This window comes from Pseudomonas sp. NFACC25 (assembly GCF_900100935.1).
Classification (GTDB): Bacteria; Pseudomonadota; Gammaproteobacteria; order Pseudomonadales; family Pseudomonadaceae; genus Aquipseudomonas; species Aquipseudomonas marginalis.
This window is the reverse complement of sequence record NZ_FMUC01000017.1, coordinates 1-111489: the sequence shown is the minus strand read 5'-3', so window position 1 is coordinate 111489 and position 111489 is coordinate 1. Positions and strand designations below refer to the sequence as shown.

Below are 111489 nucleotides of genomic sequence, written 5' to 3'. Positions count from 1 at the left end.
TTGGTGCCGTTGCTGCCGGGGGAGGGGATCCAGCGCAGCTACTGGATCAGCTCGCGCCGGGAGTTGCACAAGTCGGTGCGGTTGCGGGTGCTGTGGGACTACGTGGTGGAATTGTGCGCGCGGGAGCAGCCACTGTTGCTGGGCGAATCCAACGGATGAAACCCTTCCATAGTGATCTGCGGTGTTGGTTGAATCGGGTTAATCCCTCAATTCGAATTCGGCACTGCCCAATCGCTCTCCATTTACCAGCACATGCACCGCATGCCTGCCGGGATAGTGCTTGCGTGTGGTCAACGCGCGAATATGCTGCTCGCGGCGGAGGTTCTGTCGTTCACCCGCGCCCAGCGTAAACGCCTTGAGCTTGAACACCTTGGCCGCGCTGTGACCGGCGCTTTTGACGTAATCGATGGCGTAGTCGACCACCAGTTTTTGCGCCGTGGCGGCGGTGGATTCCAGGCTGAATGACAGGGTGATCCGCTCGCCCAGGGTGATCACCGCCGGCGTCACGCTCAGGTGATGGAGCTTCACCTCGGCCTTGGCGCCTGCGCCCATGATCGTCAGCGCGCGGGTGTTGCCCTGCTTGATCAGGCTGCGCAGCGCATGGCGGGCGATCCAGGCGGTGTGCGGGTTATCCAGGTTCCAGCCTTCGATCAGGCTGAGCACCCAATCCGGGTGGTCCTTGGTGATGTCGTTGAGGTGGTTGGCCACGGATTTGCGTACGTAGAGGCTGCTGTCGGCCTTGAGGTTGTCGAGGATCGGCGCACACAGTTCGGGGTTGGCCTGCACCTTGGCCAGGCGAAACGACCACGGCAAGCGCGGACGCGAGCCTTCGCTGGCGAGGCGGCGTACGTGATCGTTTTCATCCAGCGACCAGGTTTGCATGACCGCCAGGGTGCGTTCGAAGTCGTGGAGCAAGAAGGGTCTTATGGCGAACTCAGCCGAGCCGAAGGGGGTGAAGTATTTGAGCGCGGCCATGGAGCGCGTGAAGTCAGCCAGGCCGTAGCTCGCCACGTAGTGCGGCAGGCACAGGCTGACAAACCCGCTGTTCAGGCGCGGCGCCAGGGCGTAGAGCAGCTTGAGGGTCTGGGCATAGTCCAGCGGGATCACCGCGTGCAGGCTTTCGCTGACCCGCGCCACACGCTGCATTACCGATAATTCGGCGAGCCCGGCCTTGGCGTGCTGGAGAAACCCCTTGGCGTCGAACGCCGGGTACACCGCTGTCATCTCGCTGGCGATGTGTTGCAGGCGTTCGAGGTTGAAGATGTCCTTGAGGGCCGGGGCGCTTTGGTCGGTCATCGGTTATTCCGTCGTTAGAGAAACCAGCGGTATTCCCGCGCATGGATCTCTTGTTGAAAGGCCAGGTGATCCTGGCGTTTGTTCTCGCAGTACACGTCGACAAATTCGGCGCCCAGCTTATCGCGCACTACCGGCTGATGCTGCATGGCGCGCACGGCATCGAGCATTTCCACAGGGAAATCGGTGCCGCTGCTGCGGTCCTCGTTCAGTGGCGCGATAGGTTCTTGCCTGGCTTCAAGACCATGTTCAAGGCCGACCAGGATCGCCGCCAGCACCAGATACGGATTGGCGTCGGCACTGGCCAAGCGATGCTCGATCCTCAGGTTGCGCGGGTCTGACTCGGGGATGCGCACGCACGCATCGCGGTCTTCAAACCCCCAGCAGGCGCGGGTGGCCGCGTTGACCGTACCCCCCAGGCGGCGGAAGGCATTGTGGTTGGGCGAGAAGATCGGCATGCAGTGGGGCAGCAATTCCAGGCAACCGGCCACGGCGTGGCGCAGGGGTTGCTGCTGGTGCGCCGCGAGCAGGTTGTTACCCGCGCCGTCATACAGGCTGACATGCACATGCATGCCGCTGCCGGGAAATTGCAGGTAAGGCTTGGCCATGAAGCTGGCGCGGTAGCCGTGCTTGAGCGCCACGCCGCGGGTGCTGCGGCAGAACAGGGCCGCCCAGTCGGCGGCGCGCAGGCCGTCGTCGAGGTGGCCGAAATTGATCTCGAACTGGCCGGGGCCGAGTTCGGCGGTGATCACTGTGATGTCGATGCCCTGGTCCTTGGCGGTCTGCGCCATGTCGTCCAGCACCTCGCTGAAGCGCGACAGCCGTTCGATATGCAGGTTGGGCTGGTCGTCGGAGTCATCGCTGAGCGGGTCGCGGGCGAATTGCGGCAGGCCGTTGTCGAGTTTTTTGTCGAACAGGTAGAACTCCAGTTCGAAGGCCACCACCGGGTGAATGCCTTTGTGGTGCAGGCGCTCCAGCACCTTGGCCAGGACTTCGCGAGGTTCGAATTCGATCGGCGCCTCGGTGCCGTCCGAGGTGATCAACATCTGTCCCAGCGGCTGCGACTCCCAGCTCACCGGCTTGAGCGTGCCCGGTACCAGGCGGCGGTTGGCGTCCGGGTCGCCATCGTGGAAGCAGTAGTCGCCGATCTTGAACAGCCCGCCCTGAACCCCCAGCAGCACGGCGTTCTGCGGCAGCTTCAAGGGGCTGCCGGCGGCGACCTTTTCCAGCATCTCGATGGGGTAGCGCTTGCCGTAGAAATGCCCGGGGATGTCCAGGGCGATCAGGTCGACATAGCGCACGTCGGGATGGTTCTGGCGAAAGGTCCGTACTTCGGCCAGTAACGTGGAGGCTTGGCTTTTCACGGGTGTTGCTCCTAGTTGTAAACCCACAGCACGCGGGCGGGCAGGTCGGTGAGGTTGGCGTAGCGGCAGTGGGCGAAACTGGCCAGGTGGAAGCTGTCACCGGGGCCGAGGGTGACCGAATCGGCCTCGCCCTCTACCCACAGCGTCAATTCGCCTTCCAGTACAAATCCGGCCTGCTCGGCGCGGTCGCTCATGGTCTGTTCACCGCTGTTGGCGCCGGGTGCCAGCAGGCTGTCGAGCATCGAGAAGGCGCCATTCATGCTGGGGGACACCAGGATGTCGGTGATGCCGTTGGCGTAGTACACCGTACGACGTTCGTTGGGGCGGGTGACCCAGCTCACGGCCTTGGGTTTGGACAGGCTGTAGAAATAGGTGGTGGGCACATCGAGGGCATGGCTGATGGCGGTGAGATCCGCCACGGTCGGACGCGACAAACCCCTTTCCACCTGGGACAGGAAGCCCACCGAACGCTCGATCTTCTGTGCGAGTTGGGCGAGGGTAAGCTTCTTGTACTTGCGCAGGTCGTGGATCAGGATCGCCAGGGCGTCGAGTTCTTCTTGCTGGTTCATGAAATTTATATCTAATAATTTCATGAAAAATTACAGGATTAATTTCATAAGGGCAATGGGGGCACGCGTAAGTCCGCTCACCACAGGGAGATTTGTCAGGGTCTGAAAAGTTGTGTAGATACCTATGCTCATCACAGGGGATCAAGGTTCAACAGGCTGAATGATTTCATGCGCCTGCGGTCGGAACCTGGGTACGCATCATTCATTGAAGGAGCACCCATGAAGTCCAAAACCCTCGCTGCCTGTGTCCTGGTCGCCGCCAGCCTGTCCACCGCCAGCTTTGTCGTGCAGGCCGGCGATACCCCCCAGGAAACCGTGCAGCCTTCGAACATCAATACCCGTGATTTGAAAGAAGGCGACCGTGCCCCGGACATCCTGATGCGCAAGGAGTCGGCGGTCAGCGACTGGAAGAAACGCGGTCTCAAGCAGCCTGAAGCCGACAGCCAGTGGGCCCGTGTGGGCGACAGGTTCGTGCTGCTCAAAACCACCAACGGCACCATCCTGGAGATCACGCCCGTCAAGAAATGACCCGCGTTTTTTTTCGGCTCTTGCGGTAAGGTAACCGGCCATCAAGACCGTGTTACCTTCAAAGAAAGAGAGCAGGATGCTTGCCACAATAAGAAACTACCCCCGCGCCGTGAACCTGCTGTTGTCCGCCACGTTGCTGCTGACGCTGGCCAAGGCGATTACCTTTCCCTACCTGGTGATCTACCTCACCCGCCAATTTGCCCTCGACATCACCCAGGTCGGGCTGGTGATCGGCAGCTCGTTGATCCTTGGCTCGCTGCTCAGCGTATATGGCGGTTTTCTGGTCGACCGCATCAACAGTTATCGGCTGTTGCTGGGGTTGAGCGTGCTGTTTGGGCTGGGGTTTATCGGTACGGTGCTGGCGCAGAACATCTGGGCGTTCTACAGCTGCCTGATCCTGATCAACCTGGCCTACGCGGTCATCGATATTGCGGTAAAGGCCGGTTTTGCCAGCTTGCTGCCGGAAGATGCACGCAGCGAAGTTTTTTCCATCAAGTACACCCTGACCAATATCGGCTATGCCGCGGGGCCGTTCTTTGGGGCGATGGTGGCCAAGCTGGACATCAGCCTGCCGTTCATCCTGTCGGCGTTGTTGGGGGCGGGTTTTTTCCTGCTGTACTGGCGCTGGGGCGATCGCACCCTGGCGACCATCGATGTGACGCAAAAGCCGGTGCCGTTCCTGGCCGTCGGCCGCGTGCTGCTGCGTGACCATCGCCTGGTGTGCTTCACCCTTGGGGGTGTGCTCAGCGCCGTGGTGTTCGGCCAGTTCACCGCTTACCTCTCGCAGTACCTGGTCACCACCACCAGTGCTGAATACACCTACACCGTCATCAGCGCCGTGCTCACCACCAACGCCGTGCTGGTGATCGCCTTGCAGTACGTGATTGGTCGACGTATTTCCCACCGTTACCTCAGCCAATGGCTGATCGCCGGCCTGGGCATGTTCATGCTGGGCTTGATTGGTTTTGCGCTGTCCACCAGCGTGCTGTGGTGGGTGCTGGCGATGGCGGTATTTACCGTGGGGGAAATCATCGTGTTTCCGGCCGAATACATGTTTATCGACCGGATCGCCCCGGACCACCTGCGGGGCATGTACTACGGGGCGCAGAACCTGTCCAACCTGGGGGCGGCGTTGGGGCCGGTGTTGTGCGGGCTGGTGCTGGCCAGCCTGCCGGCCCATTACATGTTCTACATGCTGGGGGCGTTCATCGTCGCGGGCGGGGTGTTCTACTTCATTGGTTCGTCGTTGAAGGCGCGTCTTCCAGCGTGACCTTGCCCATGTTGTTGCTTTGCAGTTCGTAGCGCAGTTCTTCCACCATCTTTTCCACGTCTTGCGGGGTCTGCAGCCGGTTGGTGCTGATCCCCGTCACCACCAGGTCCACCCGGCCGGTGTCGGCGTCGTAGACCTTGAGGGTCAGCGACGCATCCCGGCACAGGGTGAACTCGCATGTCAGCGGCGCGAGGCCTTCTTCGATGCAATTTCGCAGTTGAGAGAGCGTAAACATGTGGGTTCCTTCAGGGTGTCGTTTTACGACGGCACAGGTTGAAAGCCCTGTACTCACACCCTGAAGGTTAGGGATTGGGACTGCGTGGGATAAGGCGAATTCGCACTAGCCGCACTAGTGCATTTGCACTTTTATCGGGTTTTCTTAACCCGCAATTCACCGGCAAACAGCCCGCGTTCACGGGCCCAGACAATCGCTGCACTACGGCTATGCACCCCCAGTTTCGAGTACACCGTGGCCACATGGTTACGCACCGTGTTGGGCGCCAATTTCAGGCGTGAGGCGATCTCCTTGTCGGCCAGGCCCTCGCAGATCAGGCCGAGTACATCGCGCTCGCGGGCGGTCAGGTCGGTGAAGGCCACGTTCGGCAGGTTGGGGCTGTTGACGCTCTTGGCATTGGCCAGTTTCTCGATCAGGGTCTGGCTGAACCAGGACGCGTCCTGCATCACTTCCTCGATGGCCGCCACCAACTCCAGCTCCGAGCGCTTGCGTTCGGTGATGTTCATCATCACCAGCAGATAGCAGGGCACATCCTCAATGATCACCGTGTCTGCCGAGACCACGCAGTCGATGACCTCGTTGCCTTTCTTGCGCACCTTGAGGTCCTGGCCATCGAGGTTGCCGGCTTTCTCCAGGGTGGCGAACAACTGCGCGGCCGCCTCCTGGTTGTCGATGAAGTTGATGTCTTCGATGGATTTACCGATCAGCTCTTCGCTGGTGTACCCGGTAATGGTCATGAACGCTTCGTTGACATCCACCACCTGCCGGTTGGCGGCGCTGCACACCAAGGTGGGCACCGGCGTCAGGCGAAACGACTTGGCGAAGCGCTCTTCACTCTGGCGCAGGGCAATCTCGGCCTTGCGGCGTGGCTCCAGGTCGGTGAAGGAAAACAGCATGCAGTCTTCCTCGTTCATGTCCAGCGGCTGGCCGGCGACGATCACCAGTTTGCTGCCGCCTCCGGGCAGTTTCAGCTCGGCCTGCATCTGCGGGATGGTCGCGCCTTCCCCCAGGCGCTGAATGGCCAGCTCCCTGCGTTCGGCATGCTCCAGCACGTCCAGTTCATACACGGACCGGCCGATTACCTGGTCACGGTTGTAGCCGGTCATCTCCAGGAAGCCCTGGTTCACTTTGATATAGCGCAGGTCGCTCAGGCGGCAGATCACCGCCGGCGCCGGGTTGGCGTTGAAGGTTTTCTCGAAGCGCTGTTCGGCGCTGGCCCATTCGGTGGCGTCGCTGAGGATCAGCACCAGTAATTCAGGCGTGCCATGGGAATCGCTGATGACCAGGCTGCGCAGGCGGTGCACCCAGGTTTTTTCTGCATCGGCGGTGGGCATGACCTCCACTACCACATCACTGAATTCATCGCCTGCCGCCACGCGGGCGAGGGGGTAATTCTCCAAGGGCAAGGGATGATTATTGCGATAGCGCAGGCTAAAGCGTTTGGCGTATTCCTGGGTATTGGCACCCAGTGCCGTGACGTCCTCCACACCGTGCATGGCCAGCGCGGCTTCATTGGCCCAGAGAATGGTCTGGTCGACTTCGGCCAGGATGATCCCGTCGGACAGCCCGGAGATAATCTGCTGCAGCTGGCGGCGGTTGGTTTCTTTGGCGAGGACATCCTGGGTCATGGTTTCTCCGGGTTTTAGACGCATGAAAGTACGACAGCCCGGTGTCAGGATAGTGCAGGGTAATTGCGCGGCGTGGGGTGCGAATGCACCAGATGGCCTGGTGCCTTTGCGCGAGGATGAGGAGTTGAAGCAACAGGCCGAGTATAAAACCCGTGAAGTGGCGCCCAAGCAGCTGTCGCGTGCGGCGTTGAGTTTCTTTGTGGGGCGAATGGCACTGACGGTGCGTCGGGTGCAATTGGGTTGATCGATTATTGTTGTGTTCAAAAGTGGTTAGGGGGGGGCCTAACCACACCTTTCAAGTTGCCAGCCAACCTACGATCGGCACAATCATCAACGTACTCAACGCCATTGAAACTACATTGCCAATGTACGGATGAAAATGGGCAGGCAGTCTCGCCGCAATTGCACAGGCCAACGGCGGTGCGATCAGTGCACCCAGCAATGCACTTGAAGTCACCACCATCCAACTGCCACCGTGGGTCAACACTGCTGCCGGTACCACAGATACCAACGGTACATAGGTGGGATACCAACCCCGTTTTATCCATTGATGGCGCCAGATCACTACGCCAAAAGCCGACGTCAGTGCCTGTGCTCCTACCATGTGCAAAAGCAGGCCGGAGCCATAAGCCGGGCTCATGGGGTTGAGGGCATAGGCAAGCAACACGCCTGCCAACAGTCCGAGACTGGCCAGCTCATTTCCAAAAAAGGGTGCTTCGGAAAAGTCCGCCAGCACTCGGCGCAGGCTCCAGAACACTCCGTAACTGGGCGGGGTAACAGGTATCGGTCGGTCTGGAGCGATAGAGTCCGAACGCACCAGCGAGGGCACCCGACGACACAGTGCAAATGCAATGACGCTTCCGATAGCCATGCCCAGCACATTACCGACCACGGCTGGTAAACCCAGTGGCACACACACCAGATTGACGATCAACAAGCACAGTGGAGTAACCAGTAAAGCTCCCAGCACTGCACCATTGAGGGCGACCTTCCAACCGCTGCCAAACATGAGCACCATCGCTGCTGGCAATGAAACAAACGCCGCAAACGTAGGCTGCCAGGTTTCGGCGGTAACGCTCCAACCCCACAGGAGGTTGCTCAGCAACAGCCCGATCAACGAACTGCTCACCACCCAAGGCCACAATCCGGTGCCATAGCAAATGGAAAAGCCCTGCCAGGCTTTGCCACGTTTGTTTGCCCACCATGCCAGATAGGCACCACTCAATAGGCCCAGTGACGCGAGTTCATGCTTGTAAAAGGCAACTTCGCTTATATCCCCCACTACCCACCGCACCCACGCTACGGGTTGGGGGAGGGCCGTCACCATCTCGTTGTATCCTGGCCATGAACCTTGATGACTGGATACAACCCATACCGCGAGCAAGGTAGCGACGAGTCCCAGTACAATAACTGTGATATCCGCTCGTGAGCGGGTTGGCGTTTTCCTGGCAAACAACGTTTCCATAGATTGCCCTCCTCTCAGCGAGGCAGGGCAGGGTGCTGGGAATACCCGAGCATCTGATCATAAAGATCATTGCGACGGTCCCGTTGCAGATCATTGAGGCTGTTCCAGATCGGCGCGCTGCGGGCGCTGGTGATGTCAATGTCGGCGAACAGGATCTCCTGGCGATTGGCCGAAGCCACAGCGCCGATTGGCCAGCCATTTGTCCCTGCAATCAAGAAGCATCCGAGATAACGGGCATCCCGCTCTTCACCAATGCGGCTCGCGGCCGCGATAAATACGTTGTTCACATGTGCAGCGGTCATCGTCAGGTACGACGCCATGCACTTTCCTGCCTCATCGAACAACGGCGGGGGTGTCCATACCCAATTGTTCAAGCTGCAAATGATATCGGCGCCTTGCTGGCTCAAAATGCGCGGTACCTCCGGAAACCAGATGTCCCAGCAGATCAGCAGGCCTATACGACCGATCGGCGTTTCAAACACTGGAAAGCCAGAATTCCCCGGGGTGAACCAAAGCTTTTCCAGGTTCCATAAATGGGCTTTTCGGTATTTGCCTATGAACCCGTCGGGCCCCAGCAATACGGCTGTGTTGAACAGCTGCATACCATCGATTTCGCTAAGACCGGCGACCAGATACACCTGGTGCTTGCAGGCAAAATCGATCCATTCCCGCACACTCGGTCCGTTCGGCACTGCCTCTGCATGATCAAACGCGTCCTGGCGGCTGCTGAAGAAATAGCCGCAGTTGGAAAGCTCCGGCAGCACGATCAGATTGGCGCCGCCGTTTACTGCTTCAGTCGCCAGTAGAAGACTTTGACGCAGGTTGTCGCTTCGGTTGGCTATACCGACCTGTGGGTTGAACTGAACGACGGCGACGCGGGCTGGGCTTGTTGGTTCGTTCATGGGGGTGACCTCTTATTGTTATGCAACCAGGTTTGGTTGGATGTTTATAAGAGGTGACGAAATGTTCGAGGAGAAGTCGGACGGTTCCTGCTGCGTTGTAGTTAAATTCTCTAACGCTGCTTTAGCTGTTTGTGCTGAAACACCATGCCGAGCAGTGAGGCCCTAAGGTTAGAGAGGTCGTTGCTAAGTAATGGGCTGCTGTGCAGCCCAACGGGAGCAAGCTCCCTCGCCACAGAAACCGACTGTGCTTTTAGCGTGGCAGCACACACTCCAGTGACCGGTCCACCATCACACTGGCCATGTCCACCAAGTGCATGACCGAAAGCACCAGCGTGCGCGAAGGACCGTCCAGTTGATCACCTGCCGTCTGTGCGGCAACGGCGGCGCAACGCAGCACACTGCTGGCGTGGGCCAGGGCGTCTTCGAAGCTGAGGTCTGGGGTGGTGGTGAAAAATTGCCGTTCTGGGGCGGGTGGCGCGGGGACGAGTTTGTCCATTTTGAAGCTCCTCTAGTCAGTAGGAGCCGACACCATCGCTGCTAAACGATTTGGGGTGGCGGCCATGCGCAGGTTAGCAGACCGGTGACTAGGAACCCGGTGCACCCGAAGGTGCCCTGCGCACGGCCACCATGAAGCACGGGCCGAAAAAAAGCGCCCTGCAAAAGGTGGCGCTTTGCGCCTAGTCATATCGGCGGGCTGCTAAACCCGGTCACTGAATTGGCAGTGACCGCCGAAGACTAGCCACGTGATTTGAGCGGCGCAAGCGCTTGGGATTCTCTCGGAAACGTCCTGCAAGTTAAAGGGAAATGTCACGGCTGCGACTGTTCCTACACTTGCCAAACCCCACCGATTCTGGGAAAACCCCAGCCTTTACGCCTTCAACGAGAACCACCATGAGCCCCGACGAACTCCAGATCACCGACACCCGCCCAGGCACCGGCAAAGCCGTGGTCAAGGGCGCGCTGATCACCACCCAATACACCGGCACCCTGGAAGACGGCACGGTCTTCGATTCGTCCTGGGAGCGGGGCAAGCCGTTCCAGTGTGTGATCGGCACCGGGCGGGTGATCAAGGGCTGGGACCAGGGTTTGATAGGCATGCAGGTCGGCGGGGTGCGCAGGTTGTTTGTGCCGGCGCACCTGGCCTATGGCGAACGGTCGATGGGCGCGCATATCAAGCCCAACAGCAATCTGCGCTTTGAGATTGAGTTGTTAGAAGTGCTGACGCGGGATGATTGAGTCGTTTCGACGCAAGGAGGCTGCATGAACATTCTTCACGCAATACGCGACAGCTGGGGTTGGGCGGGCATTGACCCTGTTGAGGTCGTAGGCGCTACGGCGTTTGGCAATTTGATGGTCGAGGACGAACAGGGTCGCTACTGGCGAGTGTGCCCCGAGGCACTTTCCTGCGAAGTGATCGCCCAGACCCGTGAAGCCTTGGACGAGGTCTCCAGGGATCAGGCCTTTCTGCACGACTGGTACCTGCAATCGATGGTGGATCAGGCCGAGGAGATGCTGGGGCCGTTAGCGCAGGGCGAGGTTTACCATTTCGTTATTTCGCCGGTTTTGGGCGGCAAGTACGCCATCGACAATGTGCGTCAACTTGATCATATCGAGCAGCTTCGGTTCTGCGGTGATCTGGCACGTGAGATCAAGGATTTGCCCGACGGCGCGCAAGTGAAACTCAAGATTGTGGATTAGTCGCTTGTAAGGACAGCACCTCATGGATGTGGATTGCATGACTCAACTTCCTCTGAGCACCTTCCCCGATATTCGAGTCGTGGCGCTTACCCTGGCTGACGAAGCTGAGCTACAGCAGTTTTTTGAGCAGGCGCCGGATTACTTCATCGCGGTCAACGGCGAGCCTGCCACGCTGACCGAAGCGTGCGACGAATTGCAGGTGCAATTGCCGGCGGGGTGGGCGTGCAGTCGGATGCACTGGCTGGGTTATCGCGGTACGGACGAGGCGCTGGTCGCCGTGGTGAATATCGCGGCGGATCTGCTGGCTGATGGGGTGTGGCATATCGGTTTGCTGCTGGTCGATTCGCGCTGGCATGGCACCGGGCTTGCCCAGCAGCTGCATTCAGACCTTGAACGATGGGCGGTGGAAAATGGCGCCCAGTGGCTGCGGCTGTCGGTGGTGGTCGGCAATACCAAAGCCGAACGCTTCTGGCCCAAGCTTGGGTATGTATCCGTGCGCACGCGGGACGGGATCACGATGGGGCGGCAGGTGAACAAGGTGTCGATTCAGGTTAAGGCGTTGGCGGGTGGACAGGTTAAGGATTACCTGGCGTTGGTTGAGCGGGATCGACCCTGTACACCGTAAGTGTGGGAGGCCCCGCTCGCCACAGGAATGCGGTCGACTGAAATGGCTGACCCTCCTTTGATCTTCGCCAGGTTCAGGATGACCGCTTCCTGAACCCTCCCTGAAGAATTTTCTTATTCACCATATGGAAACTTTCCTACGGTTTACTCTCCTTAAATCGGGGCGTAAGCTTCGCGCGTTTTCATCAATAGCGGAGACCCTCAGTGGGTACTTGTTCGAGTGACAGTTGTCGGCCGGTCTCGGTAACCGGCACATACTTGGCAAGATAACGCGCATTTTTTGATGCCGTTGTCTCGCCACCTAGCGAGAAGCGGCATCTCGACAGTGGCCAGTCCTGGCCCCTGTCCGATCCCTCTCATCGACGCTGACCAGCACCCGGTTGACCTCGGGATGCTACGGACGCGCCTGCCTTTTACGGCAGGCGGGCCGGGCTGACTGTGCCTATGAAGCGGGCACGGTGGGGCAGGCAGTACCTGCACGAAGGTTTTTTCCTCGCGCAGGAGTAACACACCATGAACCTCACTCTGTTGAAAGAGTTCTTCGCAGGCTTCCTGCGGACCCGGCATATCGCCCGGCATTTTCGCCGCCTGGCGATGCTCGAAACGGTCACCGATGCCAGCGTCAGCCGCGAAGTGCCGCCCACCCTGGCGCAGACCCTGGTGGTCGCGGCCAACAGCAGTGCAGTGCAATTGCTCGGTAGGTTGGGCAGCCATACCGAGGGCTTGAACAGCCTGGAAGCCGACGCCCTGCGCGTGCAATACGGCCTCAATGAAGTCGAGCACGAGCAGCCGCTGCCGTGGTGGGTGCACCTGTGGCATTGCTACAAGAACCCGTTCAACCTGCTGCTGACCTTGCTGGCGGTGATCTCCTGGCTGACCGAAGACATGAAGGCCGCCACGGTGATTTTCTCCATGGTGGTGCTCTCGACCCTGCTGCGCTTCTGGCAGGAGGCCAAGTCCAACAAGGCCGCCGATGCCTTGAAAGCCATGGTGAGCAACACCGCCACGGTGCTGCGCCGGGAGGATGCCAAGCGCATTGAATTGCCCATCAAGCAGTTGGTGCCAGGCGACCTGATCGTGCTCTCGGCCGGGGACATGATCCCCGCCGACTGCCGCGTGCTCAGCGCCAAGGACCTGTTCGTCAGCCAGGCGGCGATGACCGGTGAATCGATGCCGGTGGAGAAGTTCGCCCAGCAGCACGACACCAACACCCGCAACCCGCTGGACCTGGAGAACATCCTGTTCATGGGCACCAACGTGGTGTCCGGCGCCGCGACGGCGGTGATTCTGACCACTGGCAACAGCACCTATTTCGGTGCGCTGGCTCAACGCGTGACCGCCACCGACCGTGCGACCACCTCGTTCCAGCAGGGCGTCAACAAGGTCAGCTGGCTGTTGATCCGCTTTATGTTCGTGATGGCGCCGCTGGTGTTGTTCATCAACGGTTTCACCAAGGGCGACTGGACCGAAGCGCTGCTGTTCGCACTGTCGATTGCCGTGGGCCTGACCCCGGAAATGCTGCCGATGATCGTCACGTCCACCCTGGCCAAGGGCGCGGTGTTCCTGTCGCGCAAGAAGGTCATCGTCAAGCGCCTGGATGCGATCCAGAACTTTGGCGCGATGGATGTGCTGTGCACCGACAAGACCGGCACCCTGACCCAGGACCGGATTTTCCTGGCGCGTCATGTGGACGTGTGGGGCGAGGAGTCCGACGACGTGCTGGAGATGGCTTACCTCAACAGCTACTACCAGACCGGCCTGAAAAACCTGCTGGACGTGGCGGTGCTCGAGCACGTGGAAGTGCATCGCGAACTGAAGGTCGGCACCGCGTTCCAGAAGGTGGATGAAATCCCGTTCGACTTCAACCGCCGCCGCATGTCGGTGGTGGTGGCCGAGCAGGGCCGGCCGCATCTGCTGATCTGCAAAGGTGCGGTGGAAGAGATCCTCTCGGTGTGCAACAGCGTGCGCCATGGCGAGGTCAACGAAGCGCTGACCGACGAGCTGCTGGCGCGCATTCGCCAGGTCACTGCCGCGTTCAACGAAGAAGGCCTGCGGGTGGTGGCCGTGGCTGCGCAACCGATGGCCCCGGGGCGCGACACTTACAGCCTGGCGGATGAAAACAACCTCACGCTGATCGGCTACGTCGCGTTCCTCGACCCGCCCAAGGAAAGCACTGCGCCCGCTCTCAAGGCGCTGAAAGCCCATGGTGTGGCGGTCAAAGTGCTGACCGGCGACAACGAGCTGGTCACCGCCAAGATCTGCCGCGAAGTGGGCCTGGAGCAGCAGGGCCTGTTGATGGGCAACGACATCGAGGACATGACCGACGCCCAGCTGGCCAAGGCCGTGGAAACCACCAATGTGTTCGCCCGCCTGACGCCCAGCCACAAGGAACGCATCGTGCGCCTGCTCAAGGCCAACGGGCATGTGGTGGGCTTTATGGGGGACGGCATCAATGACGCACCGGCGCTGCGGACGGCGGATATCGGGATTTCGGTGGACAGCGCGGTGGATATCGCCAAGGAAGCCGCCGATATCATCCTGTTGGAAAAGAGCCTGATGATCCTGGAGGAGGGCGTACTGGAGGGCCGGCGCACCTTCGCCAATATGCTCAAGTACATCAAGATGACCGCCAGCTCCAACTTCGGCAACGTGTTCTCGGTGCTGGTGGCCAGCGCGTTTATCCCGTTCCTGCCGATGCTGCCGATGCACCTGCTGGTGCAAAACCTGCTGTATGACATCTCGCAGATCGCGATCCCGTTCGATAACGTCGACGAGGACATGCTCGCCAAACCCCAACGCTGGCAGCCGGGGGACGTGGGGCGGTTCATGCTGTTTTTCGGGCCGATCAGTTCGATTTTCGACATCACCACGTTCGCACTCATGTGGTATGTGTTCGATGCCAATACGCCTGACCACCAGACGCTGTTCCAGTCCGGCTGGTTCGTGGTGGGGCTGCTGACCCAGACGCTGATCGTGCACATGATCCGCACCCCGAAAATCCCGTTCCTGCAAAGCCGCGCGGCGATGCCGTTGATGGTGATGACCGGCGTGATCATGGCCGTGGGGATCTTCCTGCCGATGGGGCCGCTGGCGCATTACTTCAAATTGCAGGCGCTGCCGTCGCTGTACTTTGTGTTCCTGCCGGTGATCCTGCTGGCGTACATGGCGCTGACCCAGGCGGTGAAGGGCTACTACATCCGTAAGTTTGGCTGGCAGTGAACAGGGACGGTTTCCCATGCAAGCAATCGACAATATCAACCTCAACTCTCTGGTCGATACCCTGGTCAGCCTCACCGCCGCGTTTATCCTCGGTGGCCTGATCGGCTTCGAGCGCCAGTACCGCCAACGCACGGCGGGCCTGCGCACCAACGTACTGGTGGCGGTGGGGGCGGCGATTTTCGTTGACATGGCCAACCGCCTCGGCGGTGCGGAAGGCGCCGTGCGGGTGGTGGCGTATGTGGTGTCGGGCATCGGCTTTCTGGGGGCCGGTGTGATCATGCGCGAAGAAGGCAATGTGCGCGGTCTCAACACCGCCGCCACGCTCTGGGCGTCGGCGGCGGTGGGGGCGTGCGCCGGTGCCGACCTGGTCCTCGAGGCGTTGTTGGGCACGCTGTTTGTGCTGGCGGCCAATACGCTGCTGCGGCCCATCGTCAATAACATCAACCGCCAACCGCTGGATGTGGTGTCGGCGGAGGTCACCAACGTCCTCTATGTGATTGCCCGGCGCACCCAGCAAACCGCGGTATTGGCGTTGCTGGAAGCCGAACTGGCGCGCTGTAACTACCCGGCCAGCGATGTCGATGTGCGGCCGTTCGGCACTGAGGAAGTTGAAATCGAAGCCACCCTGGCGGTGACCTCGGTAGACGGTGACGAGTTGGACGCCCTGGTGGCGCGAATTTCCAGGTCGACCCTGGTGGTTCAGGCCTTCTGGAGCCCCAGCACCACCGAGTAGCTTTGGAGAGTTCCGAGGAAAAGTCCTACATTTAGTCGAGATTATCCCTTCATTGGCAAAAACACGCGGTTGCTAAGGTTGCGCGCTTGCGCCTGTTCAGGAATCAAGGCGTGGCTTCACATGTTTACTGTGTTTTTCAAAAGGAGGGGCCTGTACTGCCTGAGGTGTTTGACTGAGTAATCAGTGCCGCTTGTCGGAACTGTTACTTTTCACAGGTAGTGGGGTCTCGAGTGATATGTAAGCGTACTGATCTTCCCAGGGGAGTCTTATGAGCAACAAAGCTTTAATCGTGGATGATCACCCTTTTATACGCGCTACCGTGAAGTATCTATTGAGGCAGGAAGGTTTCGATACTATCTACGAAGCGGGTAATGGCGCTGATGCCATGCAGATTGCTCGCGAAGAACGTCCGGACCTGGTCATTCTCGACCTGGCGATGCCCAAGCTCGGTGGGTTGGAGGTGATCAGCCGGATCAAGGCGCTGGAGTTGCCCTGCCGGATCCTGGTGCTGACCTCGTATCTGGCGGTGTTTTTTTCCACTCGCTGCATGCGCGCCGGGGCGATGGGTTTTGTTGCCAAGACCGGTGAACTGGATGAGCTGCAAAAGGCGATCAGGGCGATCAGGTCCGGCTACAGTTGCTTCCCCAGCCTGCCCACCAGTTCGGTGCGTCGCGACGACCTGCAATCGACCGAGCAGGAGTTGGTGGAGGCGTTATCCGATCGCGAATTGACCGTGCTGCAGAAGCTGGCCCTGGGCCTGGGCAACAAGGATATTGCCGAGGACATGCTGTTGAGCCACAAGACTATCAGTACCTACAAGACGCGGCTCAAGGAGAAGTTGCGTATGTCGTCGGTGGTGCATCTGTCCAAGTTCGCCCAGCGCAATCATCTGATCTGAAATGCTCACCTCCCGGCGGGTGAAACGCGCGGCCATCCTGCTGATGGGGCTGTTGCCCTGGGCGGTGATGGCCTTGGAGGAATCCCACGATCTGAAACTGCTGGGTCACTCCACTCTTGAAAATCCCTCGGTGGTGTTGGACGAAGCCGACTGGCGCTGGCTACGCGAGCGCCGCACGCTCCTGATGGGGGTGTCGGCCCCCGACTACGCGCCCTTTGACTTGAGCAACAATGACGAGCTCGAGGGCATCACGGCCGATTTTGCGGCACTGGTTGCCGAGGCGCTGAATATCACCATCGACGTGAAGCGCTACGACACCCGTGATGAGGTGATCGAAGCCCTGAAGACCGGCGCCGTGGATTTTGTGGGATCGGCCAATGGGTTCGAGGCGGCCGACCCGGAGCTGGTGCTGTCCCGATCCTACGCCAATGACCAACCCGCGCTGGTGACACGCGCGGGGGAGAATCAGGTGCTGAAGGCTGACCTTGCCGGCAAGCGCCTGGCGATGCTCTACCACTACATGCAGCCCGAGGCCGTCCAGGCCTTTTACCCCGATGCGCAATTGCTCTTGTTTGCCTCGACCTTCGAAGCCATTGGTGCCGTTGCGTTCGGCCAGGCGGATGTGTACCTGGGTGACGCCATCAGCACCCGCTACTTGATCAACAAGAACCACCTTAATAACGTGCGCATGGCGGATTTCTCCGCATTGGAGGTCAACCCTTTCGGGTTCGCATTCGCCAAGGACAATACCCGCCTGTTGGGCATCATCAATAGCGCACTGGCCGCCGTTCCGGCCAACCAGCAGATGGAAATCCTGCGCCGTTGGAGTGCCGGCGGCAGCGGGTTCCTGGAGGCGGAGCAACTGCGCTTGAGCGCAAGTGAACAGCGCTGGCTGGAGAAGCACCCGCGGGTGAAAGTGGCGGTGCTCGATAAATTCGTGCCGTTGTCTTTTTTCAACGAACAAGAGCAATTCGAGGGATTGAGCTCCGAGGTTCTCTCGCGTATCAGTCTGCGTACAGGCTTGCGGTTTGATGTGGAACGGGGCAGTTCGCTGCCGCGGCAAATTGAACAGGCCAGTGCCGGTCGCGTGGACATGCTGGCGGTCGTCACGCCCAGTGTCGAGCGGTCCGAAAAGATCCGCTTTACTCGCCCTTATCTGTCCAGTCCCTATGTATTGGTGGTGCGCACCCACGACGAGCATCTGGTGACCCTGGAAGATATGCCTGGCAAACGCATGGCGCTTATTCGCGGCAACAGCCTGGCCGGGCAAATCAGCCGGGACTACCCGGGCATCGGGTTTGTCGACGTGGAGAACCCGGAGCAGGCCATGGAATTGGTGGTCAACGGCATCGTCGATGCGACTGCGGTTTCACTGATGAGCGCGCGCTACATGATCGCCCGCAATTACCGCAAGCGGCTGCGCATCACCAGCACTGTCGGGAGTGAGCCTGCACGCATTGCCTTTGGGGTCAACCGCAGCCAACTGGAGCTGTACTCGATCCTCGACAAGGCGTTATTGAGCATTACTCCAGAAGAAATGGACGAGCTGACCAATCATTGGCGCAGCGAGATCATCATCGAAGACAACTACTGGATACGTCACCGCAACATCATCCTCCAGGGGTTTGGCTTGGCCGCGCTGCTGCTGCTGGTCACCCTGGGATGGGTGTTCTACCTGCGCAGCCTGATTCGCAAGCGCACCCAGGCCGAGCGTGCGTTGAGCGACCAGATGCGGTTCATGAGTGTGTTGATCGACGGCACGCCGCACCCGATCTATGTGCGCGATCGCCTGGGGCGCCTGATGGCCTGCAACAATGCCTACCTGGATGTGTTCGGCTTCAAGTTGGAAGACGTCATCGGTAAGACCGTGGTGGAAACCGACACGGGGAACCCGCCCCAGGCCCAGTCGTTCCACGCCGACTATTTGCGTTTGATGGCGTTGGGCGAGCCGCAGGTTCATGACCGCGTGCTCAAGGTGCCCGGCGGCGAGGTGTTGACCATCTACCAATGGATGCTCCCGTACCGTGACAGCAATGGCAGCGTGGTGGGCATGATCGCCGGCTGGGTGGATGTCAGCGAGCGCCAGCGCTTGCTGGGGCAGTTGCAGGAAGCCAAGGAGGAGGCCGACGCCGCCAACCGTGCCAAGACCACCTTCCTGGCGACCATGAGCCATGAGATCCGTACCCCCATGAATGCCGTGATCGGCATGATCGAACTGGCCCTGAAAAACGCCGAGCAGGGCGTGGCTGACCGCGATGCGCTGGAGGTTGCGTCGGTGGCGTCCCGGAGCATGCTGGAGTTGATCGGCGATATTCTCGACATTGCGCGAATCGAATCCGGCCACCTGTCCCTGAGCCTGGAACCGGCCAATCTGCACGAACTGCTGGCCTCAGTGGCGCGGGTGTTCGAGGGGCTGGCGCGGGACAAGGGCCTGGTGCTGCAGGTGGAACTCGACCCGTTGATCGACCGGCCGGTGCTGGTTGACCCGCTGCGCTTCAAGCAGGTGGTGTCCAATGTGTTGGGTAACGCGATCAAGTTCACCGCCTCCGGCCATGTGCGCCTGGGCGCCCAGGGTGCACCGGTATTGACCGACGACCAGTTGCACCTGCGGTTGTGGGTGGAGGACACGGGTATTGGCATCAGTGCCGAAGATCAGCAGCGTTTGTTCAACCCCTTTATCCAGGGCAGCAATAACGAACAGCCGGCGCGAAGCGGATCGGGCCTGGGGTTGGTGATCAGTCGCAACCTGTGCGAGATGATGGGCGGTCAATTGCACTTGAGCAGTGTGCTGGGCAAGGGCACGCGGGTGGATGTGACGTTGACGCTGGCGCTGACCACGGCCATGCCTGCCAATGTACCGGTCCCCCACGTTCCGCCAGCGCGCGGGTTGAATATCCTGGTGGTGGATGACTACCCGGCCAACCGCTTGTTGCTGGCTCGACAGCTGAGTTTCCTGGGACATCGCATCACCTTGGCCGAGGACGGCGCCCAAGGATTGTCACTGTGGCAGGCCGGGCATTTTGACGGCGTGATCACCGATTGCAATATGCCCTTCAAGGACGGTTACGCATTGGCGCGTGATATTCGCGCACAGGAACGCCAGCGTGGGCTGGCGCCGTGCCTGATCCTCGGGTTCACCGCCAATGCCTTGCCGCAGGAAGCCGAACGCTGCCGGCAAGCAGGCATGGACGGTTGCCTGTTCAAGCCGACCGGGCTTGAGGACTTGCGCCTGGCCCTGGCATCACGGACCGCTGGCGCGCTGACGGATGAAGTGGAAGTGGCGTTTGATTTAAGTTCACTGATCATGCTGACGCAGGGTGATAAGGATGCTCTCAACGAGCTGCTGACGCCGTTGCTCAAGAGCCTCGAGGAAGACCGTGCGCTGTTGCCGTCCCTGACATCGCCGGCTGATTTCGCCAAGCTCCATGACTTGGCTCACCGCGTTAAAGGGGGCGCGCGCATGGTCAAGGCTCAGGTGTTGATCACGTGCTGCGAGACATTGGAAAGCGTGTGTGAGCGGCATGACAGCGATGCATCGGACGCTGCGGTAGAGGCGGTAGCTTCGGCCATCGAACAGTTGCATCACAGCCTGGGCCGGTATGGCAATCAGGCTTGACTGCGGGAGCTGGCCATTCGGTTGATTTGGGAGAACTCCTACGCGAAGGGGGAACATGCCTGATTTTGTCTTCGGGATATGTCTGGAAAATGGGCCTCGCTCACTGACGAGCGCTGCCTGCCCAGGGGTTTGCCATGCCGAACAAAGCACTGACCATCCTGATTGCCGATGAACAACACCTGCAACGGTTGTATATCGAAAAAATGCTCAATCAGTTGGGGTACCACCGGATCGTGCCGGTACAAACCTTCGAGGAAGTCCAGATACTCACGGCCATCCCGGCCGAACCCTTCGACGTGCTGATCATCAATGCGGGGCTGACGGCCCAGGCCCGTGGGCCCCAGCCCCAGGTGCGCCATGTATTGGTCTACGATCACCTGGATGTGGGCGCACACCCCGGCGTAACGCCGGCGGTGCTGGTGCGGCTGCCCGGCGTGCCGGACAACGTCAATCTCGAACACTTCATGGACATCATCGATCCCCCCGAGGCCACTGCCGGCCTGCGGGTGTTGCCATGGCTGCGCGAGTTATCCCGCACACCGGTGGCGGGGGGTTAATCCCACTTCGGCGCGATGCCCTTGGGGCTGGTCAAGCGCTGGCCCCGTTCCAGCCCGGCAATGTGCGCCATGTCAGCAGCGCTCAAGGTCAGTTGCAGGGCCTTGAGGTTGCTTTGCAGGTTGGCACGCTTGGTTGAGGACGGGATGACCGCATAGCCCAATTGCATGGCCCAGGCCAGGGTCACTTGCGCCGGGGTGGCCTGATGGCGCTCGGCGATCTGCTGGATCACCGGGTCCTTGAGCACTTCACCGTAGGCCAGGGTCATGTACGAGGTGATCTGGATACCGTTGGCGGTTGCGAAATCCACAACCTGCCGGTTTTGCAGATAAGGGTGCAATTCGATCTGGTGGGTGGCGATGTGCTCGGCACCCACGGCTGCGATGGCCTGCTTCATCAGGGCGATGGTGAAGTTGGAAACACCGATCTGGCGTGTCAGGCCCAGGCGTTTGGCTTCCAGCAACTGCCCCATGAATTCGGTGACGGGCACCTGGTCTTCCGGCGATGGCCAGTGGATCAGGGTCAGGTCCAGGTAATCGGTCTCGAGCTTGCGCAGGCTTTCCTTGAGGCTTGGGATCAGCCGGCCTTCAGCAAGGTTGGCGATCCAGATCTTGCTGGTGACAAACAGCTCGTCCCGCGGGATGCCGCTGGCGGCGATGGCCCGGCCAACGTCTGCTTCATTCTCGTAGATCTGCGCGGTGTCGATGACACGGTAGCCCAGTTCCAGGCCGGTGCTGACGGAATCGATCACCACCTGGCCTTGCAGGCGAAAGGTGCCGAGGCCGAAGGCAGGGACTTTTGGCGTGAGGGTAGACATCGGTAACTCCAATAGGGCCGTAGGCAATGGCGTTGAGTATCCCCTCGTCGTTGCTTCGGAAACACCGTCGACGCCGAAAAGGACTCTTGCCTGCACGTCACGAATGGCCTGTGTGCCGCAGGTTCTCATGAGGCGCTGTACCTGCGGCAGCAGCGCCTCGATCCATCAGCCTTAAGCGCGCAGGCGCTCGGCAGCCGCACGCAGCAACTGCTCGGTGGCGGTCCAGCCCAGGCAGCCATCGGTCACCGACACCCCGTATTTCATCGACGGGCTCAATGGCTGGCAGCCTTCGAACAAATGGCTTTCGAGCATCATGCCGATCAGCGAGGTATCACCCTGCAAGCGCTGCTCCAGCACATCGTTGAACACGGCCGGTTGGCGCAACGGGTCCTTGTTGCTGTTGGCATGGCTGCAGTCGACCATGATCCGCGGGGTGACCTTGGACTTGGCCAGGTCGTGTCTTACCCGCGCCACGCTCTGCACATCGTAGTTCGGCCCGTGATGCCCGCCGCGCAGCACCAGGTGGGTGTCGGGGTTGCCCGGGGTCTGGATGATCGCCGGATGGCCTTGGCTATCGACGCCGAAGTGGCGGTGCGGGTGAGACGCCGAGCGCATGGCGTCACAGGCAATCGCGACGCCGCCATCGGTGCCGTTCTTGAAGCCCACGGGCATGCCCAGGCCGCTGGCCATCTCGCGGTGGATCTGCGACTCGGTGGTACGCGCGCCAATCGCCACCCAACTGAGCAGGTCATCGAAGTAGCCGGCGGCCATGGGTTGCAGCAACTCGGTGGCGACCGGCAGGCCCAGGCGCAGCATTTCGCGCATCAGCTCGCGGGACAGGGTCAGGCCGGCGGCCATGTCATCGCTGCCATCCAGGCGAGGGTCGTAGGCCAGGCCTTTCCAGCCGATCGTCGTGCGGGGTTTTTCGACATAGGCGCGGATCACCAGCAGCATCTGGTCGCCGACGTCGAGGGCCAGCTTCTTCAGGTTACGGGCGTATTCCATGGCCGATTCCGGGTCATGGATCGAGCACGGACCGACAATGACCAGCAAGCGTGAATCTTCGCCATTGAGGATGGCGCGCACGGCTTGGCGGTGGGCGTGGATCTGTTCGTTGAGGAACGGGCTGAGGGGCAACTGGTGCTTGAGCTCAAGCGAGCTGGGCAGGCGCTGGGTCAGGGCTTCATTGGCACTGTTCAAGGCAGAGAGGGGCAGAGCGGCGACGGAGGAGTTCATATTCAAGGTTTCCTGGGCAAGCGGCGGGCTATTCCCGCGCGCTCGGCCTACTGGGGTGTTCGACAATTCGCCGTATCGGCGACGTGTGTTGGTTTGCCACCGATAGGTGACCGATCGGAGGCGGCAGGCTGTCCCGAGCGGAGCTGGCTAAATCGCCATGCAGTGCACATGTCGTAGCGGTAATAGGTGGCGTAGTTCATGTCGTGATTCCTCTAAGTGTTCTTGATCAAGTTGAAAAGTTTATGGAGACCTGAAAAACAAAACCCCCGGTCGGGGAGCCGACCGGGGGTTAGATTTCTCTGGTAGGCGACCCCTTGGTAAGTGGGCGCTGATTTCAGGTATCAGGCGCGCCAGTGGCTAAACCAATACCCAAAATAAAAGCTGACCAGTGCGCTCGAACCGTTCACACGGGTAGCCGACACCGAGCGCTGGGCGCTGGCAGCAGGGCAAACCTGAGTGTGGGTGAGTTGCAACATGGTGTGTCTCCAAATGTATGGGGGAGCTTACTCGAGGCACGCAGGCAGATTCAATCAGTAATTTCTATTGCGGTGGGGGACTTACGGCTATGGGGGGAGTGCCGATATGCTGTTTGCACTTTGATACTGATTGCTTGGACGCGACCATGACTGCCTTCACCCTTGCTGCTGCTCAATCCATTTCCATCGCGGGCGATGTCCCAGCCAATATTGAACGGCACCTCGTATTTATGCGCACGGCGGCGGAACAGGGTGTGCAATTACTGGTGTTCCCCGAGTTGTCGTTGACAGGGTATGAGCCGTCGCTGGCCGCTGAATTGGCGATTGCGCCGTGGGACAAGGTGCTGGCACCCCTGCGCGAGATGGCGCGTGAGTTGCGACTGACGGCGGTGGTGGGAATGCCGATCCGACTGACGCCAGAGGCGGGCGTGCTGATCGGTGCGTTGGTGCTGGGAGCGGATGGCTCCCTGGCGGTCTACACCAAGCAGCATCTGCATGCCGGCGAAGAGGCTGTGTTTGTCCCAGGGCAGGGCGGTGCGGTCCTTGAGCGTGGGGATGAACGGATTGCGCTGGCGGTGTGCGCAGATTTTTCCCAGGCCAGCCATCCCCGTGCCGCGGCGCGAGCGGGCGCCACGGTGTATGCCGCCGGGGTGTTGATCAGTGAAGGCGGCTACGCCACGGACAGTGCGCTGCTCCAAGCCTATGCCGCTGAACATGGCCTGCTGGTGTTGATGGCCAATCATGGCGGCCCGTCGGGTGGCTGGGCCTGCGCCGGTCGCAGTGCGATCTGGGCCGCCAATGGCCGTTTGCTTGCTGCTGTACCTGGCGTGGGGGATGCGTTGCTGATTGCCCGTCGCGATGGCGGGGGTTGGGTCAGCCACGTGATGGCTGTCTAATGGCTTTTCACCTGCGCGCTGCAACGGACCAGGACCTGCCCTTTGCGCGGAAGTTGACCCACGAGGCCATGGCCCGCTACTACGTGCAGTACGGGTTGTGGTGGTCCAACGACGGCTTTGATACGGCCTGGGCCGATCGGGAAAACTGGCTGATTTGCCGGGACGACAGTGTCTTGGGCTTTATCAGCCTGAGCCGCGACAGCCGGGCCCTCTATATTCGCGAGTTGCATCTGCTCGAGGCGTATCGCGGGTTGGGTGCGGGTGGCTGGGTGTTGGAGCAGATGGCGCTCAGGGCGCAAACGTTGGGACTGTTGCGTTTGACCGTATTCAAGACCAACCCGGCCAGGAGGCTCTATCAGCGCATGGGGCTCAGCATCGTAGGTGAAGAAGACTGCTTCTGGCGTATGGAGCGTGTTTGTCGCTCAAGCTAAAACGTGCACCCACTCCTTATAAGCGCATACTGGCCTCAGGCGCCGACTTCCTGATCGTTGTTCAGGTCTCCCGTCTCAGCAAGGATGATCCCTTCTTTCATGCCCAAAAGGACCGCTACCTTATGGGCTTCCCCACGCCGTCCCTTTTTGCGCCCAGCGAGCACTTGATAGGTGGTTGCCGGATCTACGCCATGTTCACGGGCGAACGCTTGAACTGACTTTCCTTGATGTTCCAGCCAGGCCTTGGCTTGTGCAGCGGTACGGATTCCGGGCATAGTTCAAAACCGTTCAAGTTTGTTTAATAAGAGATGAATGTGTCACCTCTTGGGGTGTGCCAAATAGGATCATACATCCAAATGAGTGGAATCGGTTCGCGTTTACGGCAAGAAAGGGAGCGACTTGGCCTGTCGCAAAAAGTGTTTGGTGAAATCGGAGGCGTTGAAGCCAACGCACAAGGTAAATATGAAAGTGGAGGGCGTGCGCCTAAAGCGGATTACCTGTCTCGTGTCGCCGAAAGAGGCGTGGATGTACTTTACGTGTTGACCGGCGCAGCCACGCCGATTCAATTGGAGAATCTGAGCCAGATTGAAGAAAAAGTCCTCGGGGATTATCGCGCAATGTTCAAGGAAGACCAGGCTGCGATCCGTCGCCTGACCTCGACGTTGGCCGAGCACTCGATTGCGATGAATGGAAAACCCAAGCCACAGCCCCAGGATTCCTGACCCTTCGCCCAGCAAATTGAGCCATCTGCCGCCCGGCGGATGGCTGTCGCTCAATCAATCTCTCTCTATATGACGCGTGCTATTAGGTCTGTGCCTTGGTTTTTTGCTAAGGTGTTCAGCAACCTATAAGACCATTTCGCGAGGTGTCTGCTTGATTAGGGTGCTAGTAGTCGATGACCATGATCTCGTTCGTACAGGCATTACACGAATGCTGGCTGACATCGATGGCCTGCAAGTAGTCGGTCAGGCCGAGTCAGGCGAGGAATCCCTGATCAAGGCCCGGGAGTTGAAACCCGATGTGGTGTTGATGGACGTCAAGATGCCTGGTATCGGCGGTCTTGGCGCGACGACCAAATTGCTGCGCAGCCATCCGGACATCAAGGTCGTGGTGGTGACTGTGTGCGAGGAAGACCCGTTTCCGACACGCCTGCTGCAGGCTGGCGCTGCCGGTTACCTCACCAAAGGTGCGGGCCTGGCGGAAATGGTCCAGGCCATTCGGCTGGTGTTTGCCGGCCAGCGCTATATCAGCCCGCAGATCGCCCAGCAATTGGCTATCAAGTCCTTCCAGCCCACCAGCGACTCGCCGTTTGATGCGCTGTCGGAGCGGGAAATCCAGATTGCCCTGATGATCGTCGGTTGCCAGAAGGTACAGACGATCTCCGACAAGCTGTGCCTGTCGCCCAAGACCGTCAACACCTACCGCTATCGCATCTTCGAGAAGCTCGCCATCAGCAGTGATGTTGAATTGACCCTGCTCGCGGTGCGCCACGGCATGGTGGACGCCAGCGCCTGACATGACCACACCGTTTGATCCGAGTGCCTTTCTCTCAACCTGCAGTGGCCGCCCTGGCGTGTACCGCATGTTCGACAGCGAGGCACGCCTGCTGTATGTCGGTAAGGCCAAAAACCTCAAGAGTCGTCTGGCGAGCTACTTTCGCAAGACCGGTCTCGCGCCGAAAACCGCCGCCCTGGTGGCGCGTATCGCCCAGGTCGAAACCACCATCACTGCCAACGAAACCGAAGCGCTGCTGCTTGAGCAGACGCTGATCAAGGAATGGCGACCGCCCTACAACATTCTGCTGCGTGACGATAAATCCTATCCCTATGTGTTTTTATCCGACGGCAACTTCCCGCGCCTGAGCATTCACCGTGGGGCGAAGAAGGCGAAGGGCAAGTACTTCGGGCCTTATCCCAGCGCCGGGGCCATTCGGGAAAGCCTGAGCCTGCTGCAAAAAACCTTTTTTGTACGCCAGTGCGAAGACAGCTTCTATAAGAACCGCACCCGGCCCTGTCTCCAGTACCAGATCAAGCGCTGCAAGGCGCCCTGTGTGGGGTTGGTTGAGCCGGCCGAATACGCCGAGGATGTGCGCCATTCGGTGATGTTCCTCGAAGGGCGCAGCAATGCCCTCACCGATGAGCTTTCCACCGCCATGGAGCAGGCGGCCAGCACCCTGGATTTTGAGCGGGCCGCAGAGCTGCGCGACCAGATTTCGCTGCTGCGCCGTGTCCAGGACCAGCAAAGCATGGAAGGCGGCACCGGCGACGTCGACGTGATCGCGGCCTTCGTCAATCCGGGCGGTGCCTGTGTGCACCTGATCAGCGTGCGCGGTGGGCGAGTGCTGGGCAGCAAGAACTTCTTTCCGCAGACCGGTATTGACGAGGAGGTCGCCGAAGTCATGGCCGCTTTCCTGGGCCAATACTACGTGAGCAGCCCCGAGCGCGACCTGCCGTCGGAGTTGATCGTCAATGTGGTGCACGAAGACTTCCCCGCGTTGATCGAAGCCATCCACGAACTGCGCGGTCGCGAGCTGGACATCAGCCACCGCGTGCGTGGCACCCGCGCACGCTGGCAGCAACTGGCGGTGACCAACGCCGAGCAAGCCCTGAGCGCGCGCCTGGCCAACCGACAGCACGTCGCCGCCCGCTTTGACGCCCTGGCTGAAGTCCTTAACCTGGAGGAGCCGCCCCAGCGCCTGGAGTGCTACGACATCAGCCACTCCAGTGGCGAGGCCACGGTGGCATCCTGCGTGGTGTTCGGGCCGGAAGGGCCGATCAAGTCCGATTACCGGCGCTACAACATCGAAGGCGTCACTGCCGGCGATGACTACGCCGCCATGCACCAGGCCCTCACGCGCCGCTTCAGTAAGTTGAAGGACGGCGAGGGCAAGTTGCCGGATATCCTCCTGGTCGACGGCGGCAAGGGCCAGCTGTCCATGGCCCGTGACGTGCTCAATGAGCTGGCGGTGCCTGACCTGATCCTGCTGGGCGTGGCCAAGGGCACGACGCGCAAGGCGGGTTTCGAGACGTTGTACTTGAATGATGCCGCCCATGAGTTCACTTTGAAGGGCGACTCACCCGCGTTGCATTTGATCCAGCAGATTCGTGACGAAGCCCACCGTTTCGCCATTACCGGCCACCGCGCCCGCCGTGGCAAAACCCGACGAACCTCAACCCTGGAAGGGGTGGCAGGGGTTGGCCCGACGCGACGTCGCGACTTGCTTAAACATTTTGGTGGCTTGCAGGAGCTGTCCCGTGCCAGCATTGACGAGATAGCCAAAGCACCCGGTATCAGTAAAAAGCTCGCTGAGTTGATTTATGCGAATCTGCATAGCGAATAGAATGCCTTTCCACCTCGTAGCCAGTTGTGCCGATGAATATCCCTAATCTGATCACCGTTCTACGCGTCCTGCTCATCCCTATTTTCATTTTGTTGTTCTATTTGCCGTACGAATGGAGTTATCTGGCGTCCAGTTCAGTGTTTGCCTTTGCCGCCGCCACCGACTGGCTCGACGGCTACCTGGCGCGCCGCCTGGAACAGAGCACGCCCTTCGGCGCGTTCCTCGACCCGGTGGCCGACAAGCTCATGGTGGCCGTCGCTTTGGTCCTGCTGGTGCAGGAACACGGCAACCTGTGGCTGACCCTGCCGGCAGCGGTCATCATCGGCCGCGAGATCGTCGTCTCGGCCCTGCGCGAATGGATGGCCGAAATCGGCGCCCGCGCCCACGTGGCCGTGTCCAACATGGGCAAATGGAAAACCGCCGCGCAAATGCTCGCGCTGGTTATCCTGCTGGCCAACCCGTCGGACTTCTCGTTCTGGGTCCTCACGGGTTATGCCTTGCTGCTGATCGCCGCGGGCCTCACCCTGTGGTCGATGCTCCAATATCTGCGCGCCGCCTGGCCGCATCTGCGCACCACTGTTGAAAAGAAATAAAACTTTTTTGAATCAAGGGGTTGACGGGTGCTGAGGATTCTATAGAATGCGCATCACCAAGCGGGAATAGCTCAGTTGGTAGAGCACGACCTTGCCAAGGTCGGGGTCGCGAGTTCGAGTCTCGTTTCCCGCTCCAAATATAGCGCTGCAGAGTTCCATTGAATTCTGCAAGCGATTGAAATCAGGACCTTCGGGTCCTTTTTTCGTTCCGGCGGGAACCCCTGAAATCCAGCACCATCCAGTGTTTTTAAGTCCTGAATGAGAGTCTTGAGTTCGGACGCACACTGAATCGGTTTACGTCGCTCTGCGCGTAATGCGGTAGAGCACACGGACTTTGATCGGCAACGCGATCATAACCTCTACCGCATCTGGAACCGGTTGTGTTCAGGGTCGTATTTCCCGCCACCTCTACGGGAAAGCGCATTCCAAAAGACAACGGCAAGGAGCGAACAGGACTACTCGGTTCGCAGATGCGGCCCGCGAGGCTCTGCCGAAGCATCTGACCACTGGGCTAAAGGCTCTCTCCCGGACACCAAAAGCTCGTAAATGCCCGGCCTAAGATGATTTCGTCAATACGTGTCTACCGCACGGTTACCCATACGCTCTCTGCCTTGGTACCTGCTGCCTAACTCGCGAGGCCCACTGTGAAGAAGCATGCGCACGGCCATGATAGCTATGAGCTATCATGGCCGTGCGTATTACTAACTAGATGACCATTCTGCGTCTACGTATCGTAGAGGCATTAAGCGTGATGGGCCGGTAGCACCGTTCGCGTCTTCCAAATCAACACAGGCCTGTACAGGTCATGTTTCCGAGATTTCCATGAAGAAAACGCTTTCGTTGGCCACACGCATAGGGCTTAGTTTCGCGGCCATCCTGGCGCTGCTCATATTGATAACCACCATCGGCATTCACCGCGTTGCGTTCATTGACTCCACCTTGGGCGACGTAAGCGAAAATGCCGCAAAGGTGCAGCGCTACGCAATCAATTTCCGAGGCAGTGTCCATAACCGTGCCATCGCTATTCGGGATGCCGTGCTGGTAACGACTGATTTGGATTTGGCAAAACACTTATCGGAAGTCTCAGCCTTGGAAAAGGCCTACTCTGACTCGGCAGCTCCAATGGATCAGTTGTTCAAGGGCGCAAGCGTAACTGGCGAGGAGGTTCGATTACTGAGCGCTATCAAGGACATCGAACAACAAACCCTTAACTCCACCAGGGCGGTAATCTCCCTGCGCCAGGCGGGTGACATACCAGGGGCTCAGGCGCTGCTGATGCGTCAAACGTCTTTGGATTACAGTGAGTGGCTCAAGCGCGTCAATGCATTGATCGACTACGAGGAAGTATCAATCAAGGCGAAGTTGGGCGCAGTGCAGGCAACCGCCAGCCAGTTCAGTACGCTGATGCTTATCGCGACAGGTATTGCCCTGCTGCTGAGCATCACGTTGTCGGCCGTACTTATTCGCTTTGTTAAATCCACGCTGGGTGCTGAGCCCACAGACGTTGCATTGGCCATCGAGCGACTGGCAGCTGGTGATCTGAATCAAACGATTTCCACAGAGTATCCCGGCAGTGTCATGGGCGTCCTGAAAGACACGCTGGGCCATCTCGCAGAGACCATTCGTCAAGTACGCAAGGCGGCCCAAGAAGTCAATTACTCGGCCACCCAGTTGTCTGCCGCATCATCGGCTAATAATGAGCAGACCAGCTTGCAAAACCGCGAAGCCGAGCAGGTAGCCGCAGCCATCATGCAAATGGCGGCGACGGTTAATGAAGTATCCGGGTATGCCGCGCAGGCAGCTGATGCCTCCCGGTTGGCTGATACTGACGTGGGAAGTGGGAACAAATTGGTTGCAAGCACCACGGTTGCTATCGAACAGCTGGCATTAACCCTCGAGCAAACGACTGCTACCGTGAACCAGGTCTCCAAACATAGTGAAAATATTGCGTCAGTGATCGACGTAATCAACTCCATCGCCTCGCAAACCAATTTGCTTGCTTTGAACGCAGCTATCGAGGCTGCTAGAGCTGGCGAGCACGGACGTGGATTTGCGGTGGTAGCGGACGAAGTACGTTCCTTGGCCAACCGGACACAGCAGTCGACCGAAGAAATTCGAGAGATGATCAGTACGTTGCAATCGGGTACCGAAACAGCATCTCAAACCATGCGCGATAGTTGTGAGCTGGCGAGCCAAACGGTCACACAAACGCGCAGTGCGCAGGAGGCGTTGGCGAGGATCAGTGAGCAGGTGGCCGCTATCAGTCATATGAACGCCCAGATCGCGAGTGCCTCCGTGCAGCAGAGTAGCGTGACCGACGAGGTCGCTGAAAACATCAACCGCATTCATGGCTCGACGGTTGAGTCGGCCAATGGCGCGCGCCAAGTGGCAGCAGCCAGCATCGAGCTATCAGATTTAGCGGATCGTCTTACCGCTAAAGTGGCGTTCTTCTCTGCGGCTTAGTGGATTCAGGACAGCTTTTCACAGCCGGACTGACGTTTATGCGCGACCGCTGGGCTACTCAGCAGGATGCTTCGACAAGAAGTGATAAATATCAACTGCACTGGACTTGTCAGCGACGTGTTGACGTCTCAGTGAGTTCCCGGGTACCGAGTCTCCATCACAATCGACAACGCATCCGGGCGCCAGAATTCCTGGTCGAATTCCACCGGCCGGTTGTCCTCACCGAAATTCAAACGCTCCAGGTACACACTGGTGGAACCCGGCGACAGTTGTAGCAGCTCGGCCTGTTCTTCATTCACCGTGCCGATGTGCATCTCCAGCTCGCAACGGGATTGCACCCGTGCAAACCGCTCGCGCAGCAGTTGGGTCAGCGAGGTATTGAGGTCGGCTTCCAGCAGGCCTGGGCACCAGCTGGCCAGCAGCGCGTTGAATTCCAGCAGCACCGGGCGACGATCGATCCAGCGGCGGCGTTGCAGGAAAAACACCGGTTCATCCACCGAAGCCAAACCCATGCGCTTGGCCAGCCACGGGCCAGCCGGGCGCAGTTCGGCGTGCAGGCACTCGGTGCGCGGTGTGCGACCCTGGGCACTGACGTAATCCATAAAACCGCTGATGCGCGTCGGGTCGTAGCGGATGCGCTGCGGGCTGACAAACCAGCCCCGGCGATTTTCCCGATACACCAGGCCCTCTGCTTCCAGTTGCTGCAGGGCCTGGCGCAAGGTGACGCGGGTGCAGCCGAAGCGTTCGATCATGTCCCGCTCGGAGGGGAATTTCTCGTCGGCCTGGGGCCTGCCTGCGGCGATGTCGTTGGCGATCTGTTCGCGGATACGCTGGTAGTGCGGGGAAATAGGGTCGAAAGGCATCCTGGGGTTCCGTGTGCAGGCATGGCGTGGGGGTGACTCTACCGTTCCTGTTGGCGCAGGTCACCTGGTCCCACGCAGGCTTCAGGCAAAGCGGAACGAAGCGCCATGGGCCGAGCTTGGCAGGCGATCGCTGCCATCGACGCTGAGGCGCGAGCGCAGTGTGCCGCTTTGCGCGTTGGTGCGGTACAGCCCGCGTTTTTGCAGGGCCGGGATCACCAGTTCGACGAAGTCATTCAACGAACCTGGGCTGATCAGCGGGTTGAGCATGTAGCCGCTGGTGCCGGAGATGCGTGCGTGCTCCTCGATCTTTTCTGCGATCTGCTCCGGGGTGCCCACCAGGATCAGGTCGCTGCCACGGGTGACATTGGCAAAGCGTTGGCGCACCTCGCCTGCGGTCAACGGTTTGCCGCTGCCATCGGGTCGCATCACGTAGGAGGTCATGCCTTCGGTGTGGGTCGACAGCGCTTCGTTGTCGGCGTAGCGGTTGATGTCGATGCCGGTGTCGCCGGCATAGCTCACCAACTGTGCTTGCAGGTGATAGTTGCTTTGCAGGGTGTCGTATTTTTTCTGTGCCTCGATGGCGGTGGGAGCGGTGACGATGCGCAGCACGGTCAGCGACTTCACATCGGCGGCCTGACGGCCACGGGCTTCGGCCTGGCGCCAGATATCTTCAAGGCCCTCGCGGATATCCAGCGGGTTGGACTTGGCGATAAACACCAGTTCCGCGTGCTTGGCCGCGAACTCCCGGCCCCGTGCCGACCAGCCGGCCTGGATCAGCAACGGCGTGCGCTGTGGCGACGGCGAGCTGAGGTGCGGGCCGGCGACGCGGTAATGTTCACCCGCGTGCTGGATCGGGCGCACCCGCGCGCCATTGGCGTAGGTCTGCGAACGTTTGTCGGCAACCACGGCGTCATCCGCCCAGCTGCCTTCCCAGAGCTTGTAGACCACCTCCAGGAATTCTTCGGCGCGCTCATAGCGGTCATCGTGCTTGATCATCTGCTCCAGGCCGAAATTGCGCGCGGCGCTGGACAGATACGAGGTGACGATGTTCCAGCCGATGCGCCCATCGGACAAATGATCAAGCGTACTGAAGCGTCGGGCGTGGGTGAACGGGTGCTCGTAGCTGGTGGTGACGGTGACGCCAAACGCGAGTTTGTCGGTGAGGGCCACCAGCGCCGGAATGATCGTCAGCGGGTCGTTGGCGGGGGCTTCGACGGCCCATTTCAATGCCATCGCTTCAGAGCCGCCAAATACGTCGTAAAAGCCCAGCACATCGCCGAAGAACATCAGGTCCAGGTTAGCTTCATCCGCCGTGCGGGCCAGGTTCGACCAGTATTTGAGGGTGTTGATGTTCAGCCGTTCATCCGCCGGGTGGGTCCACAGGCTGGGCGCGCCGCCGCAGCCGACACTGGCTTGTTCATAAAGGCCGAATAACAGCGGGGTGGGATCGGACATGGTGCTTCCTGCGGGAAAAAAGGTTGGGGGACACGCGGGGGCAGGTCTGCTGCCTAAGAACAGCCGGGCGTTTGTTTATATTTAAACGTGATAAATGCTTTGTGTTTAATGATATTAAACGCTGTTAGCCGACACTTTGGTTATATGCTCCTGCTGCTGCAGGTCACGTTGCCAGGCACGCAAACCGTAGGCGGCCAGCAGCACAAAACCGGCATACAGCGCAGCGGTCAGTTGCAGGTCCTTGTACAGGAACAAGCCCACATAGGCCGCGTCCAGCACGATCCACAGCCACCAACTGACCACGTACTTGCGCGCCGCCCATAGGCTGGCGACCAGGCTGAAGGCCGTGAGCAGCGAATCCAGCCAGGGCAGGGCGGCGTCGGTGAAGTGGTGCATCACCGCACCCAGGGCCACGGCTCCGATCACGCCCGCGAGCACGTGCCGCCACGCTTCCTGAAGCGGCAGGCGTTCCACCCGCACCTTGCCGGCATTAACGCGGCCGGTGCTCCAGCGCCACCATCCATAGCCTTGCAGCACGGCAAAGACCAGTTGCAGGAGCATGTCCGAATACAGCTTCACATCGAAGAAGATCCAGGCATACAACAACACCGCGACCACGCTGACGGGCCAGCACCAGCGCACCCGTTGTGCGGTGAGCCAGACCCCGGCGATGTTGAAGAGTACGGCGACGATTTCGAGTGGCGACATAGGGTTCTCTCAAAAACCAATTTTCCAGGTGCAACGCCTGTTGCTTGAGCTGGTCGGCCAGGGTAACGCTCGGCCTTAAAAATTGACGGTGGCGGACAATCGCGCCGTGCGCGGCGCACCCAGGAACAGGTAGCCGTCGCCTGCGGATTCACCCACATCGCGCCAGTAGCGTTTGTCGAACAGGTTGTCGACAGTCAGGCGCAGCACAGTGGCGTAATCGCCCACCTTGGTGCTGTAGCGACCGCCCACATCGAACACCGCGTAGTCGTCGACCTTCACCGTAGCTTCGCGGTTGGCGTATTTGCTCGCGCTGTATTGCACCCCGCCGAGCAAGGCCAGGCCAGGGACGCCGGGAATGCTGTAGTCGCCGTGCAGGCTGGCGCGCAGCTTGGGCACGTTGATTGCCTGGTGGCCGTCGTAGTCGTCGGTGCCGCTGCCACTGACCCGGGCGCGGATCGCTGCAACGCTGGCCGACACTTGCAGGTCGGAAGTCAGGTGGCCGTTGGCGGACAATTCGAGGCCCACATTTTTCTGCTTGCCTTGCTGCACGAAGGTGATGGTGCCGTCGTCGTTCGGTCGGTTGTATTGCAAATCCTGGGTGATCTGGAACAGCGCCGCGGTCAGGCTCAGGCGCTGGAAGTCACGCTTGACCCCCACCTCCAGCTGGCGCGAGGTGGTCGGCGGCAGCACCTCCTCGGCGTTGCTGCTGAACCACGCGGCCTCGCCACCCAGGGACAGGCCCTTGCTGTAGCTGGCGTACAACGAGGTGTCCGGGCGCGGTTTATAGATCAGCGCCACCTGGGGCAGGAACACGCTGCGCTGGGTGTGCCGAGTGGTGGCGCCGGCCTGGTTGTAAGTCTCTTCATCGAGGCGTACCTGGCGCCCGCCGAGGATGGTTTGCCACTGCTCGTTGAAGCTGATGCGGTCGCTGGCGAACAGGCCGTACTGGCGGCTGTCGAGGCGCCGGTAGGTGTGGCCAAGCGGGCCGTCGTAGGGTTCCAGTACCGGTGACGGCTGGTAGATATTGCCCTCGCCGATGTACGCGTTGACCGACGTGCGCCGGTCCACCAGGCGACGGAACGCGGTGGTGCCGAAGGTCAGGTCATGCTTGAGGAAACCGGTGTCGAACTGGCCATTGAGTGCAGCCTGGGCCTCTTCGTTGCGGCGGGTGTCGTCGGGGCTGCGGTAGTCGGAGATGTCATAGTCGCCCTCGGCGCTGAAGTGGTTGGGCACAGCAGTATTGGCGCAACTGGCGGCACCGTAGCAACCCCAGGCGAAGGTGCTGTAGTCGTCGATCACCACGCGGCTGCGGGAGGCGCTGAAGCTGACCTTCCAGGCGTCGTTGAAGCGGTATTCGAACAACCCGTCGAGGTTCAGGGAACGGATCCCCACCGGGTTCGACCAGCTCTGGTACGCCAGCAGGTCCTTGGGAGAAACGTGATGCGGCACCTCGGTGCCGCCGAGCAATTGATAGCCCGGCACCGAGCGCTGCTCGCGGTCCTGGTACTCGGCGTTGAGTTGCAGCAGGGCGTTGGGGCTGATGTTCCAATCCAGCGCCAACGAGGCGAAGTCGCGCTTGCCGTCGGCGTGCTCGACATAGGAGCGGATGTCTTCGTGGGCCAGGTTGATGCGTACGCCCACTTGCTGTTCGGTGCCGAGCCAGCCGCCGATGTCGGTGGCCAGGTAACGCTCGCCCTGTTCGTTGGTCGACACCGTCACCGAGCGCACATTTTCCGGGCGCTTGCTCACGTAGTTGACCAGTCCGCCGGGCTCGGAGACGCCACTTTGCAAACCGGCCAGGCCCTTGAGCACTTCCACTTGCTGCTTGTTCTCCAGCGCCACGTTCTGCTCGCCGGTGATGGTGCGACCGTTGATCTTGTAGCTGCTGGCCGGGTTGAGGGCGAAGCCACGGATCACGAAATTCTCGTAGTAGCCGACCGGCGCATAGCTGTCGCCCACCGAGGCGTCATTCTTCAACACCTCACTGAGCAGGCGTGCCTGCTGGTCTTTCAGGCGCGCTTCGGTGATCACGGCGACGGACGCCGGGGTGTCCAGCAACGGCGCGTTATCGAAGCCGGCCACGGCGGCTTTTTTTGCCTGATAGTCGGTGGTTTCCTGGCCGACGACGGTAACGGTGCCCAGCGTCGCATCCTGGGCATGGGCCGCCGCAGCGGCGAGGGTGATGCTCAGGGCGAGCAGCGTGTGACGGTAAGGTGTAGCCATATAAAGAGCGCTCCAAAGGTCTGCCGGCCATTGCCGTACGCCTTTATCGGGCGCAAAGGGGCCCAGCGCTGCGCAACGGACGGGTTGCCAGTTCGTGATGAAAAAGCCGAATTCGCCGAAAGTGGCGTCAGGCCGGAGCTGCTCCGGTAGTCATTGGTAAACGTGCGTCGGCGGCCCATTCCTGCAAGGAGCCGTCGTAGATCGCGATGTCCTGGCGACCCAGCAGGGTCAGGGCCAGCGCGTTGGCAGCCGCGGAGATACCGCCGCCGCAATACAGGATCAAAGGGCCTTCGCTGTGCAGCAGCGTGGGGCCAATCGCCAGGGCCAGGGCATCCTTGGGCAGGTAGCGGCCGTGGGCGTCGAACAGCAGGCGGGCCGGCAGGTTAAGGCTGCCGGGGATATGCCCGCGTCGGGCGTAGCGGGTGGCAGCGGTACCTTCAAAAAGGGCCGCGCCGAGGGCGCAGATCAGTTGTCCCCGTGCGTTGCCAGCGACGATTGCTTCTACGCCGCCGCGGTCAATCCATAGCTCTGGGCGTGGGTTGATTGACCAAGGGGACACAGGCGTTATCGGCTTGGCAGAGCCGCTGTGTTCGGGCAGACCGGCTTCACGCCAGGCGTTGAAACCGCCATCCAGCACCCTGGCGTCGATACCTGCTCCACGCAGCATCCACCACAACCGTGCGGCCCAGAAGCCGTCGGCACGGTCATAGATGACCACGGCTTTTTCTTTGCCTGCGCCAAGGTTTGCCAGGGCGCTCACCAGTGTCTCGGGGCGCGGCAAGGCAAAGCTGAAGCTGGCCTGGGTGTCCGCCAGTTCAGTCAAGAGGTCGGCATGCCGCGAGCCTGGGATATGTGCCTGCAACCAGCCGTCGTAACCGCTATCGACGCGGTAATCGTCATCGAACTCGGGTGAGGGCAGCACGACGGTGGCATCCAGCACCACTACTCCAGGGTCGTCCAGATGCGCCTGCAGCCATTGGCTATCGACCAGAATACTCATACGGTTTTCCGTCGGATATGGCCGAGCAGACGTTGCCCTTGCAGCCCGGCAAACCAGCGCAAATGGCCCAGCAGATACCTGTAGTACGCCACATCTGCACTGGCCGTGGAGCCCACCACATCCTGGTAATACGCCACTTCGGACAGCGCGAAATCTACATGCACCAACGGCAGCAAGGCGCTGAGGGTATGTAGATCCTTCGCGCCCAGCGGGCGCACCTGGTGATAACCGGCAAGCAGCGCATCGACGCTGTCGAGATCGGCGCGAGCCGCACCGCCAGTGTCCAGTTCCAGCCAGGGTATGGTGTTGCGTTCGATGGCCGTGGCCAGGTCGAAGAGGGCGAAAGTGCGGTCGGCCAGGCCGAAATCCAGCACGCTCGAAACGCTGCCATCAGCATTCCATAACAGGTTGGAGGCGTGCCAGTCGTTGTGAGTCCACAACGGTGGTTGTTCACGTAGCAACGGGTGCAACGCGTTGTGCCACGGCAACAACAGTTCGCTGAGTTGGGCTCGCCAATCCTTGCCTGCCAGGTAAGGGCTGGCGATGTTGGCGATGGCTTCCAGGGGCGCAGACTGTTCGATCAGCCGTGCGTTGGCCAGAAGCACATGGGTCCGGCGTCGGGGCGCGTCGTGGTGTTCGGCGGCCTGATGCAAACGCGCCAACGCCTGGCCGGCGGCGAAGGCATGCTGAAGATTCTGGAACGGCGACCACGACAGCGCATCGCGGTACAGGTCCAGGCCCTTGGCAACGTGGTGCACTTCATAGGTCCACTCACCTTGCACCGTGGCCGTCGCGCCATGTCGATTCGGCACTACCGCCGCCACCGGCGCGCCCCGGCGATGCAGGTGGGCGATCAGTTGGTGTTCTTCTTGCAGCCACGCGGCTTGGCGCACCCGTTGGTGATGTCGTTTGACGAACAGCGTCGCGTTACCGGTGGTGATCAATCCGGCGGCGGAAAACGGCCGTGGGCTATGCCAATGCAGGCTATGCAGCGGACCCAGTTGCGGGTACTCCCGCAGCAGGTGTGCGATGTCGGTTTCGTGCAGGGCCGGCCAATCGGCGGCAACCGGCTCCAGCCCCAGGCCGTGAGCGGTGCGTTGGGGGTTCATGCGCTCACCTCGGGCAGATAAGCGTTGCTGGTTGCGCCTTGCCACACCTGCGGATCGTCGAGCACCGCATGCTCGTGCAGCCATTCGGCGTAGGGTGCCAGCAGCGCCTGGCGTTGCTCACCCCAGCGGCCTTCATGCAGCCAGGTCGGGGCGATTTTATGCAGCGAGGCACTTAGCAATTCGGCCGGGAAATACGGCGTGGTGTGTTCGTAGGCGGCGAGGGCAATCGCCGGATCCTGCGCCACGGCCAGGTAACCGCGGGCGGTGGCCGCGAGGAAGTCACGCACCACTTCAGGTTTGTCGGCGAGGGTGCGTTCGTGGGTGCCGAGCAGGTAGCTGTGATAGGCCGGAGCGCCGATGTCGTCCACCGGCAACACCACGCGGCGCGCCGCTTCGATAGGACTGTGCATCAACGCTTCCCAGGCCCAGTAACCGCCAAAACTGGCGTCGGCGATACCTTCGGCGAGCTGCTCGGGGCGCAGTTCGCGCACACCGCTGTCCACCAGGATCACCGCGTCGAAGTCACCTCCGTCGCGGCTCACCAAGTGGCGCACCATGGCCAGGCCACGTGGTGTCGGGTTGAGGGCCAGGCGCTTGCCGACCAGGTCTCGCGGGCGACGGATGCCGGAATCGGTGAGGGTCTGGATCGACTCCAGGCCCGCATGGTTGATCGCCGCGATGCCTTGCAACGGTTGGCCCAGGGCACGGCGCACCAGCAGGCGGTTGCTGGGAAATACGCCAAAATCCGCCGCACCGGCCAGCAGGTGCTGCAGGGTGTCGCCACGGTAGGGGTCGTGCACCACCAATTCCACATCCAGGCCCAGCTCTTCATACCAGCCGCGCTCCCGCGCCAGGTACAAACCCGCCGAATTCGGCCAGGGATGGAAGTACTCGAGCATTACCTTTACCGACACCATCGCTTGCCACTCCAGTCCAACGTGTTTTGATGGAAGCGATTTATAAGGGAGTGATCTGGTATATACCAATATCCTTTATTGCTATGGATATAACCGCAGCGCGGTCTGAATTCACCGTTCCGGACCCTAGGGCGACAACCGAGGAGCGTCAATCATGTAGCTCAACGTCATCCGACTCAGTGCCCGGATCCCCACCGCCAGGCTCGGGTCATCCACCTGGAAGCCCGGCGAATGGGTTGCAACACGTCCTCACGCTGTTCATCGCTGACGGTGTGAATCGAACCTTTCAGGCGCACTTCGGCGGGGATGATGTTGTGGCGGTCACCGGCCTCGATACGGCCCACGCAAATCACCGACGCCGGCAACAGGCTGAGGCTGGATTGGCGACAGGGAATGGTCTGCCAGGCCAGGATCACCTGGGCGGCAACGGGCACCGGCTTGCGCAGGCCACGGGCTTCCGGCCGGGGTCATCGACGCGAATCGTATGGTCGAAGATCACCACCTTCACCGCGCCGGTCTGCTGTTTGAGCAGGGCTTCGGTTTCCGGGTAGTAATGCAGGCGCACTTGTTTGTCATCCTCCAAGTTCGCAACGGCACTGGTGTGATCGACTTTTTCGAAGCCGGCCGTTGCTGGCCAAGGGCTTTCGTCAGCGTGCGTGGCACCCCGCAGCCGATCCCCGGCTGGTGGCCTGCGAAGAACACCTGACCCGTCGCAAGCGTCTGTATGTGTTCAAGTCCCTACTGCAAAACGCCCAATGGCCCGACGCCGATGCCCTGGCTGCGTATGCACCACTGATCATGGCTGGGTCTCCTTATTATTATGGTGAAAAACGGCGAAAGCGCTGACCGGTTCCCGGGCTGTTACCAGAGTGTTTTCAACGGCCTTGGGGTCGGCATAGCCAAGGCTCATGCCACACACCAGCATCTGGTCGGCGGGAATGCTCAACATCTCTGAAATGACGTTGTGGTATTTGAGGAAGGCGGCCTGCGGGCAGGTGTGCAACCCCCGCCCGCGTGCCGCCAGCATGATGTTTTGCAAAAACATGCCGTAGTCCAGAAGGCTGCCTTGCTCCAACACGTTGTCCACGGTAAACAGCAAGCCAACCGGCGCGTCGAAGAACCGGTAATTGCGCCCGTGCTGTTGGTGCATGCGTTGTTTTTCACCTTTGGCAATCCCAAGCAGCCCGTAGAGATCCCAACCCACCTTGCGCCGGCGATCGATGTAAGGCGTGATCCATTCGTTCGGGTAGTAGGCGTAGGGCTCCTGCATATCGCTGCTGAGTCGTGGGTCGTTGTCGATCGCGCTGATGGCCATTGACAGGCGCTCTTTCGCTTCACCGGTTACAACGTGCACTTGCCAGGGCTGCATGTTCACACCCGAGGCACTGAAGCGTGCGACATCCAGAATCGCTTCGACTTCCTCATGGGGCACGGCTGTCGGCAAAAAGGCCCTGATGCTGCGCCGTGACATGATTGCCCAATCGACAGTGCGCTGGGTTTCTAGCGCAGACAGCGGTGGTGGTGATAAGCGATTCAAGATACGCATCCTTTTAGCGGGTTCCGTTCAGGGGGAGTCGTCGGCCGGCGACTGCGCGATTTTCATGTCGAGGAATTTTTCGTCGAAACTGACCATGGTCATGGGCGCGTCATACTCGATCTCGTCTAACCATACAACCGCTGTTCAATCTCTTCGAGCGTGCTGCCTCGTGTCTCCGGTACCCACACTGCGACAAAGGTCAGGGACAGAAGTCCTGCTCCCACGAATACAAAGAAGGTTTGGCCGATCCCGATTGTCGCAACCAGCGTTGGAAAGAACATGCCGATCATCACGTTGGTCAACCAGAAGGCCGCGATAGCCATACCCATGCATCCGCCGCGGATGCGCATTGGGAAAATTTCTGCCAAAAGTACCCAGAAAGCAGGCCCGATCAGCCCTTGCATGGAGGCAAGGAACATCGCCATGGCTCCGAGAATGAGCATGGCGCGGGTAACGGAGGGGTCGACAAAAACTGAGACCAGGCCAATCAACAATAAAGACAATGTAGTGCCGGTGAAACCGAGCAGCATCATTGGGCGACGGCCCACGCGGTCCAGCAGAGCAATACCCACGAACGTTGCGCCAATCGAGATAACGCCGTTTACGACATTGGCGATCAGTGCACTACGTTGTTCCAGGCCTGCTTCTGTGAGGATCTGGGTGCCGAAGTACATGATTGAATTGACTCCGGTCAGCTGCGACGTAACAGCGATACCGATGCCAATCAAAAAGATTCGTCGCGCGCCCTTTTGAGACAGGTCGCGCCAGCCACCTTTTTTGATGAATCGTTCGTTGCTGATCTGTTGGGTAATGGCCTCCATTTCAGCCTTGGCATAGTACTCTTCCCGTACTAGTTTCAGTACTTCCAGGCCCTCTCTGAAGCGGCCTTTGGTTGCCAGCCAGCGCGGGCTTTCGGGCATGTAGAGCATTCCCAACCAGAGTGCCACTGCTGGCAGGGTTGCCAAGGCAAGCATCCATCTCCACACACCATCGAGATCGCTGAACAAATTGCCCAATGTGGCGTTAGTGGTGAAGGCCAGGAATTGCCCGGTGACGATCATCAACTCGTTACGGGTAATGATGCGACCGCGGATGCTGGACGGAGCCATCTCTGCAAGATACGCCGGCACGACGACCGATGCGCCGCCCACCGCTAACCCGAGCGTGAAGCGGGCGGCCACCATGACATTGAGGGTGGGCGCCAGCGCACAAGCCAATGCGCCAAGAAAAAACAGCACGGCGAGGAAAAGAATGATACGGCGGCGCCCCTTGAGGTCTGATAAGCGACCGCTGCACAGCGCCCCCATCATTGCGCCGATCAACAAGGCACTGGCGACCAAGCCTTCCGTAAATGGCGTCAGGCCCAGGTCATCCTTCATGTAGAGCAGGGCGCCATTGATGACGCCGGTATCGAAGCCGAACAGCAGGCCGCCAAACGTGGCGATCCAAGTCACTTTTTGCAGGTAGCGCTGTGCCTGGCGTTTTTCAGGACTTACATAGGCGGCTGAAGTGTCTGCCGTATTTCCGTAGGAATTAATTGTCATTGTGATATTCCTGACTGAAACTCATGGGGAGGCTCACTCGCCATTGCGGTGAGCGATTTAATATGGAATTACATTGGTTTTTTCTCGTGGTGCGATTCAGATGGACTGGGGTTTGAAATCGCTGGCGGCAACCGGCATGACGCTCTTTAGCAGTCTTACGGACTTTTCCAAGCCCTCGAGGCTGTTGAGTAAAACGTCCTCATGCTCAATCGATAGCCAGCCATCGTAGCCAGCCATTTTCAAGCGGTAGCAGAACTGCCTCCACCATTGCTCGCCGTGGCCGAATCCAAGTGTGATGTAGGACCAGCTACGGGATGAGATATCCATCAATGAGCCATTTTCCAGGAGTGAGTCCACGGCCTGGACTGGCGCATTAAGCAAGGTATCCTTGGCATGTACGTGGTAGATGGCAGCGCCCAGTGCCTCGGCGGCTACCAGCGGATCAGCGCCCATCCAGAACAGATGAGAGGGATCCAGGTTGGCGCCTATCACCGGTCCGATCGCATGGCGTAGTTTCAGAAGCGAACGGACGTTGTAGACGCATTGGTTACCGTGCAATTCCAACGCGATACGCTCCACACCATTTTCCTTGGCCAGGTCAGCGATCTCGCTCCAGAAGGGCAGCAGGCGTTCTTCCCATTGATAGCGCAGCATTGTCTGGGTTTCGGGAGGCCATGAGGCAACCACCCAGTTCGGCATCCTGTCGCCGGCCCGACCTTCCGGTAAGCCAGACATGGTGCAGACGGTCTTGACTCCCAGTTCACCGGCTACGCGTATCGTGTCCCGGAGGCATTGGCCTTGTTCGGGCTGTGTAGGATGCAAAGGGTTGCCGTTGGCGTTCAGGGAAATGATTTCCAGATTGTGCTCCTGGAAGCTGCGTTTGAGTGCCTTGCGGTCGTCGGCGCTGGCGAGCATCTGTGCCAAGTTAAAGTGTGGTGCGGTCGACCATCCGCCGGTGTTGATCTCCAGGCCCGACACTTCCAGGCGTTCCGCCTGCTTGAGCATCTCCCGCAATGGCAGGTGACCGAGGCTATCGGTGACGAATCCCAGCTTCATGACGTAGCTCCTTCTCTCGATCGGTAGAGGGGCGGTGCTTCCAGCGTCGGCAAAACGACCCGGCGACGCTGATTGAGCGCCTCGATGCCAGCTTGAGCGACAATGGCTGCGCAATAGCCGTCCCAGGCACTCGCGGCATGGACGGGGAACCTTCCTGTGGTGATGAACTCCACGAATGCTTTGTTCTGCAGGCGGTAGGCGTCGGCGAAACGCGGCCGCCAATCGGCAGCGTACCGTTCAAAACCCTGAAGACAGGTGTTGAAGCGAGCATGTACGGGGCTGGCCAGTTGCACGGAACCCAGCTCGCCCACCAGCTCGCCACGGACGTCGTACCCGTAATGGGCGTTGTTGTTGATTTCGATGTTCACCAGATGGCCTTCCCGGGTTTCCAGCACCATGAATACCGGGGCGCCGACGCCGTCCTTAGACGTGTGGGTGGGTTGGAACACTGAAATGGCAACGTATTCAGTATCGAGCACGTGACGTGCCACATCGAATTCATGAGGCGCGGAGTTACTGATCGCCATTTGCCCGCTGAAGTTGGCGGGAGCTTCTACGTTGCGATGGAAATTGTGCATCATCACAGCCCGACCGATCACGCCGTCGCTCAAGGCACTTTTCATTTCCCTGTACGAAGGGTCAAACCGGCGCATAAAGCCCAGTTGCACGAATTGGCGACCCCGGGAGGCTTCTTTGTCGATGACCGCCAGGCACTGGTCCGGGCTTTGAGACAGCGGTTTCTCACACAGTGCAGGTTTCCCTGCATCGATGGCTGCCATGGTCAGGACCGCATGGGTTTCGTCCGGGCTGGCGATGATGATTGCATCGACATCGGACCTTGAAAGCGTGAACAGTGGATCAGTGGAAACGTCAGCGGCGCCATAACGGTCAGCTATCAGCTTCGCTCGCTCTGGCGACGCATCACACACCACATGCAAAGTGGCTCCCGGAAGGTCCTGGGCAATGATGCGGGCGTGATCTTCCCCCATAATCCCTGCGCCGATAACGGCGATTCGTATGCTCATATTCAACTACCTATCAATGGGCGAAAGTCATCAACGCCGCGTCGAACTCGCGAGCGTGTTGATTGAGAAAGGAGGTGCGCAATAGGGCACAAGCGGCGTAGCCGTGGCGGTCGAAATCAACCGGTGGGGACGAGTTACTCATGGGGCGATCCTGGCGGTTTGTTGTGTTTGTTATGCCTCGATTATTAGCACCGAAAAAGCAATCATCAAGCAGCGCCATAGGCGGTTTATGATGTAAAACACCTCAAATTCGAAGATGCATTGATGCCTGTCATTGCTCTTGAAAACAATCATCAGCAATGCGTATATGGTGTAAATAACATCAAAAAAGGGCTGGCTATATGACCATGCAAACATCGGCGCGCTTATGGAAGGGCCCCACTGTTCAACAGGTCGCTAAGGTGGCCAGGGTCGGGGCAGCGACCGTCGATCGTGTGCTGAATAACCGCCCCGGCGTACGGGAAAATACTCGTCTGAAAGTGCTGGCGGCGCTGGATAAGCTAAAGAAAGATTTGGTTGACGGCATGGCAACGTTGCAGATCAAGTTATTCTGCGACTCGGGCGAAACCTTCAATGCGACGCTGGCCGGCGCCGAGACAGTGGTGAACGCCTCGACACCTGGTGTCGTCGTGCATGGCTACTATGTACCGACTAACCAGGTCGATCCCGCCGCGTTTGCTGATCAGGTTCAGGCTGAGGGTGCCTCAGCGGATGGTGTGATTGTCGTATCGCGCGAGCATCCGGCGATCAACCGAGCGATTCGCAAACTGTGCAGCCTGGGTATCCCCGTCGTTTGCCTGACCACCGACCTGCCTAATTCCGGACGAAGCGCTTACGTAGGCAACGATCAATATGCGGCAGGCAGTGTCGCCGGGCTACTGATAGGCAATGCGTTACCCAAGGAGCCGGCAAAAATTCTGTTAGTGACCAGTGTGCCGTTTCGCTGCCAGCAAGAGCGGGAGATGGGGTTTCGCAGGGTGCTTCGCTCGGAGTTTCCCTATCTGAAGATCGACGAGCGGGTGATTTCCGATGATCGCCCCTATACCACTACTGAGCAATTGACGCGTTATTTTTCCAAGCACTACTACCCGGCAGCCATCTACAACGTGGCCGGCGCCAATCGGGGCGTTGCTCAAGCGATAGATACCATTGCGGTTGAGGATCGGCCTATTTTTGTCGGTCATGAGCTTACGGTTCATACGCGGGCGATGCTTGAGTCCGGCGTCATGGATTATGTTATCTCTCATGATTTCGTTGGCGAGACTGCCGCAGCGGTGCGCTGGATACGAGGAGCGATTGAGGGAGCGGCGACAACGCCACCTTCAACACAGATCTTGATTCACACTCGATATAACTGTGGTACGTAAGGCCAGGTTGCGGTCGGTATCTAATTTGCGTGCATCGATGCATACATAAAAGCGTATGGGACAGCCTGGTGGCAGGCCTGCAAAAGGAGGTTCCCTACGACTCAACCGTCGTTGCTTTCTTCGCTTCATCCAGCATCCATTGAGCAAACGCTTGTATTGGCTCTCTGCTCAATGCGATGGGCTCGGGGAGGATTAGGCAGAAGGTTTTGGAAATGGTTTTCCCCTCTGGCCACGGAGCGACCAGACGTCCTAACGCCAGTTCAGTTTCAACGTAAAGACGCGGGACCAGCGCAACACCGAGGCCGGCCAATGCCGCCTCGATCAACATGCCGTGAAGATCGTAGCGCGCACCAATCGCTGGATTGGTAAGTGGGATCCCCGTTTCCAGGGAATAGCGCTGCCAGGCATCCGGGTTCTGCCGTCGGTGCAGGCGTGGAAGCATGTCCAGTGTTGCTGCTCCTGTGCTCTCTTGGAGCAATGCAGGATGACAAACAGGAACCAGCACTTCATGCAAAAGGTGGTGAGTCCGCATACCCGTCCACGCTGGGTGCTCGAAATGGATGGCAGCATCGAATCCGCTCCCGGCCAGGACGAAGGGGTCCATGCGCTCGGCCAAATGCACAGTGATGTTCGGATGCTTTTGCTGGAATCGTGTCAAGCGAGGAATGAGCCATCGCATCGCGAACGTCGGGATAGTGGCGATGTCCAGGCTCGCGCCATCGTTCGGCTGCCCCATTAAGTACTGACTGTCCCGATCCAGGCGGTCCAGCGATTCGCGAACTTGGGCCGCGTAGCGTTCCCCGTTGGGCAGGAGCCGGACACGATTGCCGACTCGTTCGAATAGCGCGACACCGAGGAAGGCTTCCAGCCGGCCAATCTGGCGACTGATGGCGCCTTCAGTCAAAGACAGTTCCTCTGCCGCGCGCGCGAAGCTGCCGTGACGAGCGGCCGCCTCGAATGCTGTCAATGCCGTGCTGCTCGGGATCTTCTTTCGCATAAGCGTTCTCGGTCTAAGGGTGGTGATCCAGCTAAGCTTGATCTTTTATCACTGAAGCATACCGAAAAATCGCTTTATTCGTTGATGTCAAGGCCATACCGTGATGGAACATCAACAAGGAGGGCCGGACACAAGGTGTCCGGTCGCGACGTTATCCATGATCTATACCGTCGAGTGCAGCTTTGCCGACCCCGCCAGCGAAGCCGAGTGGAATGATTTCTATAGCCTGGAAAAACTACCCGCGCTTATTTCCGTGAGCGGGTTCCATACCTCGCAGCGCTTCAAGGCGTTGAGCACGGGTTGCCCTGTCTACCTTGCCATGCATTCGATCGACGGCCTGGCCGTGCTTGAGGGCGATGAGTATCGCCAGAAGGGCGGCGGCAATTTTGCACGCTGGCAGCAGCACATCACCCATTGGCACCGCAATCTGTATGGCGCCCTTGAACGTGCGCCTGCCATCGGTGAAGGCGAGCATCTGATCGTAAGCGCAGTCGGTCCCGAGCCGCTCATCGAGAGGGGGCTGGCGCCTGATCGTATGCGCGCCGTCGCATTGGAGAAGTGCCCTGAAATCAGATGGCTGGCGAAGCTGGATAGCTCCATCCGTCTCGATGTGGATACCCTTCCGAACGCCGTACACCTCTATGCTCCGATGACCGCGCAGTTGACGAGTGGCAGTGGCGCACTGCCCCACACGCCGGGGCAAAACCGACATGCCTAACCTGACAATCTTCGACATGAAATTTCCGGGCCAGCAGATCGGCGAGTTTTCGATTACGGCCATCAGTGACGGATACCTTTGCGCAAGTCTGGATCTCCTCTCCAATATCGATCCTGCGCAGGCGTCCAAGTTGCAGCAGGACGCAGGCGTGAGCGACCCATCCTCGATCCACATCAACTGTTACCTGGTGCGTGGAAGGGGCCGCACGATTCTCATCGATGCGGGGGCTGGTGGTTTCAAGCAGTGGGGCGGAAAGCTGAAGGCGAATCTCGCGCTTGCTGGCGTGCAACCCGCTGACATTGACACCATTCTTCTGACCCACGCACATCCCGACCATGTTGGGGGGCTGCTTGACGCTTCAGGGGCGGTAGCCTTTCCCGATGCAGAGCTAGTCGTGCACCAGCGTGAGGTTTCTTTCTGGGAAGACGACGGCAATCTCAGCCGAGCGAGTGAGCGTGCTCGTGGCAACTTTCTGTTTGCTCGGAAGGTATTCGATCAGTACCGAGAGAAAATGCGCACGTTTACTGATAACGAAGTCCTCCCTGGCATCAGTGCGACGCCCCTTCTGGGGCATACGGCGGGGCATTCCGGTTATCGCCTCGAATCCGATGAGAGGAGTCTGTTGATCTGGGGGGATATCGTTCATTTCCCTCAAGTCCAGATTGCCCGTCCCGACGTATCCATTGCATTTGACCAAGACCCGCTGCTTTCCGCCGCCACACGTTCAAAGTTGTTGGATGTCGTCAGCTCGGACAAGATTCTTATCGCGGGTATGCACCTTGGCGAGCTTGGATTTGCACATGTCGAGCGGATAGGCAAGACCTACAAAATTTCCTACGAAACTTAGCGGCTGTTCGAGATGCCTACGATGCATCGGCTGCGGCGAATGAGGTCATTGATCCTACGGCGCCTCCTGCCAGCGGTCGAACAGAAAATCGCTGAACGCCGTCAGCCGGCGTGGGCTGCAATCGTCACTCCTCATTTGCGGCGCATACGCGGTGCCACACCGGTCAGATGCTCACGTACACACGCCCAGGCTCTGTGAAGGCTGTTGCGCAGTGATACGGCATCAAGGGTCATGATGCGTAATGAAACCCCGCAGTCGTTGGGCAATGCGCTGACACCCAGGTAGCTGTCGGGGTGAGTGGGCAGGGCATTGCGCAATGCGGTTTTCAGCGCTTCGACAGGCAAGCCCTGACCCACGAGCATGAATGTCGCCAGGGTCTGGAAGGCACCACCGACGCCCGGTAATTGCCGCAGCAGGTCTTGCCCGTTCAGCGCCAGGCGATCGCCGGCCAGCAAACGGCCTGCCGGGCAGCGCACTTCCAGGTCGGCGCGGTAGACATCGAAGAGGCCGGCACTGTCCTGGGGGGTGTGCAGGCAAAACGCGTCGCACAGCATCACCCTGGCGCCCGGGTGCAGATTCACCCTTACCTGGCTGTGCAGTTTTGCCTGGGGAAACAGGATCGTCGCCATAGGCAGGTACTCCAGTAATGCTCCGCGTTCTGCAGTGAGGTTGACGGCCTGGCGTGCCGATTGCTCGAGCATGCTGTGGGCTACCGTCGCCGCGCCAGTGCTGACATGCACTTGAGTGTCCGGCCCGGCATGCAGGTGCATCCGCAAATCCTGGCCTGCGAAAATCCCGCCCGAGCACGACTGCACATACACGGCCGCCATGCCTTTCGGGTCGTCCGGCAGCTTCAGGGTGCGGCCCAGGTGAAAGGGATAGCCCACGCGCTGTTCGCTGATATAACTGGCGCCGGACGGCGCTTTGCTGAAGGCAATCCGGGCCTGCACCTGCGAGGATGCCTTGGGCGGTGCAATCAACGGGCGAAACAGTTCCTGCGGCGCGTTCATGGTCGGTCAAACAACACGGCGCGGCTGATGGCGTCGACGACCGCGTCGACCCCGTCACCCGTCGCGCAGTTGGTGAACAGCACGGGCCGGCCGTTGCGGGCTTCGGCTGATTCGCGACGCATGCGTGGCAGATCCACGCCCACATAGGGCGCCAGATCATATTTGTTGACCACCAGCAGATCACAGCTCAACACGCCGGGCCCTCGTTTGCGCGGGATGTCATCGCCGCCGGCGACATCAATGACAAAGATCCAGTAATCCACCAGATCCAACGAGAAGGTCGAGGCCAGGTTATCGCCGCCGGACTCAATCAGGATCAGGTCCAGGTTCTCGAATCGCGCTTCCAGCTCGTCGGCCATTTGCAGGTTCAGCGTCGGGTCTTCGCGGATCGCCGTATGCGGGCAGGCGCCGGTTTCCACCGCGAGCACCCGTTGTGGGTCGATCAGGCCGCTGCGCTGCACGCGTTCGGCGTCCTCGCGGGTGGCCAGGTCGTTGGTGATGATGGCCAGCTCGGTGCCGCGCGCGATGAAGCGCGGAATCAGTTGCTCCAGCAGGCGAGTCTTGCCCGAGCCGACCGGGCCGCCGATCCCGACGCGCGCGGCGCCGGGGTGGGGTTGCGGCTGCGGTGCGGCGTTGAATGCAGTGCTCATTAGCAGGTTCCTTTTATTGGCTGTGATCAGCGCAGCATGTAGCGCTGGGCCAAGGGCACTTCGCTGACCGGCTCGCAGGTCAGGCGCTCACCGTCGGCGTACACATCGAAGGTCTGGGGGTCGACGCGAATGTCCGGGCAGGCGTCGTTGTGCAGCATGTCGGACTTGCGCAGCGTGCGGGTGCCGAAGGCCGGCAACAGGGCTTTTTTCAGGCCCAGTTTCTCAGCGGTATCGGCCTCCACCGCAAGGCGATTGACGAAATTCACCGACAGTGCCTGTTTGGCCTCACCAAAGGCCCCCCATTGCGGGCGCATGATCAGGGGTTCGCAGGTGTACAGCGAGGCTGCCGAGTCGCCCATCACGCCGTGCACGATAAACCCGCCCTTGACCACCAGCTCCGGCTTGATGCCAAAAAAGGCCGGCCGCCATAGCACCAGGTCAGCGAGCTTGCCCGGCTCCAGCGAGCCGATGTAACTGTCGATGCCGAACACCCGCGCAGCGTTGATCGTGTACTTGGCGATGTAACGCTTGATGCGTTCGTTGTCGCCCAATCCGGTTTTTTCTTCCGGTAGACGGCCGCGTTGCTCTTTCATCTTCGAGGCCAGTTGCCAGGTGCGGCAGATCACCTCGTTGATGCGCCCCATGCCCTGGCTGTCGGAACCCAGGATCGAAATTGCGCCGGTGTCGTGCAGGATGTCTTCGGCGGCGATGGTCTGCGGACGCACTCTGGATTCGGCGAACGCCACGTCTTCCGGCACGTCCGGATTAAGGTGATGGCAGACCATGATCATGTCCAGGTGTTCGTCGAAGGTGTTGACGGTGTACGGATTGGTCGGGTTGGTCGAGGAGGGGATGCAGTTGGCTTTTCCCGCCACGCTGATGATGTCCGGGGCGTGGCCGCCGCCTGCGCCTTCGGTGTGGTACATGTGGATCGTGCGGTCGCCGATGGCGGCCAGGGTGTCTTCGAGAAAACCCGATTCATTCAAGGTGTCGGTGTGCAACTGCACCTGGAAGTCGTATTCATCGGCCACCTTGAGGCAGGTATCGATCACGGCGGGCATCGCGCCCCAGTCCTCGTGGATCTTCAATCCCAGGCAGCCACCGCGCAGTTGGCCGAGCAGCGATTCCGGCTTGCTGGAATTGCCCCTGCCGAGAAAGCCGAAATTGATTGGCCAGGCTTCAGAGGCCTGCAGCATCTTGCCGACGTTCCATTCGCCGCCGCAGTCGATCCCCACGGTAATCGGCCCGAGCGAGCCGCCGATCAGCGTCGTCAGGCCCGCCGCCAGCGCGTGATCGCACAGTTGCGCCGAGTCGAAATGCACGTGCACATCGATCCCGCCCGGCGTGACGATCAGGCCTTCTGCGTCGCGCACGGTGGTTGCGACGCCACAGATCAATTGCGCATGGACACCGTCCATGACCTGCGGATTACCGGCCTTGCCGATGGCCACGATCTTGCCGTCCTTGATGCCGATGTCGCCTTTGACGATGCCGATCACCGGGTCGATGATCAGCGCGTTGCAGATCAGCATGTCCAGCGCGCCGTCTGCGCTGTCATGCCCTGGCATCAGGCCCATGCCGTCACGCAGGGTCTTGCCGCCGCCGTGCAGGCATTCATCGCCGGGCACCGCGTAGTCGAATTCCACCTCGGCCAGCAGCGACGTATCCCCCAGGCGCACCGCGTCGCCAGTGGTGGGGCCGTACATCGCGGCGTATTCCTTGCGCGTCATCGTTGCCATGGGTCATGCCCCCTTGAACTGTTGTGCGCGGGCTCGATCAAGCGCGATGGCTTTGCAGGCCGGATCGTGCAGGTTGCCATTGGTCAAACCGCTGAAACCGTGGATGTCCCCCGTGCCGCCGAATTGCACCAGCTGCACTTCGCGCAGCTCCCCCGGCTCAAAACGCACGGCGGTGCCCGCAGGAATGTCCAGGTGCATGCCGAAGGCGGCGGCGCGCGGGAAATCCAGCGCCTTGTTGACTTCGAAAAAGTGGTAGTGACTGCCGATTTGCACCGGCCGGTCGCCGGTATTGATGGCCCGTACGGTGGTCGTGGGGCGACCGCTGTTGAGTTGTATATCGCCCTCGGGCGAGATGATTTCGCCAGGCGTCGGCATGACGGCCAACGGCAACCGGCCGGGTCGAATCGGCTGATGCACGGTGACCAGTTTGGTGCCATCGGGGAACGTACCTTCCACCTGCAGTACCGGCAGCAGCTCGGCCACGCCGGGCATGACGTCGTCAGTGTTGAGGAGTGTCGAGCCGAAACCGATCAGCTCGGCCACGCTGCGCCCCTCACGGGCGCCTTCGAGGATTTCATCGGCAATCAGCGCCGAGGCTTCCGGAAAGTTCAGGCGCAGCCCTTTGGCGCGGCGTTTGCGCGAGAGTTCGGCGGCGGTGTACAGCGTCAGCCGCTCAAGTTCGGTGGGCGTCAGCAGCATGTTCAAGCTCCTGTGTCGGCAGCAGGCGTTTTCGTGCCTGCCACCTCAATTGGCGAAAAGACGGAGGTCCTGGGTTTCGTGCCGCATCACGGCGATCTCGGCCATGGGCGTGAAGCCGCTGGCGTCGTCGAGGGCGAGCGGCGCCTGAGCAAGCAGTTGCAGCAGCAAGGGCTGGATGTCGGTGAGTACCCGCTGCGCATCCACATGCCCCATTACGCCCAGGCGCACAGCGGCGCTGACCAGTCCGGTGCACAGCCCATGGGCGGCGGCGAGTTGGCAGTGCTCGAGTTGCATGCCGAGTTGTTGCCACAGCAGCCCTTGCAACACCGGCAAATGCCCCGGCGTTGCCCGGGCGAGCACGTGTTGCTGGTAAGCGGCAGCGCCGGGGGTACCGAGCGCGACATGCACGCCCAGCAACGATTGGCCGACGCGACGTGAGCCTTGGCGCAGTTCCTCGGCCAGGGTCAGGGCCTCGATGTGACTGTCCAGGTCCATCAGGGTGGCGAGGTCAGCCGCTGCATGCCAGGCGGCGCATAAAAACACCCGGTCAAAACTGTTCCAGCGATGACGCAATTGACCTTCGACGAAGGCCCGCACCTGAACGCTGCGATCATTCTGCTGGCCGCGCTGACGGCGCCTGACAGGGACGGGGTCGGTCATCGCGGCGCTTTGCCCCAGGCGTGCATCGGCCACCAGCGTTTCCAGGCCCCATGACCAGGCAACCGCACCACCAGGGAAAAAACTGTCGGCCTGTTGCAGCGCCAACAGGCTGCTGCGCAACTCGGCCGGTGCGGCGTTCATAGGCGCAGCACCCGGCCGTCCGCGAGCAGCGGCGCCAGACGCTCGAGGTAGTCGGCCTCCGGGCCATTCAGCGGGATTCGTAACGCAGTGCCTGCAAAGCGCACGGCCCAGTGCATGTTGCCGGCGAAATACCCCAGCTCCAGCGCTGCGGCAGCGTCCCGCGGTTGCAGGTCGAGAAAGTGCACGTCCTGCATGTGCACGACGATGGCGCGCTGACCGTCGAGCATCAGCACCGAGCCGTTACGCAGTTGCTGATGGCGCTCCAGTCGAATCGCACAGTCGGTGCCGCGATCACTGGCCAGGCGCAGGCGATGACGCTGAATGTCGCTGGCCGACAGGCTGAGGGTTTCGACCAGGCCTGCGTGGCTGAGGTCATGCAAACGGTCGGCGAGGGCAGGGTCGCTGGCCTGGCCCAGAATGCGGTCGAGGATCAACATGGTGTGTGCTCCCAGGTCCGGTTTCAGATGGTCAGGTAGCGCAGGATGCGCTCGCGGTCGACGGTTTCGCGGACCTCGCTGTGCACGAATTCGCCTTTCTCGATGATCAGGTAACGGTCGGCCACCGCCATCGCAAACGACAGCACCTGTTCGGAGACGATCAGCGAAAACCCCCGTTCTTTTTTCAGCAGGTTCAGGGCCCGGGCGATGTCCTTGATGATCGACGGCTGAATGCCCTCGGTCGGCTCATCCAGGATCAACACTTTGGGGTTGGAGACCAGCGCGCGGGCAATCGCCAGCTGTTGCTGCTGGCCGCCGGAGAGGTTGCCGCCCTTGCGTCGACGCATCTCGAACAGCACCGGGAAGTACTCGTAGATGTAGTCGGGAATCGGTGCGGCAGGGGCGCCCTGCATGCCGGTGAGGATGTTTTCCTCCACCGTCAGGTACGGAAAAATCATCCGCCCCTGCGGCACGAAGCCCACCCCGGCGGCGACCCGCTCATAGCTCTTGCTGGCGGTGAGTTCCCGGCCCGCCAGCGTGATGCTGCCGCTGCGCGCCGGCAGCATGCCCACCAGGCTTCTGAGCAGGGTGGTCTTGCCCATGCCGTTGCGACCCATGATCGCCAGGGACTCGGCCGGTGCGAGGGTCAGGTCGAGATTGCGCAGCACATGGCTGTCGCCGTAATACACGTTCAGGTTATTGACGGTCAGCATGCTCAGTGCCCCAGGTAGACGTCGATGACGCGAGGATCGTTTTGCACCTGATCCATCGAGCCGTAGGCCAGGGTTTTGCCCTGGTGCAGGACGGTGACTTTGTCAGCCACTGACTTCACGAACTCCATGTCGTGCTCGATGATCACCATGGCGCGGCCCTTGGCGATGCGCTTGAGCAGGCCTGCGGTCTTTTCCCGCTCGCCTGCACTCATGCCGGCCACCGGCTCGTCCAGCAGTAACAGTTCCGGGCGCTGCATCAGCAGCATGCCGATCTCCAGCCACTGCTTTTGCCCGTGGGACAACAGCCCGGCTTTGCGCCCCAACTGGTCCTGCAGGAAAATCATCTCGGCGGTCTGCTCGATCTCTGCTTGCAGGGCCGGGTCTTTGCGGGCGAACAGGCAGTTGAAAATGCCGCGTTTGCCGGGCGACGAGATGTCGAGGTTCTCGCGCACGGTGAGGTCTTCATACACCGAAGGGTTCTGGAACTTGCGCCCGACGCCCGCGCGGGTGATCTGGTATTCGATCATGTTGGCCAGTTGCAGGTCCTTGAAACGAATGCTGCCGGCACTCGGTCGGGTTTTGCCGCAGATCATGTCAAGCAGGGTGGTCTTGCCCGCGCCGTTAGGCCCGATCACCACGTGCACCTGGTTTTCTTCGACATAGAAATTAAGGCTGTCCACTGCCTTGAAACCGTCGAACGACACCGTGAGATCTTCGACACTCAGCAACAGGCCACTCATGACTGCACCTCCTGTTTGTTGTGGCCAAGGCGTTGCAGCAAACCGGCGAGCCCGGTCGGCAAGAACAGCACCACGCCCATGAACAGGAAACCGATGAAGTACTGCCAGAAGTTGACGAAATTTTCCGACAGGTAGGTTTTGGCCACGCCGATCAACAGCGTGCCGTACACCGCACCGACCAGCGACAGACGCCCGCCGAGGGCTGCGTAAATCACGATTTCGGTCGAAGGAATGATGCCCACCAGCGACGGCGACGCGAGGCCGACCTGCAGGGTGAACATCACCCCGCCGAGCGCGGAGATCAGTGCTGCGACGGCAAAGATGAACGCTTTGAACAGTGCCGTGTTGTAGCCGGAAAACCGTACGCGGTCCTCACGGTCACGGATCGCCACCACCACTTTGCCCAGCCGGCTGCGCAGGATGAACCCGCACAACGCCACGCAGCCCAGCAGCAACAGGGTGGTGATCAGGTACAGAATCCAGGGCGTTTGAGGCGTTTGCAGGCTCAGGCCAAAGGCGGTCTTGAAGTCGGTCAGGCCGTTGACACCGCCGGTGTAGCCTTGCTGGCCGATGATCATGATCGACATGATCGCCGCCAACGACAGGGTGATGATCGAGAAGTACACGCCGCCCACGCGCTTCTTGAAATACGCGTAGCTGAACACAAACGCGAGCAATGCCGGGAGGACGAGGATCGCGGCAAAGGTGAATGTCGCCGACTCGAAAGGCTTCCACCACCAGGGCAGCGCGTCGACGCTGTTCCAGATCATGAAGTCCGGCAACGCCGAGCCGTAGAAGGCGGCGAGCGCGCTCGCCGCTTCGTCGTTGGCGGTGGCTTCAAGTTTCAGGTACATCGCCATCATGTAGCTGCCGAGGCCAAAGAAGATGCCCTGGCCCAGGCTGAGTATCCCGCCGTAGCCCCAGATCATCACCATGCCCACGGCGCAGAACGCCAGGCTCAGGTATTTGCCGGCCAGGCCCAGGCGAAAGTCGCCCAGGCTCAGTGGCAATATCACCAGCAACAGCAGCGACAGCCAGACCAGGCTGTGGCGCTCGAGCAACGGCAGCAACCCGGTGCGCAGCCGGCGCGTGGTCTGCGTCGAGGTGCTGGGGCGGGTGAGGGGCGTCTCAGTCATATCGTTCATCTCAGCGTCTCACTTTCGCGGCGAACAAGCCGTTGGGGCGGAAGAACAGCAGCACGATCACCACCAGCAGCGTGATGGCTTTGGCCATGGAGCCGGTGGTGAGGTATTCCAGCGAAATCTGCGTCTGGCCGATGGCGAAGGCCGACAGGAAGGTGCCCAGCAAACTCTCCACCCCGCCAAACACCACGACGATGAAGGTGTCGACCAGGTACTGCTGGCCGCTGACCGGGCCGGTCGAGGCCAGCATGGTGAACGAGCTGCCGGCGATCCCGGCCAGCCCGCAGCCCAGGGCAAACGTGACCGCATCGACACGGGCGGTGTTAATGCCGGCTGCCCCCGCCATGGCGCGGTTCTGGGTCACCGCGCGAATGCGCAGCCCCCAGCGGCTGCGGTACAAAAACAGAAACACGGCGCCGGCGATCACCAGTGTCAGGCCGATGATGAAAATCCGATTGAGCGGCAGTTCCAGGCCTTCGCTGATCTTCCATGCGCCTTGCAGCCATTGCACCGTGGGCACGCTGACTTCCTTGGGGCCGAAGACCTGGCGGAACACCTGCTGCAGCACCAGCGACAGGCCCCAGGTCGCCAGGAGCGTGTCGAGCGGGCGGTTGTACATGAAGCGAATAAAGCAGCGTTCGAGCAGGAAACCGAACGCGAAGGTCACGACGAAGGCCACGCCGATGCCGATCACGAAATACCAGCCCATGTAGTCGGGAAAGTAGCGCGCAAACACCACGGACGTGACGTAGGTCATGTACGACCCCATCGCCATCAACTCGCCGTGGGCCATGTTGATTACGCCCATCAGGCCGAACACGATGGTCAGCCCCAGGGCCATCAGCACCAACACCGAGAACAGCGAAAACCCGCTGAAGACCTGCATCACCAAAATATCGAAAGTCATTGCGTCGCTACCTGTCGCTGCACGTTGGCGGACCGCGTGGGCGGGAGAGGGCGCGAGTCAGATCGCGCCCGACCCTGCATCACAGTTTCGGGAAAGGGTTGGGCTCGATGGGCGCGGACTCGTAGATCACGTCAACCTGGCCCTGGGCGTTGAGGGTGCCGATGCGCGCGCGCTTCCACAGGTGGTGGTTGTCCTTGTGGACCTTGACCTCGCCTTCAGGCGCGTCGAGGGTCAGCTCCGAGGACGCGGCGATCACGGCCGGGACGTCGAAACTGCCGGCTTTTTCCACGGCTTTCTTCCACAGGTACACGGCGGTGTACGCGGCCGCCATCGGGTCGCCGACTACGCGTTTGTCGCCATAGCGGGCCTTGAAGGCGGCGACGAATTTCTCGTTGACCGGGTTTTTCAGGCTCTGGAAGTAGCTCATGCAGGTGAGAAAACCGGTGAGGTTTTCGGCGCCGATGCCGGTGACTTCTTCTTCGGTGACGGCCAGCGCCATCAGTGTCTGGTTGCTGCTGTCGATGCCGGCGGCCTTGAGCTGTTTGTAGAACGCCACGTTTGAGCCACCGACGATGGTGGACAGCACGATGTCGGGCTTGGCGGCCTTTATTTTGTTGATCACCGAGGAGAACTCGATGTTGCCCAGGGGCAGGTAATCCTCACCAACGATGGATCCGCCCTGCTTGGTCACCGACGCCCGTGCCAGCTTGTTGGTGGTGCGCGGCCAGATGTAGTCCGAGCCCACGAGGTAGACAGTCTTGCCTTTGTTGGCCATCAACCAGCTGACGGCTGCCAGGGTTTGCTGCGACGCTTCGGCGCCGGTGTAGATGATGGCCGGGGATTTTTCCAGGCCTTCATAGAATGTCGGGTAATACAGCAAGGCCTTGTTGCGTTCGAACACCGGCAACACCGCTTTACGCGACGCCGAGGTGAAGGCGCCGAACGTGGCGACAACGTGATCGTTTTCCAACAGCTTGCGCGCCTTCTCGGCGAAGGTCGGCCAATCGCTGGCACCGTCCTCGACGATCGGTTCGATGGTCTTGCCGAGCACGCCACCGCTGGCGTTGATTTCGTCGATGGCGAGTTTTTCCGCATCCACCACCGAGGCCTCACTGATGGCCATGGTGCCGGTCAGCGAGTGGATGATGCCGACCTTCACGGTCTCGGCTGCCTGCACCTGGCTGACCAGGGAAAACGGCAACAGGCTGAAGGCGCCCAGCAACAGGGCATGCTTGATCAAACGGCGTTTGTCGTTGTGCATTCACTTCTCTCCAGGAATAAAAAAAGCCCGACATCCCGGCTAAATCAATAGTCGGGAAATCAGGCTTCTTGTGCCGAATCTGGCGGGACAGCTGTGTCCGATCCAGTCGTACGCGAGGTGCTTCCCTACTTGCCAAGGGGGCGTAGGGCAAACAGCTGGCGCGATGTCTCTGGAGAGTTATAGCAAGGGCAGTGCCAATTGCGACCAGGGCGTTTTCCGGGCAGTCGAAGGGGCGTGCGAGTGACGCCTGCATCTATTGCCGCGTGTCACTGGCCTGCGCTGCTTTGGCGCGAATGCACCCTGAATGCACCAATACCGTGAGCGTGTGGGCGGCATGGATGGGCTCCACGGCAAGGATTGAAACCGGCCGGCGCCGCGGGTGCAGCTCGTCCATGGCGTGTGGCCCACTATCTGCATGAGCGACAGGCAACACCCTCGCAGGGTCCCTTGTCACACGCCCATCCTCGGCAGGTGTGGAAGGCCCCTCGCATGACTGGCCCTGACAGTGTTGTCGCGCCAGCCCCAGGCACAACCCGCCTGAGAGCAGCCATTTTGTTATACGGCGTCTCGCTCAATCATTTTTTGCACAGGCCTCCAGACCCCCATCCACGAGCGGGTGTCTTTTCTCACGTTGAACAAGGTTGATAGGCATGGTTGACCAGTCGATCCGCATAGGCGGTCTGTTTTCCGATACCGGTGTCACGGCGGCTGCCGAGGGCTCGACGATGCGCGGCGCGCAGTTTGCAATTGCGCAGATCAATGCGGCAGGCGGGGTCGGTGGTCGCCCGCTGCAGTTGATCACCCGTAACCCCGATTCAACGCCTGCGCTGTACGCCATGCACATCGAATCGCTGATCCGCGAAGAACACCTGCGGTTTTTCTTTGGTTGCTACACTTCGGCTGCACGCAAGGCGGCACTGCCGATTGTCGAGCGCTACGACGCCCTGTTGCTGTACCCGGTGTATTACGAAGGTTTCGAGTATTCGCGCAACATCATCTACACCGGCGCCACACCGAATCACAATGCCCTGCCGCTGGGCAATTACATGCTCGACAACTTCGGCAATCGCGTGTTGATGATCGGTTCCGAGTACGTCTACCCGTACGAAACCAATCGCTTGATGAGCGACCTGTTGTACGAGCGTGGCGGTACCAAGCTGGGCGAGTATTACCTGCCGCTGAAAAACGCGCGTCCGGAAGATTTTGCCAAGCTGATGGTCAAGGCCAGGGAGCTCAAGCCCTCGTTTATTTTCTCGACGGTCGTCGGCGAAACCATGGGGCATTTGTACCAGGCCTACGCCGACGCAGGCTTTGACCCCTCGGTGATGCCGATTGCCAGCCTGACGACCAGCGAAACCGACATCCAGCAAATGGGGATTCACCTGGGGGTGGGACATATTTCGGCGGCTACGTATTTTCAGTCGGTGGACACGCCGACCAACCGCCAATGCATCGCCCAATACCGCGAGTTGTTTGGTCAACACCAGGTCACTGACCGTTGCTGGGAGGCGGCGTACTTTCAGGTGCACTTGCTGGCCAAGGCGATCGTTCGAGCTGGCAGCACGCAAGTGGAGGATGTGCTGCAGGCCATGCGCGGGCTGGAATTCGAAGCGCCACAAGGACGCATTCGGGTCGATGCCAACAATCACCACACGTACCTGTTTTCGCGGATCGGCCGGGCCAACGTCGAGGGCCAATTCGACATCCTTTACGAAAGCCAGAGTGCACTCAAGCCTGACCCTTACGCCATTGCACCCAATTTCAATGAATGGTCCGGCTCGGTGGGGAGACGTCCATGACCTTGCGCGCCGCCAAGAAACGCCTGCGCAACGACAGCGCGACAGGCATCAAGGACCTGCGCGACGTCAGCGTATTGGTAATGCACCCGGATGACGAGGATGGACGCAACCTGATCGAGCAGTTGCAGCGCATCGGTTGTCAGGTGCGTGTGCAATGGCCGATCCCGGAGCGCTTGAGCGCCGAGGCGGACGTGATCGTGTTGGCGGTGTCGCCGGAAAGCCTGTCGACCAACACGCCATGGCTGCTCCACGCCAGCACGCCGCCGATCATTCCGGTGATTGCCTATGAGAACCCGATCATCGTCGAGGCATTGGTGCAGTTGAACGCTTGCTCTGTCATTCCTTCGCCCGTGAAGTCGTTCGGGTTGCTGACCGCTTTGGCGATCACGCTGAGTCAGTCACGCAAGGCCCGCGAACGGGAACGACACGTCAAGCGCCTGGAAGGGCGCATGGCGGTCATGCGCACCGTGCAGCAGGCGAAAATAATCCTTATCGAAACCAAGGGCATGTCGGAGACCGATGCCTACAACGCCTTGCGAGACCAAGCCATGGCCAAGCGCGAACCGGTGGAAAAAATCGCCGAAGCGCTGGTCAAGGCCCATGAGTTGTTCCGACAAGCCTGTTCCTGAACAGCCTTTGAGCATCAAGCTTGTGAGGGCTTGATCCTCTTCTGCGTGGACGTTTGCCATACGCCTCCCTTGGCAGGTATGGATCACCGCGTGGCGACCGGCGTGGACAATGGAGTCCTCCGGAGCGAGCCGTAACCTGTGCAGTGGGCACGGGTGGCGCGCGTCAATGATCGCCCGAGATCGGGTGGTTCTTAACGTCATTTGGAGAACACCATGTCCGTAAAACGCCCCGGCAAAGCCGACTTTCTGATTGCCGCCGAAGACCACGGTTATCACCTGACAGATCGCCAGATGGAGGCCTTCCTCAACCTGGCCGATGAAACGTTGAATTCCTACGAAGCCATCGATGCGCTCTACGCTGCCAACGTCGCGCAGCAACCGCCTGAACGCGAATACAACAAAGCCGCCGAGGCAGACAACCTGCACGGCGCCTGGTACGTGAAAACCCGAATCGTCGGCGCGGCGCAAGGCCCGTTGGCCGGCAGGACGGTGGTCATCAAGGACAATGTGTCGGTGGCTGGCGTGCCCATGGCTAACGGCTCATTGAGCCTGGACGGTTATATCCCGTCCGAAGACGCCACTGTGGTCAAACGCTTGCTGGCGGCCGGGGCCACGGTGGTGGGCAAGTCGGTGTGTGAAGACTTGTGTTTTTCCGGGGCAAGTTTTACCTCCGCAAGCGGCCCGGTTAAAAACCCCTGGGACCTGACGCGCAACGCAGGCGGCTCGTCCAGCGGCAGTGCGGTGCTGGTGGCGCTTGGCCAAGTCGACATGGCCATCGGCGGCGATCAGGGCGGTTCGATCCGGATGCCGTCGGCCTGGAGCGGCATCGTCGGGCACAAGCCGACTTACGGCCTGGTGCCTTACACCGGCGCTTTTCCGATTGAGCGGACCATCGACCATGTGGGCCCGATGGCCAATAACGTACGCGATGTGGCAGCGATGCTCGATGTCATTGCGGGGGCCGATGGGCTTGATTCCCGGCAGAAAAATCCGCCAGCGGTCAACTGCCTCGCGACGCTGGAGCAGGGCGTGGCCGGCTTGAAAATCGGCTTGCTGCGAGAAGGTTTTGCGATCCCGGGAATGTCCGAGCCGCAGGTGGACGCGCTGGTCAAGGCGGCGGTTGCCCAGCTTGAAAGCCTGGGCGCCAGCGTCGGCGAAGCGAGTGCGCCGTGGCACACGGGCGTGGCGTTGGATCTGTGGAACGTGATTGCCACTGACGGCGCGGCGTATCAGATGTTGCAGGGCAATGGCTACGGCATGAACGTCGACGGTTATTACGACCCGGACATCATGAGTTACTTCGGCGAAAAACGCCGCGAACATGCCGATGCATTGTCCAGTAGCGTGCGAGCGGTTGCGTTGACCGGCCACTACAGCCTGAAAAACCTGCATGGCGCCTACTACGCCAAGGCGCGGATGCTGGTACCGGAGTTGACGCGCCAGTACGACGAGGCATTCAAGGATTTTGACGTGTTGGTGATGCCCACCATGCCCTTCGTAGCCACGCCGTTGACCGCCGCGGACGCCCCCGTCGAGGAGTACGTGCACAGTGCACTGGACATGCTCGCCAATACCGCGCCGTTTGACCTCACGGGGCACCCCGCGACATCGATCCCGGCGGGGCTTGCGGACGGTTTGCCGGTCGCCATGATGATCGTTGCTCCGCGCTTCCAGGACGCCCTCGCACTGCGCGTTGCCCAGGCCTACGAACACGCCCGTGGCGTATTCCCTAAACCCCCGGCGCTGTAAACCGATGGCCTGCCCAGGCGCTGGCGAATACGTTCGCTGGCGACTGGGCCTGGAATGGCCAGCGCGCAACGCCTGCTGTCAGAAGTTTGGCGTGTGCAGGGGCTGAGTCGCCGCGCTGCCGGTATCGACCATCCGCGCTTTCACTGGACTGAGTTGCAGCCGCAGGATGGCCAAGCCATGTGGCAGGTTCACGTGGCGGCGGCGAGCCATTTGGTCAACACCCTGCACGCCAGGCTGCACCCCGGCGCCCGAATCGTGATGATCGGCAGCCGCACGATGCAAGGCGTCGTGAAAAGACCTGCGCGGGGTCTTTAGCCGGCTGCAAGTATTCTGTTAATCCCTGGAACCACATCACCTCGACAAAATCACCGCTGATTTTCAGATCGCCTGTACGCAAGCCCGTCAGGAATTCATCCTTGCTGTCTTTAGCCGACAGAATGGCGAAGCCTCTTTCTGTGTTTCTGAACGACAGCGTGAATGCCGGCTTTTGCGTTAAACCTGCGGCGGATTTTATCTTTCCGTTCGCAACGGTGAAGTAGCGACCCACGCCATCCTCTGTTCGAATCTGAAAGACCAACGACTTGCCATTAACAAATTTTGCGCAGCCGGGGTTTTTCTTGATGGCCCGCTGTAACAGCTTGGTCAGCGCCCACAACAAAAATTTAAACTTCAGCATGATGTGCTGGCTCCGTAAGTTGTCATTCGCTGAGGAACGCGATGGCGTGTTTCAGAAAGCGCTCAGGGCATTGGAATTGGGCGCCGTGGCCCGCATCCGGGTACAGGAATAACTGGGCGTTCGGGATGTTCTGGGCCATGTACCAGGAGTTGACTGTTGGAATCATGACGTCATTCATGCCGTTCAGGATGAACGTTGGCTGTTTGATAGCGCGCAGATGATTGAAGGGATCATTTGGGTCCAGCTTGGGCATAAAGTGCATGTGGGCTTCGATCTGTGCCTGCATCACCTGCATCGAGCTGGGTGGATCCTGGTCGACACGCTGATGACGGCGCTCCCAGAACTCGAGCCCTGCCTGCCGCGCCGCCTCGGAGCGACCGAAAAACAGAAACAGAAAATCGTCCACTGTGGGAATGGGCCGTGGTGCGGCCTCCAGCACGCCAGGGTCTGAGTCCGGATTACCGCCACGAGGCCCGGTACCCAGCAGCATCAGTTTGCGCACGAGGTCGGGATGGCGTCGTGTCAGGTCCTGGGCGATAAAACCGCCAAGCGAGAAACCCAACGCATCGACTGTTGATAGACCGAGTGCGCGGATCACTGCGGCAGCGTCGTCGGCCATCAGCTCAATTCGGTTACGCGGCTCTCCGGAAGAAGAGGCAATGCCGCGACCGTTGTAGAGGATGACCTCGCGCCCTGCCGCCAGCCCATCCGTCATGATGGGGTCCCAATGATCCATGCCGCCACGGAAATGCTGGAGGAGGAACAGCGGAGGCTGATCTGTCTTGTCATTGCCCCAGCGGCGATAGGCAAATGTCTCGCCATCGACATCGATATACAGGGTAGGGGCGGTTAAATGGCTATGGCTCATTTTGAAGTCCTCCAAGGGGTTGTCATCTGATGCAGCAAACCATGGCTGTTTGGGTACAGATTGCACCCGCGCGGGTTGGCCGCTCCGGGCTCGATGTCTGGTTGCACGGCGACGGGTGTTGACGGAGCAATGCGACTTCGCAGTGTTACTGCTGCAACATCAAGCTACGCCAGACGATTACAGGCTGAGCCGCGTCTTCAAGTACTTTGCTGGTCGGTGATTTCGCGGGTGTCGCTTGATCCTGATGTGGGCCTGTGTGTCCTGTATCGGGCGGTGCGGCTGCGGTTGATTCAACGCACTCATTGATGTCGCACTTATCGTTATTCAACTTCATCTTTCCAGCCTTTTGCGCACTCCTGCCTTACCCCTTGTGCCCCCAGTGGTGATCGTTCTGTAATCGACGCTGGCTCGTTTGGTGCCAGAACACAGGTAACGACACCAAGCACGCCATTTATACGGAGTTACCTGGACCTTCCCGGATACAAGCTTCGGTCACTCAGTGAGAGGGGGGCACAAATAAAACCTGGCCCGGTCAGGCACTGCCTAGTTGGCGACAGCGCTGGCTTCGGCCAGTGTCGGGTAGTCGATGTAGCCCGTCGCACCGCCGCCGTAGAGGGTGGTGGGGTCGAAGGCGGACAGCGGCGCACCGGCCTTGAGCCGCTCCACCAGATCCGGGTTGCCGATAAACGGGCGGCCAAAGGCGATGAGGTCAGCCTTGTCCTGCGCAAGCCGCGAGTTGGCCAGGTTTTGGTCGTAGCCATTGTTGGCGATGTAGGTGTTCTGGAAGCGCTGGCGCAACGCATCGAAATCAAACGGCGCCACGTCGCGTGGCCCACCGGTCGCACCTTCGACGACGTGCAGGTAAACGATGTCGAGCGCATTGAGTTGGTCGACGATGTAATCGAACTGAGCCTGCGGCTCACTGCTCGACACACCATTGGCGGGCGAGACCGGCGACAGGCGAATGCCCGTGCGGTCCGCGCCAATCTCGGCGACCACGGCAGCGGTCACTTCCAGCAACAGGCGCGCACGATTTTCGATCGAACCGCCGTAGGCATCGGTACGCTGGTTGGCGCCGTCCTTGATGAATTGATCGAGTAAATAGCCGTTTGCACCGTGGAGTTCCACGCCGTCGAAGCCGGCCGCAATGGCGTTTGCCGCCGCTTGGCGGAAATCGTTGACGATGCCTGGCAGTTCGTCGAGTTCGAGTGCGCGTGGCTCGGACACGTCGGCAAAGCCGTTATTGACGAAGGTCTTGGTCTGGGCACGGATGGCCGACGGCGCTACTGGGGCGGCACCGCCCGGTTGCAGGTCCACATGGGAAACCCGGCCAACGTGCCACAGTTGCACAAAAATCTTGCCGCCCTTGGCATGCACCGCTTCGGTGACCCGGCGCCAGCCGTCGATCTGCGCCTGGGTGTAAAGACCGGGTGTGTCTTGGTAACCCTGGGCCTGCGCCGAAATCTGGGTGGCCTCGGTGATCAGCAGCCCGGCTGAAGCGCGCTGGCTGTAGTAAGTGGGGGCGAACTCGCTGGGCACCAGTCCAGTGCCGGCGCGATTGCGCGTCAGGGGCGCGAGCACGATGCGGTTGGCGAGGGTCAGTGAGCCAAGGGTATAGGCAGTAAACAGATTTTGATCGGTCATGTGAGGTGTCTTCTGTGGCTGTGGCGGAAGAGGGATTGGTTTGTCTTTATGATGGTGATCATAATCAAAGCTGTCAATTATTTTGATTGCAATCAACATCTATGTACTATGGGCGTAGGTTTTTTGTGCAAGTTCGAGGTATCGCAGGTGAAAGTGACCAAAGCGCAGGCGCAGGCAAATCGCGAGCACATCGTCGAGACGGCCTCCGTGTTGTTTCGTGAGCGGGGGTTTGACGGCGTAGGTTTGGTGGATCTCATGGGGGCCGCCGGGTTCACCCACGGAGGTTTCTACAAGCATTTCGGCTCAAAGGCCGATTTGATGGCCGAGGCTGCAGCCAGCAGTCTTTCCCGGTCGCTCGCCGGTACCGAGGCGCTTGATATTCAGACGTTCATCGATATCTACGTGTCGAGGGATCACCGTGATCGGCGTGGCGAGGGCTGCACCATGGCGGCCCTGTGTGGAGACGCGGCGCGTCAGTCGGATGAGCTGAAGCGTGCATTCGCCGAAGGCATAGACCGCATGCTGCAAGCGCTGGTGCAAAAGTCTCCGACCGTCGAAGACGCTGCGCCGGGCGAGACGAGAGCGAAGATGATCGACGTACTGGCTCATGCCGTTGGCGCGGTGGTGTTGTCGCGAGCGTGTCCGGATGATTCGCCGCTCGCCGATGAAATACTCGAGGTTTGCCACGCCCGGATATCGGCTTCCTTGCCGGTATCGCCAGGCAGCGAGCAATAGTCCGGGAGACCTCAAGCGCGCCTGCCGATGCGCTTCATGGGCGTGCGAGAGAGCAGGCGGTCGATCCTCGGTTGATCATCGATTTTCGCCAGCAGAGGCAGCGCCTCGGACAAGAGCGCGTGGTGGCACTGGAAAACCCCGCCGCCCCGTCACGCGTTCACGTCAACGATGGTACGCCCCTGAATTTTCCCTGCGAGCACGCGGCTGGCGATGTCAGGAACATCGCCGAGGCCAACCACCTTTGAGGTTCGGGCAAGCTTGTCCAGATCCAGGTCACTGGCAAGGCGCGACCACGCCTGCAGCCGTATCTGCTGAGGCGCATTGACCGAATCAATGCCAGCAAGGCTGATGTTGCGCAGGATGAAGGGGAGTACAGAGGCGGGCAGATCCGCGCCTTGTGCAAGTCCGAAGGCCGCGACTACGCCACGATACCGGGTATGCGCCAGTACGTTAGCCAACGTATGGCTGCCGACCGAGTCAATGGCGCCCGCCCAGCGCTCTTCGGAAATCGGTGCGCCCGGTGCGGACAGGGTGTGGCGGTCGATGATTTCGTTCGCGCCGAGCGCGCGCAGGTAATCGGCTTCTTCAAGCCGCCCGGTCGATGCGATCACGCGATAGCCCAGTTTGGACAGCAGGGCAATCGCCACCGATCCAGAGCCGCCATTGGCGCCGGTCACCAGGATGTCGCCGCGCGCAGGCGTCAGACCGCCATGTTCCAGTGCCAGCACGGACAGCATTGCGGTGTACCCTGCTGTGCCGATGGCCATGGCATCCCGGGCCGAAAACGCTGCGGGAATCTTGACCAGCCAATCACCGCTCACCCGTGCCCTCTGGGCGAAGCCGCCGTGGTGAGTCTGGCTGAGCCCCCAGCCGTTGGCCAGCACACGGTCGCCGGCCACAATGCCGGGATAGGTCGACGACTCTACGACACCGGCAAAGTCGATCCCCGGAATCAGCGGAAACGTGCGGATGATCGGTGACCGGCCACTGAGTGCCATCGCGTCCTTGTAGTTCACCGTTGAGTATTCGACCGCGACGGTGACGTCGCCCGGCATCAAATCCTCGTCCTCAAAGTCAACCAAGCGGGTTGAAAGGGTGTCACCGGTCTTGCTGGCGAGCAGTGCCTTGAATGTCATCGTCTTCTCCTGGTCAGGTGACCACGTGCGTTGTGCTAAATCAGTTGACCCAGCTGGAAACCTTGGGTTCGCCTGCGACCCACCTGAGGGTAGTTGAAGGTGACGATGCCCTTGTCCTTGGGCGTCCCGGCGAGGTTTTCCTGGACCATGGCGGCAAACTCGAAGGCCAAGCCCGCCTCGACGAAAGCAGGTGGGCGCGGTCAGATGGGCGCGCGAATTGCCAGCACCCTTGCGAGGCAAGTACTTCAATGATGTCGATCATAATCTTCGTCGTCAAGATCTTTGATTGCGATTGACATCAATGATGGCTGTAGGCTTCACTGCTGGTCTATCTACACAGATCTTGAAGATGAAAGTCACTAAAGCGCAGGGGAACGCTATCAAGGCGGTCATGCGCCCAGTCGATCCCGACAACAGGGCCGATTCAATTGACGGAGCACAGCATGAAGTACACATCATTTGGAAAGACCGGTTTGCAGGTTTCACAGGTGGCGCTCGGCACGGGCAACTTCGGCACAGGCTGGGGTTATGGCGCCGATCCCGACGCCAGCAAAGCTGTGTTCAACGCTTATGCCGAAGCTGGCGGCAACTTCATCGATTCGGCCGACGTCTACCAATTCGGGCAATCCGAAGAACTGCTCGGTACATTGCTGGAAGGGCGGCGTGAGGATTTTGTGCTCGCCACCAAGTTCAGCAGTGGCGCAGTGCAGAATGCGAACCGACTGGTCACCGGCAACAGCCGTAAGGCCATGGTGGCTTCCGTGGAGGCAAGCCTGAAACGGCTCAAAACCGATCGGATTGATATTTACTGGGCGCATCACCCGGATGGCACCACGCCCCTTGAGGAAATCGTCCGAGGCTTCGAGGACCTGGCGCGTGCCGGCAAGATCCTGTACGCGGGCCTGTCGAACTTCCCCGCCTGGCGCCTCGCCCGTGCGGTCACGCTGGCCGAACTGTCCCATGCCGTTCCGATTGCGGCTGCGCAGTTCGAACATAGCTTGGTGCATCGCGAGCCCGAGGCCGATTTGTTCAAGGCATCGCATGCGCTCGGTCTCGGCATCGTGACGTGGTCACCCCTGGGGGGCGGTATGTTGACCGGAAAGTACCGGCAAGGTGAAACGGGGCGTGCTGAAGGGTTCGCAGGCCGTGTGTTCCAGCCGGAGAACTCGGCACAGCGCACGCAGACGCTGGACGCGGTAGTCGCTATAGCGGGTGAACACGGCGTCAGCCCGGGCCAGGTTGCCATTGCTTGGGCAGGCACGCATGGTGCGGTTCCCATCATCGGCCCGCGCTCACTTGGCCAACTTACCGATAACCTTGGAGCGCTGACACTGCAGCTCTCTGCGGAGCAAATTGGTCGACTTGATAGCGTGAGTGACCTGGCGCCGTCGGCAGTGGCCAGGGTCCCTGTTGCTTGGGCTGACGGCGCTCCAGAGCGTGTCGTTGCCTGACCTGTAAAGGTGCAAATATCGGTTTCTCGCATCAAGCTGTGGTTCGCCTTGGGTACGCAGTCAAGTTATGCCGTCGATCAAAATATGCCGTTGTCCCCGACTGCACTGCTCGATCCGCGCCTCAACCTGGTACACCTCGCGCAGCATGTGTTCGGTGATCACCTCATGACTCGCGCCGCTGCCCTGGGCGGTGCCGTCGGCAATCACCAATACCTGGTCGGCAAAGCGCAACGCCTGGTTCAGGTCATGCAGGGCAATAAACACGATGACCTGCTGTTGGCGGGCCAGTGCGCCCATGAAGTTCAACACTTGCACCTGGCGATGCATGTCGAGGGCGCTGGTGGGTTCGTCCATCAGCAGGATTTCCGGTTCGCGCACCAAGGTCTGGGCGATGGACACCAGTTGCTGCTGGCCGCCGCTGAGTTCGCCCAAGTTGCGAAAGGACAAGTCGCTGATGCCAAGGGCCTCGAGCATTTCGTCCACCAGGTTCAACTCGTCATCGTGGACGGTCCATTGCGGCGACAGTTGCTTGCGGGCCAGGAGTACCGATTCGTAGACCGTCAACCGCGCACTGGCATTCAAGCCCTGGGGCATGTAGCAGATGCCCTGCCGGCCCTTTTTCGAGTCCTGCAGGATCACCTGTCCAGGCCCGTCGATCAGCCCGGCCATGCGTTTGAACAGGGTGGACTTGCCCGCCGCATTGGGCCCCACCACCGCGACCACCTGGCCGCCGGTGAACGCGGCGGTGGTAACGCCACGGATGATCGTGCGCTGGCCATAGCGGGCACCCAGGTCTTGCAGCTGAATCTTCACCATGTGTTTTTCTTCCCGCTGAGGATCAGTGATATGAAGAACGGCACGCCGATCAGCGAAGTGACCACCCCGATCGGGAAGATGGCGCCGGGGATCAGGGTTTTGCTCACCACTGAACTGGCGGACAGAATCAGTGCGCCGGTCAGCAGCGAGGCCGGCAGGAAGAAGCGTTGGTCCTCGCCGATCAACATCCGCGCAATATGCGGGCCGACCAGCCCGATAAAGCCGATGGTGCCTACAAAGGCCACGGGGAACGAGGCGAGCAGGCTGACCATGATCAGCGTCTGAAAGCGCAGGCTGCGTACATTGATCCCGAAGCTGGCGGCCTTGTCGTCACCCAGTCGCAGTGCGGTCAGGGCCCAGGCGCGCTTGGCAAAGATCGGCAGGGTGATCGCGATCACCAGGCAGATCACCCCGAGTTTGGGCCAGGTGGCTTTGGTCAGGCTGCCCATGGTCCAGAACACCACGGCTGCCACGGCTTGCTCGGTGGCGAAAAACTGCACCAGGGCCAATAACGCGTTAAACGTGAAGACCAGGGCGATGCCCAGCAGCACGATGGTTTCCGCGGTGACCCCGCGACGCATGCTCAGGAAGTGAATCAGCAACGCCGACAGCATGGCCATGATGAACGCGTTGACCGGCACCATGTACTGCGCCGCCAACGGAAACAGCGCCACACCAAACGCCAGCCCCATGGCTGCACCAAAACTGGCGGCGGCGGAAATGCCCAAGGTGAAGGGGCTGGCCAGCGGGTTGTTGAGGATGGTCTGCATCTGCGCGCCGGCCAGTGACAACGCCGCACCCACGGCAACCGCCATCAGGGCGATCGGCAGGCGGATGTCCCACATCACCACGCGAACCTGTGCCGGCGCACTGTCCGGCGCAAACAGTGCACCGAGCACTTCATGGAAGCTGTAGCGCGCCGGCCCCAGGGCCAGGTCAAGCAGCACACTGCACAGCAACAGTAGGGCCAGGCCTCCGAGGATCAGGCGTTTGCGCAGCACCAGGGCCCGGTAGGTATCGCGTTGGATCACGGCACTCATGGCTTGAGGCTCACGAAGTAACCCGGCTCATAGGGCACCGGCAGGAATCGCTCGTGCAATTGGCGAAACGAGGCTTCAGGGTCCAGGTCGGTAAACAGTGTCGGATGAAACCACTTGGCCAACTGCTGGATGGCCACGAACTGATAAGGGCTGTTGTAGAACTGGTGCCAGATGGCATGGAACGCCTGGTCATCCTGGGCCTTGATCCCGGCATAGGCCGGGCGCTGGGTATACCAGGCCAGTTTGCGCCGGGCTTGGGCCATGTCGGCACCGGGACCCACACCGACCCAGTGGCCACCGGGGGCAAAGGCTTCCCAGTTGGCACTGGTGACCACCACCTGTTCCGGGTTGGCGACGATCACCTGCTCGGGATTCAGCTGGCCAAAGGTGGTGGGAATAACGCCTCTGGCGATGTTATTGCCCCCCGCCATATCGACGAACAGACCGAAGTTTTCATTGCCGAAACTCAGGCAGCAATCGTCGGTGTAGCCACCGATACGCTCGATGAACACGTTGGGGCGCGAAGGGTGTTGCGCGTTGATCACGTCGGTGACGCGGCGGATCTGCTGGTTGCGAAAGTCGATAAACGCTTCGGCACGCGCCTCTTTGCCGAACAACTGGCCGAACAGGCGCATGGTCGGTTCGGTGTTCTGCATCGGGTGGTTGCGAAAGTCGACGTACACCACTGGAATCCCCAGGGCATCGAGCTTCTCGATATAGCGGGCGTCCTCGGTCGCGTGCTGGGCCTCGATATTGAGGATGATCACGTCCGGGCGCTGGGAGATGGCCTGCTCGATATCGAAGGTGCCGTCTTCAAAGCCGCCAAAGGTGGGGATTTTGGCGATGGCGGGAAATTTACGCAGGTAAGCGCCATAGGTGTCCGGGTCGGACTGGATCAGGTCCTTGCGCCAGCCGACGATTCGCTCGATGGGGTTTTGCGTATCCAGCGCGGCAACCAGGTACAACTGACGGCCTTCCCCGAGAATCACGCGCCGGACCGGCAGGTGCACCTTGACCTGGCGCCCGAGCAAATCGGTGACGGTGCTGCGTGGTGCCTGCGGCTCGGCGGCCGTCGACGGCAGCGCCCATCCCAACAAACCCGCAAGCAGCAGCCCGGCGAAGGCGTGGCTGCGTCGAACAATGGTAACCATGGTTAAAGCCTTTGCAGTGGTCGGGCCGGGTGGCGGTGCAGCTAGTCGCGCCGGGCCGAAGGTTTCAGAAATCGACCGTGGTCGACAGTAGAAGGGTGCGTGGCGAGCCTTGAGAGAACGCACCATAGGAAGCGACCCCCGACCAATACTCGCGGTCGAACACGTTCTGTACCGTGGCGCGAAAGGTCGTCGGCCGATGGGCGATGCGCGTGCTGTAGCGCACGCCCATGTCGAAGCGGGTCCAGGGGTCCAACTGCTGGGTGTTGGCCTGGTTCACATATTGGCTGCCGGTGTACAACGCCCCGCTGGTTAGCGTCAGCCCCTCGACCCAGGGCACGTCCCACTCGGCCCAGAGGTTGGCTTGCACCTTCGGCACCCCCACCGGGGTATTGCCCCGGTTGGCAGCAACCGCGCTTTTGGTCAGTTGCGCATCCAGCAGCGTCACCCCGCCGAGCAGGCGTGTGCCTTGGCCGGCCTCACCGGATACGTTCAGCTCCAGGCCCCGGTTGCGCTGTTCGCCTTGTACCGCAAAGGTGGTGCCTGACAGCTCGCCACTGGGTTTGGTGATCTGGAACAGCGCGAGTGTGGACATGACCGTGCCGTAGTCGAGCTTGACCCCGACCTCATGCTGGCGTGAGACGTAGGGGGCAAAGATCTGGCCCGTGTTCGAGGCCGTGGCGGGAGCGATATCGCCTTTGCTCAAGCCTTCCAGGTAGTTGTAGTAGAACGACACATGCTCCCAGGGCCGGACAACTGCGCCGAACAGCGGCGTGGTCCTGCCGTCGTCGTAAGCCGTGGTCACCGTACCCGCCGCGTCGTAGTTGTTGGAGCGGATGGTCTGTTTGCGCAGGCCGGCCGTCACCTGCAGGCGCTGCTCGAGCATCGACAAGGTGTCGGCAACCGCCACGCCGGACAATTCGGTCGCCGAGACTTTCGGCGTGGCCGGCGTGGCAATGTCGGCCTCGGGTCGTGAGACAGGGTGGTAAATGTTCGACAGGATCGGCGGGCCGGAAATAATGCCGCGCGACAACTCATCGCGATAGCGCGTGACCTGCAGCGTGGTGCTGTGGCTGATCGGCCCGGTGTCGAAACGCAGTCGGGCACCGCTGTCGACCGTGTAGCGCCGTACTTTAAATTTGTAATAGCCGGGGATCGACGAGGTGTCGCCGGCGGTGTTGATGATGGTCGGGGTCTGGTCGGAAAGGCGTGCCACGTTCGACTTCCCACCGCCGGCATGGGCAAACAGGGTCAGTGCGTCGCTCACATCATACTCGCCCCCCAGCAATGCCGACTTGTCGCGGGTCTTGGACCAGCCCCACGCCTGGCTGACGTTGGTACGCCCGTTGGCGGCGTGGGGAATCGGCACGCCGGGCGCGATCAGGAAGGGCCGTGACGCCGCGTCGAATTGCTCTTGCTGGTTGATCAGGTCCAGGCTGGTGCGCAGGCGATCGCCCTGGTAATCCAGGGCGATGGCACTGACCCCGACATCCCGCGATTGCTTGTCGATGACAGTGTCACCCTGCTGCACGCGGCCGTTGACGCGCATGCCGAATCGCCGGTCCTCGCCAAACCGCCGACTCAGGTCGATATGGGTGCCCAGTTGTCGGTCCTGGGCATAGGTGGCCGTGACGCGGGTCAGGTCCTCGTCCAGGGCGCGCTTGGGGACCACGTTGATCACGCCACCGACGGCGCTGTTGGGGGACATGCCGTAGAGGAGGGCGCCAGGGCCTTTGACCACTTCGATGCGTTCGGCGTAGTCGGTGAATACCCGGTAATTGGAGGCCACGCCGTACACACCGTCGAACGCCAGTTCCCCGAGGTTGCCTTCGCCCACCGGAAAGCCGCGGATAAAGAATGAGTCGACGATCCCCCCCGTCTGGCCGGTGGAGCGGACCGAAGAGTCGCGCTCCAGCACGTCGCCCACGGTGGTCGCCTGCTGGTCTTTGATCAATGACGCGGTATAGGTGCTGATGCTGAACGGCGCGTCCATCACATCCGTATTGCCCAGCAGACCGAGACGCCCGCCCTCGGCCACCTGGCCGCCCGGGTACACCGGCGGCAGGCTATCGGCGTGTTTTTGCGCCGCCTCCACCGTGGTGGTCGACAGCGTCAGCCGGCGCAGTACCAGGGTGTAGCTGCCATCGCTGCGCAACACCATCTCCAGGCCGCTGCCTTCGAGCAAACGCGTGACGGCCTCCTGCGTGGAGTAGGTGCCGTTCAGTTCGGGGCTGGTCAACCCCTCCGTGATCGACGGCTGGAACGACAGGGCGATACCGGCGTCCACGGCAAAGTTCGAGAGCGTCGCGCCGAGCGGGCCGGGGGCGATGTGGTAGGCCTGCACGGCGACCGAATCCAATTGGGCCGGTGCCTCCGCCAATGCCACCGGGCACATGGCACCGGCCAGCAGCAGGCTGAGCACGACGCCGTGCACCATCGGTTTGAGCGGACGAGCCGGACGCAGGGGCCGTGCTACGAGCATGAAAGGATGACCCATGGACGAGAGGAAAAGGCTGTTCCTGTCTTTGCCAGTCGAGATCGAAAAAAGTATCACCCCGGCCGCCGTTTATTTTTGCGTGGGAGTCAGGCGGGCGACAGGGTGACCCAGTAACCGCGCAAATGACTGTTCGCCAGCACGGGATAAGTGTGCACCAGCATGCTCAAGGTGCGATCGGTATCACTGATCGGAAAGGCCCCGGAAATGCGCAAGTCGGCGATGGCCGGATCACAGCGCAGGAAACCTCGGCGGTAGCGCGTCAGTTCCGCGACGAAATCCGCCAGGCGCATCTTGTCGGCCATCAACATGCCCTGGGTCCATGAACCGATGTAGCGATCGGTCGGCGCCAGGTCACCAAAGGTCTGTGAGGAGAAGTCGGTGCGCTGCCCTGCATTGACGATGAGCGGCGGGGTCTGGCGGTTATCGGCCAATATCACCCTCACCGCGCCGTCGATGACCGCAAGATGGGTGCGGGGGCTGACTTCACGCACGGTAAACCGTGTGCCCAGCGCCTGCATGCTTCCCTGACGGGTGCTGATCAGGAACGGCCGGGGCAGGGGGGCGGTGTCCACGGCGGTCTGCACCAGGATTTCGCCCTCGCGCAGGTGAATAAGCCGTTGACGGTCGTCGAATACGACGTCGATGGCGGTAGCGGTGTTCAGGGTGATGCGCGAGCCATCGGCCAGGGTCAGTTCGCGGCGCTGGCCAACGTCGGTGCGATAGTCCGCTGACCATTGCTGCGATTGCGCCAGCTTCCAGCTCCCCCAACCCGCGGGCGCCAGCGCCAGCAGGATCGCCAGCTTGCCCAGTGCTGCACGACGTTCAGGGCTGTCTGGCCGGTCGAGCGCCGACATCGCCAGGGCGGGCGGCAGGCCGCCGAACTTGCTCTGCAGCAATTGCGCACGGGACCAGGCGCGATCCCGCTCCGGGCTGCTGACCTTCCAACGCTCCCATTCGGCGCGCTCGTGCTCGCTCAGTTCGCGTTCGCTCAAGCGCATCAGCCACTCGGCGGCTTCTTCGAGTACCTGCGGGTCCAGCGGCGGTTCCCTGCGCAGACCGAGCATTCACTCCACCAGCATCAGGCACTGTACGAAGGCCTGTTTCATGTAGCGCTTGACGGTGATCAGCGATACACCCAGTTGCTCGGCGATGTCGTCGTACTTGAGGCCGTTGATCTGCGACAACAGGAAGGCGCGCTTGACCAGGGGCGCCAGAGTATCGAGCATGGCGTCGATTTCGTGCAGGGTTTCCAGCACCATGAAGTGCGCCTCGGGCGACGGTGCTTCGTGGGTGGGCACGTTCGCCAGCGCATCCAGGTAGGCGCGTTCCAGTGCCTTGCGCTGGTACCAGTTGACCAGGATGCCCTTGGCCACGCAGCTCAGGTACGCCCGTGGCTGGTCAATCACCGTGACCTGTGAGGCGAGGATCCGGGTGAAGGTGTCCTGCGCCAGATCCGCCGCATCCATGGCGTTACCCAGTTTTCTCTTCAGCGTGGCATACAGCCAGCCGTGATGCCCGCTGTACAGGGCCTCGATGGCGCGCAGGTGATTGAGGTGATTCGCGGAAGAGGTTTCGCTCATGGCGGCAGATTTGTTTGTAATTGAGAAGTATTCCCAATGCTAGTTGACAAACCGACGTGAGCGCAAGCGCGATCATGTCCGGTGATCAGGCGTGTGACAGGCGTATCAAGGCGCTAATCAGCGATTGGACGGCGCGGACGCCCACCAGTACCGCAACGCCACCATGGGAACCAGCGCCACGGCATAGGCCAGGCATACGAAAAGATAGGTGTATGGCAGGCCGTAGACCTGGCTCAACAAGCCACCGATGGAGATGCCGGCAATCGAGGCGAACTGCGCGGTACTTTGGGTAATACCCAGTACGTAGCCTTGTCGCGAGCTGTCGGCGGTTTTCGAGACCAGCGCCATCAGCACGGGGGTGGTCGCCCCCAGCAGGACTCCCCAAATGAAGTAGGCGAGGATAAATACCCCGGGGCTGCGCGTTACGCCCGCCACGGCAGTCAGGGCGATGCAGGCCATGACGATATACGTGATGCGTTGCAGGGTTTCTGCCTGGGAACGATGCTCGAAGTAGCGCGACCATGCCGTTGCCGACAGAATAAAGCCCAGCGCCAGCAACCCGTAGCACAGGCCCACGATTGAGTGGCTGACCTCGAAGGTCGAGCTCACGTACAGCGAGAAGGATGTCTGCGGCAGCATGCGCGCCAGCAGCAGGATCCCCATGACGCACAGCAGCGACAGCAGGGGAGAGCCGCGCCATAGGCTTTCGGTGCCTGCGGCCGGCGCGCGGGTGGCCACCGCCGGTTTTTTCGGTACGGGAGGTACATCCGGCAACGTCACGGCGGCGATGACGGTACAGAGTGCACAGAGCACCGAGGCGACGATGTTGATCCAGAAAAACGTCCCGTAATCGAGGATCAGGCCGCCTGCGACCGCACCCAGCAGTGAGCCGACATTGGTCGATATCTGCAGGATCGCGAATAACCGCGCCCGTCGCGACGGCGCTTCGATACTGACCCCGTAAGCCTGCGCCGGGGCTATATAGCCGGCAAAGGCGCCCTGTAGAAAACGCAGGATCAGGATGACCCAGATGTCACTGAAAAACGCCAGTCCGAGCTGGGTCAGGGACAACCCCGCGAGTGCGCGGATCATCATCAGTTTGTGGCCGCAGCGATCGCCGATACGGCCCCAGAATGCACTGGTCAGCATGATGCCCAGCATCGGCCCGACGTACACGGCGATGCTGGCGAAGCTGAATACCGACTCCGAAGAGGCCAGCCCGCGCAGGTGCACGGGCCAGAACGGCCCGCTCATTTCCATCGCACCCATGGAGACCAACTGGATCGCGAACAGAAGATAAATGAGGATTCTTACATGGGAACCCGGGATGGCACCTGCTTGGGACATGCGTACTCCTTGGTCAGCCACAGGGCCATTTCATGCCAGTGTGTGAGGAACGCGGCGTCCAGCACAACCCTGCGCACCGTGCAAAAAAAATCATACGGGGGGGTGATACCTTTTCGCACGTCGACTGGCATTAGGAGTAATTCCCATTTTCCCTCGTTGAAAGGATCCTCTCGTCATGCCTGTTGCCAGTCGGCCCTGCGGTGAACGCGCGTTAACCCTCGCCATTCGAACCGCCCTGTTGAATTTCGTCATGGTCGCAGCGGGCGCCAATGCCTGGGCTGAGACACCAACGCCTGCCGCCACGGATGACAGCACGCCCAGCCTGACCCTCGACACCACCACGATCGACGGCCGCTACAACGGCCCGACGGCGTTGCCCGAAGTCCTCCCCGGTGGACAGGTGGCGCGCGGCGCGCGGCTGGGCATGATGGGCAACAAAGACGTGATGGACACGCCGTTCAGCGTCACCAGCTACACCGCCAAAACCCTCGCCGACCTGCAAACCGTCACCGTTGCCGATGCCCTGGAACGCGACCCGTCGGTGCGCTCGACCGGCCAGACCGGCGGTATCGTCGATTCGTTTTTCATTCGCGGTTTTGCCATCGGCGAAGGCAACCTGGGTGAGCTGGCCTACGACGGTGTGTATGGCGTGGCCCCCAATTACCGGGTCTTTACCGAGTACGCCGAGCGTGTCGAAGTGCTCAAGGGGCCGGGTGCCTTGATGTATGGCATCTCGCCCAACAGTGGTGTGGGTGGGGTCATCAACATCGTTCCCAAACGGCCGCTGGAGGAAGACCTGACCCGGTTCACCGGCAGCTACGCGTCGGACTCCCAGACGGGCGGGCACCTGGATATCAGTCGGCGTTTTGGTGAGGAAAACCAGTTCGGCGTGCGCTTTAACGGCAGCTTGCAGGGCGGTGATACGGCGGTGAACGACCAGCATCGCGACGTAGGGATCGGTGCGATTGCCCTGGATTATCGTGGCGAGCGGCTGCGCCTGAACCTGGACTACATCAGCCAGAAAGAAAGCTTCGACGGTGCCTCACGCCCGTTCACCATCGCGCCGGGCGTTGACGTGCCATCCGCCCCCAATGGCCGCACCAGCCTGCCGCAAAAGTGGGGTTGGTCGGATACCAAGGAACAGTCCGCATTGCTCGGCGGTGAATATGATCTGAGCGACAACCTCACCGTTTTCGCCCATGCAGGGGGCGGCAAGTCGGATGTGAAACGCATGTCCGACCAGGTGCCGCGCATCCTCAATGACGCGGGCGACACCAGCAACGTCCCGGGCTATTACAAATTCAACGTCGACCGTTCTACCGCCGATGTGGGGATGCGCGGGCTCTTCGCCACCGGGCCGGTAACCCATACCACCACGCTGATGGCGACCCGTTACCAGGATGAGCTGTCGCGGGGCATCAACAACGGCACCACGATCCTCTCCAATATCTACCACCCGGTGGACACGCCCAAGCAATACATCAACACGCCCAAGGTGCTGCGAATCTCCGAGTCGGAGCTGTCCGGCGTGGCGTTGACCGACACCTTGGGGATGCTGGATGACCGTCTCCAACTGAGCCTGGGCGTACGCCGGCAGTTTATCGAGTCGCGTAACTACAATGCCGCCGGCACCGTCAGCTCGCGTTACAGCGCCAACGCCACCACGCCGTTGCTGGGTGTGGTGGTCAAGCCCTGGGAGGACGTCTCCCTCTACTACAACTACGTCGAAGGGCTGAGCAAAGGCGATGCGGCACCGGGCACGGCGAGCAATGCCGGGGAAACCTTTGCGCCGTATGAGTCCAAGCAGCACGAACTGGGGGTGAAGTATGAACACGGCACCTTCATGACCACACTGGCGCTGTTCCAGATCGAAAAACCTGCCGGCGAACTGGGCGCCAATGGCGTGTATTCGGTGCAGGCCGAACAGCGCAACCGTGGCCTGGAACTCAGCGTGTTCGGCGAAGTGGCCACCGGCACCCGTTTGATGGGGGGCGTGACCTTCCTCGATGGCGAGCTGACCCAGTCGGCGACTGCCGCTAACCAGGGCAACAAGCCGGTCGGCGTGCCCGATATCCAGGCCAATCTGTGGGCGGAATACGACACCCCCTGGCTGGAAGGTTTCACCCTCACGGGTGGTGCGATCTACACCGCCAGCCAATACGTCAACCAGGCCAACACCCAGGAACTCGACGCCTGGACCCGCATTGACGCCGGTGCGCGTTACGCCACCAAGATAGAAGGGCGGCCGACGACATTCCGCGCCACGGTACAGAACGTGTTCGACCGTGAGTACTGGTCCGGCGTGGCCTCCTATGGTGCGTTTTCCCCGGGGTATCCGCGTACCTTGCAACTATCGGCGACCGTCGATTTTTGACGGGCGCCGGTATGGAGCAATCATGCACCAGCAATAACCTTAAGCCTGGCTGGCCACCCGATCGTCAATGACCCGAATTCGCCATTGCTCAAAGGTACACAGGGGTTTACAGCCCTTGCGCTCTTTGTTGGCGTGGCTGCTCGGCGGCGCCACGGTGTCCTGCGATCATTGCCCTTTGAGCGCGATTGCCACTGCTGCTGAAAGTGAAGTCGTGGCCCTGCCGATCAGCGTCGAAAGCTGATGGCTATCATCGAAAAGTGCGCCTTGGGATGCGTTGACATCGTAGCCCGCCAGGGCCTGTGCGAGTGGCTCCGGGAGGCCGAAATTGATTAACGCAGAGGCGTAGTCAGTTTCAGGCAAGTTCTTGTAGGGAATGTTCCTGCCCGTTTGCCGAGAAACCTCGGCTGCGAGTTCCGATAACGTCCAGGCGCTGTCACCCGCCAACTCGTAGACCTTCCCCTCTTGATCGTCGCGGGTGAGCACGACGGCAGCGGCCTGGGCGAAATCTTCCCGTGTCGCCGCGGCAATCTTTCCATCACCTGCGCTGCCGATAAATTCACCGGCCGATAACGCACCAGCGATAAAGCCGGTGTAGTTCTCGGTATACCAACCATGACGCAATATCGTGAATGCCAACCCCGATGCTGTGAGCTCGGCTTCCGTTTGCCGATGCTCCTCGGCGAGGTTCAATGAAGAGGTATCCGCGTGCAGTACACTGGTATAAACGACGCGACCCACACCGGCCTGCCTTGCTGCGTTGATGACATTTCGATGCTGTGAGAGTCGCTTACCTATTTCGCTTGAGGAAATGAGTAGAAGCGTGTCGACTCCGCTGAGCGCCGCGACCAGGGTTTGCGGATTGTCATAGTCGGCAACACGTGCCTCCACGCCTAGATCACTCGCCTTGTCAGGGCTGCGCACCAGCGCGACCAGGTTGGACGCGGGTACTTTTTGCTTGAGTTGCTGGACAACGAGGCGGCCAAGTTGGCCGGTGGCTCCGGTGACGGCGATCATGAGGGGTTCCTTTTACAAAAAGTGATAGAGCAGGCAGAGTAGGGCCTTAACTAACTTTTCGTAAGTACGTACCTAAAGGTAAGTAAGCATGCCGGATTCCGAGCCCTCTGGAGCAACCCGTCCCGCAACAGTGGCCAACCGACTGCGCAGCGGTGAATTATTCGACCCGGATTGTCCCTCGAGGGTCGTGCTCCAGCACGTCAGCAGCCGCTGGGGAGTATTAGTATTGGTGGCCTTGCTCGCGGGTACGCATCGCTTCAGCGATCTGCGTCGCAAGATTGGAGGCGTCAGCGAAAAGATGCTTGCGCAGACCCTCCAGTTTTTGGAACTCGATGGTTTCGTCCTGCGCAAATCCTATCCGGTCGTGCCACCCCACGTTGAGTACAGCCTCACCCCTATGGGAACTGAAGTAGCCCGCCATGTCGAAGGCCTGGTTGACTGGATCGAAGGCAATCTGCCAAGGATTTTGGATGAACAACGTTCTCGACAGATTTCATAACGGGCTTGCGAGCTACAGGTAAGGCTATGCGTGAGGACGACCCGGCCGCTTTGCCGTGATTGGCAAGCGTTGCAGTTACACGCAATGCCCAAGCGGGTCTTTATCTTCACGTCGGATGACTGAGCGACGGAGGTTTTCTGGTTCCCGCGGCAGAGTTTAACCAGAGCAGCATTGCGGCGAGAGAGGCGGCGACTATCAGCGTAAGCCACATGATGACCAGCAGGGTGAAGGTGACACTGTTGTTTAACTCACGAAAAATGCCGAAGGCAAAAGCCGTGTACCAAGACACCCCCGAAACTGCACCGGAGGCGAGAAACAAGGCCGCTCTTTTGCGGGACACGCCAAAGAGCAGGGGGCGACTCAGGTCGCGTAGGGCTTCTGGCAGCACAAGCGCGTGGATGATTATTCCATTGATAGTCAGCACGATCACCACAATGACTTTCGCCCAGAGTTTGGGGTTTTCAAACTTTTCCGGCGACTCCATCGCGTAAAGGGCAAGGAAACCAAGGCCTGAAAGCCACAGGAGGCAGAGTCCAATAGTGACCGCGTCGCTGATGAAGTGGAAGGTGCGTCCGATTTCAACCGGGAGGCTGCCCCGGCGCATCCAACGCAAGATCCAGAGGTCCAGCATCGTCGCCCCACCGAGACCGAAGCACATGCCGAGCAGGTGTATACCTATAAGGAGTGTCAGCACTTTTAGCTGTGGGAGTGGAGCCGGCAATGGAACGCTCAGCGCGAGTGTGTCGGCGAGTAAGTAGCCACTGCCGGACAGCGCAAGCAGGCCGCCTAAAATCATGAAAGACGTGCGTATCTTCATTTATTGCGGCCTTGGACGAGTGTTTTTAGTTGGACGCGTGCGCAGTTTGTTTACTGGAACAGGCGGATCAAGCGGCTGCTATCTGCAGCGTTGCTGCAACCAGGAAGATAGGTTTCGGGTTAAATGAGGCCAGCGACGCTAGCGCCACATCAGCAGGTTGCACGGGCGTAGACCCTGCTCAGGAAGGGACCGGTGCTTGGGCATCGATCAGGTTCCGGCTCTTGAGCTCCTCCCAAAAGGCTGCCGGGATACCGACCTTCATCGCCTGCACATTGGAAACGATCTGCCCCGGCGTGCGGGCACCCGGAATGATCGCTGACACTTGCGGATGTGCTGCCGCGAACTGCAGGGCGGCAGTATGAATATCGATGCCATGTCGTTTGGTAACCGCCATGATTCGCGCGCGCTTTTCCACCGCTCCGGCAGGCAGGTCCAAACTGAAGTTGTATCGGCTGCGTCCTCCCAGGAATCCATCGTTCAGTGGTGTTCCAACCACAACGCTGGTGCCCTTCCTGCTCAACGCCGGAAAGGTGTTGCGCAACGCATCGCCGTGCTCGAGCAGGGAATACTGGCAGGCAAGCAACACGATGTCGGGAGTCGGGTCATCACCGGCCATTGCCTGGACCACAGCATTCGGCGTATTGACGCCGAAGCCCCAAGCCTTGATGAGGCCCTCATCACGCATCTTTTCAAGTTCGACCATCGCCCCTGTGCGCGCAATGCGATACGCCGCTTCCCAACCGCCTTCCAGTTCGCTGTTATCGGGCGAGATGTCATGGATAAACACGATATCGATACGCGGCAGCCCCAGCCGCTGCAGGCTGTCTTCCACGGAACGCCGTGCGCCTGCCGCGGTGTAGTCATACCGGTAGTTGAAGGGCGCGGGTGACTTCCAGATGGCATGGTCCGCGCGCGGGCCACCCGCGGCAGTCAAAACCCGTCCTACCTTGGTGGAGACCACATAGTCGTTCGGATTTTTGCCGTGCAGAAAGCGGCCTACCCGATATTCACTCAAACCAAACCCGTAGAACGGCGACGTGTCGTAAAGCCTTACACCCGCGTCCCAGGCGGCCTGTAGAACCAGGCCCGCCTGCTCGTCGCTGAGCGGCGCAAAGATATTGCCAATCTGTGTCCCGCCCATGCCAAAGCGTTGAGACGTCATGTATCGCAGGGTAGGCGAGGGTGAATTGAGGGGCAGGCCTGTGCGCACTGGCCGGCCTTCCGTACGCATCACGCTCCCGCGCTCTGTCAGTAAAGAGGGCGCTGGGGCTGTCGAACTGGCGACACTCGAGGCTGGCAGCAAAGCGGCTGCAACAGTGCCCACTGCCGAGTAAGTAAGAAAATCTCGTCTGTCCATCCAACGTTCCTTTCGCGACCGAGGTTTCACGGGATCATCGAAGCCGGTATTCGTACTGGAAGTTAGAACAACGAGGGGGTGCCGGGTGACCCTAATACGCCATATTTTTTGCACAATCCTGCCGATGCGCTTGTGTTGGTCACGCACTCTCAGCAGACTCGAACATTCCGTAAACAGGGGCGCATGTGATGACGAGCGGTTCCTTCTCGCAGTTCGGTTCCGGCCACCTGCATTCTCTGACGTTGCGCGATCCCATACAGCCCAACGAGCGTCTCCAGGCACTGGGACGGCTGATCGAAAAAGTCACCCGGCAGATTGGTTTGAACGAGGTCTGCAAGACATCGATTCCAGGCCTGGCCTTTTATCGAATGGCTGAGCTGGGTACGCCCACTTACTGCATTTATGAGCCTTGCGTGGCCATCATTCTGCAGGGGGCGAAGGAGATCACGTTCGGCGAGGAGGCCTGTGAGTTCGGGCCGGGGGCGTTCTTCGTCACGTCGGTCGACATCCCCACATTGGCCCGCGTTACCGCCGCCAGCGAGGCAACCCCCTATTTATCCGTGGTGTTGAAGCTCAACCTCTCCATGCTCAACGAGGTGATCCAGACCTTGGCCCCCCCCGCGCAGGAAATAGCTACAGAAGCGCGGGGCTTCGTATCCGGTGCGGCGTCGAGTGAGATGCTCGATGCATTCGCTCGACTCGCTACGCTGATCGAACGGCCGCTTGAAGCAGGCTTGATGTCGGATCTGATCAAGCGGGAAATATGCGTTCGGCTGTTGTTAAGTGGTGCAGGGCAGTGGTTGCGCAGCGTCACCCGCGACGGTTACCGAGACAAGGGCATCGTGAGAGCCATTGAATGGCTGAAACATCACTACGACAAACCGCTGCACGTGGCCGATCTCGCCGAACGATCAGGAATGGCCAGCTCTACGCTGCATCACAGTTTTCGCAAGCTGACAGGCACCAGCCCCGTTCAGTATCAAAAGGCGTTACGGCTGCAAGCCGCACGCAGCCTGATGTTGACCGATCGTGTTGACGTGAACACCGCCGCGTTGCGCGTCGGCTATGAAAGTGTCGCTCAATTCAGCCGTGAATATGCCCGGCGTTTCGGAGCCCCGCCCTCGAGAGACATCAAGCACGTACGGGAGCAGGGCGGACTGCTCGACTAGCGACGCTTCAAAGGGGAATGTGGGTGGTCGACAAGACCTGACGCAAGCCCATGAACGATCGAATCTGGCGAACCCCAGGCAGGTAAAGCAACTGTTCCGCGTGGAGCCGGTTGAAGCTGTTGCTGTCCTTGGTTCGTATCAACATGAAGTAGTCGAACTCCCCGGTCACCACATGGCACTCCATGCAGCCGGACACTTTTTGTGCGGCTGCCTCGAATGCGGCGAAGGATTCCGGTGTGGAGCGGTCCAGCACCACGCCGATCAACACCACCATCCCCGCATCCAGCGCGACATTGTCGAGCAGCGCGACTATGCCTTTGATCAGGCCGACCTGCTTGAGCCGCTCGACGCGCCTGAGGCACGCCGGTGCACTCAATTTCACCTTCTCTGCCAGCGCCACATTGGAGATGGAGGCATCTCGTTGCAGGGCCTTGAGAATGGCGCGGTCGGTTCGATCCAGCGGCTGCGGCACCGGGGCTGATACGCTTGGCTTCTTGCGAGTGTTTGTTGCGTTCATGACTGTTTATTCGCAATTAAAGTATGTTCGATATTTATAGCGAGAAATTATAGTTCTTTAAGTGCTAGAAGTTTGCAACACATCTTTTTGGAAAACTTCTTAATATTGAACTCATCGAAGCCCGACTGAAAGAACCTGGAAGGCAACCTTTGCCTTTCGGTCTGGCGCTTTGATGTCCAGTAATCAAGGAGCAGCGTCATGAACCTGAATCGTTTTAAACGTTATCCGTTGACCTTCGGTCCTTCTCCCATCACGCCCTTGAAGCGCCTCAGTGAACACCTGGGTGGCAAGGTCGAGCTGTATGCCAAACGTGAAGACTGCAACAGTGGCCTGGCCTTCGGCGGGAACAAAACGCGCAAGCTCGAATACTTGATTCCCGAAGCGCTCGAGCAAGGCTGCGATACCTTGGTTTCCATCGGCGGTATCCAGTCGAACCAGACCCGCCAGGTGGCCGCCGTTGCCGCTCACCTGGGCATGAAGTGTGTGCTGGTGCAGGAAAACTGGGTGAACTACTCCGATGCGGTGTATGACCGCGTTGGCAATATCGAGATGTCGCGCATCATGGGCGCCGACGTACGACTGGACGCCGCCGGGTTCGACATTGGCATCCGGCCCAGTTGGCAGAAGGCCATGGACGATGTGGTGGAGCGGGGTGGCAAACCGTTTCCAATCCCTGCCGGGTGTTCCGAACACCCCTACGGCGGCCTTGGGTTCGTCGGCTTTGCCGAGGAAGTGCGAGAGCAGGAAAAACAACTGGGGTTCACGTTCGACTACATCGTGGTCTGCTCTGTGACCGGCAGTACCCAGGCCGGCATGGTCGTCGGTTTCGCCGCGGACGGCCGTTCGAAGAACGTTATCGGCATTGATGCCTCGGCCAAGCCGGAGCAAACCAAGGCGCAGATCCTGCGTATCGCCCGGCACACCGCAGAGTTGGTGGAACTGGGCCGTGAGATCACCGAAGACGACGTGGTGCTCGATACACGTTTTGCCTACCCGGAATACGGTTTGCCCAACGAAGGCACGCTGGAAGCCATTCGTTTGTGCGGGAGCCTGGAAGGCGTGCTGACCGATCCGGTGTACGAGGGCAAATCCATGCACGGGATGATTGAAATGGTCCGCCGTGGTGAGTTCCCCGAAGGCTCCAAAGTGCTGTATGCGCACTTGGGTGGGGCGCCTGCGCTGAATGCCTACAGCTTCCTGTTTCGCAACGGCTGATTAACGCCAAAAAACCAGGGAGCTCACGACGCGATGGGTGAGTCGGCATCAATATTGAATGTCACGATCCCGTCGTCGAATCGCCACCCGGAGCACGTTGCTCCTATCCAACCGCCGGGAGTACCGCCATGCATGCGATAACGCAATCCGCAGTCTGGATCAAGGAGCCTTCGGCGGATGCCGGAGTGGTGATCGTTACCAGCGCCGCGTTGCCCCCGTACATGATCGACAAGCTGCATGTGGCGATAGATGAGTGGGACCAGGTGGCTTATCTAGCCGTCAAACAGTCCGAGGCGTTGAGGCTCGATTGGTTGCAGGTCGGGTCCAGCCCGGAGCCGTCCGACGGGGCCTACGCGTGCCATGCCAGCCAACTGTTGCGCGGCGTCTCCCACGGCAGCTTTTTACTGGATGTCGAAACTGGCACGAATTGCGGCATGACGTGGCTGGGGTCCGTCTTTGGTCATCCGCTGCGCGTGGTCGAGCTTGGAGAAGTAGCCTCCTCCACTGCACAGATGGATCAACAGGTGGAGGCGGTGTTAGCGGCGACCCGAAGCCTGGCGAAAAGCGTGTTGCAGGCACGCGGCGTCATTTAACCAATGACCTGGTCCATTCGCCGGTTGGAACCATAAAGGCATCGCTTATGAGCCAAACTGTCGATTGTCGTCCCAACGCCATGAAGTGGATGCGCGAGCCATCAAGTTGCACGCGCATCGTGGTCATCGTGTGCGGACTTGATAGCGCTCATATTGACTTGATTCATCAAGGGTTCAGCTGTTTTGACAATGTTGCGCTGCTCCATGTCGATGCGGTGGACACCGTGCCTGGCAAGCGCGTTGATGTGCAAGTGACCAGAAGTGACTGTTCTTTTGTCGTGCTCGGTGAACTGGATGAGCGTGTATTGCATAGCCTTTCCATGGGTAAGCGATGCCTCTACTCCATAGCGCCAGACGGGTCGGCCGAATGCTCGGTGATTGCAGCAGTAGAACAGGTCAAAAATTTCGCCCGAGTGAGCCATTCCCGTCACCTTGAAGCGATACCCGACAGCGCCAGGAGCTGCCTGTGAACCTGTCGGATACCCTGACCTCGGCGACGCGTAGAAACCCATGACCTCAAACGCTGTCGCCGACCGCCAGAATGGTCGCCACCAGGGCGAGGGCGCGAGGTACCAGGGTGTCCAGCTCTAGGTATTCACGATCGGTGTGGACCTTGCCACCCACCGGGCCGAGCCCGCACAGGGTTGGAACGCCCAGGCTGGCGGTAAAGCCGGAGTCGGCGCAACCGCCGGTGAATTCGCCTTCGACGCTGAAACCCAATGCCCGTGCTTTTTGTTGGTAGAGATGCAGCAGTCGTTCGCTGTGGCGTGCTTCCATCGGTAGAAAGGTCGTCGCTTCCTTGAGGACGGCGCGGGTGCCGATCAGTTCTTCTTCGGCGACGATGGCCTGGATTGCACTGAAGATCCGATCCCAGTGCTTGAGTTCGATGAAGCGCACGTCCAGCCGCGCGCAGGCGCTGGGCGCGACGGTGTTGCTCGACGTACCACCGGATACCAGCCCAACGTTAGTGGTGACGCCGGCCGGGTAATCGGTCAAGGCATGCAGCTTGACGATCTTGCGTGCCAGGGCCTCGATGGCGCTGGCCCCGTCGGCATGGTTGACCCCGGCATGCGCCGCGCGGCCACTGACTTCGATGATCAGCGTGGCCCCGCCTTTGCGTGCGCTGACCACGTTGCCGCTGGCCCGGCCAGGTTCGGTGTTGAGCACGGCGCGGGCGGCACGGGCGGCGTTTTCGATATGGGGCCTGGCGCTGCCGGAGCCGATTTCTTCGTCGCCGGTGTACAGGACCTGCACCGGATAGGGCAACCGGCCGGCGCGCTTGAGTGCTTTGAGCGCGAAGCAATTGAGCACCAGGCCGCCTTTCATGTCGGCGACGCCGGGGCCATAGGCGAGGTTGGCGTCGCGGCTGTAGCCGCGAGTCGTGGTGGTGCCCTTGGGGAAGACCGTGTCGCGATGGCCCAGCAACAGCACCGGTTTTCCAGGATCGCCTGGCACTTCGGCGAGCAGCACGTCACCAAAACCCTCGGCCGGTATGCGCTTGAGCAGGATGCCGTCGGCCTCCAGTTCAGCCGCGAGCAGCGCGCCCACGGCGTCGACACCCGCCTTGTCATAGCTGTTGGAGTCGGTGTCGACGATCCGCCGCAGCAGCGCTTCCATGGCTGGGCGCTGGTCGGCAAGCCAGTCCAGGGCCTGTTGTGGCGTGGCGCTCATTGCGCCTGCTCCCGTAACTGATGTTCCCGGGTCAGGCGTGCCGCGTCGTTGCCCAGGTCCCAGAACAGCCCGGCCATGATTTGCAGGCTTTCCTTGACCACCGGCGCCAGCAAGTGTTCGTTCGGCGCATGTTGTGAACAGGCCGGGTACGAGTGCGGCACCCACAATGTCGGCAGGCCCAGCACGTCCGCGAACACGTCGTTGGGCAGCGAACCACCGAGGTTTGGCAGCAGCGCAGGTTTTTTGCCGGTGGTCTGTGCCAGGGAGCCGAGCGCCCAATCGACCCAAGGGCTCTGCGGATCCAGCCGAGTGGCATGCATCACATCGATGCGGCTTTGCTTGACCTCGACATTGCTGAAGCCATGCGCATCCAGGTGGGTACGTACCGCCGGGATAAAGGTCGTGTAGTCGCTGTCGACCACGAAACGGATATGGCAGTGGGCGTTAGCCTTGCCGGGAATCGCATGCACCGGGGCGTCTGGGTTGCCGGTCTTGAAGGCGATGACGTCGAGGGTGTTCCAGCCGAACACCTTTTCGCTCAGCGAGAGCTGCGGGTTACCCCAATTGGCGTCGATGTCCGGATCGCCCGGTCCGCCACCCACGGCAATATCGGCCAGCGCCTGCCGAACCGGCTCCGGCAGTGTCTCGGGCATCAGGCCGGCCACTTTCACCCGACCGTGTTCATCGACCATGCTCGCGATGGCATTGGCCAGGATGATGCCGGGATTGGCCAGCAACCCGCCCCAGTTGCCGGAGTGATGGGCGCCCTCACGTAAATTGACCACCAGCTCGAAGTTGAAGACCCCGCGCGAGCCGAGAAAAATCGTCGGGCGTGATGCCGCCAGGCGCGGGCCGTCCGAGGCGATGAAGATATCCGCCGCAAGCTCTTTGCTGTGGGCGGCACAGAATGCGTTCAAGCCCGGCGAGCCTTCTTCTTCGCCCATTTCCAGCAGCAGCTTGACGTTGAAACCCAGCTGGCCATCGCGCGCCTTGAGCGTTTGTTCCAGGGCGGTCAGGTTGATCAGATGCTGGCCTTTGTTATCCGCCGTGCCGCGGCCGTACCAGCGATCGCCTTCGGCAATGACGTGCCACGGCGACAGGCCTTCGCGCCATTGCGCATCATAGCCGCGCACCACATCACCGTGGCCGTAGCTGAGCACGGTCGGCAGGTCCGGGTGTTCAATGCGCGTGGCGATCATGAAGGGGCCGCGCTCGGCCACCGGGTTGTCATAGATCTTGACGCTGAAACCCATTGCCTCGACATGCGGGGTGATGAACTCATTGAGGTAGCGATACAGCTCGGGCTGGCTGTCCGCTGCCTGGCTTTCGGTGTGCAGGGCGACGCTGCGTTGGAGCAGATTGAAGAATTCGCCATTGTCGAATTGCGCTGTGGTGTTGCTGATAGCCAGTGAACGACTCATGAGTGGACAAGCTCCAGTGTTTGGGCAGAAGTGTCGTGAAGGTGGCAACGCACGTTGCCGCCGATAAGCGGACCATTGGCCGGGTAGGCCGTTTTGCAGGGGGCGAAGCAGCTCGGGCAGCGCGGGTGGAAGGCGCAGCCGGACGGCGGTGACATGGGGTTGGGGAAGGTGCCGTGCAGGCCGATCTCGGGAATGCCCAGGCGCGGATCGGGCGTGAGCACCGAATCCAGCAAGGCGCGGGTATATGGGTGACCGGGTTGAGCGAACAACGATTCGCGCGTGCGTTCTTCGACGATGCGCCCCAGGTACATCACGGCGACCCGGTCGGCGAGGTGTTCGATGACCGCCAGGTTATGGCTGATCAGCAGATAGGTCAGGCCGAATTCGCGCTTGAGGTCCTGCAGCAGGTTGAGAATCTGCGCCTGCACCGACACATCCAGCGCTGAGGTGGGCTCGTCGCAGATCAACACGTCAGGGCGCATGATCAGCGCCCGGGCAATCGCCACCCGCTGGCGTTGCCCGCCGGACAGCTGGCTCGGATAGCTGTCGATCACCCGCTTGGGCAGGCCGACCACATCAAGCATCGCTTCGGTCTTCCTGCGGCGCTCGGCGGTACTGCCGATGTCATGCACGATCAGCGGCAGGGTAACGATTTCGCGCAGGGTCTTGCGTGGATTCAGCGAGGAATACGGGTCCTGGAAAATCGGCTGGATATGCCGCGACATTTCCTTGCGATCAGTCGTCGCCAGGTGTTTGCCATTGACCAACACGTCGCCGCTGGTGGGCGGCAACAGACCGAGCAGCATCTTGGCCAGGGTACTTTTGCCGCAACCGGACTCGCCCACCAGACCGAGGGTCTCGCCACGCATCAGGCGCAGGGAAACACCATCCACGGCCTTCAGGGTGGCGGCGGGTTTGAAAAAGCCCTGGTTGATCCGAAACTCACGGCGGATGTCACACAGCTCCAAAGCGATGTCTTTTTTCATGACCTTGCACGCTCCTGAAGGCGAATCGGTGCCGGGGCCGGTGCGGCGAACAGGCAGCGCGCCATGTGCCCGTCCTGTTCGACTTCGGGGATGTGTTGCGCGCAGGCCGGGATCGCCTGACCGCAACGATTGCGGAACGCACACCCTTGCTGTTCGCCGACCAGGCTCGGCACCAGGCCTGGAATCGAACCCAGCGCCTCACCCGGTTTGGTCCGGCCAGGGATTGGAATACTCGCCAGCAGCCCCCGGGTGTACGGATGCTGCGGATTCTCGAACAGTTGCAGGGCAGGGGCGGTTTCGACGATTTCCCCGGCATACATCACGGCGACCCGGTCGGCGATCCGTGCCACCAGCCCAAGGTCGTGGGTGATGAAGATCACCGCCAGGCCGAGTTCTTTCTGGATGTCGCGGATCAAGCGCAGGATCTGCGCTTGAATGGTCACGTCCAGCGCCGTGGTGGGCTCATCAGCGATGATCAGGTCCGGTTCGCACATCAACGCCATGGCGATGATCACCCGCTGGCGCAGCCCGCCGGAAAGTTGATGCGGATACTGGCGCAAGCGCTCGGTGGCATTGCTGATCCCGACCTTCTCCAGCATCTGCGCGGCGCGCCCCAGGGCCTCCTTGCGTGAGACCTTGCGATGCTGGGTCAGTACCTCGCTGAGTTGATCGCCAATACTGTAGGCCGGGTTCAGCGAGGTCATCGGCTCCTGGAAGATCATCGCCAGGCGGTTGCCGCGCAGGTCGCACATGCGCCGCTCGCTCTGGCCGAGCATGTCGATGCCGTCCAGCGTCAGCCGGGACGCGGTGCGTTTGGCCTTGCGTGGCAACAGGTCCATCAACGCCAGCGAGGTCAGGGATTTGCCGCAGCCGGATTCCCCGACGATGCACAGCATTTCACCGCGCTCGACTTCAAAACTCAGGCCGCGTACGGCATGCAGCATGTCATCCGGCGTCGGGCTGTTGCCCATGGGGATGTCCACGCGCAGGTTTTCTACATGGAGTAGTGCCATGTTCGGTTCCCTCTATCAGTTACGGCGGTCTATCAGTTACGGCCGTCGGGCAGGATCAGATCGCGCAGGCCATCGCCGACGAGGTTGATGCCCAGCACCAGAATCATCAGGGCGACGCCGGGAATGGCGATGACCCACGGGGAAAAGAACATGTAGGGTTTGCCTTCCGCGATCATCAGGCCCCAGGAGGGCGTCGGTGGCTGCACGCCAACCCCGAGGAACGACAGTGCTGACTCCAGCAGGATCGCGTGGGCCATTTCCAGCGTCGCGACGACGATCAGTGCGCCGACCAGATTGGGCAGGATTTCACTGACCAGAATGCGCAGGGTCGAGCAGCCGAGCGCCTGGGCCGATGCCACATATTCAGCATCGCGAATCTGTTGCACCGAGGCCCTGACCACCACCGCGAAGCGATCCCATAACAGGCAGCCGAGCAGCACGATCACCACTTTCAGTGAGCCGCCCATCAGCGAGGCCGAGGCCAGCGCGACCATCACCACCGGCATCGCCAGCCGGGTGGTGATCAGGTAGCTGATAAACCCATCGACCTTGCCGCCGTAGTAGCCCGCCAACAGCCCCATGAGCGTGCCGATAAAGCCGGAAATCAGCGCCGCTGCAATGCCGATGAACAGCGAAATACGTGCGCCGTAGAGCAGCCTCGACAGGTAGTCACGGCCCAGCTTGTCGGTGCCGAGCACGTATTCCCAGGTGCCGTTGGCCATCCATACCGGTGGTTTCATGCGCAGCATCACGTCTTGCGCATAAGGGTCGTAAGGTGCCAGCCACGGCGCGAACAGTGCACCTGCGAAGATAATCAGCAACAACACCGCGCCGATGGCGAAACCCCGATGCCGCAAGCTCTTGCCAAGCACTCGGCTCAGGCTGCTCGGTGGTGGCAGGTAGTCATTGATCGCGAGGGTAGTGGGGGTGCTCATGTAGGCCTCCTAGCGCACGCGAATACGCGGGTCGAGCAGTGCGTTGAGCACATCGGCCAGCAACGTGAGGATGATGTAGATCACCGCAATCAACAGGACCACGGCCTGTACCACCGGAAAGTCGTCACGGGCGATGGCGTCCCAGGCAAGTTGCCCGATGCCTTGCAGGGAGAATACGGTTTCGATCACCACCGAGCCGCCGAGCATGAAGCCGAACTCCACCGCCGCCAGCGCGACGACCGGAATCAGCGCGTTGCGCAGCGCATGCTTGAACAGCACGCGGGCAGGGCGCAGGCCCTTGGCGCGGGCGGTGCGGATGTAATCGGAACTGAGCACATCAAGCATGCCGGCGCGGGTCAGGCGCATGATTGCCGGCGTCGCGTAGTAGCCCAGGGCAATGGCCGGCATGACGAAGTGCAGCAGGGTCGCGTTGCCGGACACCGGCAGCCACTTGAGCGTCACCGCGAACACCACGATCAGCATCAGCGCAAACCAGAAACTTGGCATCGCCTGACCCAGCACCGCGATGCTCAAGGCCAGCCGGTCAACCCAGGTGTCGCGTTTGACCGCGGCCAGCACGCCCAGTGGAATGGCCACCAGCAAGGCGATCCCCAGCGCCATGGCACCCAGCCCCAGGGTAATCGGCAAGCGGCTGGCGACGAGGTTGTAGACCGATTCCTGAAAGAAAAACGAGTTGCCCAGGTCCAGCCGCAGCAAATCGCCCAGCCAGTTGAAGTACTGGGTCGGCAGCGGTTTGTTCAAGCCGTACTGCACGCGAATCTGTTCGATCTGTTCGCTGGTGGCTTCCGGTCCGCCAATGGCAGTGGCGAGGTCGCCGGACAGGTGCAAAAGAGAAAAGCTGATCACCGACACGGTAATGGCAACGCAAATGGCGATGCCCAGGCGGCGCAGAAGGAATCCAAGCATGGCAAGTTTCCTCATATCCAATGAATGACAAGTGTGAGGACGTGTCCGTGGCGCACGAGAGTCCGTGCGCCCGGTTACGTATTACTTCCACGTGGACTCGACGAAACGCGGCAGCTCATCCGGGTACGGTGTGAACGCGAGTTCCGAGGTGTAGGCGTAGTTCATCGAGTAGTTGAACAGCGGCGCCCAGTAGGCCTGCTCGCTGATGCGCTGCAAGGCCTTGCGGTAGTTGTCCTTGCGCACTTGCGGGTCGAGGGCATTGTCGGCGGTCTGCAACCAGCCCTGGACTTGTGGGTCCTTGATATTGTCGTCCGGATTGCCCTTGAACCAGGTACCGGCCGACGCCGAGGTGTCGAGGATCGAGAACGAGCCCCAGGCCTGAAACGACATGGGCACCTTGCCGCCACGTTGCTGATCGCGCAGGGCGGCGTACTTCAAGTAGCGCAGCTTGGCGTTGATGCCCACTGCGCGCAGGTTGCCGATGATGGCTTCGACGTAATCACGGTCGCGATAAGCGAAGATTTCTGTCTCGAAGCCATTTGGGTAACCGGCTTCGGCGAGCAGCGCCTTGGCCTTGGCGGGGTCATAGTCGTAGACCGTGGCCGCAGTGGTATCGCAACCGAACTGACCGGGATAACAGGCAACCTGCAAGGGCTTGGCTTCGCCCCCCACCAATTGCGTGGCCAGCGCATTGCGGTTGATCGCATGGTTGATGGCCTGGCGCACCTTGAGGTTCTTCATCGGTGAGTTTTCAGTGGAGGTGCCCCGTGCATCAAGAATCAGGAAACCGATGCGCATGGTTTCGCCACTGGTCACGGTCAGGTTCGGCATACCCTTGAGGTCGACCGCCTGATCCGAGGTCACACGCCAGGTCCAGTCGACACCGTCGGTCATCAACTCGGCCAGACGGGTTTCTGCATCCGGGATCACGCGGAACTTGAGGTGGCTGATATGGGGCTTGCCTTGTGGGCTGTCCGGGAAGTAGTCCTTGTTGATCTCCATGGTCACGCCTTCGCCGGCCACCACCGACACGGCTTTATACGGCCCGGTGCCAATGGGCTTGCGACTGAATTCGGCCAGGCCGACCTTCTCGAAGTACTGCTTGGGAAACATCGGAACGGCGTTGGACAGGTATTCCAGTGCCGGCGGGAAAGGCTTCTTCAAATACAAGCGGACGCTGTAGTCACCGGTTTTTTCGGCGCCCTTGATCCAGTCTACGTTTTGCACGGTAACGACTTTCGCTTCGGGCGACACCACGTAGTTGAGGGTGAACACCACGTCGTCGGCGGTGAAGGCGTCGCCGTTGTGAAATTTGACGCCCTTGCGCAGCTCAAAGTCGAGGGTGGTGTCGTCGACCTGCTTCCAGCTGGTGGCCAGCATGGGTTTGTATTCGCCGCTTTTGGGATCGCGGTAGATCAGGTTGTCCCAGATCAGCCGGCCGAGAATCACGCCTTCGCGTAAATCGTTGTGATAGGGGCTGATGTTTTCAGGCTCGCTGTCGGAAGCGTAAACCAGGGTGTCGTTGGCTTTGCCGGCATGTGCCGGAAAGCTGCTGATAAGGCCCATCAGCGCGATACTGCAGGCGAAACCTTTGATGCCCATGCCGTCGTCTCCGTTGGCGAGAGTGGTTGAATCAAAGGGCAGCGAATCGCAAATGCGTAGAAGGAGGAGGAAAAGGTCGGGCGCTGTTTTTTTTGGTCTGGACACGAATGTAGGGAAGGGCTATCAATGCCACAAGCACAATATTTCGATACTTCCTTTGCCGAAAAGGCAATCCTTGGAGGCTCCGATGCAGCTGTATGGCGTGCAGTCCACGGCACTGCGCTATTTTCTTGAGGTCGCGCGATGCGGATCAATCAGCGAGGCCTCAATGCGGCTGAATGTGGCGGCATCAGCGGTGAGTCGACAAATTTCCAAGCTTGAGTTGGCCCTGGATGCCAGCCTGTTTGAGCGTCGTGCCCGCGGCATGGTGCTCAGCGAGGCGGGGGCGCGACTGGCGGCTTATGCGCGCAAGTCGCAGCTTGAGGCCGAGCAGGTGGTGCTGGAAATTACCGAGTTGCATGGCTTGCAGCGCGGTCATGTGCATGTTGCCTGTTCGGAAGGATTTGCCTTGGAATACATGCCCAGGAGCATCAGCGCGTTCAGGCGTGAGTATCAGGGCATTCATTTTACGTTGGAGGTCTGTGCGCCCGCTGAAGCGACCGAGAAGGTTCGCTCCGGTGAAGCCGACCTGGCGATGACGTTCAGCCTGACGCCGCAAAAGGAAATCAAGGTCGAGCATGTCCTGAGCGGGGCGATTTTTGCCGTGGTCTCCAATGCCCATCCCTTGGCCGGGCGGGAGTCTGTCAACCTCGCCGAGTTGCAACCCTGGCCCATTGCGTTACCCAAGGCCGACACTACGATACGGCAACTCTTCGACATCTGTTGCGGCGTCCAGGGGTTGTTGTTCGACCCGGTATTGACCACCAATTACGTTGCCGCGCTCTACAGTTTCGTCCGTGAAGAGGGAGGCATCAGCCTGGCCAGCGAAATGACCTTGCACCAACAGGTGGCGGACAAGCAGTTGCAATGCTTGCCGATCCTTGATGAAGGCATGCAGGCGCGGCGCATCGAACTGCAAAGCATGGCTGGGCGCAATCTACCGGCGGCGGTTTCGGCGTTCAGGGATTTTCTGATCGCTGAGCTGGCGAAGGCGAAGCGGCTTTGAAAAGATGAGGTTACTCCCATCTTCCGCCTTGGAAGATCAGCGAGTTTTTCTGTGCTGACTGATGCTTAACGCATAGAGAACACGCTCAAGGATGAACTCCCTGGCTTCCGGATGTTTGAATGCCCTCATGAACAGCAACCTCTAGTTTGAGATTTAAAAGGTGTGCGTCTGCTATCGAGTTCTAATGCTCGGTAGTTCCTATTTCTTGAAGGCCTCAAGGTTTTCACGGAGCCAGGCGGACAGCGAACGGGGTGGGGTACCCGTGAGGTCTTCAACCGTAAAGGTTCGTTCTGTCAGTATGGAATCATGGAAGATGCGATCAAGCCCCACGAGAATCTCGGCTACAAACGGGGAGAGTCCATCGGCAACTAGCGCTGAATGCTGTGCGGCTGGAGACCGATGGGTATAGGCGACTGTGTGGCCTAACAGACTGGATAATTCCTCGGCAACTTGCGGCATTGTCCAGTTTCGCGGCCCTGTCAGGTGATACGCACGTTGTGAGCCTTCTGCTACCTCCTCCAGTAATGCTATGCGCGCCGAGTCCGCTACATCTCGAGTGTCTATCAGGTTCACACTTCCATGGCCTGCGGCGCCGGCCCAAGTGCCCGTTGCAACAGCGTTGCCAGCACGCTTGAGCACGTCCATGAACGTGGTAGGTCTCAATACGGTAGAGGCGATAGGTTGTTGACCCAGGTGGGCTTCTATCAATGAATGCCAGGCAAATGGATTGATAGGGGTCGATGGTCCCATGACCGAAAGCTTTACGATGTGCTGCACGCCCATTTCTACGGCAGCGTCAATAAGGGCAATCTCGTTGGCGACTTGTTGGGGTGAAGTGCCGTGAGCAATGAACAGTTTCTCGACACCGGCAAGCGCTTTTCTGAGCGTTGCCGGCTGATCAAAATCCAACTCGGCAGCGACCACCCCTGGGGCAAAAGCGGTGGATGATTTTTGCCGTGTGAGCGCCAGCAGGGTGACTGGGTCTTGCGCTAACTGACTGATCAATCGCCTGCCTACGCGGCCTGTCGCGCCAGCAACGGCGATGCTCAGTGATTGCGTCCGTTTGGTCGATTGATTGAGCATGATGAAATCTTCCTATATGGTGGAACGATCAGTCCAAGTATCCTGGTCTGATCGTTCCATGTTGTCAACGGAGGATTTATGAGCGGTAAACCGCAATATGACGAACGTGCAGTCCTGAAGGCGGCGACGGCTGTTTTCTGGCGGCATGGGTACGCAAACGCATCGGTCAGCGATCTGACTGAGGCAACGGGGTTGTCTCGATCAAGCCTGTACCAGCGGTTCCATGATAAGGATGGGCTCTTCAACGAGACGCTTCAGCTATATACCGACCGTGTATTAACGCGAATGAGATCGACCCGGGCACAGACCTCCAGGGCGAGCATAGACGCGCTGCTACGAGAGTTTCTTCCGAAGGAATTTGGCGTGGAGCGTCCGCCTGGTTGCCTGATATCTCGCAGTAACGCTGAGCAAGAAGACCTCACTGCCACAGGAAAGAAAACCGCGAATTTTGCGGCTTGTCAGCAGCGACAGATTTTTGTGGATATTTTGACTCATGGCCGGTTGGAGGGTGAGATAGGGCAGCATGTCGATTTGGATCTACTGGCTTGGTATTACTTCGGAATACTGCAGGCTGTGGTAAATCTGCCTTCAGTCGGGGCGACTAACCAGGTACTTGGCGGCCTCATTGATGTCGCGATGTCAGCATGGCCTGAGAGCCAAGATAGTTCGGGTACTGAAACGATATGAGTGAGTAACCCCGATGGTCGGGGTATCTTTTCCGCAGTCGCGCCTGGGCATCTGATAAGTCTGCCCCGTGCTAAATAACGGTGAGTAGCGGTACGTGATCATACCGCTACGTCATCTAAGCCATAGGTGCCGATTTATAAAGCGTAACCGAATGTCCTGGCATGGTTGGTTGGTGTTTGACGGTTACTCTGCCCATGGCCGCATGGCCGGCAGCAGGCATGTCACACCGCCCGGCGAAAGCCGACGATCGCTTTGGTTTCGAGAAAATCGCCGAACGCAACTTCTCCCCATTCACGACCGTTACCCGACTGCTTGTATCCCCCGAACGGGGCCGCCAAATCCATGTCGGCATAATTGAGCGTGACTTGTCCGGCCCGAAGTTTACGCGCCACTGCCTCGGCGGCTGCATGTTCGCCTTGAACATAAGCGGCAAGGCCGAATACGGTGTCATTGGCGATCGCCACGGCGTCGGCTTCATCGGCATAACCGATGATGACAAGCACCGGGCCGAAGATCTCCTCGCGGGCGATAGTCATGTCATTCGTCACGTTGGAGAAGACGGTCGGCTGCACATAGAAACCGGTGTCGAGCCCTTCGGGTCGGCCGAGACCACCTGTTATCAGCGTTGCACCTTCTTCGATGCCGACCTGGATCAGGTTCTGGATCTTGCGCCACTGTGCCTCGGAGGCGACCGGACCCATTTTCGCGTTACTTGCCGGGTGTCCGACAACCCACTGCGCTGCCGCCGTGCGCGCGAGATTGGCTACCTCATCCATTCGTGTAAATGGAACAAGCATCCGTGACGGCGCATTACATGATTGACCGCTGTTGAGCATCATTTGAGCCACGCCTGCCGCCACGGCTGACGGAAAATCGGCACTCGGCAAAAGGATGTTCGGCGACTTTCCGCCCAGTTCCTGGTGTACGCGTTTCACCGTCAGTGCAGCATTGCGCGCTACCTGGATGCCGGCGGGGGTGGATCCAGTAAACGAGACGAGATCGACTTCAGGATGGCCCGTCAGTGCGTCGCCAACACCTTTGCCGTCTCCATGTACCAGATTAAAAACACCGGCTGGTACACCGGCATCATGCATGATTTCGGTAAAGATCGTCGCCGAGAAGGGCGACACTTCAGAAGGCTTCACCACCATCGTGCAGCCTGTCGCCAACGCTGCGGCCACCTTGCAGGTCAACTGGTTGAGCGGCCAATTCCATGGCGTGATCAACGCACAAACGCCAATCGGCTCGCGTACGATCTCAGTGGTGCCCATCTCGTGTTCGAAGCTGTATTTGGCTAACGCGGCGCGAGCGATTTGAATGTGGGCCAGGCCGGCCGTGACTTGCAATTGCTCGGCAAGCCATAGCGGTGCGCCCATTTCGTCGGACACTGCTGTCGCAAGATCCTGTGCGCGCAACTGGTAGGCCGCGATGATTCGATCAAAGAGTGCAAGACGCTCCTCAACCGATATTTGCGAGAACGTCTGGAAGGCGGCTCTTGCCGCCGCGACCGCTTTATCGACATCGAGGGGGCCGCCGAGCGCAACCTGGCCGGCAACCGTTTCGTCAGCCGGATTAATGACATCCATTACGATATTGCCAGCGGGCTCCACCCACGAGCCATCGATGTAAAACTGAAGATTTTCGCGCATTTTAGTCCTCGTCATATTGGGCTTTCCAAAACAGGTCAGGCCGTTGGGATCAGCGCTGCCGCGTCGATATCGAAGGCGCTTGGCCAATCGTCGAGAGTCGCAGAGAGGCGTTGATCAAAGGTCGCAATAAGGCATCGAAATGCGGCCATCTTGGGCGACCCTTACAAGGTATACGCGATAAACCTGGAGTCAATTAGGCACTTAAAGTAGCGTTGGTAGGTTCAGGGATACCGCGGGCAAACCTGCGAAGGCATTCACTCCGCCAGGCTTACCTGCGCGGCCTCGTCAAACTTCAACCGGGCCGTTTCAACCTCAGGCAATTTGTCGAGCGTCCATTTATGCAATTCGCGAAATGGCTGCTGCAGTGTTCGACCCAGTTGGGTGATCTCATACTGGACTGCCACGGGCGAAAACGAGATGACCTGGCGCGAGACAAGACCATTTCGTTCCAGTCGCCGCAGGCACTGTGTCAGGGCCTTCTGAGTGACGCCCTCGAGGCGACGCTTGATGGCGTTAAAGCGATGCGGCCCGTCATCAAGTACCGCCAGAACCATCATCGACCACTTGTCTGCGATTTGGTCGAACAGCGCCCGGCTTGGGCACTCCGACGAAAAACATTGCGGCTTTAATTCCAGCATCGAAGTTTCCTCATGTATACCTAGGCGATTCTAGGTGCCTAATTGACATTTAGTTTACAAAATATACTTATATGGTTTCCAAAAGCAAATGGAGTCCATCCAATGTCAAACCCAGATACCAGCGTTTTATTTCGTCCTCTTTCCATCCGCTCGCTTGAACTGAAAAACCGGATTGTCATGTCGCCGATGACCAGGCAATTTTCCCCAGAGGGCATCCCTGGTGAAGGTAGCGCTGCCTACTACCGGCGGCGGGCTGAGGGTCGGGTCGGATTGATTTTGTCAGAAGGCACCGTCATTAATCGTCCCGCTTCACGTAACGGTCCCGGTATTCCTTTTTTTCACGGTGAAGCAGCGCTGGCCGGATGGAAGAACGTGATCGATTCTGTTCACGCTGCCGGGGGCCGTATGGGGCCGCAACTCTGGCACACCGGCGCAGTGCGTGACGTCAGCGGCTGGGAGCCTGATGCGCCGGTTGAAAGCCCGTCTGGCCTCGATTCGCCAAACGTCCCTCGCGGTGTGGCGATGAGCGAGGAGGATATTGCAGACGCAGTTGCTGCGTTCGCCCAGGCGGCGGCGGATGCCAGGCGCCTGGGTTTCGACACCGTTGAGATCCATGGGGCGCATGGTTATTTGATCGATCAGTTCTTCTGGGCCGGCACCAATCTGCGCACCGATCGTTATGGCGGACCGACGATCAAAGAGCGCTCCCGTTTTGCCGCTGAGATCGTGTCTGCTGTGCGTCATGCGGTCGGGCCCGAATTCCCCATCATCATGCGCGTCAGTCAATGGAAGCAGCAGGACTTCGGGGTGCGCCTCGCCGAGACGCCTGCACTGATGGAAGACTGGCTGCTGCCGCTGGTTGAAGCGGGTGTGGATGTTCTGCATTGCTCACAGCGACGCTTCTGGGACCCTGAGTTCCCCGAAATTGATGGTGAGAACGGGCTGAACTGCGCGGGCTGGGCGAAGAAAGTCACTGGCGCCACGACCATCAGCGTCGGTTCGGTCGGGCTGGATAATGATGTTACTCACGCATTCGCCGGCAAGGGATCGACCCCTGCGAGCCTGGATCGGCTTGTCGAGCGAATGGAGCGCGAAGAGTTTGATCTGATCGCAGTAGGGCGTGTTCTGCTGAGTGACAAGGATTGGGTCGCCAAAGTGGAAAAAGGCGATTACGCAGATCTGAAGGGCTTCAATCCGGCATCTTTAGCCGAATTGGTTTAAGCCTTGGACCGGATTTCGGGCATCTACGTGCGAGTCGTAGAGGCCCGGAGTCCGGGTGATACGGCGTCGCCACGGATGATGCCGAGCGATCTGGCAAGCGGTGGCGACCTGTCATGGGAAGGGGTGTTCAAGTATACCAGGTAGGGATTCAGTGCCTGATTGAAGCCAGGTATACAGCCTATATCATTGGTTTCTTTAACCATCGCCTCTACTGGAAGTTTGGAAGCGAGAAACAGGATTGATCATGACACCTATAAGCCAATCAGTGACGCCCATGAAAAACAACGTCACGCGGTTTACCTGCAATGGGTGTGGAACTTGCTGTAAAGAACGTCTTATCCCTCTGACGCTTCAAGAGGCCGAGGAATGGTTAAATCGCGGTGGTAACGTCGCAGTCATACTCGAAGCTTTCGACACATCAGTCTTCCCGTTGCCAGGGCACTACAACCACAGCGTGCAACGCGCGGTCGATGTGGCCAGTGGAGAGGCACGTATTCAGGTCATTGCCATTTTTGCGGGTAACGCACTGACCCAGTGTCCAAGTCTAGGGGAGGATAATCGCTGCACGATCTATGAAGATCGACCGCTGGTGTGTCGAATCTATCCGATGGAAATCAATCCATTTCTAACCCTGCGCCCCGAAGAAAAGGTCTGCCCGCCGGAAGTCTGGGAGTCGGGAGAGGTACTATGGTCTGACCGTGTAGTTGATCCTGTCCTGGAGGATCAGATTCAACGCTCCCGGCAGGCTGACCGCGACGATGCCAAGGCAAAAGTTTCAGTCTGCGCGGCGCTGGGGATAAGTGTTGCCGCTTGGAAAGGCAACGCGCTGGCTGTTTACTTAGCCGACCGTGCGCAATTGCAGCAGGCCATCAGTCTCGTTCGCGCGGGAGGCGACGTACCGGCCAATGTGTCCTGGAAAGTCCGCGTCGATGATGCAGACCTTCACACTCGTCTGCAGGGGGCAGGTGTTGAACTGGATCTTCGTGCACAGACTGAATACATCTTTCACTCGCTTTAGTCGGAGAGCTCAGTGCTTTGCCCGCTCCAGGGCGTGTGGATACCTTGGTCGTCGCTGACTCGCTTATTGCAGCGGCCCCACCACTTGCCGATAACGTTCTTCCCCCTGCGGCGTCTGGCGGGTCAGGCTGATTTCCAGGCCGATGGGATCGGCTTTACGGTTGCCGGCCAGCTGACGCCAGCCTTGGCCCGGTTCCCAGATGCGCACTTGCAGGTCGCTGACACCGGATAAGACGGCCACTGCTTTTTTGGGCGCAGGTAACGGGTATCGATCACTGGCTGCGGATGTGGCGCGGTACAGCGTGTCACCCTCCAGCCACCAGCGCACCCGTTGCAGACCGTTTTCGGGAAGGGCTGCGTTACGAATCACGTTCAGTTGAAAATCATGCTGGTCGGAGCTGCGAACGCTGATTGCGGCGAGACCGTCGGGCTGTTCGTCATCGTTCAAGGCTGGCGTTCTCAGTTCAACGCTGGCGCGCAGGGCCAGGTCGCGGTCCAGCTGGTTGAGTGTGCGCAACAACGCTTCGGTTTGTTCAGTGCTGGCCTGCAGATGGCTGTCGGCACGGCTCACGCTGTCGAGGCCGCGCCAGGCAATCAGGCTGACAATGGCCATCAGCATGATCGCCACCATGACTTCGATGAGGGTAAAGCCGCGCTGGTGAGTTTTCATGGTGCATTTGCCACGCGTATCTGGCCGGTCGCCGTGCGTTGAATGTCGAGGCGGTGCTGGCCATCCGAAAGCTGCAGTTGCAAGGGCGAGGCAAACCATTCGGCATTCAGCACCACCGATTGCCTGGGGGTTACCCGCACGCTCATCGAGGGGGTTTCCCAGGCACGGGGACGCAGTTGCGGGTCGCTCATGAAGTGATCCCAGCCCTGGCCAGACTCGTGGCGCCGACTGAAGCGAAACCCTTTAGTGTCGGCCCGCCACGTGATGGGGCGGCCGTCGGCCCGGGCTTCGGCCTGGGCGATCTGCAGCATCTGGACCACGCGGTTGGCGTCCTTGCGCAGCAATTGCAACGGGTCGGGTTTGATGCTCAGGCTGATCGCCGCCGAGGCGATGCCGATGATCACCAGCACCACCATTAATTCGATCAGGGTGAAGCCTTGTTGATTGGCCTTGGTCATGACACAACGCTCCTTCGTCGTGGGTCTCTCCTGTAGACTGCCCGGCAGGACAACAAGGAGGTTTTGTCTTGGTCGCTATTTTTCGTTTGACCGCGCCGCGAGTGGTGCAGGCAGTGGCATTGGCCACGGCGCTCGCGGGGGTGCTGGTCTGGTCCTCCGTGTTGCTGACATCGGCCGAGTCCCAGGTGCCGCCGGTCGAGCCGCCGGTTTTGGCCGCTCGCCCGGATACCCCTGCGTTGCAGTGGTTTTCCAACCAGCCGGCGGTGGTGGACATCAAGGTCTCCGGCCTGATGGCCGGCGCGCGCGGGGCGGTGGCGATCCTGAGCCTGAACGAGGGGCCGCCGCGCAGTTTTCGGGTGGGCGAGTCATTGGCCCAGGGTGTGCGCCTGGCGGCGATCGAGGGCGATGCAGTAGTGATTGAGCGGGGCACGCAGCACACCCGCATCAAGGTCAGCACGCTGCCGGACTCGGTGGTGCTACCGCGCTTGACCCGACCCTGAACGCTCATTGGGGCGTTGCCTTCGGCGGGTTGAGCAGCGTTTCCACCCGCGCCAGCGGCGGCGCCTCGCGCTTGCGCTCCGACACCAGCAGGGTGACGCGCATCAGGCGTCCATCGGCGCTCGGTGCGATGCTCTGTTCGCAACGCAACAGCAAGCGGCCCTGATCACAGTCAAACGCTTTGTGCCCCCTGGGCAGGCGTCCCTCCAGGCGCAGTTCGGCGAGCCTGCCCTGGGCCGACAGCAGCGCCATCGAGCGGTCGCGCAGCAACCCATTGCTCTGGGTCATCAAGCCTGCAACGCGGACCGCCGCCGCCATCGCCACGGCAATGATCGCCAAGGCCACGAGCACCTCGATCAATGTAAAACCCTGCTCCTTGCGCGACAGCTCCATGGGTCACTCTTGGCGTAAAAACACGCCGTAGAGTAGCACTCAGGGAGCCGCGGGCAGAGGCCAATTATTTTTGCTATCCAGATAGTTAGTTTTGTTACACTGCGCGCCGAATTAGGATCGAGCCAAGGATGGTGGATATGGATTTCGCGCGCATCAAATATGGGCCTCGCGCCCGCCACGCTCAGCAAGGGTTCACGCTGATCGAGATCATGGTGGTGGTGGTCATCCTCGGCATTCTGGCGGCGATTGTCGTGCCTAAAGTGCTGGACCGTCCGGACCAGGCCAGGGCGATTGCGGCCAAGCAGGACGTCGCCGGCCTGATGCAGGCGCTCAAGCTTTATCGCCTCGACCACGGCACCTATCCCAACATGAACCAGGGCCTCAAGGTACTGGTCGAGCGCCCGGCAGATGCAAAAAATACCAACTGGCGTTCTTACCTGGAGCGCCTGCCCAACGACCCCTGGGGCCGTCCTTACCATTACTTGAATCCCGGCGCGAACGGCGAAGTCGACATCTTCTCCCTCGGTGCCGACGGACAGCCTGATGGCGACGGTGTGAATGCCGATATCGGATCCTGGCAGCTCTAAGCGCGGCCATGAAATCACACTCGCCCACCGGGGCGAAACAGCGCGGCATGGCGATTATCAGCGCGATGCTGATCGCGGCGGTGGTCGCTGTGTTCGCCGCCGGCATGCTCACCCGCCAGAGCGTTTTTACCCGTTCGCTTGAGGCCGAGCAGGCGCGAGTGCAGGGCAGTGCATCACTGCTGGGCGGCCTGGAAGTCAGCCGACGATTGCTCCGGGACGCCCGCGAGCAGGATGTGCTGACGCGGCTTGACCAGCCATGGGCCCGGCCGATCAACACCGCTCAGGACGGCGAATTCGAAGGCCGCCTTGAGGACCTGCAAGGCAAGTTCAACCTGCGCAATTTAATCGCCCAAGAGTCTGTTGATCTCGGGCAGATGCGCAGCTTTGAGCGGTTGTGCGAGATGATCGGTGTCGAGGCCCGCCTGGCGCAGCGCATCAGCCAACGCGTGATTGCAGCCTACCCACATAGGCCGGTTGCCTCAACAGTGGGGCAGCCGCCCCCGCCATTACCCGCCACCCAGCCGATGCTGCGCAGTCTTGATCAATTACGCGGTATCGAAGGCCTCAATGAGCGGGTCCTGGCGCGGCTCGAGCGTTACGTCAGCATTCTTCCGGTCAACACCTGGGTCAACGGCAATACGGCCAGCGCTGAGGTGCTGGCCGCGGTGGTGCCGGGTTTGTCCTGGGCGCAGGCCAAGGCGTTGGTCGCCGAGCGCGATCGCGGCCAGTGGTTTATCAATCGCGGCGACTTCGTTAACCGTGCGCGATTGCCCAACTTGAACGTGGATCACCTCAACGTTGGGATCACCAGTGAGTGGTTCCTGCTCCAGGGGCAGGCCCGCCGCAATCAGCGCCGTGTGCACCTGGCTGCGCTGCTGCATCGTCCGGAAGACGCAATGCCCAGGGTGATCTGGTCGAGACTGGGCGTATGACGCGCCTGCGCCTTGCCTTGCCGCCGCTGGAGTCCTTGACGTCGGACACCGAGCTTGAGTTCGCGCAACTGGACCGCAAGGGGCACGTCAGCCATACCGGCATCAGCACCCTTGGCCAGCTGGGACAACGGGTCAAGTCTCAGGCCGTCGAGTGTTTCCTTCACCCCATGGACACGGTACTTACTCGCATCGAGCTACCGCCGCTGTCAGCGTCCCGTATCGATGCGGCCGTTACCTGCGCTGCGCAGGCGTTGATCCTGGGGCCCAGCGAGCAGATGCATGTGGCGCACAGCGCTCGCGATACCGATGGACAGGTGCACCTGAGCTGGCTGCCCAAGGCTGTACTGGATCGCCTCGGTCAGTTGCTTGGCCTGCACGGATTGAAGCTGGGCGGCCTGTATCCGGCGCCTTACCGCTTAGCCGTGCCAGCGGCCGGGCAGGTCAATGGGTGTGTGGTAGAGGGCCAGTTGCTGCTGCGTTTCAGCCTCGCCCATGGGGCGGTGGAACCGTTGGTTGAGGACCGTCTGGAAGCGCTCGCCGCCAGCGGCGAAAGTGTGCTGTGGCCCGTGGACCACCAGCGCTGGAACGGCGCTGCCCCTGGCTGGGGATTGCACGCCGGGGTCGGCCGGCGCACTGTACCGGCGGCCGGTTGGGGGCGGGCGTTGGGCTGTTGTGCGTTGGCCGTGGGTGTCTGGGTGGCCGGGCTCAACCTTTACGCCGCCCGCGAGGTTGCGCAAGGGCAGCAGCTCAAGCAGCAGATGAGCCAGCGCGTGAAGCACGCATTTCCCGAGCTGCCGGTGATTCTCAACCCTCTGCAACAGGCCCGCCAGCAGTTGGCGATCCGGCAAGGGGGCGGGCCCGCGCAGCTCAATCACGACTTTGCTTACCTGGTGCAGCAAGCCGCCATGGCGCTGCCGTTCATGGCTGGCAGCGTCCAGCAGCTGACCTTCAGCGAGCGCCAGTTGCAGCTGCAGATGACCGCCGAAGCCACTCCCGCTGCCGACGGCGCTGTACAGGCTGCGCTGAGCCAGGCGGGCCTTTCCGCCCACCGCAACGAGCGTATCTGGACGCTGAGCGCGCTGGCCGAACCCGCGTCGGGAGAGGGTGATTCCAGCGTGGAAAACGACGATGAATAATCCGCGGCTGATGGCCTTCAAAGGGCGCTGGAAAGCGCTGGCCCCGCGGGAAAAAACCATGCTCAGCGGTGCGGCGGTGTTTCTCGCCAGCCTGTTGGTCTGGCTGTCGCTGATCCAGCCGGCGCTCAAGAACATTGACTATTGGCAAGCCGAAACCCCGAAGCTGCGCGCCCAGAGCCAGGCACTGGCGCTGTTGCTTCGCGAGGTCACCACGCCTGTCGGGCTGGACCTTGAGCACTCATTGCGGCAATCCCTCGACGCCGCCGGACTGGCGGGACACTACCGGTTGCAGGCCCAGGATCTGTCCTGGCAACTGACACTGGACGCGGCCCCCGCCGATGCGGTGCTCGGCTGGTTATTGAGTGACCCCAGGCAATTTTCGCTGGACGTGGTGGAGGCCCGTTTGCAACGCGCCAGCGAAGCCTCGGCCGACAACACGGCAGGCACTCTCACAGGAACCGTCCGTATGGATCGGATGCACGGCGCTAAGGAAGCATCATGAAGTGGTCAGGTTCCCATTATGTACGCACGGCTGCGCCGTTTCTGTTGCTCGCACTGAGTGCGTGCAGCGCGCAGCCCACGGCGGATTTACCCCAGGACAGTGAGCTCGGCCTGCCCCTGGCCACCACCCAGCGCAGCGGCGATGCCCTGGTAGACCGGCAGCGTGCGCAAGTGCAAATCGAACGGCAGTCGCGGCCCTTGCACAAGGTTACCCACCCCGCACGTGGCGGCGGTGCCGATCACAGCGGCGTGGCGCCGAACAAACCCTTGGGCGATCAACCGGTCACGCTGAATTTCGTCGAAGCCGACATTCAAGCCGTGGTGCGGGCGTTGTCCCGTGCGACGGGGCAGCAGTTCCTGGTCGACCCGCGCGTCAAGGGCTCCCTCACGCTGGTTTCCGAAGGGCAGGTGCCGGCGCATCAGGCCTACGACATGCTGCTGGCGGCACTGCGCATGCAGGGCTTCAGCGTGGTGGATGTGGGAGGTATCGCGCACGTGGTGCCCGAGGCCGATGCCAAGCTGCTCGGCGGGCCGATCTACAGTGCTGACAAGCCGGGCGGCAGCGGCATGCTCACGCGCACCTTCCGCCTGCAATACGAAAACGCGGTGAACCTGATCCCGGTGCTGCGCCCGATCGTTTCGCCGAACAACCCGATCAACGCCTATCCGGGCAACAACACCATCGTTGTCACCGACTACGCCGAGAACCTGGCGCGGGTGGCGCAGCTTATCGACGGTATCGATACCCCGAGCGCCATCGACACCGACGTGGTGCAGGTTCAAAACGGGATCGCCGTGGATATCGCCGAGATGGTCTCGCAACTGCTGGAGCAGCCGGGCAGCGATCCGACGCAGAAAATCACGGTGGTGGGCGACCCGCGCTCCAACGCGATCGTGATTCGTGCCGGCAGCCCGGAGCGGACCGAGTTGGCGCGTAACCTGATCTACAAGCTGGATAACGCCCAAGCCAACCCAAGCAATTTGCACGTGGTGTACCTGCGCAACGCCCAGGCCGCGAAACTGGCGCAGTCGTTACGCGGTTTGCTGACCGGTGAAAGCGACAGCGGTGGCGGTGACAATGCGCGGTCGGCCCTCAGCACAATGGGTGCCAATATCTCCGGCAGCCAGACCGGGCAGGGCAGTGGCCAAGGCAGTACCACCAGCGCCAATGAGTCGGCGCAGACGACCGGCAGCTCGAGCAGCCAGCCCGGCGGGCAAACGAGTGAGCAAAACGTCGCCTTCACCGCCGGTGGCGTGACCCTCCAGGCCGACTCGACCACCAACACCTTGCTGATTTCTGCCCCGGAGCCGCTGTACCGCAACCTGCGTGAAGTCATCGACATGCTCGACCAGCGCCGCGCCCAAGTGGTGATTGAAAGCCTTATCGTTGAAGTCGGCGAGGACGATGCCAATGAGTTCGGCGTGCAGTGGCAGAGTGGCGACCTGGCCGGCAAAGGCGTGATTGGCGGGACTAACCTGGGCGGCGCGGGGTTCAACCTGAATGGCAAGACCAGCGTTGACGTGCTGCCCGGCGGGCTCAGCCTCGGCTTCATCAACGGTACCGTGGATGTGCCCGGCATTGGCAAGGTCATGGACCTCAAGGTGTTGGCCCGCGCGCTTAAAAGCAAAGGCGGCAGCAACGTCCTGTCGACGCCGAACCTGCTGACCCTGGATAACGAGGCGGCCAGTATTTTTGTGGGCCAGACTATTCCGTTTGTCAGTGGCAGCTACGTGACCGGTGGCGGCGGTACCAGCAATAATCCGTTCCAGACGGTCACCCGTGAGGAGGTCGGCTTGAAGCTGAATGTGCGCCCACAAATCTCTGAGGGTGGCACGGTCAAACTCGATATTTACCAGGAAGTCAGCAGCATCGATGAGCGCGCGTCCAGCAGCGCCGCGTCGGCCGGCATCGTCACCAACAAGCGCGCGATCGACACCAGTATTTTGCTCGACGACGGGCAGATCATGGTCCTCGGCGGCCTGCTCCAGGACGGTTACAGCCAGAGCAATGAAGCCGTGCCGTGGCTGTCGAGCATTCCGGGGCTGGGTGTGCTGTTTCGCAATGAGCGCCGGGCGGTCACCAAGACCAACCTGATGGTGTTCCTGCGCCCGTATATCATCCGCGACAGTGGTGCCGGACGCGCGATCACCCTAAACCGCTATGACTACATGCGCCGTGCCCAGGGCCATTCCCAGCCGGAACACAGCTGGGCGATGCCGGATGTGCAGGCGCCGCAGTTGCCGGTGGTGGAGAAGGGGATTCCGGGCGGGCAGCAGCAGGGGCCGAGGGCGGTGATTCGGGCGGTGCCTGTAGGTGCACGACCGTGAGCCTGCTCTACGCAGGACCAAATCTGTATTCCTGTGGGAGAGGGGTATGAGCCTGCTGCCCTACGCCTGGGCCAAATCCCAACGCATCCTCCTGCGTCCGGGCGACGACGGCATGCTGCTCACCGTCTGCCCCTCCACCCCCGGTTGGTCCATCAGCGAAGTACGGCGCCAGTTCGGCCAGGCCCACCTCGAGCAGGTACGCGACGATGAACTCGATGGCCTCCTCGCCAGTGCTTATGCCGATACGGGCAGCGCTGCCGCCGTGGTGGGCGCGGCGGAAAACGAGGTCGACCTCGACCGCCTGATGCAGGACATGCCCGAGATCACCGACCTGCTCGACACCCAGGACGGCGCGCCGGTGATCCGTATGATCAACGCCTTGCTCACCCAGGCGGCGCGGGACGAGGCCAGTGATATCCATATCGAGCCCTATGAAACCCACTCCGTGGTGCGCTACCGCGTCGACGGCACGTTGCGGGATGTGGTGTCGCCGCGCAAGGCGCTGCATGGTGCGCTGGTGTCGCGGATCAAGATCATGGCCCAGCTCGACATCGCCGAAAAACGCCTGCCCCAGGACGGTCGTATCGCCTTGCGCGTGGCGGGTCGGCCGATTGATATTCGTGTGTCGACCGTGCCCACCGGGCATGGCGAACGGGTGGTGATGCGCTTGCTCGACAAGCAGGCCGGGCGGCTGCAACTGGAGACCCTGGGCATGGAGCCGCAGCTGCTGGCGCGCCTCGACACCTTGATCCGCCAGCCCCATGGCATCGTGCTGGTCACCGGGCCTACGGGCAGCGGCAAGACCACCAGCCTGTACGCCGCGCTGGCGCGGCTGGATGCGAGCACCAGCAATATCCTCACCGTGGAGGACCCGGTGGAATACGACCTGCCGGGCATCAGCCAGATCCAGGTCAACGCCAAGATCGATATGACTTTCGGCCTGGCCCTGCGGGCGATCCTGCGCCAGGACCCGGACATCATCATGATCGGTGAAATCCGCGACCTGGAGACCGCGCAAATCGCGGTGCAGGCCTCGCTCACCGGGCA

At 60.5% G+C, this 111489-nt stretch carries 109 protein-coding genes, 1 tRNA gene and 1 pseudogene (1 of these 111 only partly in view); 45 read left to right on the top strand and 66 right to left on the bottom strand.

The window, feature by feature from the left end; translation table 11 throughout:
• A protein-coding gene (locus BLQ09_RS27405) for a LysR family transcriptional regulator (protein ID WP_027603181.1) crosses the window boundary here: on the top strand, window positions 1–159 show its 3' end. The gene continues 738 nt to the left of window position 1, outside the view; the window shows 159 of its 897 coding nt (coding positions 739–897); the start codon falls outside the window, past its left edge; its stop codon occupies window positions 157–159.
• Window positions 160–198: 39 nt separating this feature from the next.
• Here the strand turns inward: BLQ09_RS27405 and BLQ09_RS27400 are convergent, their stop codons facing one another.
• Genes BLQ09_RS27400 through BLQ09_RS27390 form a run of 3 tightly spaced genes read right to left on the bottom strand, consistent with a single transcriptional unit; the run spans window position 199 to window position 3226 of the window.
• A complete protein-coding gene (locus BLQ09_RS27400) occupies window positions 199–1296 on the bottom strand; it encodes a DNA alkylation repair protein (RefSeq protein WP_092359252.1) in 1098 nt (365 codons plus the stop codon).
• A 14-nt stretch (window positions 1297–1310) separates the two neighbouring features.
• Window positions 1311–2657 carry a glutamine synthetase family protein gene (locus BLQ09_RS27395; RefSeq protein ID WP_027603183.1) on the bottom strand — a complete coding sequence of 449 codons (1347 nt, stop codon included), beginning with the start codon at window positions 2655–2657 and terminating at the stop codon, window positions 1311–1313.
• Between the two features lie 11 nt (window positions 2658–2668).
• Window positions 2669–3226 (bottom strand): helix-turn-helix domain-containing protein, encoded by a 558-nt coding sequence (locus BLQ09_RS27390; RefSeq protein WP_027603184.1) that lies wholly within the window; start codon window positions 3224–3226, stop codon window positions 2669–2671.
• A gap of 219 nt (window positions 3227–3445) precedes the next feature.
• On the opposite strand from BLQ09_RS27390, the gene BLQ09_RS27385 reads away from it, so the two are divergent.
• Together BLQ09_RS27385 and BLQ09_RS27380 are read left to right on the top strand one after the other, a co-directional pair.
• Window positions 3446–3754: an RcnB family protein gene (locus tag BLQ09_RS27385; RefSeq protein ID WP_027603185.1), complete on the top strand. Its 309-nt coding sequence runs from the start codon at window positions 3446–3448 to the stop codon at window positions 3752–3754.
• Between the two features lie 76 nt (window positions 3755–3830).
• Entirely contained in the window at window positions 3831–5024 is a 1194-nt protein-coding gene (locus tag BLQ09_RS27380) for an MFS transporter (protein WP_027603186.1), read from the top strand.
• Here the strand turns inward: BLQ09_RS27380 and BLQ09_RS27375 are convergent.
• Both BLQ09_RS27375 and BLQ09_RS27370 read right to left on the bottom strand, forming a co-directional pair.
• A complete protein-coding gene (locus BLQ09_RS27375; RefSeq protein WP_027603187.1) occupies window positions 4987–5259 on the bottom strand; it encodes a DUF1652 domain-containing protein in 273 nt (90 codons plus the stop codon). The genes BLQ09_RS27380 and BLQ09_RS27375 overlap by 38 nt on opposite strands.
• A gap of 131 nt (window positions 5260–5390) precedes the next feature.
• Entirely contained in the window at window positions 5391–6887 is a 1497-nt protein-coding gene (locus BLQ09_RS27370) for a PAS domain S-box protein (protein WP_092359251.1), read from the bottom strand.
• A 22-nt stretch (window positions 6888–6909) separates the two neighbouring features.
• On the opposite strand from BLQ09_RS27370, the gene BLQ09_RS27365 reads away from it, so the two are divergent.
• Complete coding sequence (locus tag BLQ09_RS27365; protein ID WP_133822152.1) at window positions 6910–7131, top strand: hypothetical protein; 222 nt, start codon at window positions 6910–6912, stop codon at window positions 7129–7131.
• Between the two features lie 51 nt (window positions 7132–7182).
• Here the strand turns inward: BLQ09_RS27365 and BLQ09_RS27360 are convergent, their stop codons facing one another.
• The 3 genes from BLQ09_RS27360 to BLQ09_RS27350 form a co-directional block, all read right to left on the bottom strand.
• Entirely contained in the window at window positions 7183–8352 is a 1170-nt protein-coding gene (locus tag BLQ09_RS27360; RefSeq protein WP_169899763.1) for a hypothetical protein, read from the bottom strand.
• A gap of 14 nt (window positions 8353–8366) precedes the next feature.
• Window positions 8367–9254, bottom strand: coding sequence for a nitrilase family protein (locus tag BLQ09_RS27355; RefSeq protein ID WP_092359245.1), 888 nt, complete (start codon window positions 9252–9254; stop codon window positions 8367–8369).
• A 250-nt stretch (window positions 9255–9504) separates the two neighbouring features.
• On the bottom strand, window positions 9505–9750 hold the full coding sequence (locus BLQ09_RS27350; protein WP_027603192.1) for a DUF6124 family protein: 246 nt from the start codon (window positions 9748–9750) through the stop codon (window positions 9505–9507).
• A 395-nt stretch (window positions 9751–10145) separates the two neighbouring features.
• Here BLQ09_RS27350 and BLQ09_RS27345 point away from each other — a divergent pair, with 395 nt between their 5' ends.
• The 8 genes from BLQ09_RS27345 (at window position 10146) to BLQ09_RS27310 (ending at window position 20599) form a co-directional block, all read left to right on the top strand.
• Window positions 10146–10490 carry an FKBP-type peptidyl-prolyl cis-trans isomerase gene (locus BLQ09_RS27345; RefSeq protein WP_027603193.1) on the top strand — a complete coding sequence of 115 codons (345 nt, stop codon included), beginning with the start codon at window positions 10146–10148 and terminating at the stop codon, window positions 10488–10490.
• Between the two features lie 24 nt (window positions 10491–10514).
• Entirely contained in the window at window positions 10515–10952 is a 438-nt protein-coding gene (locus tag BLQ09_RS27340; RefSeq protein ID WP_027603194.1) for a T6SS immunity protein Tdi1 domain-containing protein, read from the top strand.
• A 22-nt stretch (window positions 10953–10974) separates the two neighbouring features.
• On the top strand, window positions 10975–11577 hold the full coding sequence (locus tag BLQ09_RS27335; RefSeq protein ID WP_092359243.1) for a GNAT family N-acetyltransferase: 603 nt from the start codon (window positions 10975–10977) through the stop codon (window positions 11575–11577).
• Between the two features lie 512 nt (window positions 11578–12089).
• Window positions 12090–14795, top strand: a complete 2706-nt coding sequence (gene mgtA / locus BLQ09_RS27330; protein WP_092359241.1) for a magnesium-translocating P-type ATPase — start codon at window positions 12090–12092, stop codon at window positions 14793–14795.
• A 16-nt stretch (window positions 14796–14811) separates the two neighbouring features.
• Window positions 14812–15528 carry an MgtC/SapB family protein gene (locus BLQ09_RS27325; protein WP_027603196.1) on the top strand — a complete coding sequence of 239 codons (717 nt, stop codon included), beginning with the start codon at window positions 14812–14814 and terminating at the stop codon, window positions 15526–15528.
• Between the two features lie 268 nt (window positions 15529–15796).
• The gene (locus tag BLQ09_RS27320; protein ID WP_027603197.1) at window positions 15797–16426 is read left to right on the top strand and encodes a response regulator transcription factor; all 630 of its coding nucleotides are present in this window, start codon (window positions 15797–15799) and stop codon (window positions 16424–16426) included.
• 1 nt (window position 16427) lies between these two features.
• Window positions 16428–20042, top strand: a complete 3615-nt coding sequence (locus tag BLQ09_RS27315; protein WP_092359239.1) for a transporter substrate-binding domain-containing protein — start codon at window positions 16428–16430, stop codon at window positions 20040–20042.
• Between the two features lie 134 nt (window positions 20043–20176).
• Window positions 20177–20599 carry an ANTAR domain-containing protein gene (locus tag BLQ09_RS27310; protein WP_027603199.1) on the top strand — a complete coding sequence of 141 codons (423 nt, stop codon included), beginning with the start codon at window positions 20177–20179 and terminating at the stop codon, window positions 20597–20599.
• Here the strand turns inward: BLQ09_RS27310 and dkgB are convergent.
• Both dkgB and BLQ09_RS27300 read right to left on the bottom strand, forming a co-directional pair.
• Window positions 20596–21414 carry a 2,5-didehydrogluconate reductase DkgB gene (gene dkgB, locus BLQ09_RS27305; protein WP_027603200.1) on the bottom strand — a complete coding sequence of 273 codons (819 nt, stop codon included), beginning with the start codon at window positions 21412–21414 and terminating at the stop codon, window positions 20596–20598. The two genes, BLQ09_RS27310 and dkgB, sit on opposite strands and share 4 nt — an antisense overlap.
• Before the next feature lie 171 nt (window positions 21415–21585).
• On the bottom strand, window positions 21586–22650 hold the full coding sequence (locus BLQ09_RS27300) for a 3-deoxy-7-phosphoheptulonate synthase (protein ID WP_027603201.1): 1065 nt from the start codon (window positions 22648–22650) through the stop codon (window positions 21586–21588).
• Between the two features lie 622 nt (window positions 22651–23272).
• Here BLQ09_RS27300 and BLQ09_RS27295 point away from each other — a divergent pair.
• Both BLQ09_RS27295 and BLQ09_RS27290 read left to right on the top strand, forming a co-directional pair.
• A complete protein-coding gene (locus BLQ09_RS27295) occupies window positions 23273–24022 on the top strand; it encodes a carbon-nitrogen hydrolase family protein (protein ID WP_027603202.1) in 750 nt (249 codons plus the stop codon).
• The gene (locus BLQ09_RS27290) at window positions 24022–24453 is read left to right on the top strand and encodes a GNAT family N-acetyltransferase (protein ID WP_027603203.1); all 432 of its coding nucleotides are present in this window, start codon (window positions 24022–24024) and stop codon (window positions 24451–24453) included. The genes BLQ09_RS27295 and BLQ09_RS27290 overlap by 1 nt, the downstream gene beginning before the upstream one ends.
• Before the next feature lie 35 nt (window positions 24454–24488).
• Here BLQ09_RS27290 and BLQ09_RS27285 read toward each other — a convergent pair whose 3' ends face one another.
• The gene (locus BLQ09_RS27285) at window positions 24489–24728 is read right to left on the bottom strand and encodes a DNA-binding protein (protein WP_065947535.1); all 240 of its coding nucleotides are present in this window, start codon (window positions 24726–24728) and stop codon (window positions 24489–24491) included.
• Between the two features lie 81 nt (window positions 24729–24809).
• Here BLQ09_RS27285 and BLQ09_RS27280 point away from each other — a divergent pair, with 81 nt between their 5' ends.
• The 6 genes and pseudogenes from BLQ09_RS27280 to BLQ09_RS32055 all read left to right on the top strand — a co-directional run.
• Window positions 24810–25175: a helix-turn-helix domain-containing protein gene (locus tag BLQ09_RS27280; RefSeq protein WP_027603205.1), complete on the top strand. Its 366-nt coding sequence runs from the start codon at window positions 24810–24812 to the stop codon at window positions 25173–25175.
• Between the two features lie 151 nt (window positions 25176–25326).
• On the top strand, window positions 25327–25968 hold the full coding sequence (gene uvrY, locus BLQ09_RS27275) for a response regulator transcription factor GacA (RefSeq protein WP_003190387.1): 642 nt from the start codon (window positions 25327–25329) through the stop codon (window positions 25966–25968).
• A 1-nt stretch (window position 25969) separates the two neighbouring features.
• Window positions 25970–27793: an excinuclease ABC subunit UvrC gene (gene uvrC / locus BLQ09_RS27270; RefSeq protein WP_027603206.1), complete on the top strand. Its 1824-nt coding sequence runs from the start codon at window positions 25970–25972 to the stop codon at window positions 27791–27793.
• Window positions 27794–27825: 32 nt separating this feature from the next.
• Window positions 27826–28386, top strand: a complete 561-nt coding sequence (gene pgsA / locus BLQ09_RS27265; protein WP_027603207.1) for a CDP-diacylglycerol--glycerol-3-phosphate 3-phosphatidyltransferase — start codon at window positions 27826–27828, stop codon at window positions 28384–28386.
• Between the two features lie 60 nt (window positions 28387–28446).
• Window positions 28447–28522 (top strand) — tRNA-Gly (locus tag BLQ09_RS27260).
• 1805 nt (window positions 28523–30327) lie between these two features.
• A pseudogene (locus tag BLQ09_RS32055) lies at window positions 30328–30849 on the top strand (methyl-accepting chemotaxis protein); the annotation flags it as partial.
• Window positions 30850–30977: 128 nt separating this feature from the next.
• On the opposite strand, the gene BLQ09_RS27250 reads toward BLQ09_RS32055, so the two are convergent.
• The 14 genes from BLQ09_RS27250 to BLQ09_RS31715 form a co-directional block, all read right to left on the bottom strand.
• Entirely contained in the window at window positions 30978–31712 is a 735-nt protein-coding gene (locus BLQ09_RS27250) for a UTRA domain-containing protein (RefSeq protein ID WP_027603366.1), read from the bottom strand.
• A gap of 81 nt (window positions 31713–31793) precedes the next feature.
• Window positions 31794–33167: an LLM class flavin-dependent oxidoreductase gene (locus tag BLQ09_RS27245; RefSeq protein ID WP_027603367.1), complete on the bottom strand. Its 1374-nt coding sequence runs from the start codon at window positions 33165–33167 to the stop codon at window positions 31794–31796.
• Between the two features lie 114 nt (window positions 33168–33281).
• Window positions 33282–33875 (bottom strand): nicotinamide riboside transporter PnuC, encoded by a 594-nt coding sequence (gene pnuC, locus BLQ09_RS27240; RefSeq protein ID WP_092359234.1) that lies wholly within the window; start codon window positions 33873–33875, stop codon window positions 33282–33284.
• 75 nt (window positions 33876–33950) lie between these two features.
• Window positions 33951–36098 carry a TonB-dependent siderophore receptor gene (locus BLQ09_RS27235; RefSeq protein WP_092359232.1) on the bottom strand — a complete coding sequence of 716 codons (2148 nt, stop codon included), beginning with the start codon at window positions 36096–36098 and terminating at the stop codon, window positions 33951–33953.
• A 127-nt stretch (window positions 36099–36225) separates the two neighbouring features.
• A complete protein-coding gene (locus tag BLQ09_RS27230) occupies window positions 36226–37098 on the bottom strand; it encodes a sulfurtransferase (RefSeq protein WP_027603370.1) in 873 nt (290 codons plus the stop codon).
• On the bottom strand, window positions 37095–38207 hold the full coding sequence (locus tag BLQ09_RS27225; RefSeq protein ID WP_027603371.1) for a phosphotransferase: 1113 nt from the start codon (window positions 38205–38207) through the stop codon (window positions 37095–37097). Before BLQ09_RS27225 ends, BLQ09_RS27230 begins: the two co-directional genes overlap by 4 nt.
• Window positions 38204–39124, bottom strand: coding sequence for an ABC transporter substrate-binding protein (locus BLQ09_RS27220; protein ID WP_027603372.1), 921 nt, complete (start codon window positions 39122–39124; stop codon window positions 38204–38206). Before BLQ09_RS27220 ends, BLQ09_RS27225 begins: the two co-directional genes overlap by 4 nt.
• A 176-nt stretch (window positions 39125–39300) precedes the next feature.
• The gene (locus BLQ09_RS27215; RefSeq protein ID WP_027603373.1) at window positions 39301–39558 is read right to left on the bottom strand and encodes a peptidase dimerization domain-containing protein; all 258 of its coding nucleotides are present in this window, start codon (window positions 39556–39558) and stop codon (window positions 39301–39303) included.
• The gene (locus tag BLQ09_RS31360; RefSeq protein WP_256569273.1) at window positions 39537–39707 is read right to left on the bottom strand and encodes a hypothetical protein; all 171 of its coding nucleotides are present in this window, start codon (window positions 39705–39707) and stop codon (window positions 39537–39539) included. Before BLQ09_RS31360 ends, BLQ09_RS27215 begins: the two co-directional genes overlap by 22 nt.
• 213 nt (window positions 39708–39920) lie before the next feature.
• Window positions 39921–40670 carry a nitroreductase gene (locus BLQ09_RS27205; protein WP_092359230.1) on the bottom strand — a complete coding sequence of 250 codons (750 nt, stop codon included), beginning with the start codon at window positions 40668–40670 and terminating at the stop codon, window positions 39921–39923.
• 116 nt (window positions 40671–40786) lie between these two features.
• On the bottom strand, window positions 40787–42205 hold the full coding sequence (locus BLQ09_RS27200) for a sugar porter family MFS transporter (protein WP_092359228.1): 1419 nt from the start codon (window positions 42203–42205) through the stop codon (window positions 40787–40789).
• A gap of 96 nt (window positions 42206–42301) precedes the next feature.
• Window positions 42302–43261, bottom strand: a complete 960-nt coding sequence (locus BLQ09_RS27195; protein WP_027603376.1) for a sugar phosphate isomerase/epimerase family protein — start codon at window positions 43259–43261, stop codon at window positions 42302–42304.
• Complete coding sequence (locus BLQ09_RS27190) at window positions 43258–44286, bottom strand: Gfo/Idh/MocA family oxidoreductase (protein ID WP_092359226.1); 1029 nt, start codon at window positions 44284–44286, stop codon at window positions 43258–43260. Before BLQ09_RS27190 ends, BLQ09_RS27195 begins: the two co-directional genes overlap by 4 nt.
• A 13-nt stretch (window positions 44287–44299) precedes the next feature.
• Window positions 44300–44428 carry a hypothetical protein gene (locus tag BLQ09_RS31715; RefSeq protein ID WP_256221047.1) on the bottom strand — a complete coding sequence of 43 codons (129 nt, stop codon included), beginning with the start codon at window positions 44426–44428 and terminating at the stop codon, window positions 44300–44302.
• Window positions 44429–44627: 199 nt separating this feature from the next.
• On the opposite strand from BLQ09_RS31715, the gene BLQ09_RS27180 reads away from it, so the two are divergent.
• On the top strand, window positions 44628–45653 hold the full coding sequence (locus BLQ09_RS27180) for a LacI family DNA-binding transcriptional regulator (protein WP_092359222.1): 1026 nt from the start codon (window positions 44628–44630) through the stop codon (window positions 45651–45653).
• Window positions 45654–45747: 94 nt separating this feature from the next.
• Here the strand turns inward: BLQ09_RS27180 and BLQ09_RS27175 are convergent, their stop codons facing one another.
• On the bottom strand, window positions 45748–46650 hold the full coding sequence (locus BLQ09_RS27175; protein ID WP_065947806.1) for a LysR substrate-binding domain-containing protein: 903 nt from the start codon (window positions 46648–46650) through the stop codon (window positions 45748–45750).
• Between the two features lie 157 nt (window positions 46651–46807).
• Between BLQ09_RS27175 and BLQ09_RS27170 the strand changes: the two genes are divergently transcribed.
• Both BLQ09_RS27170 and BLQ09_RS27165 read left to right on the top strand, forming a co-directional pair.
• Window positions 46808–47368 carry a sugar ABC transporter gene (locus BLQ09_RS27170; RefSeq protein ID WP_092359220.1) on the top strand — a complete coding sequence of 187 codons (561 nt, stop codon included), beginning with the start codon at window positions 46808–46810 and terminating at the stop codon, window positions 47366–47368.
• On the top strand, window positions 47361–48215 hold the full coding sequence (locus BLQ09_RS27165; protein ID WP_218190479.1) for an MBL fold metallo-hydrolase: 855 nt from the start codon (window positions 47361–47363) through the stop codon (window positions 48213–48215). The genes BLQ09_RS27170 and BLQ09_RS27165 overlap by 8 nt, the downstream gene beginning before the upstream one ends.
• A gap of 131 nt (window positions 48216–48346) precedes the next feature.
• Here the strand turns inward: BLQ09_RS27165 and BLQ09_RS27160 are convergent, their stop codons facing one another.
• From BLQ09_RS27160 to urtA, 11 genes are all read right to left on the bottom strand, one after another.
• On the bottom strand, window positions 48347–49225 hold the full coding sequence (locus BLQ09_RS27160; RefSeq protein WP_092359218.1) for an urease accessory protein UreD: 879 nt from the start codon (window positions 49223–49225) through the stop codon (window positions 48347–48349).
• Window positions 49222–49875, bottom strand: coding sequence for an urease accessory protein UreG (gene ureG / locus BLQ09_RS27155; protein WP_027603381.1), 654 nt, complete (start codon window positions 49873–49875; stop codon window positions 49222–49224). Before ureG ends, BLQ09_RS27160 begins: the two co-directional genes overlap by 4 nt.
• Before the next feature lie 26 nt (window positions 49876–49901).
• Window positions 49902–51614, bottom strand: a complete 1713-nt coding sequence (gene ureC / locus BLQ09_RS27150; protein ID WP_092359216.1) for an urease subunit alpha — start codon at window positions 51612–51614, stop codon at window positions 49902–49904.
• Window positions 51615–51617: 3 nt separating this feature from the next.
• Window positions 51618–52313 (bottom strand): urease subunit beta, encoded by a 696-nt coding sequence (locus BLQ09_RS27145; RefSeq protein ID WP_027603383.1) that lies wholly within the window; start codon window positions 52311–52313, stop codon window positions 51618–51620.
• Window positions 52314–52358: 45 nt separating this feature from the next.
• Complete coding sequence (locus BLQ09_RS27140; protein ID WP_092359214.1) at window positions 52359–53114, bottom strand: urease accessory protein UreF; 756 nt, start codon at window positions 53112–53114, stop codon at window positions 52359–52361.
• Window positions 53111–53551, bottom strand: coding sequence for an urease accessory protein UreE (gene ureE / locus BLQ09_RS27135; RefSeq protein ID WP_065947803.1), 441 nt, complete (start codon window positions 53549–53551; stop codon window positions 53111–53113). The genes BLQ09_RS27140 and ureE overlap by 4 nt, the downstream gene beginning before the upstream one ends.
• A gap of 23 nt (window positions 53552–53574) precedes the next feature.
• Window positions 53575–54264, bottom strand: a complete 690-nt coding sequence (gene urtE, locus BLQ09_RS27130; protein WP_027603386.1) for an urea ABC transporter ATP-binding subunit UrtE — start codon at window positions 54262–54264, stop codon at window positions 53575–53577.
• Window positions 54265–54266: 2 nt separating this feature from the next.
• Window positions 54267–55004: an urea ABC transporter ATP-binding protein UrtD gene (gene urtD / locus BLQ09_RS27125; RefSeq protein WP_027603387.1), complete on the bottom strand. Its 738-nt coding sequence runs from the start codon at window positions 55002–55004 to the stop codon at window positions 54267–54269.
• On the bottom strand, window positions 55001–56149 hold the full coding sequence (gene urtC / locus BLQ09_RS27120) for an urea ABC transporter permease subunit UrtC (protein ID WP_092359212.1): 1149 nt from the start codon (window positions 56147–56149) through the stop codon (window positions 55001–55003). The genes urtD and urtC overlap by 4 nt, the downstream gene beginning before the upstream one ends.
• 1 nt (window position 56150) lies before the next feature.
• A complete protein-coding gene (urtB, locus tag BLQ09_RS27115) occupies window positions 56151–57053 on the bottom strand; it encodes an urea ABC transporter permease subunit UrtB (RefSeq protein WP_027603389.1) in 903 nt (300 codons plus the stop codon).
• 79 nt (window positions 57054–57132) lie between these two features.
• The gene (gene urtA, locus BLQ09_RS27110; RefSeq protein WP_065926081.1) at window positions 57133–58314 is read right to left on the bottom strand and encodes an urea ABC transporter substrate-binding protein; all 1182 of its coding nucleotides are present in this window, start codon (window positions 58312–58314) and stop codon (window positions 57133–57135) included.
• Window positions 58315–58964: 650 nt separating this feature from the next.
• Here urtA and BLQ09_RS27105 point away from each other — a divergent pair.
• The 3 genes from BLQ09_RS27105 (at window position 58965) to BLQ09_RS27095 (ending at window position 62491) form a co-directional block, all read left to right on the top strand.
• A complete protein-coding gene (locus tag BLQ09_RS27105) occupies window positions 58965–60113 on the top strand; it encodes a transporter substrate-binding domain-containing protein (RefSeq protein ID WP_092359210.1) in 1149 nt (382 codons plus the stop codon).
• Window positions 60110–60742, top strand: a complete 633-nt coding sequence (locus tag BLQ09_RS27100) for an ANTAR domain-containing response regulator (protein ID WP_090404594.1) — start codon at window positions 60110–60112, stop codon at window positions 60740–60742. Before BLQ09_RS27105 ends, BLQ09_RS27100 begins: the two co-directional genes overlap by 4 nt.
• Window positions 60743–60955: 213 nt before the next feature.
• Window positions 60956–62491: an amidase gene (locus BLQ09_RS27095; RefSeq protein ID WP_092359208.1), complete on the top strand. Its 1536-nt coding sequence runs from the start codon at window positions 60956–60958 to the stop codon at window positions 62489–62491.
• Window positions 62492–62705: 214 nt separating this feature from the next.
• Here the strand turns inward: BLQ09_RS27095 and BLQ09_RS27090 are convergent, their stop codons facing one another.
• The 3 genes from BLQ09_RS27090 to BLQ09_RS27080 form a co-directional block, all read right to left on the bottom strand.
• Window positions 62706–63167 (bottom strand): SCP2 sterol-binding domain-containing protein, encoded by a 462-nt coding sequence (locus BLQ09_RS27090; protein ID WP_227432272.1) that lies wholly within the window; start codon window positions 63165–63167, stop codon window positions 62706–62708.
• Window positions 63168–63189: 22 nt separating this feature from the next.
• The gene (locus BLQ09_RS27085) at window positions 63190–64035 is read right to left on the bottom strand and encodes an alpha/beta fold hydrolase (RefSeq protein ID WP_092359206.1); all 846 of its coding nucleotides are present in this window, start codon (window positions 64033–64035) and stop codon (window positions 63190–63192) included.
• Between the two features lie 543 nt (window positions 64036–64578).
• Window positions 64579–65679: an alkene reductase gene (locus tag BLQ09_RS27080; RefSeq protein WP_092359204.1), complete on the bottom strand. Its 1101-nt coding sequence runs from the start codon at window positions 65677–65679 to the stop codon at window positions 64579–64581.
• 147 nt (window positions 65680–65826) lie between these two features.
• On the opposite strand from BLQ09_RS27080, the gene BLQ09_RS27075 reads away from it, so the two are divergent.
• Window positions 65827–66414 carry a TetR/AcrR family transcriptional regulator gene (locus BLQ09_RS27075; protein WP_027603397.1) on the top strand — a complete coding sequence of 196 codons (588 nt, stop codon included), beginning with the start codon at window positions 65827–65829 and terminating at the stop codon, window positions 66412–66414.
• Between the two features lie 149 nt (window positions 66415–66563).
• On the opposite strand, the gene BLQ09_RS27070 is transcribed toward BLQ09_RS27075, so the two are convergent.
• Together BLQ09_RS27070 and BLQ09_RS31710 are read right to left on the bottom strand one after the other, a co-directional pair.
• Window positions 66564–67550 (bottom strand): acrylyl-CoA reductase (NADPH), encoded by a 987-nt coding sequence (locus BLQ09_RS27070; protein WP_092359202.1) that lies wholly within the window; start codon window positions 67548–67550, stop codon window positions 66564–66566.
• Between the two features lie 35 nt (window positions 67551–67585).
• The gene (locus BLQ09_RS31710) at window positions 67586–67720 is read right to left on the bottom strand and encodes a hypothetical protein (RefSeq protein ID WP_256569271.1); all 135 of its coding nucleotides are present in this window, start codon (window positions 67718–67720) and stop codon (window positions 67586–67588) included.
• 273 nt (window positions 67721–67993) lie between these two features.
• On the opposite strand from BLQ09_RS31710, the gene BLQ09_RS27065 reads away from it, so the two are divergent.
• The gene (locus BLQ09_RS27065; RefSeq protein WP_027603400.1) at window positions 67994–69001 is read left to right on the top strand and encodes an aldo/keto reductase; all 1008 of its coding nucleotides are present in this window, start codon (window positions 67994–67996) and stop codon (window positions 68999–69001) included.
• Between the two features lie 60 nt (window positions 69002–69061).
• Here BLQ09_RS27065 and BLQ09_RS27060 read toward each other — a convergent pair whose 3' ends face one another.
• From BLQ09_RS27060 to BLQ09_RS27030, 7 genes are all read right to left on the bottom strand, one after another.
• On the bottom strand, window positions 69062–69817 hold the full coding sequence (locus tag BLQ09_RS27060) for an ABC transporter ATP-binding protein (protein WP_027603401.1): 756 nt from the start codon (window positions 69815–69817) through the stop codon (window positions 69062–69064).
• Window positions 69811–70857 (bottom strand): FecCD family ABC transporter permease, encoded by a 1047-nt coding sequence (locus BLQ09_RS27055; RefSeq protein WP_092359200.1) that lies wholly within the window; start codon window positions 70855–70857, stop codon window positions 69811–69813. Before BLQ09_RS27055 ends, BLQ09_RS27060 begins: the two co-directional genes overlap by 7 nt.
• Entirely contained in the window at window positions 70854–72008 is a 1155-nt protein-coding gene (locus BLQ09_RS27050) for an ABC transporter substrate-binding protein (RefSeq protein WP_092359198.1), read from the bottom strand. Before BLQ09_RS27050 ends, BLQ09_RS27055 begins: the two co-directional genes overlap by 4 nt.
• A 64-nt stretch (window positions 72009–72072) precedes the next feature.
• Window positions 72073–74487, bottom strand: a complete 2415-nt coding sequence (locus BLQ09_RS27045) for a TonB-dependent receptor (RefSeq protein ID WP_092359196.1) — start codon at window positions 74485–74487, stop codon at window positions 72073–72075.
• Between the two features lie 101 nt (window positions 74488–74588).
• Complete coding sequence (locus tag BLQ09_RS27040; RefSeq protein WP_092359193.1) at window positions 74589–75566, bottom strand: FecR domain-containing protein; 978 nt, start codon at window positions 75564–75566, stop codon at window positions 74589–74591.
• On the bottom strand, window positions 75567–76082 hold the full coding sequence (locus tag BLQ09_RS27035; protein WP_027603406.1) for a sigma-70 family RNA polymerase sigma factor: 516 nt from the start codon (window positions 76080–76082) through the stop codon (window positions 75567–75569).
• 117 nt (window positions 76083–76199) lie between these two features.
• Window positions 76200–77429 carry an MFS transporter gene (locus tag BLQ09_RS27030; protein ID WP_092359191.1) on the bottom strand — a complete coding sequence of 410 codons (1230 nt, stop codon included), beginning with the start codon at window positions 77427–77429 and terminating at the stop codon, window positions 76200–76202.
• Between the two features lie 175 nt (window positions 77430–77604).
• On the opposite strand from BLQ09_RS27030, the gene BLQ09_RS27025 reads away from it, so the two are divergent.
• Window positions 77605–79803 (top strand): TonB-dependent receptor, encoded by a 2199-nt coding sequence (locus tag BLQ09_RS27025; RefSeq protein WP_092359189.1) that lies wholly within the window; start codon window positions 77605–77607, stop codon window positions 79801–79803.
• Between the two features lie 165 nt (window positions 79804–79968).
• Here BLQ09_RS27025 and BLQ09_RS27020 read toward each other — a convergent pair whose 3' ends face one another.
• Complete coding sequence (locus tag BLQ09_RS27020; RefSeq protein ID WP_092359187.1) at window positions 79969–80817, bottom strand: SDR family oxidoreductase; 849 nt, start codon at window positions 80815–80817, stop codon at window positions 79969–79971.
• An 88-nt stretch (window positions 80818–80905) separates the two neighbouring features.
• Between BLQ09_RS27020 and BLQ09_RS27015 the strand changes: the two genes are divergently transcribed.
• Window positions 80906–81316 carry a winged helix-turn-helix transcriptional regulator gene (locus BLQ09_RS27015; RefSeq protein WP_083236413.1) on the top strand — a complete coding sequence of 137 codons (411 nt, stop codon included), beginning with the start codon at window positions 80906–80908 and terminating at the stop codon, window positions 81314–81316.
• 106 nt (window positions 81317–81422) lie between these two features.
• On the opposite strand, the gene BLQ09_RS27010 is transcribed toward BLQ09_RS27015, so the two are convergent.
• Window positions 81423–82133: a hypothetical protein gene (locus BLQ09_RS27010; protein ID WP_169899619.1), complete on the bottom strand. Its 711-nt coding sequence runs from the start codon at window positions 82131–82133 to the stop codon at window positions 81423–81425.
• Between the two features lie 178 nt (window positions 82134–82311).
• Window positions 82312–83490 (bottom strand): aldo/keto reductase, encoded by a 1179-nt coding sequence (locus tag BLQ09_RS27005; RefSeq protein ID WP_092359185.1) that lies wholly within the window; start codon window positions 83488–83490, stop codon window positions 82312–82314.
• 188 nt (window positions 83491–83678) lie between these two features.
• Between BLQ09_RS27005 and BLQ09_RS27000 the strand changes: the two genes are divergently transcribed.
• Complete coding sequence (locus BLQ09_RS27000) at window positions 83679–84659, top strand: AraC family transcriptional regulator (RefSeq protein ID WP_166655332.1); 981 nt, start codon at window positions 83679–83681, stop codon at window positions 84657–84659.
• Between the two features lie 7 nt (window positions 84660–84666).
• Here BLQ09_RS27000 and BLQ09_RS26995 read toward each other — a convergent pair whose 3' ends face one another.
• Window positions 84667–85176 carry an Lrp/AsnC family transcriptional regulator gene (locus tag BLQ09_RS26995; protein WP_027603420.1) on the bottom strand — a complete coding sequence of 170 codons (510 nt, stop codon included), beginning with the start codon at window positions 85174–85176 and terminating at the stop codon, window positions 84667–84669.
• Between the two features lie 198 nt (window positions 85177–85374).
• On the opposite strand from BLQ09_RS26995, the gene BLQ09_RS26990 reads away from it, so the two are divergent.
• The 3 genes from BLQ09_RS26990 to BLQ09_RS26980 all read left to right on the top strand — a co-directional run bounded on the left by BLQ09_RS26990 (window position 85375) and on the right by BLQ09_RS26980 (window position 87454).
• Complete coding sequence (locus BLQ09_RS26990) at window positions 85375–86391, top strand: 1-aminocyclopropane-1-carboxylate deaminase (protein ID WP_027603421.1); 1017 nt, start codon at window positions 85375–85377, stop codon at window positions 86389–86391.
• A gap of 128 nt (window positions 86392–86519) precedes the next feature.
• The gene (locus BLQ09_RS26985; RefSeq protein ID WP_027603422.1) at window positions 86520–86984 is read left to right on the top strand and encodes a hypothetical protein; all 465 of its coding nucleotides are present in this window, start codon (window positions 86520–86522) and stop codon (window positions 86982–86984) included.
• A 47-nt stretch (window positions 86985–87031) separates the two neighbouring features.
• Window positions 87032–87454, top strand: a complete 423-nt coding sequence (locus BLQ09_RS26980) for a hypothetical protein (protein WP_092359183.1) — start codon at window positions 87032–87034, stop codon at window positions 87452–87454.
• A gap of 46 nt (window positions 87455–87500) precedes the next feature.
• Here the strand turns inward: BLQ09_RS26980 and BLQ09_RS26975 are convergent, their stop codons facing one another.
• The 7 genes from BLQ09_RS26975 to BLQ09_RS26945 all read right to left on the bottom strand — a co-directional run bounded on the left by BLQ09_RS26975 (window position 87501) and on the right by BLQ09_RS26945 (window position 95539).
• Window positions 87501–88655, bottom strand: coding sequence for a M20 family metallopeptidase (locus tag BLQ09_RS26975; RefSeq protein WP_092359181.1), 1155 nt, complete (start codon window positions 88653–88655; stop codon window positions 87501–87503).
• Window positions 88652–90076 (bottom strand): M20 family metallopeptidase, encoded by a 1425-nt coding sequence (locus BLQ09_RS26970; protein ID WP_092359179.1) that lies wholly within the window; start codon window positions 90074–90076, stop codon window positions 88652–88654. Before BLQ09_RS26970 ends, BLQ09_RS26975 begins: the two co-directional genes overlap by 4 nt.
• Window positions 90073–91062: an ABC transporter ATP-binding protein gene (locus BLQ09_RS26965; protein ID WP_092359177.1), complete on the bottom strand. Its 990-nt coding sequence runs from the start codon at window positions 91060–91062 to the stop codon at window positions 90073–90075. The genes BLQ09_RS26970 and BLQ09_RS26965 overlap by 4 nt, the downstream gene beginning before the upstream one ends.
• The gene (locus tag BLQ09_RS26960; RefSeq protein ID WP_027603427.1) at window positions 91059–92075 is read right to left on the bottom strand and encodes an ABC transporter ATP-binding protein; all 1017 of its coding nucleotides are present in this window, start codon (window positions 92073–92075) and stop codon (window positions 91059–91061) included. The genes BLQ09_RS26965 and BLQ09_RS26960 overlap by 4 nt, the downstream gene beginning before the upstream one ends.
• A gap of 32 nt (window positions 92076–92107) precedes the next feature.
• The gene (locus BLQ09_RS26955; RefSeq protein WP_065926124.1) at window positions 92108–93010 is read right to left on the bottom strand and encodes an ABC transporter permease; all 903 of its coding nucleotides are present in this window, start codon (window positions 93008–93010) and stop codon (window positions 92108–92110) included.
• A gap of 9 nt (window positions 93011–93019) precedes the next feature.
• A complete protein-coding gene (locus tag BLQ09_RS26950; protein WP_027603429.1) occupies window positions 93020–93937 on the bottom strand; it encodes an ABC transporter permease in 918 nt (305 codons plus the stop codon).
• Window positions 93938–94018: 81 nt separating this feature from the next.
• Window positions 94019–95539, bottom strand: a complete 1521-nt coding sequence (locus tag BLQ09_RS26945; RefSeq protein WP_027603430.1) for an ABC transporter substrate-binding protein — start codon at window positions 95537–95539, stop codon at window positions 94019–94021.
• 187 nt (window positions 95540–95726) lie between these two features.
• On the opposite strand from BLQ09_RS26945, the gene BLQ09_RS26940 reads away from it, so the two are divergent.
• The gene (locus BLQ09_RS26940; protein WP_027603431.1) at window positions 95727–96644 is read left to right on the top strand and encodes a LysR substrate-binding domain-containing protein; all 918 of its coding nucleotides are present in this window, start codon (window positions 95727–95729) and stop codon (window positions 96642–96644) included.
• 198 nt (window positions 96645–96842) lie between these two features.
• Here the strand turns inward: BLQ09_RS26940 and BLQ09_RS26935 are convergent, their stop codons facing one another.
• On the bottom strand, window positions 96843–97727 hold the full coding sequence (locus BLQ09_RS26935) for an NAD(P)H-binding protein (protein WP_027603432.1): 885 nt from the start codon (window positions 97725–97727) through the stop codon (window positions 96843–96845).
• A 78-nt stretch (window positions 97728–97805) separates the two neighbouring features.
• Here BLQ09_RS26935 and BLQ09_RS26930 point away from each other — a divergent pair, with 78 nt between their 5' ends.
• Window positions 97806–98414: a TetR/AcrR family transcriptional regulator gene (locus BLQ09_RS26930; protein WP_027603433.1), complete on the top strand. Its 609-nt coding sequence runs from the start codon at window positions 97806–97808 to the stop codon at window positions 98412–98414.
• 221 nt (window positions 98415–98635) lie between these two features.
• Here the strand turns inward: BLQ09_RS26930 and BLQ09_RS26925 are convergent, their stop codons facing one another.
• Both BLQ09_RS26925 and BLQ09_RS26920 read right to left on the bottom strand, forming a co-directional pair.
• Entirely contained in the window at window positions 98636–100063 is a 1428-nt protein-coding gene (locus BLQ09_RS26925) for an aldehyde dehydrogenase family protein (RefSeq protein WP_027603434.1), read from the bottom strand.
• A 254-nt stretch (window positions 100064–100317) separates the two neighbouring features.
• Window positions 100318–100701, bottom strand: a complete 384-nt coding sequence (locus BLQ09_RS26920) for a winged helix-turn-helix transcriptional regulator (protein ID WP_027603435.1) — start codon at window positions 100699–100701, stop codon at window positions 100318–100320.
• A 102-nt stretch (window positions 100702–100803) separates the two neighbouring features.
• Between BLQ09_RS26920 and BLQ09_RS26915 the strand changes: the two genes are divergently transcribed.
• Window positions 100804–101922 carry an NADH:flavin oxidoreductase gene (locus tag BLQ09_RS26915; protein ID WP_027603436.1) on the top strand — a complete coding sequence of 373 codons (1119 nt, stop codon included), beginning with the start codon at window positions 100804–100806 and terminating at the stop codon, window positions 101920–101922.
• A gap of 274 nt (window positions 101923–102196) precedes the next feature.
• On the top strand, window positions 102197–102940 hold the full coding sequence (locus tag BLQ09_RS26910) for a YkgJ family cysteine cluster protein (protein ID WP_027603437.1): 744 nt from the start codon (window positions 102197–102199) through the stop codon (window positions 102938–102940).
• Window positions 102941–103003: 63 nt separating this feature from the next.
• Here BLQ09_RS26910 and gspJ read toward each other — a convergent pair whose 3' ends face one another.
• Window positions 103004–103609 (bottom strand): type II secretion system minor pseudopilin GspJ, encoded by a 606-nt coding sequence (gspJ, locus tag BLQ09_RS26905; protein ID WP_027603438.1) that lies wholly within the window; start codon window positions 103607–103609, stop codon window positions 103004–103006.
• Entirely contained in the window at window positions 103606–104067 is a 462-nt protein-coding gene (gene gspH, locus BLQ09_RS26900; RefSeq protein WP_027603439.1) for a type II secretion system minor pseudopilin GspH, read from the bottom strand. Before gspH ends, gspJ begins: the two co-directional genes overlap by 4 nt.
• Window positions 104068–104135: 68 nt before the next feature.
• Here gspH and BLQ09_RS26895 point away from each other — a divergent pair, with 68 nt between their 5' ends.
• Window positions 104136–104567, top strand: a complete 432-nt coding sequence (locus BLQ09_RS26895) for a type II secretion system protein N (RefSeq protein WP_027603440.1) — start codon at window positions 104136–104138, stop codon at window positions 104565–104567.
• 4 nt (window positions 104568–104571) lie between these two features.
• Here BLQ09_RS26895 and gspI read toward each other — a convergent pair whose 3' ends face one another.
• Complete coding sequence (gene gspI / locus BLQ09_RS26890) at window positions 104572–104958, bottom strand: type II secretion system minor pseudopilin GspI (protein WP_027603441.1); 387 nt, start codon at window positions 104956–104958, stop codon at window positions 104572–104574.
• Between the two features lie 137 nt (window positions 104959–105095).
• Here gspI and gspG point away from each other — a divergent pair, with 137 nt between their 5' ends.
• The 6 genes from gspG to BLQ09_RS26860 all read left to right on the top strand — a co-directional run.
• Entirely contained in the window at window positions 105096–105545 is a 450-nt protein-coding gene (gspG, locus tag BLQ09_RS26885; RefSeq protein ID WP_027603442.1) for a type II secretion system major pseudopilin GspG, read from the top strand.
• Between the two features lie 8 nt (window positions 105546–105553).
• Entirely contained in the window at window positions 105554–106477 is a 924-nt protein-coding gene (gene gspK, locus BLQ09_RS26880) for a type II secretion system minor pseudopilin GspK (protein ID WP_027603443.1), read from the top strand.
• Window positions 106474–107613 carry a type II secretion system protein GspL gene (gspL, locus tag BLQ09_RS26875; RefSeq protein ID WP_027603444.1) on the top strand — a complete coding sequence of 380 codons (1140 nt, stop codon included), beginning with the start codon at window positions 106474–106476 and terminating at the stop codon, window positions 107611–107613. Before gspK ends, gspL begins: the two co-directional genes overlap by 4 nt.
• Entirely contained in the window at window positions 107606–108115 is a 510-nt protein-coding gene (gene gspM, locus BLQ09_RS26870; RefSeq protein ID WP_027603445.1) for a type II secretion system protein GspM, read from the top strand. The genes gspL and gspM overlap by 8 nt, the downstream gene beginning before the upstream one ends.
• Window positions 108112–110442 (top strand): type II secretion system secretin GspD, encoded by a 2331-nt coding sequence (gspD, locus tag BLQ09_RS26865; protein WP_027603446.1) that lies wholly within the window; start codon window positions 108112–108114, stop codon window positions 110440–110442. The genes gspM and gspD overlap by 4 nt, the downstream gene beginning before the upstream one ends.
• 46 nt (window positions 110443–110488) lie before the next feature.
• The coding region (locus tag BLQ09_RS26860; protein ID WP_092359175.1) for a GspE/PulE family protein at window positions 110489–111489 on the top strand (1001 nt) is incomplete at its 3' end.

What these genes read in the sequence shown, in the direction of transcription:
- BLQ09_RS27400 (WP_092359252.1), bottom strand. Translation starts at nt 1,296, where the DNA reads ATGACCGACCAAAGCGCCCCGGCCCTCAAGGACATCTTCAACCTCGAA.
- BLQ09_RS27390 (WP_027603184.1), bottom strand. Translation starts at nt 3,226, where the DNA reads ATGAACCAGCAAGAAGAACTCGACGCCCTGGCGATCCTGATCCACGAC.
- BLQ09_RS27385 (WP_027603185.1), top strand. Translation starts at nt 3,446, where the DNA reads ATGAAGTCCAAAACCCTCGCTGCCTGTGTCCTGGTCGCCGCCAGCCTG.
- BLQ09_RS27380 (WP_027603186.1), top strand. Translation starts at nt 3,831, where the DNA reads ATGCTTGCCACAATAAGAAACTACCCCCGCGCCGTGAACCTGCTGTTG.
- BLQ09_RS27375 (WP_027603187.1), bottom strand. Translation starts at nt 5,259, where the DNA reads ATGTTTACGCTCTCTCAACTGCGAAATTGCATCGAAGAAGGCCTCGCG.
- BLQ09_RS27370 (WP_092359251.1), bottom strand. Translation starts at nt 6,887, where the DNA reads ATGACCCAGGATGTCCTCGCCAAAGAAACCAACCGCCGCCAGCTGCAG.
- BLQ09_RS27365 (WP_133822152.1), top strand. Translation starts at nt 6,910, where the DNA reads ATGAAAGTACGACAGCCCGGTGTCAGGATAGTGCAGGGTAATTGCGCG.
- BLQ09_RS27360 (WP_169899763.1), bottom strand. Translation starts at nt 8,352, where the DNA reads ATGGAAACGTTGTTTGCCAGGAAAACGCCAACCCGCTCACGAGCGGAT.
- BLQ09_RS27355 (WP_092359245.1), bottom strand. Translation starts at nt 9,254, where the DNA reads ATGAACGAACCAACAAGCCCAGCCCGCGTCGCCGTCGTTCAGTTCAAC.
- BLQ09_RS27350 (WP_027603192.1), bottom strand. Translation starts at nt 9,750, where the DNA reads ATGGACAAACTCGTCCCCGCGCCACCCGCCCCAGAACGGCAATTTTTC.
- BLQ09_RS27345 (WP_027603193.1), top strand. Translation starts at nt 10,146, where the DNA reads ATGAGCCCCGACGAACTCCAGATCACCGACACCCGCCCAGGCACCGGC.
- BLQ09_RS27340 (WP_027603194.1), top strand. Translation starts at nt 10,515, where the DNA reads ATGAACATTCTTCACGCAATACGCGACAGCTGGGGTTGGGCGGGCATT.
- BLQ09_RS27335 (WP_092359243.1), top strand. Translation starts at nt 10,975, where the DNA reads ATGGATGTGGATTGCATGACTCAACTTCCTCTGAGCACCTTCCCCGAT.
- mgtA (WP_092359241.1), top strand. Translation starts at nt 12,090, where the DNA reads ATGAACCTCACTCTGTTGAAAGAGTTCTTCGCAGGCTTCCTGCGGACC.
- BLQ09_RS27325 (WP_027603196.1), top strand. Translation starts at nt 14,812, where the DNA reads ATGCAAGCAATCGACAATATCAACCTCAACTCTCTGGTCGATACCCTG.
- BLQ09_RS27320 (WP_027603197.1), top strand. Translation starts at nt 15,797, where the DNA reads ATGAGCAACAAAGCTTTAATCGTGGATGATCACCCTTTTATACGCGCT.
- BLQ09_RS27315 (WP_092359239.1), top strand. Translation starts at nt 16,428, where the DNA reads ATGCTCACCTCCCGGCGGGTGAAACGCGCGGCCATCCTGCTGATGGGG.
- BLQ09_RS27310 (WP_027603199.1), top strand. Translation starts at nt 20,177, where the DNA reads ATGCCGAACAAAGCACTGACCATCCTGATTGCCGATGAACAACACCTG.
- dkgB (WP_027603200.1), bottom strand. Translation starts at nt 21,414, where the DNA reads ATGTCTACCCTCACGCCAAAAGTCCCTGCCTTCGGCCTCGGCACCTTT.
- BLQ09_RS27300 (WP_027603201.1), bottom strand. Translation starts at nt 22,650, where the DNA reads ATGAACTCCTCCGTCGCCGCTCTGCCCCTCTCTGCCTTGAACAGTGCC.
- BLQ09_RS27295 (WP_027603202.1), top strand. Translation starts at nt 23,273, where the DNA reads ATGACTGCCTTCACCCTTGCTGCTGCTCAATCCATTTCCATCGCGGGC.
- BLQ09_RS27290 (WP_027603203.1), top strand. Translation starts at nt 24,022, where the DNA reads ATGGCTTTTCACCTGCGCGCTGCAACGGACCAGGACCTGCCCTTTGCG.
- BLQ09_RS27285 (WP_065947535.1), bottom strand. Translation starts at nt 24,728, where the DNA reads ATGCCCGGAATCCGTACCGCTGCACAAGCCAAGGCCTGGCTGGAACAT.
- BLQ09_RS27280 (WP_027603205.1), top strand. Translation starts at nt 24,810, where the DNA reads ATGAGTGGAATCGGTTCGCGTTTACGGCAAGAAAGGGAGCGACTTGGC.
- uvrC (WP_027603206.1), top strand. Translation starts at nt 25,970, where the DNA reads ATGACCACACCGTTTGATCCGAGTGCCTTTCTCTCAACCTGCAGTGGC.
- pgsA (WP_027603207.1), top strand. Translation starts at nt 27,826, where the DNA reads ATGAATATCCCTAATCTGATCACCGTTCTACGCGTCCTGCTCATCCCT.
- BLQ09_RS27250 (WP_027603366.1), bottom strand. Translation starts at nt 31,712, where the DNA reads ATGCCTTTCGACCCTATTTCCCCGCACTACCAGCGTATCCGCGAACAG.
- BLQ09_RS27245 (WP_027603367.1), bottom strand. Translation starts at nt 33,167, where the DNA reads ATGTCCGATCCCACCCCGCTGTTATTCGGCCTTTATGAACAAGCCAGT.
- pnuC (WP_092359234.1), bottom strand. Translation starts at nt 33,875, where the DNA reads ATGTCGCCACTCGAAATCGTCGCCGTACTCTTCAACATCGCCGGGGTC.
- BLQ09_RS27235 (WP_092359232.1), bottom strand. Translation starts at nt 36,098, where the DNA reads ATGGCTACACCTTACCGTCACACGCTGCTCGCCCTGAGCATCACCCTC.
- BLQ09_RS27230 (WP_027603370.1), bottom strand. Translation starts at nt 37,098, where the DNA reads ATGAGTATTCTGGTCGATAGCCAATGGCTGCAGGCGCATCTGGACGAC.
- BLQ09_RS27225 (WP_027603371.1), bottom strand. Translation starts at nt 38,207, where the DNA reads ATGAACCCCCAACGCACCGCTCACGGCCTGGGGCTGGAGCCGGTTGCC.
- BLQ09_RS27220 (WP_027603372.1), bottom strand. Translation starts at nt 39,124, where the DNA reads ATGGTGTCGGTAAAGGTAATGCTCGAGTACTTCCATCCCTGGCCGAAT.
- BLQ09_RS27205 (WP_092359230.1), bottom strand. Translation starts at nt 40,670, where the DNA reads ATGCGTATCTTGAATCGCTTATCACCACCACCGCTGTCTGCGCTAGAA.
- BLQ09_RS27200 (WP_092359228.1), bottom strand. Translation starts at nt 42,205, where the DNA reads ATGACAATTAATTCCTACGGAAATACGGCAGACACTTCAGCCGCCTAT.
- BLQ09_RS27195 (WP_027603376.1), bottom strand. Translation starts at nt 43,261, where the DNA reads ATGAAGCTGGGATTCGTCACCGATAGCCTCGGTCACCTGCCATTGCGG.
- BLQ09_RS27190 (WP_092359226.1), bottom strand. Translation starts at nt 44,286, where the DNA reads ATGAGCATACGAATCGCCGTTATCGGCGCAGGGATTATGGGGGAAGAT.
- BLQ09_RS31715 (WP_256221047.1), bottom strand. Translation starts at nt 44,428, where the DNA reads ATGAGTAACTCGTCCCCACCGGTTGATTTCGACCGCCACGGCTACGCC.
- BLQ09_RS27180 (WP_092359222.1), top strand. Translation starts at nt 44,628, where the DNA reads ATGACCATGCAAACATCGGCGCGCTTATGGAAGGGCCCCACTGTTCAA.
- BLQ09_RS27175 (WP_065947806.1), bottom strand. Translation starts at nt 46,650, where the DNA reads ATGCGAAAGAAGATCCCGAGCAGCACGGCATTGACAGCATTCGAGGCG.
- BLQ09_RS27170 (WP_092359220.1), top strand. Translation starts at nt 46,808, where the DNA reads ATGATCTATACCGTCGAGTGCAGCTTTGCCGACCCCGCCAGCGAAGCC.
- BLQ09_RS27165 (WP_218190479.1), top strand. Translation starts at nt 47,361, where the DNA reads ATGCCTAACCTGACAATCTTCGACATGAAATTTCCGGGCCAGCAGATC.
- BLQ09_RS27160 (WP_092359218.1), bottom strand. Translation starts at nt 49,225, where the DNA reads ATGAACGCGCCGCAGGAACTGTTTCGCCCGTTGATTGCACCGCCCAAG.
- ureG (WP_027603381.1), bottom strand. Translation starts at nt 49,875, where the DNA reads ATGAGCACTGCATTCAACGCCGCACCGCAGCCGCAACCCCACCCCGGC.
- ureC (WP_092359216.1), bottom strand. Translation starts at nt 51,614, where the DNA reads ATGGCAACGATGACGCGCAAGGAATACGCCGCGATGTACGGCCCCACC.
- BLQ09_RS27145 (WP_027603383.1), bottom strand. Translation starts at nt 52,313, where the DNA reads ATGCTGCTGACGCCCACCGAACTTGAGCGGCTGACGCTGTACACCGCC.
- BLQ09_RS27140 (WP_092359214.1), bottom strand. Translation starts at nt 53,114, where the DNA reads ATGAACGCCGCACCGGCCGAGTTGCGCAGCAGCCTGTTGGCGCTGCAA.
- ureE (WP_065947803.1), bottom strand. Translation starts at nt 53,551, where the DNA reads ATGTTGATCCTCGACCGCATTCTGGGCCAGGCCAGCGACCCTGCCCTC.
- urtE (WP_027603386.1), bottom strand. Translation starts at nt 54,264, where the DNA reads ATGCTGACCGTCAATAACCTGAACGTGTATTACGGCGACAGCCATGTG.
- urtD (WP_027603387.1), bottom strand. Translation starts at nt 55,004, where the DNA reads ATGAGTGGCCTGTTGCTGAGTGTCGAAGATCTCACGGTGTCGTTCGAC.
- urtC (WP_092359212.1), bottom strand. Translation starts at nt 56,149, where the DNA reads ATGAACGATATGACTGAGACGCCCCTCACCCGCCCCAGCACCTCGACG.
- urtB (WP_027603389.1), bottom strand. Translation starts at nt 57,053, where the DNA reads ATGACTTTCGATATTTTGGTGATGCAGGTCTTCAGCGGGTTTTCGCTG.
- urtA (WP_065926081.1), bottom strand. Translation starts at nt 58,314, where the DNA reads ATGCACAACGACAAACGCCGTTTGATCAAGCATGCCCTGTTGCTGGGC.
- BLQ09_RS27105 (WP_092359210.1), top strand. Translation starts at nt 58,965, where the DNA reads ATGGTTGACCAGTCGATCCGCATAGGCGGTCTGTTTTCCGATACCGGT.
- BLQ09_RS27100 (WP_090404594.1), top strand. Translation starts at nt 60,110, where the DNA reads ATGACCTTGCGCGCCGCCAAGAAACGCCTGCGCAACGACAGCGCGACA.
- BLQ09_RS27095 (WP_092359208.1), top strand. Translation starts at nt 60,956, where the DNA reads ATGTCCGTAAAACGCCCCGGCAAAGCCGACTTTCTGATTGCCGCCGAA.
- BLQ09_RS27090 (WP_227432272.1), bottom strand. Translation starts at nt 63,167, where the DNA reads ATGCTGAAGTTTAAATTTTTGTTGTGGGCGCTGACCAAGCTGTTACAG.
- BLQ09_RS27085 (WP_092359206.1), bottom strand. Translation starts at nt 64,035, where the DNA reads ATGAGCCATAGCCATTTAACCGCCCCTACCCTGTATATCGATGTCGAT.
- BLQ09_RS27080 (WP_092359204.1), bottom strand. Translation starts at nt 65,679, where the DNA reads ATGACCGATCAAAATCTGTTTACTGCCTATACCCTTGGCTCACTGACC.
- BLQ09_RS27070 (WP_092359202.1), bottom strand. Translation starts at nt 67,550, where the DNA reads ATGACATTCAAGGCACTGCTCGCCAGCAAGACCGGTGACACCCTTTCA.
- BLQ09_RS27065 (WP_027603400.1), top strand. Translation starts at nt 67,994, where the DNA reads ATGAAGTACACATCATTTGGAAAGACCGGTTTGCAGGTTTCACAGGTG.
- BLQ09_RS27060 (WP_027603401.1), bottom strand. Translation starts at nt 69,817, where the DNA reads ATGGTGAAGATTCAGCTGCAAGACCTGGGTGCCCGCTATGGCCAGCGC.
- BLQ09_RS27055 (WP_092359200.1), bottom strand. Translation starts at nt 70,857, where the DNA reads ATGAGTGCCGTGATCCAACGCGATACCTACCGGGCCCTGGTGCTGCGC.
- BLQ09_RS27050 (WP_092359198.1), bottom strand. Translation starts at nt 72,008, where the DNA reads ATGGTTACCATTGTTCGACGCAGCCACGCCTTCGCCGGGCTGCTGCTT.
- BLQ09_RS27045 (WP_092359196.1), bottom strand. Translation starts at nt 74,487, where the DNA reads ATGCTCGTAGCACGGCCCCTGCGTCCGGCTCGTCCGCTCAAACCGATG.
- BLQ09_RS27040 (WP_092359193.1), bottom strand. Translation starts at nt 75,566, where the DNA reads ATGCTCGGTCTGCGCAGGGAACCGCCGCTGGACCCGCAGGTACTCGAA.
- BLQ09_RS27035 (WP_027603406.1), bottom strand. Translation starts at nt 76,082, where the DNA reads ATGAGCGAAACCTCTTCCGCGAATCACCTCAATCACCTGCGCGCCATC.
- BLQ09_RS27030 (WP_092359191.1), bottom strand. Translation starts at nt 77,429, where the DNA reads ATGTCCCAAGCAGGTGCCATCCCGGGTTCCCATGTAAGAATCCTCATT.
- BLQ09_RS27025 (WP_092359189.1), top strand. Translation starts at nt 77,605, where the DNA reads ATGCCTGTTGCCAGTCGGCCCTGCGGTGAACGCGCGTTAACCCTCGCC.
- BLQ09_RS27020 (WP_092359187.1), bottom strand. Translation starts at nt 80,817, where the DNA reads ATGATCGCCGTCACCGGAGCCACCGGCCAACTTGGCCGCCTCGTTGTC.
- BLQ09_RS27015 (WP_083236413.1), top strand. Translation starts at nt 80,906, where the DNA reads ATGCCGGATTCCGAGCCCTCTGGAGCAACCCGTCCCGCAACAGTGGCC.
- BLQ09_RS27010 (WP_169899619.1), bottom strand. Translation starts at nt 82,133, where the DNA reads ATGAAGATACGCACGTCTTTCATGATTTTAGGCGGCCTGCTTGCGCTG.
- BLQ09_RS27005 (WP_092359185.1), bottom strand. Translation starts at nt 83,490, where the DNA reads ATGGACAGACGAGATTTTCTTACTTACTCGGCAGTGGGCACTGTTGCA.
- BLQ09_RS27000 (WP_166655332.1), top strand. Translation starts at nt 83,679, where the DNA reads ATGACGAGCGGTTCCTTCTCGCAGTTCGGTTCCGGCCACCTGCATTCT.
- BLQ09_RS26995 (WP_027603420.1), bottom strand. Translation starts at nt 85,176, where the DNA reads ATGAACGCAACAAACACTCGCAAGAAGCCAAGCGTATCAGCCCCGGTG.
- BLQ09_RS26990 (WP_027603421.1), top strand. Translation starts at nt 85,375, where the DNA reads ATGAACCTGAATCGTTTTAAACGTTATCCGTTGACCTTCGGTCCTTCT.
- BLQ09_RS26985 (WP_027603422.1), top strand. Translation starts at nt 86,520, where the DNA reads ATGCATGCGATAACGCAATCCGCAGTCTGGATCAAGGAGCCTTCGGCG.
- BLQ09_RS26980 (WP_092359183.1), top strand. Translation starts at nt 87,032, where the DNA reads ATGAGCCAAACTGTCGATTGTCGTCCCAACGCCATGAAGTGGATGCGC.
- BLQ09_RS26975 (WP_092359181.1), bottom strand. Translation starts at nt 88,655, where the DNA reads ATGAGCGCCACGCCACAACAGGCCCTGGACTGGCTTGCCGACCAGCGC.
- BLQ09_RS26970 (WP_092359179.1), bottom strand. Translation starts at nt 90,076, where the DNA reads ATGAGTCGTTCACTGGCTATCAGCAACACCACAGCGCAATTCGACAAT.
- BLQ09_RS26965 (WP_092359177.1), bottom strand. Translation starts at nt 91,062, where the DNA reads ATGAAAAAAGACATCGCTTTGGAGCTGTGTGACATCCGCCGTGAGTTT.
- BLQ09_RS26960 (WP_027603427.1), bottom strand. Translation starts at nt 92,075, where the DNA reads ATGGCACTACTCCATGTAGAAAACCTGCGCGTGGACATCCCCATGGGC.
- BLQ09_RS26955 (WP_065926124.1), bottom strand. Translation starts at nt 93,010, where the DNA reads ATGAGCACCCCCACTACCCTCGCGATCAATGACTACCTGCCACCACCG.
- BLQ09_RS26950 (WP_027603429.1), bottom strand. Translation starts at nt 93,937, where the DNA reads ATGCTTGGATTCCTTCTGCGCCGCCTGGGCATCGCCATTTGCGTTGCC.
- BLQ09_RS26945 (WP_027603430.1), bottom strand. Translation starts at nt 95,539, where the DNA reads ATGGGCATCAAAGGTTTCGCCTGCAGTATCGCGCTGATGGGCCTTATC.
- BLQ09_RS26940 (WP_027603431.1), top strand. Translation starts at nt 95,727, where the DNA reads ATGCAGCTGTATGGCGTGCAGTCCACGGCACTGCGCTATTTTCTTGAG.
- BLQ09_RS26935 (WP_027603432.1), bottom strand. Translation starts at nt 97,727, where the DNA reads ATGCTCAATCAATCGACCAAACGGACGCAATCACTGAGCATCGCCGTT.
- BLQ09_RS26930 (WP_027603433.1), top strand. Translation starts at nt 97,806, where the DNA reads ATGAGCGGTAAACCGCAATATGACGAACGTGCAGTCCTGAAGGCGGCG.
- BLQ09_RS26925 (WP_027603434.1), bottom strand. Translation starts at nt 100,063, where the DNA reads ATGCGCGAAAATCTTCAGTTTTACATCGATGGCTCGTGGGTGGAGCCC.
- BLQ09_RS26920 (WP_027603435.1), bottom strand. Translation starts at nt 100,701, where the DNA reads ATGCTGGAATTAAAGCCGCAATGTTTTTCGTCGGAGTGCCCAAGCCGG.
- BLQ09_RS26915 (WP_027603436.1), top strand. Translation starts at nt 100,804, where the DNA reads ATGTCAAACCCAGATACCAGCGTTTTATTTCGTCCTCTTTCCATCCGC.
- BLQ09_RS26910 (WP_027603437.1), top strand. Translation starts at nt 102,197, where the DNA reads ATGAAAAACAACGTCACGCGGTTTACCTGCAATGGGTGTGGAACTTGC.
- gspJ (WP_027603438.1), bottom strand. Translation starts at nt 103,609, where the DNA reads ATGAAAACTCACCAGCGCGGCTTTACCCTCATCGAAGTCATGGTGGCG.
- gspH (WP_027603439.1), bottom strand. Translation starts at nt 104,067, where the DNA reads ATGACCAAGGCCAATCAACAAGGCTTCACCCTGATCGAATTAATGGTG.
- gspI (WP_027603441.1), bottom strand. Translation starts at nt 104,958, where the DNA reads ATGGAGCTGTCGCGCAAGGAGCAGGGTTTTACATTGATCGAGGTGCTC.
- gspG (WP_027603442.1), top strand. Translation starts at nt 105,096, where the DNA reads ATGGATTTCGCGCGCATCAAATATGGGCCTCGCGCCCGCCACGCTCAG.
- gspK (WP_027603443.1), top strand. Translation starts at nt 105,554, where the DNA reads ATGAAATCACACTCGCCCACCGGGGCGAAACAGCGCGGCATGGCGATT.
- gspL (WP_027603444.1), top strand. Translation starts at nt 106,474, where the DNA reads ATGACGCGCCTGCGCCTTGCCTTGCCGCCGCTGGAGTCCTTGACGTCG.
- gspM (WP_027603445.1), top strand. Translation starts at nt 107,606, where the DNA reads ATGAATAATCCGCGGCTGATGGCCTTCAAAGGGCGCTGGAAAGCGCTG.
- gspD (WP_027603446.1), top strand. Translation starts at nt 108,112, where the DNA reads ATGAAGTGGTCAGGTTCCCATTATGTACGCACGGCTGCGCCGTTTCTG.